Origin of the sequence: Desulfuromonas acetoxidans DSM 684 (assembly GCF_000167355.1) — a bacterium.
Classification (GTDB): domain Bacteria; phylum Desulfobacterota; class Desulfuromonadia; order Desulfuromonadales; family Desulfuromonadaceae; genus Desulfuromonas; species Desulfuromonas acetoxidans.
Window position 1 is genome coordinate 1 of the sequence record NZ_AAEW02000018.1, and the last position, 81,919, is coordinate 81,919.

Consider the following 81,919-nt stretch of genomic DNA (forward strand, 5'->3'; position numbering starts at 1 on the left):
TGCTATGACTAAGACACCTTTGCAAAAATTATTGTCTCTTCGCCGCATCAGCGCAACCCAGATTGCCAGCGACACCGGTCTGGGCTATCATGCTGTGCAAAAAACGATTAAAAACCAGAGACATAGCTCAAGAATCCGTGGTGCGATTGCCAAGTATCTCGATCTTGACTATGAATACCTGTGGGGAGAGCAAGCCGCTGACTATCTCAAAGAATTGATCCGCTGCGAGATTGATAAAAAGACAGCGACAACGGCGCACCACCTCACGCAAAAATTTCTCGACTAACTTCTACGAGGCGCGTCGAAGTGCAGCAATGAGACGATTGTCAACATTCGCCGCTGATCATTAAAACCAAGACACGGTCCGACATTTTCACCCGTCGAACGGCATTAATGTTATAATGTCACCTTATTTCACTTATGCGTGAGAAAAGGTATGAACCGCGTCAGTTGTCCTGATTGTGACCTCATCATTGAACTGCCAGCGCTACGCGATGGCCAGCGCGCTTTCTGTCCCCGGTGCAACCATCTGCTAACGCATCGGGCACACCGCGCACTGGAGCGTTCAGCAGCCTTCGCCATGGCCGCGCTGATCTTCCTCATCCTGTCCAACCTCTACCCGTTTCTCTCCTTTGAAGCCAGTGGTCGTGAACAAGTCATGACATTGCTGCAAAGCGCTCAAGAGCTGTATAAGACCGGCAGTCAGGTTCTGAGTTTTTTCGTTCTGGCATTCATTATCATCTTTCCCGGGCTGATCCTCATCAGCCAGCTTCTTGTCCTGATGCCGATTGTCCTCAAAAAACGCCCGGTGATCGGTTGCCGACTGTGGGCTCGTTTCATTTTCACATTGGGACCATGGAGCATGGCCGAGGTATTCATCCTCGGTGTGCTGGCCAGCCTGACCAAGATCGCCAGCATGGCCACCATTGTGCTCGGGCTGTCATTCTGGGCCTACGTGGCTTTTTCGCTGTGTTTTCTCATTGCCGTGACCCGGCTCGACCGCTACCAGTTCTGGCGCATCATTCTGCCTTTTCCGTCACCGCAGGCCACCAGTGGACAGACTGCCGCAACTCAAGGGCTGGCCCATTGTCACATCTGCACACTCACCAGTCCGGAACATCTCAACCACTGCCCACGATGCGGCGCTACGCTGCATTATCGCACCCCGCAAAGCCTGCAACGCACCCTGGCCTGTCTAATCACGGCCGTGGTGCTTTACCTGCCCGCTAACGTGCTGCCGATCACCCATACTGATCAGTTTGGCAACAACACCGACAGCACCATTATCGGCAGTGCCATCATGATGTGGCACCATGGCAGTTACCCGGTATCCCTGATTATTTTTATTGCCAGCATTCTGATCCCCCTGGCCAAACTGTTGGGCCTGTTCTGGCTGTGCTGGAGCGTTAACCGCCCCAACAGCCCATTACCACGCCAACGCACCTCGTTGTACCGCATCACAGAATTTGTTGGCCGCTGGTCCATGGTCGACGTGTTTGTAGTCGCCATTCTCGTCGCTCTGGTTCAGCTCGGCGGCATCTTATCCATTCGCCCCGGCCCGGCTGCACTGGCCTTTTCCGGGGTTGTTATCATTACCATGTTTGCTGCGGAGTCTTTTGATCCGCGGCTGATCTGGGATAAAATTGAGGAGAGTTCCCGTGACTGAGACTCAAGCCGTTATCTCTCAAAAAAAACGTTTCTCCATGGTGTGGATTATCCCCATCGTCGCCGTACTGCTTGGTGGATGGATGGCCGTGCATAATTTCCAGAACCGTGGCCCGCTGATCACCATTGAGTTTGTCAGTGCCGAAGGAATTGAGGCCGGTAAAACCCATATTAAAGCATTAAGTGTCGATATTGGTCTGGTGAAAAGTGTTGCATTGAACAAAAAACGCGATGGCGTTCTTGTCACCGCGCAAATTCAGAAACAGAGCAGCGACCTGCTGCGCGATGACAGTCAATTCTGGGTGGTGCGACCGCGGATCGGTGCCAGCGGCATTTCAGGACTGGGCACCCTGCTCAGTGGTGCCTATATCGAACTCTCCCCCGGCAGTGGCTCAGCGGGTCACGATCATTTTAAAGGCCTTAACGAGCCCCCACTGACCCCGGCCAATACACCGGGACTGCATGTGACTCTGATCGGCACCGATCAAACCTCGCTTAATTCCGGCGAACCGGTGCTGTATCGCGGTTTTGAGGTTGGTCGCGTCGAAAAAACCGCCTTCGACACCAATAAACGCCAAATCCGTTTCTCCCTGTTTATCAACGCCCCCTATGATGACCTGATTACCGAAAACACCCGATTCTGGAATGCCAGCGGCATTGCCGTTAAAATGGACGCTGAAGGGGTGCGCCTCAACAGCGAATCCGTGGAATCCCTGCTGATCGGTGGCGTTTCGTTTGCCTTGCCGGACAACTTACCCCCCGGTGGAGCCGTGGACGATGGTCGGGAGTTTCTCCTCTACCCCGACAAGGAAAGCATCAACCACACAAGCTACAAGCACACCGCCGACTATCTGCTGTTGTTTGACAGTTCCGTTCGTGGCCTGTTGCCGGGTGCCCCGGTCACCTACCGTGGCCTGGAGATCGGTAAAGTGGTGGGGATCTCGTTTGATTATCTTCCTGAAGAGAATCTCTATCTGGATAACGATTACAAAATGGTTCCGGTCCTCATTCGTCTAACACCGGCAGCACTCACCGGCAACGACACGCCGCAAACTATCGCCGCCATGCAGCAACGCCTTGAAGATAGCATTGCCAAAGGGTTGCGAGCTACGCTGAAAACAGGCAATCTGCTGACCGGCAGCCTGTATATTTCACTGGATTTTCTTGACCATCCACCCGAGGCTGACCTGCAACACATCGCCGGCTATGTTGTGCTGCCGACCCTGTCGGGCGGCTTTGACCAGATTCAGAACAAAATCACCCAGTTGCTCGATACCATCAACAACCTGCCGTTGAAAGAAACTGTTCTCAGTGCCGACAGTACTCTGAAAAGTATTGGCTCCGCGGCGACTCAAGCCGACCAGGTTCTTGCTGAGTTGGATCAACTCCTAGGCGACGAGGACACTCAGAACCTTCCGCTTGAGCTACGAAACACGCTTGAAAACTTGCGTCACAACCTCGGTGGTCTGGCAGGTGATTTTTCATCAGGCTCACCGTTCTATCGCAAGCTCAATGGCAACCTCGACCAGTTGCAGAAAACATTGCACAGTGTCGATCAACTCAGTGTTCAACTGGCCACCCAACCCAGTGAATTGCTCTTTTCCGATCCTCTGCCAGAGGATCCCCTGGCAGGAGATAACTTATGAGACGTGCATCCTTTTATTTAACGATTGTCACTACTCTGGGCCTGTTACTCGTTGCCGGTTGCAGCTCACCGACAACACCTAAAACCCACTACTACCTCATTGCACCGGACTATCAGGCATCAGCCGTTCTCTCGCCACCTGCCACAATAAGTGTCGAATGCGCGCCATTTTTAAGTCAGGGAGGACTGGTGGTTGAACACGGAGATCAAACCATTGCCACTGCGCACTACCACCGTTGGGCCGAACCGCTGCCTGGCATGATCTCCCGCTATCTGCAGCGCCGACTGCAAAGCGGTCTGCGCACTGAAACTACCCCGCCCACCATGACCCTGCTGATTGATCAGTTTCATCGCCTCAATAACGGAACCGTGATCTATAGCGGGCAATGGTGGACGCAAGGAAGCGCTCCTCAGACCTTCCGTTATGAGGAACATCCGATATCCGCAAATTATGACACCACCGTCGCCAGTCTGCACCACCTGCTCGATAAGCAGGCGATGACTCTGGTCAAGACACTGGCTCCCGACACACTGGCTAAAACGGAGACGCCATGAACGAAGAAACACCGCCATTGCTGCCACGGCTGCTAACCACGAATGCGCTGCGCGCCAACCTTAGCAAACACATGCAGCTCAACCAGATGGCCGACTCCAAGGCATCGATGATCCTTACCGTTTCATCGCTGGTTATCACCATTACCCTGACCCAGTACGACCGGCTGCATCTGTCAACGGTGTTGATCCTTGCCGGAGCCGGCTTACTGGCCATTCTTTTTTCTATTCTGGCCATCATTCCGCCGCTACATGCCAGCGGAGAGACCAACCTGTTTTACTTTCGCTCGTTTTCTGAACTCAGCGAAGAGGAGTTCAGTACCCGTTTCAAACAGATCATTGCCGACAAAAACGCTCTGTACGATGCCTACCTGCATGAAATCTATTACCTCGGCAAACATCGTCTAACCCGTAAATATGGTCTGATTCGCGATGGTTTGTGGTGCCTGTTGGGGGGACTCATCGGTGCGACACTCAGTGCCGTGATCCATCGCTTACCCATGTGACACAAATATTTTTTCCTGTTAACCATTGGGAATATAGGAAGTTTCTCACCTAAACAAGCAATTGCGGCAAAAAAAATGAAAAAATGTCTAAAAAGCCTGGCAAAAAGTGCTAAAATAAAACCTAAATTTTAATGTTGTAAAAAAACACATTAAAGAAGGGCCCTTCTAAGGGTCCGGTCGGGAGTCAAAACATGGGGGATTCAATCAGCAACCATATCCGCAAAGTGCGCGAGATCTCTGCACCACCAGAGCAGTTCGCCCAACTATTGCAGATGATCGGTGACGACCACAGCGATCTCACAGATCTGGTTGCCTTGCTGGAACTCCATCCATTCATTACCGCCCGCCTGCTGCAGTGCGCCAACTCGGCCTATTTTCGTCAAGCCGGCGAAATCGATAACGTCCGAGATGCGGTTATCCGGGTTCTCGGTTTATCACTGACCCGCAGCCTGACTCTGGCATTTCTGGTTTCCGACAGTTTCAACCTCAACAAGGTCAGCAACTTTGACGGCCACCGCCATTGGTTTATCGCCCTGGTCACCGCAACCATGGCCCGCGAAATGGCTCCGAGGCTCAAAAATCCGCTCGACCAGGCCCCGGCACTGTACAGTGCAGGCATGCTGCACAATATCGGCGTTGCCGCTCTGGCCCATTGTTTTCCGGAACAAATGAACCAGGCTCTGATGACAGACACCGTCAGCCTGTCGGAGAAAACCCGCCGTCTATTTCACCTCGACCACTATCAGGCCGGGGCGTTGCTGATCCGAAGTTGGAACCTGCCCAAAACCATTGTCGAGCCGATCCTCCACCTGCGCAACCCCAACATTCATGGCCCCTCCGGATCAGCCGTCCAATTGATTCGCCTGTGCAGCACTCTGGCCAATCTGCTCTACAAAAAAGAGTTCCACTCCCTGAGGAATTACTCAGTCCACCCGTCGTTTATGTCGCGTATCTCTTTTGAAGAAAGTATCTTTTTCATTGAAGGACAGTGTCGCACCCTCGACGAGATCAGTCAGATGATGTCGCGCTGATTTCAGCCCGCATGTCTCGCAAAGATCACCGTCGTACAGACCTCCCCTGCCACAACAGAAAAAGGCCCCAGCGTTGAGTGTTCAACACCGGGGCCTTTCCCGTTACACGGATGCACACGTCTGCCACAACGAGTGACATGCTTTCAATCTAACATCCCGGCACACCCTGTCAAATCGATAGCGCCCTGCAGCGCTCTTTGCTTCTGTTATACTTTGAACGAGCTAAGTCACGGCAGGACAACGCACCTATCAGGGAGATCACCATGAATATCGCCGTTGCCAAAGAGATTAAAAACAACGAATACCGGGTCGCCATGACCGCAGAAGGCGTGGCACGTCTCACCGGACTTGGCCATCATGTCAGTGTCGAACAAAATGCCGGAGCCGGCAGCGGTATCAGCGACAGCGATTATCTTAATGCCGGTGCTCATATTGCCTTTGACCGTGCAGAGCTGTTTCAACGGGCCGACTTAATTGTCAAGGTCAAGGAACCACAGCCCGAGGAACTCCCACTGCTTAAAGCCGGGCAAACACTCTTCACCTATCTTCATCTCGCCGCGCTACCCGATCTGACCCGCCAACTGCTCGACAACGGCATCACCGCCATCGGCTATGAAACCGTCACCGCGCCCCACGGCACTCTGCCGCTACTCCATCCCATGAGTTTAATCGCCGGACGATTGGCCGTACAAACCGGTGCATCGTTATTGGAAAAAAACCACGGTGGACAAGGAATTCTGCTCAGCGGAGCTCCCGGAGCCGGTCGTGGACGGGTGGTCATTCTCGGTGCCGGAACCGTTGGTGAAAATGCGGTTGAAATCGCTGTCGGAATGGGTGCGGAGGTGGTCGTGCTCAACCGAAGCGCCCGTCGTCTCGAACAGCTCGAACAGCGCTACGCCAGCCGCATCACCACCCACATTCTCAGTGAAAAGACTCTCCACGAGCAAACCCGTCAGGCCGATCTGCTCATTGGTGCCGTGCTGGTTCCCGGAGCCAAAGCCCCGCAATTGGTCAGCCGCGACATGGTGGCCGCCATGAAGCCGGGCAGCGTCATCGTCGATGTCGCCATTGATCAGGGCGGCTGTGTTGAAACAATTCGCCCCACGAGTCACGATAATCCCACCTACATTGCGCACGACGTTATCCATTACGCCGTCACCAATATCCCCGGAGCCGTAGCACGCACCAGCACTCTGGCCCTCACCGGCCGAACGCTGGCATTCATTGAGCAACTAGCCGCCCATGGCACCGAACAAGCCTGTCAGCGCAACCCTCATCTGGCTAATGGGGTTAACGTTCACGATGGAATCCTGTACAATCGCCAGGTTGCCGAAGCCCACAGCCTCAAATCCGCACCGCTGGCATCCTGGCTTGCCACACCGCACTCATAATCAGGAGCATCAATGACCATCACATTTTACCGAACAGCCCTGTGTCCACGCTGCTTTCTGGCCAAACGAGCCTTGGACAAGATCGTCGCCGACACAGATATCACCGTTGAAACCGTCGAAATTGCCACCACAGCCGTTAGCAGTTGGCGCAATGGAATCCGTATGATTCCGGCCTTAAAAATTGGTGATGAGATTCTCAGTGGTGTGCTGCTCGACGAACAACGCATTCGCAGATTTATTGACCAGCAGAAGGAGGACGCATCAGCTTGAAATATTAGCGGTTGTCATGGGCAAAGCCATTGCCATCGAAAGACCAATCGCGAAAGGCAAACATAAAAGGATGATTCAACGTGCGGAAAAACCATTGATTGCGATGGTTGAAGCCGACAACGCGGCTCATCGTTGAAAAATCGAGTTGCCAGCCATCCTCACAGCGTTCAAAAAAATACGGCGACCACTGGCGCTGATCCAAAGAGAAGCGCACCACCGCCAGCGGACCCTGCTCAAACACTTCGGCCTGCGCTAAACCTCTTTCCAAATCACGCCGTTCATTATTCTGCTGGGCATCCGTTACCAGCCAACTGGCAAAAAACTCGCGAGTGGCTGGCGTGTACAACGTTAATTCAGCATCTTTAACATGCTCTTCAAGAACCTGCCGATAACATTCCAATGCCGCCAACGGCGTTGGTTGAGGCACAAAACGACTGCGGACCGACTCTGACATCGGACCGCTGAATTCAGGCGACAGCGGCTTGTTGATGGGAACTGTCGTCACCGCCCCGCCCCCACCGGAATAGCGCCCTGCCATTCCCTGCGTCGGCACCACCTCATTTTCCGGCTGTTCAGCAACCAACAACTCCAAGCTAGCCTCAATCCCGTCACCAACCCGGTTCGCAGCAAAAAATGGGGCCATCTGATCATGCTCAATCCGCGCCACAATCACATCACTGAACACCCCTTCGAGGTCATAACCGATTTCAACGCGCACCTGCTGCGCCACCGGATCAACCATCAGCACCACGCCGCGGGCACCACCGGCCAGTTGACCAACGTGGTGTTCCTCCATCCAGCGCAACGCCGCAGCATCAATATCCACCGGCGTCTGTTTCAGGGTTACCACCTGCAGCTGAACGCCATTATGCTTCAGCATCGAATGCGCCAGGCTTTCAATCCGCTGAATTGCCTGTGGTGACAGCAGGTCAGCCTGATCGACAACTGCTCGTTCCTCCAGTGTCGTACGTTCACAGCCCGCACTGAATGCCAAAACCGCAAGCAGCAAAAAAACACTAGCGTTCGTCAGCAGGGTCTTCTTCAGGCTCTTGCTGTTCCAGGTCGGCATTGTCCTCTTCCGAGCTTGTCTCATCAGTCGCCTCATCGGTCTCGTCCTCCTCCGCAGCCATCATTTCAGGCTCTTCAGCAGCATCCTGCTCTGCCATGGCAGAGGTCTCATCAGCAGACTGGGATGGTTTTGCGTCCGGATAAGAACGATCCTCGAAATTTTTCACATTGGCGGAAGAACCAGGATGGCGGTCACTGTAATGAACCACACCCTTATCATCCACCCATTTATACAACGGTCCGGCAAAACTCACCGCCGGGAACAGACACACCAAACACAAGCAAACCACAACACAACGCATGGCTTCCTCCACTCTCAAAGGTTGATGCCTAAAAAACCGTTCACTTTTATCCATAAATACTCGAAAAGAGTCAAAAACACCAGCGCTGTTATTACTCTATTAGAAGAACCGATAACGCACTGATATTCCCTTACCAAATGCCTATCTACGGCTGACTCACCCCAAAGAAAAACGCCGTTGACAAGAAACTCAACGGCGCATCGTTTCTAAAACGGAAGGTGCCTTACGATGCTCCCTCCTTCTGTTCCGGTTCGGGATAGGGCTGCGGATCACACAACAATTCCGGATTCACAGCCACCTTGCGGCACTTACCACAGATATAACGAAGATTATTAGGGAAATTCTGACAGCTTTCCGGCGGTTTCAAACTCGGCGTGCCACACCAATCACGCCGGCACCCTTTGCCCAAAGGTTGACACAAACGATCCACATCCAATGATACCGCGCCACAGCGGGCACACATAAACGCCTGGGTGTCATCCGGAACCGGAATGCATTTCGAAAGATCTTCCATGCGATCATGCTTTTCTTGGGTCATAGACAACTCCTTTATATGGTTTGGAATGTAAGATGGTTTATTACAAGTTTAGCATGGACGAAGGGAATGACGAGCGATGTCACTACTTGTTGTTCATCCCCGCATCTGCGGGGAACATAAAAAAACAAGTGCGCCTGTGGGCAGCCAGTTCGGTTCATCCCCGCATCTGCGGGGAACATGTCCGGCGTGATACGCCGATAGATGCCACTGCCGGTTCATCCCCGCATCTGCGGGGAACATGGAAGTATTACAAGCCGTGGCACTTTGAGCGGCGGTTCATCCCCGCATCTGCGGGGAACATCGATCTCCGCCGTTATCTGGGCGGTGATCGGACGGTTCATCCCCGCATCTGCGGGGAACATGGCAACGACACCCGTAAAAAAATGGATATTACCGGTTCATCCCCGCATCTGCGGGGAACATTTTCATATACCAGTTGTCTGTGGCGCTTGTTCCGGTTCATCCCCGCATCTGCGGGGAACATGTATTTTCAGGAGTAACAAAGGAATGTTAAGCCGGTTCATCCCCGCATCTGCGGGGAACATCTGAATAGCATCCGACGCGACCCGGCAATCATCGGTTCATCCCCGCATTTGCGGGGAACATGATCGTCTTGGCGACAAAATGAGTTCCAGCGGCGGTTCATCCCCGCATCTGCGGGGAACATGGCAACCTCTGGGCGTGGTCACTGGCCGCTCTCGGTTCATCCCCGCATCTGCGGGGAACATATCTGCTCCATCACCGAAGCACCCTCAGCGCTCGGTTCATCCCCGCATCTGCGGGGAACATGATTATTTCTCCGAAAAGGGTCATTTTGAATCCGGTTCATCCCCGCATCTGCGGGGAACATGTTTGATTCTTCGAGCAACGCCAAAAAAACCTCGGTTCATCCCCGCATCTGCGGGGAACATCCTAAACACGTTGCCGTTGATGGTGGCCTCGACGGTTCATCCCCGCATCTGCGGGGAACATGGCTCTCAATGAATCAGCAAGCAATATCGCACCGGTTCATCCCCGCATCTGCGGGGAACATACAGTCTGTCCATGATTTTAGCCAGTCAGGTGCGGTTCATCCCCGCATCTGCGGGGAACATGACCACCGGAGAGACGACAGCAAAATGACCGCCGGTTCATCCCCGCATCTGCGGGGAACATGACGTGATTTTGTCAATAAAAAGGTTGATGAGCGGTTCATCCCCGCATCTGCGGGGAACATCCATGACAAGCGGTATGAAAATTGCCGCACGTCGGTTCATCCCCGCATCTGCGGGGAACATTTATTCGATGAGGTTGTCAAGGAGCGTGACGACGGTTCATCCCCGCATCTGCGGGGAACATGCATTAAAGCCGCGCTGCGTGGCATCCTCAATCGGTTCATCCCCGCATCTGCGGGGAACATTCGACAGCGTTGATGCCGTCATCGGCACCAAGCGGTTCATCCCCGCATCTGCGGGGAACATACGGACATAGCTTCAGGGTCATGGTCGGCCCCCGGTTCATCCCCGCATCTGCGGGGAACATGCTCGCGTGTCTGGGGCTGGCATTGTTGTGAACGGTTCATCCCCGCATCTGCGGGGAACATACCTGTCTGCCGTGATAAAAAAGGTCAACGAGCGGTTCATCCCCGCATCTGCGGGGAACATTCGCGTCGGATGCTATTTAGGTCTGGGAAAACCGGTTCATCCCCGCATCTGCGGGGAACATAGACGTGCAAGCTCTGCTTTTTCTTGTTCAAGCGGTTCATCCCCGCATCTGCGGGGAACATTGAAATTTGGTGAATTCCTGGTAGTAGTCCCACGGTTCATCCCCGCATCTGCGGGGAACATTTTACCAGAATAAGGAGTATTGATATGTCAGACGGTTCATCCCCGCATCTGCGGGGAACATAAAGGCATAGAGGTTTACCTAAACAGCAAGAACGGTTCATCCCCGCATCTGCGGGGAACATGCGGAATCCCTAAAGAGGACGCACGTTTTATTCGGTTCATCCCCGCATCTGCGGGGAACATACCAAGCTATCTGGTCGCACAAACAATTGAGCCGGTTCATCCCCGCATCTGCGGGGAACATTTGAGAACAAAGACGCCAACAAAGGATGATAGCGGTTCATCCCCGCATCTGCGGGGAACATTGGATGTTCAATAGATTATGGCACTTCGAATGCGGTTCATCCCCGCATCTGCGGGGAACATCTTATCAAGATGTGAAGGGTTACCACTCAAAACGGTTCATCCCCGCATCTGCGGGGAACATACCAAGCTATCTGGTCGCACAAACAATTGAGCCGGTTCATCCCCGCATCTGCGGGGAACATTCGTGTGCTGTTGCGCTCATCTGTTTAGGCTCCGGTTCATCCCCGCATCTGCGGGGAACATTGTGGAGATAAAGGCTACTGCTGTGAAGAACACGGTTCATCCCCGCATCTGCGGGGAACATGACGTTATCGACAGAGCAGAAGAACTAAATTTCGGTTCATCCCCGCATCTGCGGGGAACATTCAGTCAGCCCAATCGGATCAGAGGATGGTGTCGGTTCATCCCCGCATCTGCGGGGAACATGCTCGCAAGTGGGAACACACAAAGCATCTCCGCGGTTCATCCCCGCATCTGCGGGGAACATAACTATTTGATGACAGCCGTTGACCTGAGTAACGGTTCATCCCCGCATCTGCGGGGAACATTGCTCAGGATAACGCAACGTGAACGCCATCCACGGTTCATCCCCGCATCTGCGGGGAACATAGCAACCTGAACAGCACCGGAATCAGGATCATCGGTTCATCCCCGCATCTGCGGGGAACATTTAATTTGGGTGGTATCTGGTGGGGTGAAAAGCGGTTCATCCCCGCATCTGCGGGGAACATTACCACCGCTGTGATGCTGAGGCATCGTACCACGGTTCATCCCCGCATCTGCGGGGAACATACGTTTTCAGGGTGGATCATTGCAACACCTACCGGTTCATCCCCGCATCTGCGGGGAACATTAACCTGTTCGTCTGTGAACTCTTTTCGCGCTCGGTTCATCCCCGCATCTGCGGGGAACATCGGCAAAGCGGCAGGTCCAAACCTAACCAATACGGTTCATCCCCGCATCTGCGGGGAACATGCACCGTCCTTTGACCACTCTGGAACTGGCGGCGGTTCATCCCCGCATCTGCGGGGAACATGATACAGCACCAGGCGCGCCCTTAAAATGATCCGGTTCATCCCCGCATCTGCGGGGAACATTGACTATATTAGAGCAAGAGATCACGGGATGGCGGTTCATCCCCGCATCTGCGGGGAACATAAAAGGAGGCAAGAAAGCCAGTAATGACAGACCGGTTCATCCCCGCATCTGCGGGGAACATCTTTGTTGCGGCGCCCGCCTTGCTTGCCGTACCGGTTCATCCCCGCATCTGCGGGGAACATTGTCGAGGTTGAGGTTACTGTTGACGGAGTTACGGTTCATCCCCGCATCTGCGGGGAACATTGGCGTTGCGCTACTAACTACATCTATACCTACGGTTCATCCCCGCATCTGCGGGGAACATCACCTGCAAGCGCAAGTGCTGGCCCTATTTTACGGTTCATCCCCGCATCTGCGGGGAACATACCAGCATACTCAATCGCAGTGTTTAGCGTATCGGTTCATCCCCGCATCTGCGGGGAACATATACCTTCGAATCTAACAGTTCTCCATGACGCCGGTTCATCCCCGCATCTGCGGGGAACATCCCTGCCTCAAGCTCTTGCGCCCGAGTTAATCCGGTTCATCCCCGCATCTGCGGGGAACATTCGGGTGGTGGTGGAGGGTCAATCAACATCAACGGTTCATCCCCGCATCTGCGGGGAACATTTGATGAACTGGTAATTGAGCTACCGGAAAAACGGTTCATCCCCGCATCTGCGGGGAACATACGTGTTTGATGACATCCTGCTGGCTGCAGGCCGGTTCATCCCCGCATCTGCGGGGAACATTCATAAGAAATTGACCCTGGTTCCACTCCATACGGTTCATCCCCGCATCTGCGGGGAACATCGTGAAGATCAGGAGTACAGCATTATCCGTGCCGGTTCATCCCCGCATCTGCGGGGAACATCCCTGATGTACTGATGGATTTCCGCTATATCCCGGTTCATCCCCGCATCTGCGGGGAACATTATTAACACAACGGCCCCGGATCGCTCCGGGGCGGTTCATCCCCGCATCTGCGGGGAACATCGCGACGATCTTCGCCGGGGTTTCGAAGAGTGCGGTTCATCCCCGCATCTGCGGGGAACATCAGTCGGTGCCGCTCTTGATGCCAAACCGCAACGGTTCATCCCCGCATCTGCGGGGAACATGAAACACCGCCAGAGATTGGCCGGGAGAATCACGGTTCATCCCCGCATCTGCGGGGAACATTACTGGCTCCGGTGTTGAGGTCCAGAATACTTCGGTTCATCCCCGCATCTGCGGGGAACATGTGTTGACGGTTGGAAGAAGTTGCTCAGTCATCGGTTCATCCCCGCATCTGCGGGGAACATCGCGAGTGCGAATACTGCCAGAAATGCAGGGACGGTTCATCCCCGCATCTGCGGGGAACATTGTGGTTGTCCATCCATCTCTGCACGTTTTTTCGGTTCATCCCCGCATCTGCGGGGAACATGTTTGCGATTCCAACTTGGCGCGCCTCCCTATCGGTTCATCCCCGCATCTGCGGGGAACATTATTCCAGATTCATTTTGGTGCTGTTTGTCTTCGGTTCATCCCCGCATCTGCGGGGAACATGGCAGCGGACAGGCGTTGAAACTAGCAGAGAGCGGTTCATCCCCGCATCTGCGGGGAACATCTTGAATTTCCATTTTAAGCGCCTCTTTTGTGCGGTTCATCCCCGCATCTGCGGGGAACATCCAGCATGGAGGATGAAGAAAATGGCTAACCGCGGTTCATCCCCGCATCTGCGGGGAACATCGCAAAAATTCCTATATTTAATTACAGCAGGTCGGTTCATCCCCGCATCTGCGGGGAACATCCCAACGCCCCCGCCCAGCCAAGCGTTGCCAACGGTTCATCCCCGCATCTGCGGGGAACATCCACGCGGAAGGATAGCGGGCAAGAGATAGACCGGTTCATCCCCGCATCTGCGGGGAACATTTCTTCGGTCTCCTCTTTTCCTTCATCGGGCGCGGTTCATCCCCGCATCTGCGGGGAACATAACTGTAGCGTATCGTTTAGCGCAATGCCAGACGGTTCATCCCCGCATCTGCGGGGAACATAGTTCTGGAGATCCCCAAAGTTGATACAGGTACGGTTCATCCCCGCATCTGCGGGGAACATTTTGCCCCGCTGGTCAGGATGCAGGGGGTTAGCGGTTCATCCCCGCATCTGCGGGGAACATGGCTCGCATGGCGGCGACGTTCTGCGCTATTTCGGTTCATCCCCGCATCTGCGGGGAACATGTCTGTGCAAACCGAAGCTGTTGCGCCTCAATCGGTTCATCCCCGCATCTGCGGGGAACATCTGTCAGAGCTATTTTGATTGTTACGGAAGAACGGTTCATCCCCGCATCTGCGGGGAACATTATAGTCCTGTGCAAACTTCAGTTGACTATCGCGGTTCATCCCCGCATCTGCGGGGAACATTTAAGCCCCATAGCCGCCACCTGCACAGCTTCCGGTTCATCCCCGCATCTGCGGGGAACATTGAATTTTCAGCCACGCTTAAGGCTGTTGAGACGGTTCATCCCCGCATCTGCGGGGAACATTGCCCACTCGTTTACGACAGCCTTTAATGCATCGGTTCATCCCCGCATCTGCGGGGAACATCAAGGCGCGGTCAGTAGTTATCTCAACGTCAACGGTTCATCCCCGCATCTGCGGGGAACATTGTCAGAAATCCAAGCCGCCATTGATATTGGGCGGTTCATCCCCGCATCTGCGGGGAACATGTAAAATACCGCTTTCTTGCCACCGCTACCCCAGGTTCATCCCCGCATCTGCGGGGAACATACCGTCTTTGCCTTGTCCATCACGATTACGGGCGGTTCATCCCCGCATCTGCGGGGAACATGTCGTCGAGCGCATCCTGGTACCCGGCTTCGCCGGTTCATCCCCGCATCTGCGGGGAACATGGCTTCCGCATCGGCCACCACCACGGTGCTGATGGTTCATCCCCGCATCTGCGGGGAACATGGGGTCGTTACCTCCGTACAGAATCCAAAAAACGGTTCATCCCCGCATCTGCGGGGAACATCCCGGTGCTGTCTGCTGCGGCATTGGCAATGCCGGTTCATCCCCGCATCTGCGGGGAACATGGGTCAGGCGCAAAGCCGATGCCCTCCAGCCACGGTTCATCTCCGCATCTGCGGGGAACATGAGGCTTTCGACCAGTGATCCGTAAAACAGTTCGGTTCATCCCCGCATCTGCGGGGAACATGGCGCGCTCTTCGTCGGTGAAGGTAAATGTGTCGGTTCATCCCCGCATCTGCGGGGAACATTATGCCTAAGCTGCGTTGTAACTCGTAGGATGCGGTTCATCCCCGCATCTGCGGGGAACATAGCTATTTCAGACGACAGCAATTTCACTATCTCGGTTCATCCCCGCATCTGCGGGGAACATGTTTTTTCATCTTGGACAAACAAAGTCATCAACGGTTCATCCCCGCATCTGCGGGGAACATACTATTTATATCTATTCGTATTTATTCAGTTTTCAATGAACTGTTTTTTCTACCAGAAAAAGAAGGGCTATCTACATCTCTTTAGAAACACGAATCATCCACCATTTTTGCTTGTATCGGTAGGGAGGCATTCAACCTCCGGAAGAAAGGACACCAGCTTGATGCCATCCATCTCCTTTGGAATACGGCGGTTTTCACCGAGAGTGATAAAATCAAAACCGGCTTCAGTATTCGTGCTCCAGGCTATAACCGCATTCCCGGATTCGATGCCCTGATGGACGTTATCGACAATCATATCCCGTACTCGCCGAGGCGGCTTGCCGACATAGACACCGGCACGCACTTCCAGCAGCCATAAAGCCAATCGTCCACGCAGACGGTCCGGGGCGTTTTCAACCACGATGACCAGCATCACCGATTCCTTCCTTGTTGGGGATGGCCATATCAACAGCTTCGATGTGTTTCCCCGGCACGGTTACTTCTCCGGCGGCGAGAATTTGCTCAATGGTGGGAATGATTCGTTTGAGGATTTTGCTCTGACGAAACGCATCACGGCAAGCGAGCCGCACCTCCCGTTCCGGGTTGCGCGGTTGTTTGGCCGCGATGCGAAAGGCGACCGGCACCACGGTTTCAAACTTGAACACATCGGCGATATCGTAAACAAAGGACTGCGGCTTTCCGGTATGGATAAAACCGATGGCCGGAGCATAACCGGCCGCGAGGATGGCGGCTTCACAGATGCCGTACAAGCAGGCGGTGGCCGAACTGAGGCAGCGGTTGGGCACATCGCCGCTACCCCATTCGGAGTGGTCATAATTGCGTTTTTTCCAGGTGACGCGATACTGTTTTGCCAGCAGGTCGTAGGTTTTGCGCACCCGCGCCCCTTCGATGCCGCGTAACTGCTCGACACTGCGGCGCTCCGGCGGTTTTTCGCCAAAGCGTAATTCGTACATTTTTCGCACAACCTTGAGCCGCGCTGAATCATCCAGAGCGAGCTTGGCCTGATACAACAGACGGTCCGCCCGTGCCCCACCCGGTTGCCCGGCGGAATACAGCCGCACCCCGGCTTCCCCCACCCACACCAGCAAACAACCGACGCGCGATGCCAGCACTGCAGCAGCGTGCGATACCCTCGTACCCGGTTCCAGCATCAGGCAGGCAATACCGCCCACGGGGATATGGGTACGCACGCCGGTTTTATCAACCAGGACAAAGGCCCCGTCGAGCACATCGAGCTGCCCTTTTTCGACAAACAGCACCGAAATGCGGTCTTTGATGGGAATGGGTTTGAGGGGTGGCAATAACGGTTCACTCATTGTCCTCCCTCCTGTTCGTTGAGACCAGGTATTGACTCGGTCTTGTCGGCTTCACGACGAACACGATTGGGTTCCTTCTTGGCATCCTTTTTATAGCCCCAATAGGCCCCCTTGCCCTTTTTTGCGCCGCTATGTTCGATCTTTTTGGCTTCATTGGCCATGGAGTGGCTCCTTTAGAACGTTATGCTCGTGCCAAAGACAACATCCCGCAGCCAAACCCTTTTGCAGGACCAATACCGTTTTCAATCAAATCCATCAACGCTGCTTCATTCTCAACTTTGAGAACACCTTGAAAACGAACGGGCTGAATTTTCCCAACACGACGCTCCTTGGCTTTGCGAAAATTCATCGGTAAACGTTTTTCGGCGATCAGGGTTTCTAACTCTGCGCAGCCAGCCAGTTTACGTTCCAACCACTGTCGCCATTCTTCGTCACGAATTAACGGCACACGGCATTTTTTCACCTCTCCTTGCCGATTAAGCCGTCCACTTTCGTCGAGAATGGTCTTAACAGGATTACCAATTACCATAAAACGGAGTCGCTGCCCGGACCGCAATCGAGGCACGTATTCCCGTGTCGCCAGCAGGGATGCATCACGTGTTGCGCACTCGGGTTTTCTTTGCGATTGCAACAAAATTTCCGCCTGCTGCTGCCCCATTCGCTCCACTCGAAACAGATAATCACGCTGTGCATCGGCATCTGAAGGAAACAGGTTCCATAATATTCGATGGATTTCATACGGATTGCGACATGCAGCCCCTTTGATCATGATTTTACTCAGATACATGCGGTCCTCCGTAAATATAGACAGTGCGAGAGGCAAATTGACGTGGTTGATTGATCATCGGCACATCACGCAAACGGATACTGCGATCCGCCAGGCCATCAATATCAGCATCCGTGAACACCACGCCACCAGCCCCCTCGCATTGTTCAAAAGCTTGCAAAGGATTTTGTGCCGAAACCTTTCGGGAGAAGAGAGGCTGTGCCAGCGGACAACTGCGCCGTCCCAGATAGGGGGTAAAAATCGGCTTTTTGATCGCCCTTTCCAGATCAGCCAGTGAAACGGTGGCTCCAGCATCGACCCAAATTGCAACGGTGAATTCAGCGTCTTGAAGGTATTCCCGCCACGTCTGGATGGTTTCATGACTTTTTAAACCACTGTAATTCTGGCGCGCGTCCTGAACGGTGTGGTAATCCGTCATTTTAATCACCGTTAAAGGACAAGTGCTGCCTGCTGTTTTGACATGACGAACCTCTTTGCGTACCGCAAAATGAACACTGTCCGCCAACTGTTGCAAGCGACCATGCTCGTTACGACGAATTCCAAGGCAGGCACCGAGCAAACCAAGTAGAGCGCTGAGCGTCGGAAAATTTCCCGACGAGCGGGTCCCCTCAAAACTATGTTCACCCCAGGCCTGCATCGGACCTTGTAGTTTGAGAATCAGAAAATCCTCCATAGCTTACCCCTCACCATTATTGCGCACCCAGGTTTTCAATTCTTCAAGGTTCGTCTTGACAGCAATCCCCTCTGGAATTTCTGATTTTGCCAAGGAAAACTGCGCGCACTGTTCATCCAGACCGTATCCGATATGCACACGTTGCCAATAATCCTGCAGTGCCGTCATTGAGGGTTCCCGAAAGCCACTGCCGTTATGTTGCATGATGGGTTTTTCAAAAGCATTCGCGAGAGAAATGGGAAGGTCGGAAAACGAAACCAGCGCCAGATCCGCCACATTGTGTGCAGCAAAACTCTGTTGCTTGGCCGAAGGAACCACGGTCGCCATCATGTACAAAAGGTGGGAAGCAATTTCCAACGCTTTTTCCCGTGATGCGTTGCCAAGATTTTCCTGCAATTGGCCGAGATTCAGGCTGGCATAACGATAAAAGACGCCACTGGAAAATTCCTGCGTATCAAGATGACCAGAACCTTGTTCCTGAAGGTCATCCACGGCGGTAAACCAGTCAATATCGGAATCAACAGCGTGTGTCGTTAAAGCGTGCGCCATAGCCAGAGCACCATCCACCTGACCAAGCTCACTGAGCAAGCCGGAGGTTGCCATGCGTCCAGACAGGGCTATATCCAGTCCGCCAACCAATGTCTTGCGCATGGATTCGACAGAGTCTTTCAGTTGTTTGATCAAGGCCTTGTCATCCACTCCCTCGTTCTGAGCCTTTTTGACCTGTTCACAAAACCAGGAAAACTCTTCAAGCGCCCAGGGAGCAACGGCATCCCCTTCGACAATGCCATCAACGGCAACATCTTTTTCAATCAAAAGTTTCATTGTTTTTTCAATAATCTCAACAGGGAAACGGCCCTCAAGTTCCGCAATAAACCTGTCCCGCAATTGACTCAGATGCTTTGTTCTAATGCTACCTTCACCCAGGTTGTCCGCATAATAATCGCTTTTTCTCATAGCGCGTTTAAGGCTCTGACTGGAAACACGTACCCGGCGAACACCACCGAAAATTGCAGATTTCTGCATGTTCATGTCATCACGGTTCAGACAGGAAGGGCTATGGGAAATCAGGATGTGAAAATTGACGTAATTCTTCATGGGTTATTCCTCCGATTATTTATCTGACTGATTGATGAAAAAATCTTCGAGCAAATCACGTTTACTGCGTTCGTTGTAATCCCAGTACCACAGCTGTTTTGCCATAAGCGGCCAATGCACTTTAGGTTCAACCTGTTTGAGGATACGGCGCAACTGGATCATGTCGTTGGGGGTCTGGTTGCGGATCACCTGGATCATGCGGCTTTCGGAAACTGCTGGTCGCTCTCCTTTGCGGCCACCTGCCAAAGCAGCCCCTAAAGAAATCTTTTGTTCCGTATGCTCAATGCAGGGCAGGCAAAAAATCAGCCTTTGATAGGCTTTCTTTTGCCATTCTTTTTCTCCGCGTCCGCCGAACAGACGATAAAAGGCCGGCACTTCCAGCAGATCGTCCGGTTTGGTGCAGCGTCTCAATTCAGCTTTGGAACCATTCGGCAAAGACTTCCAGGCCTGGTACAGCTCCATAAAATCATTTTCTTTTGTCATCAACTCCCCCCTCCTTCAGAGGTTTAAGTGCGTTGAGGTGTTTAAAAAGAACCCGACGGGCTATCGCCATAGTGTGAATCAGAGGGTTCTACCCCGAATTTACGGACACTTCAAAAAAGCCTATAGTGGGCTAAAGGAGTGTTTATGTCTAAGAGAAGAAAATTCAGTCAGGAATTTAAACGTGGGGCAGTAGAACAGGCTTGCCAGCCTAATGTCAGTTGCGCTCAGGTTGCAAGAGAACTCGGTATCAATGCCAACCTGCTTTCACGGTGGAAGCGAGAGGCTGAGGCAGAGGGCCGCCATGCCTTTGGCGGGACTGGAAATCCCAGAGATGATGAGGTTGCAGCTCTTAAACGTGAATTAGCCCGGGTAAAAAAGGAACGGGATTTTTTACGCGAAGCGGCAACGTTCTTTGCCAGGGAGTCGTCCTGAAGTATCAGGCGGTTCAACGTTGTCGCAATGAATTTCCTATTCGCTTGATGTGTCGTTGCCTCAAAGTTTCTCACAGTGGTTATTATGACTGGGAGAAAAGATCCCCCAGCACACGACAGATTGACAACGAGCGTCTACTGAAGCGCATTCGTGAAATCCATGAAGACAGCAACGGTGCCATTGGTGTTCCGCGTATGCATGAAGACCTTCGGGAAACCGGAGAGACTGCAAGTAAAAATCGCATTGCTCGTTTAATGGCTTCAGCCGGACTTCAAGGCTGGCCGCGAAAGAAAAAACGAGGTCGATATCACACACCAGTTGTAGTCCCTGCCGATGTTCAGAATCAGTTGCAGCGTGATTTTAAGGCATTGGAACCAGAACAAAAATGGGTCACAGACATCACAGAACTCAAGACCGGCGAAGGAAAACTTTATCTGTGTGTTGTCATCGATCTGTTCAGCAAGTTGGTCGTTGGCTGGTCAATGCACCATCGCCAAGACCGGCAGATGGTGATCCGTGCCGTTGAAATGGCCGTGTGGCAACGTCAAGAAAGTAACCATGTGATTTTGCATTCGGATCGCAGCAGTCAATTTCGCAGCACGGACTACCAAAGATTCTTGAAGGAGAACGCCCTGGTTTGCTCCATGAGTGCTGTTGGTCATTGTGGAGATAACGCAGCCTGCGAGGGATTCTTTGGTGTTCTCAAGCGAGAACGCACAAATCGGATGAGATATCCGACAATGGATGCCGCCAAAGCGGATCTATTCAACTATATTGAACGCTTCCATAATCCACGAATGAGGAAAAGGATTGCTAGACGTGATATGGAGTTTCAGTTGTTTTCAAACCGTCCGTAGAAACGGGGTATAACCCAGATTCGGATCACTTAAATAAGGTTGGACAAGTTCCTCAAACAGCTCACGGTCAAGGCGGTGCAGGACTTCGCCAAGAGTCAACAGAGTTTCTTTGGGATTCTCAAAGTCCACACTAGCCAGAGCATCAAGAATGATTCCTTCGCTACGGCGATAGAATTGCTCTTTGCCCGCTTCATGAACAGCTACTCCGGCGCCCTTGATTTCTTTGTTGTTCATTCCTTTAAAAAAGGTCAAAAGCGCCTTATTCAAAGCATCACGGTAACCAAGGGCCTTATCCACAATCTCTTGAACCGTTTTCGGATGTTTATTCCAGCCCTGGCCTAAAGAGAGGAGTTCATGACGGCGTTCCAGAATAGAGGCTTGGTTGTTGCGATAACCGCCGACTGTCAAAGCCAGCCTTCGCAAGCCTAATTCCTGTGCCTGTTTAATCACAGCAGCCGGCTGTTGACCTGGTGTTTTGGCATCAACCACATCCCGTGCAAAAACAAAGGACCCCAACTGAGTCCATGAGGGTGCGGTTGTGGTGAAGCTCACGAATTTTTCTTCTTTCTCCCCTTTTTTCAAAGCAACGATTCTGGCTCCATGAGGATGGGGCCACAAACCTTCAATGCGGTAACTGAATTTGGCCTTATTGAAGCCCCGATAAACCTCGACATGGTGTTGACCACAACAACTGCATGATCCCCCTTGCTCTGCCTGGCAGAGTTCGATGTGTGCCGGTTGCCAAAACAGTCCACGAAGAAAACCAATGCTCTGAGCGGCAAAAGTTTCCGGCTTAATAGGGTCTATCCATGTCGGTTTTTGTTTCTTTGTCTTCTGATGCCAGGGCAACAAGTGGTCAATGTTTTCCTCAGTGAGAACATTCAACCAAATGGTTTGGCGCAAATGTTCTCCCTGCACCAGAGTTGTTACCGGTGCCCCACCGCGCAAGCCGGCTTTGAACCCGCCACCAAAACCGGGTACGTTCATGGCCTGGTTAAACAAGGCTATCGCTGTACACCCGGCACACAGGGACTCCCCCAAGCCGGATGGATTGACAAAACAGCTGTTGGTGGCGCCGGTAACCCCGGCCAGCAGTTTGTCCATCGGAGTCGGTTCTTTTGCCTTGACGTTACGGACTTGCATGAAGGGGGATGTTGGATGATCTAGCTGAAACCAATCATTAAAGAATTTGCCCGCGCTATCGAGCAGCTCCCCAGTTAACGGCGTCTTGATTCGCTGTTTCAATGTGGTGGCGTTGTCCGGTGTTGCCAGGGCCTGGGTCAGACAAATCAACAGCTGCAATGCCGCCAGTTCCATGTCGTCACGTGGCAGGCACAACTCCCAGTGTTCGTCTCCACAGAGAAGCTGTCGAACTGTTAGCTTCTGCGCCGAGGCTTTACCCTGTAACCGAACAGGTATCCAGGCATCGCTCAATAGATTCATTTTTTCTCCCTCCTCAAACCGGTATCCCGGTGATACCGAAAAATTGTCTGTATTCCTTCGGCAATAAATCCCTCTCTTGTCGGCTGCATATTTAACCAGTACCGTTTATCCTCCCCCAGAGGGACATCTTTCAAAGCGCCTTTCCACCCTCCTGTTCCCGGCACATTGATACTGTTGAGCGCCAGTATTTCGAGCAACCGGTATTCATCCAGCGAGTCCAATAAGTCACCATCCAGTGTCCGGCGACCGGCGTCCGAATCGAGATATGGAATGACCGTCAAACTCATTTCTCCATCGCGGGTCACGGCGGTGATGCTTTCATCGCTATCGACAAAAGGATTGGAATCTCTGGCCATATTGACCGCCTGGCGTGCTTTATAGCCTTTGATGTAAATTTCATCCTCGAACTCACGGTTAGCCTCAGTGATCTCTTCGGGTTCATAGGGCCACGGTTCCTGTTGATAAGCTTTTTCAATCTGGGTCCGGTAAGCCACTGGAAAGACTATCTGTTCACTTTCAGCAAGAATCTGCTCTGTGCGCCATAAAACGCGCTTGTTGCCATAAACGACTGCAGTACCGCCGTAATCATCGTCGGTCGGCAACACCACCGTACACAACCGCTTGGAAAAAGCAGCTGGACGCGTTGCATCATTGATTTCATGGCGATGCAGACGGCCCATGCGCTGAAATAAGAGATCAATGGGGCAGAGTTGCGTGATGATCCAATCGAAATCGACATCCAGAGATTGCTCCACCACCTGTGTCGCCACCAGAATCCGCCCTTTTTTGCGATTACCGTTAAGTCCAAAGGTGTGTATGACGCTCTGTTCTTTCACTTGGCGGTCAAGAAAGCGGAACCGGGCATGAAACAGATCAACCGTGATAGAGGCCTCCTTCGCCTGTTTCTTCAGTTGCTCATAAAGGTTTTGTGCAACATCAACCAGATTACAGATCACCGCCACTTGTGCTCCCGCCGCAGCGGCTGCGATCAACCGCTCTATCAACGACGCATCAGGCACCATGCCGTCAAAACGAACGCATTCGACGTTGACAGTAAGCGGGTCCGGTTCATCATCTTCCGCCAACGAAAGCGGCAAAACTTCCCTATTGGTGGCACAACTGATGAGAGGATAGGAATCGCGCTCTCGCGACTCTGGCAAATCACTATCCCACGCTGAAAACAGATGCTGTTTTTGGTGAAAAGGCAGGGTTGCCGACAACAGAATCGCTGATCCACCAGATGCTCGTTGCTGTCGTAGAACCTCTTCCAGCAAACCATACATGTAGGCATCATAAGCGTGCACCTCATCGACAATCAGCACACTGCGCCCCACGCCAAAACCTCGCACGAAACGATGCCGGACCGGCAACACCGAAATAAGCACCTGATCAATGGTGCAAACTCCGATCTGACCAAGAAAAACCCGTTTGCGACTCTCAGCCAACCATTCACTGCACTTGACCCAGCCGTCCTGTTCATCGCCGTCTTCAACCCTTCCTCGTTTTTTCAGTTCAGCAAAAGGTTCATTAAATCTGGCAAACCCGTGGGCCAACAGGAGATTGGGAGAATCGGCAAAAAGGATTTTCGCTGCTTTTTCCAAACGACCAAACATGGCATTAGCAGTCGCCTGGGTTGGTAACGCGAAAATAATCGCCTCAGCCAACCCGCTATCAACGATTTTCCAGGCGTGAGCCAGGGCGGCTTCCGTTTTACCATTTCCGGTCGGCGCTTCGATGATAGTCAGGGACGGATTGGCTGGAAGATTTTCGGTTAAACACTGTAAAGGTCGAGGAGGCTTTCCAGCAGGAAGCAAAGCGGCGACTCCAGAGAAAGACTTTGGCTGACCGATGAGGCCGGATAATTGCAGAACTCTTTGAGCATCGGCAGCAATCTTTCCTTCAAAATAAGATTGAAGATCCTGCGGGGTTTCAAGAAAGGAGAAATCTGTATCGTCACAACGGGAGCCCAGCCAATCGGCAACAGAGCAAAACCCGGCGAGAAAAACGGCTTGATAAGATGAGAGGCAGGGTGGCTCGCTGGTCATTGATAGGCCCGCCGGAGTCAAAAAAAGCTTTTCAAGAGCGTACAGCCATGCCACCCGAGATTTGAAATCAATTGAGGCATAACGGTCATCAACCTGGGAGCTGAAGGATAAATCACGCAGGTAGTCGGCATTCTTTAAATGCCCATGATGTCCGGTAACCGCTTCTATCCAAGGCTTAAAAGCCGCCCACTGCTCAGGATCATTTTCATCCACAAATAGACTATCACCGGTATCCCCCTCGCCGAAAAGCTCCAGAATATCGTTATGGAACCAATACAGTCCGGCCTCTCCATGCCAGTAGTCCTTACTTTCATTCTTAGAAGGCAGAATGCCATCCGAAAAACCATAGAGCTGTTTGAACGCAGGATGGCTTTTGAGTTGGAACCGTAAGTCAAACTTTCCGTAATCATGTAAGGCACAGAAAAACAGTAACCAAGCCCGGATTCGAGTTTCATCCTGTCCCTGACAAAAACGATGACGGATAGCAAAACTTGCATTCCACCATGCAGCTGCCACTGCCGCCACATCCAAACAGTGATAGGGCAACAGATGATAGCGGCCATCCTCAGCTGTTTTGCCCCAGTAGGCATAAAATTTTACGAACTCCATTTTTTCCCTCCTAAAAATCACATAACAATAACTCATAGTTACATTCGCAACAGGCTACGCTCCCCCTCTCCAATCTTCAACAGTTCTAATCTTCTTACTCCCGCACCCAACACCCCAGCAACACACCGATCACCAACCACGTCAGCAGTTGCACGGCAGTTTTATTGTCGGTGCGCTGATACCAGTGAGGCCAGCGGCGCAGCCAGCGGGAAACGGTGGTGTGATTTTCCAACACCGTAGGCAACTGCCAGCCCTGGCTGTCGGCCAGCCAGTAGACGGGGATCAACATCAGCCACAGGCCCAGGCCTAGCAAAAACATGGCCAGCACAACCACCAGACCGTAGCTCAAGGCCATGACACCGCCGAGGGGCAGGCCGAGCAGCAAGGCTCCGTAGATACCGGATGTGTAGCCGCACCAGACGGTGCCCGCGACAATCATCAGCGCCAGGTAGCGGGGCAACCAGGATTCGAGGGCATCGAAAAAGGCGACCACCTGGGCAAGCAGGGTTTCGCAAATCCAACTCAGGGCAGTCAAGGTCACGGGGGCTTGGGTGGCAACGGTGGTGTTCATGGGCATTCTCCTGTCGTGGCGTCAACCCGGATTTTTCACAAAAATCGTCGCAAGAGGCCGGAAAGGGCCGTGGCTGCAAGGCACGCGTAGTAAAACGCTCGTAGGCATACTTACAGTCTGCCGAGAACGTTTTTCAAGCGTAACGCAACAGACATAGTCCTTGCCGGATTCGCAGCAGGTCTCTTGTGAGAAATGCGGGTTCAGTTCATCGTTGAAATAAACGATAAACCGCTGCCGTGACAAAAGATGTCACCCCAAGGCATTTTTTTTGATGTGCTGTGAAAAAATCAGGTGGGAACGGTTTTAAAGGCTGAACCACGGAGGCACGAAGACACGGAGAAAATCGTTTGAAAAAGCTTTGGTTTCTTTGTCCTGAGGACTTGTGATTCTATGTTGACTTGGCAAAGAGAAGGATGTTTTTTATCTTGGCCATTATCAGATTTGATCGTGAAGTCATCGCGAAGCTAAATGGGGCCCCCGTGACTCCGTGGTCAAAAAATCAGTTATAAACAGCGCTCATCCGTGCAATTTCCTCAACCACCTGCTGACGCAGATCAGCGGGCGATACCACTTCCACCTCAGCGCCGTGCTCGAGGATCTTCATGACGATTTCCCGGTAATCGGCCACGGGGATGGTCAATTCCAGGCGGCCGTCGTCGCGTAGAACCTGCTGCTGACCATCGCACCAGTGTTGTTCCCGCACAAACGGCGCACGCCGGGCGCTGAAGCGCAGGGTGACCGGCTGATGGTGCTGATCCTGAAAAATACCGCACGCCCCTTGAATCTTATGCTGCCAGGTTTCTGGATCACGGTAGTCAAAGGGTGTATCGGTGAGGTGCATCTGGCTGATACGTGACAACTGGAAGGTGCGCCAATCCTGCTGCTCTTCACACCAGCTAATCAGATACCAACTGCCGCTGTAATGTTGCAGATGGTAGGGATGCACCATGCGGCTGCTCGCTTGCGGGCGGGTCGGATTCTGGTAGCTGAAATAGACCTTGCGCCGGGTCAGCACCGCCTCACCGAGTTGCTGAAAGATGGTCTCATCCACCGGGATGTAATGACTCCAGTTGGCGGAAAAACAGTGGTCAAGATGTTCGCGGTCAATACCGCATTGCTCCAGATTGGTGAGCATCTTTTCGCACAGGGCGTTGAGTTCACCACTGAGCGGCGACGCCCCGCCGCTGTCGAGCATGCGGCGCAGAATGAGCATGGCCATGATCTCCTGATGGGAGAACCGCGTCCAGGTCAAGCTGTAGCTGGCGTCGCTGTAACGATACCCGCGCCGGGTGGCGTTGTATTCCAGCGGGGCACCGATCTGGTTGGTCAAGGCGTCAATATCACGCTTGGCCGTGCGCTCGCTGATCTCAAACTGGCGTGCCAGCTTGGGCGCGTTGGGATAGTTGCCCTGGCGGATCTGATGGTCAAACCAGAAAAAGCGTTCAATACGGGACAGCATGGTGGCCTTTCATTGCAACAGGGAACAGGTCAAAGAGCTATTGTCACCGAGAATCACGCACCAAGGCAACCTGAATCGTCTTCTGCGCCGCGCGGCCGTGATCATCGACCACGCGCAACACCACCTCCCCCGGACGCGCCTGCCACAGGAACGGCTCATCAGCGGCGCAACTGCCAAGATAGCCGTCATCGGCAAACCAGTACAGCGTTTGCACATCGCCATCGGTAATGGCCGTCAGGGCGATGGTTTCGTCGTCAAGGCGATCACTGCGCAGCTGATAGGTAACCCCGGCCACCGGCGCGGTGATGCGTGGCGCGGCACCGGACTGGGCCACCTCCTGCAGGCTGCAGCCGGGTTCAAATGGCGGCGGCACGGCCAAGGCCACTCCGGCAAGGCGGAAAATACGTAACAGATCCGAGGGCCAGAATTCATAGACGTTCATTTCGGTGCGCCCCGCTTCAGCGCGGCAGGCACGCAGGCCGGTGTTGCGATCAACCGCCACCTGACGGTGCAACTGCGATACCTGAATCGGCGATACGCCGGGGATAAACCAGGTCGGCACCGTATGCGGCGTCAACGGATTGGGCAACGCTCCGTCTTCGCGACACACCGCAACCTTGCGCAGATTGAGCAGACCGGGCTTGAGACGCTCCGTCGCCGTCCAGCCCTGGCCGTGGCCCAGCGCTTCGAACAGATCAAACAGCAACGGCCCGGCGGCCTGACGCCCGATCAGCGCCGGATTGCCGTGGCCATCGAAATGCCCCAGCCACACGGCAATCACGTACGGGCCGGACACGCCCACCGCCCAGGCATCGCGAAAGGCAAACGAGGTGCCGGTCTTCCACGCCACCTCGACACCGCCGCCCACCTGCCCCAGCAGTTCCTGGCGCTGCGGCGGCGGATTATCGCGCAAGATATCCAGCACCAGAAACGACGCTTCCGGGCTGAGTAAATTCTTGCCCTGGTGTTGCGGTTGTTCCATCAGGCTGCGCAGCGGCTTGAATTCACCACCATTGGCCAACAACGCGTACAGGCGCACCAGTTCCACCATGGTGACTTCCGCGCTGCCCAGCGACAACGCCAGCCCGTAATACTCAGCAGCGCGCAACCCCTCGACCCCGGCCTGCTGCAGCCAACCGTGCAGCCCCGGCTCAGTCAATCGGGCTTGCAGTACCGTGGCCGGCACGTTGCGGCTGAGGATCAGGGCATCACGGGCAAACACCGGGCCGAGAAATTTCTGGTCGTAGTTTTCCGGGCTGAACCCGGCGAAACGGTGCGGCGAATCTTTGAGCATGGTCAGCGGATGGATCAGCCCTTGGTCCATGGCCAGCCCGTAGACAAACGGTTTGAGGGTTGAGCCGGGGGAGCGCTTGGCCGTGGTGCCGTTGACCTGCCCGTCAATGCCGTCATCCCAGAAATCCGCTGAGCCGAGCATCGCCTCCACGGCCATGGTGGCACTGTTGACCACCAGCACGGCGGCGTTGTCGAGTCCGGCAGGCGCGCGCCGTTCGAGATAGGCGGCGGTCAACTGTTCGACGGTGTTCTGCACATCACGGTTGAGCGTGGTGTTGACTGCGCCATGGCGCAGGGTGGGGAGCTGCTGATCGAGCCAGGTGATGAAGTGCGGTGCGGCGAACGGCAACTTCTGGGGAGAGCGAAATTGCGGCGGCAAATCGAAGAACACCTGCTGACTGACGGCGTCGGGATGAAACTGACACCAGCGCTGAAACAGATGGCTGCGTGCCTCCAGCAGATGAGACAGGCCTTGGGTGGTGGTCGGCGAACGTTTGACCGGGTTTTGCGGGATGACACTGAGGCTCAGCGCCTCGGGCAGGGTCAGGGCGTTGGCGTGCTTGTCGAAATAGATCAGACTGGCCGCCTCCACCCCTTCAATGTTGCCGCCGTAGCTGGCCAGATTGAGATAGGCCTGAAAGATGTCGTCCTTGGAATAATGACGGGTCAACTGCACGGCGCGAGCGATCTGCACCAGCTTGCCCCACAAGTCACGGGTATCGAGACGCCAGCGCAGCCGCGCCACCTGCATGGTGATGGTCGACGCCCCCACCCGCCGATCTCGGGTCACGTAGGTGGTCCAGGCCGCGCGCAACAGCGCCAACGGATCGACGCCGGGATGCTGGTAGTAATCGCGATCTTCGTAGAGCAAGGTCGCTTGACGCAGGGATGCCGCCACCTCGTCCAGATCGACATGCAGCCGATAGCGATCATCATCGGCCAGGGTCAGGCGCAGCAACCGCCCCCGGCTGTCAAAATAGGCACGCGACTCACTCTGGTAGCGGCTCAATGCCGGTTTTGGCACCAGCGCATAACCCAGGGCCGTGACCAGCAACAATCCGGTCACGGCCCATAACCAGCGCCGCCGCCTCATGGCGTGGCAACCACCTCAACACGACCCGGCAGCGCCGAGGCATGAACGCTGCGGTCATACATCGATTCGGCATACAGGGCGGGAACAACAAAATTCCCCGCCGCCGTCGCCTTGGCGCGATAAGTCAGGGTCCGCACCCGGGTGTCGAACCGACCGTAAAACACCAGCCGATCCTCACGCACATCCACATAGTCGGCGCGCCAGCCCACGGCGGTGCGGGGCACGGAATCGCGCAGCACCTCAAAGCCGCCGGGCAGCAGATCGATCACGGCAATGTTGTCACGGACACGGCCCAGAGCGCGGATGGTCAGCTCGACGGTGACCTCCTGGCCCTGCTGCAGTGTGGTGACGGCGTTACCGTCGTCATCCACCATGCGCCGCTGCACCTCAAGGCCTTCGCGCACCACCTCAGTCGGCAAGGTGCTGTCAAAACCGGCCTGGGACAGCAGGGCAAACAGCCGCTGGTGGGAGCGCACCAGCACCTCGTGGGCGGTCAGCGGCACGTCGGCGGTAGCAAACGGCTTCAAGGCCACGTCCAACGGCTGCTCCTGTTCCGTTTTGGCCAGCAGACGAATTCGCCCATCCTCCCCCTGCGGGTTGGTCAGGGTGGAATAGGCGCCAAGGGCGAGAATGGTGTACGAGGCGGACAAGGTATTGTAGCGGCCACGGAACACCGGATCGATCAGACGCAGCACACGGTCGCCGTCGACCTGACGCGCCCGCTGCGGGAAATGCCGACACAGCAGATAGAGATACTGGGCATCACGGGTCAGCGGCGACTGGAAGGTGACGAAATCTTCTGTCTTACTCTCGCTGAGTCGGTAGCCATCGATGAGCTGTTCCGCCTCATTCTGTTTACGCAGCAATTGATAGGACGCCGCCACATAAGCCGCGGTGATGTCCTGATGCCAGTCGACTTTTTTCCCGTCCAGTGTCGTCTGCACATCCACCAGTGCATTGGTGGTCACCTGGCCCATGCGGGTCAGCAGATAGATGGCGTAAACACGCAACCGCGAGTCGGCCAGATCGCTCGTGGATTGGTAGGCGATCTGGCGCAGATAATCCTCCCCACGCGCCAGCATGTCGTGCGGCACCGTAAAACCAAATTGACGTGTCTCAAGAAGAAAGTGCATCACGTACAACGACGGGAACGGTGCCGCTTCACGACCACCGGGCCAGAAGGTAAACGCCCCATCACTGCGCTGGCGTTGACGCAACCGCGAGATCAGCACATCGATCCGTTTTTGCAACGCGTCACGCTCGCCGACCAGCCGCGGATAGGCCAGCAGGCCGATGGACGGGAACACCTGACTGACCACCTGTTCGGTGCAGCCATGGGGGAAATGATCAAGATAATGGCTCAGGCCATCCACCAGCACCAGCGGACTGACACTGGCCGCCACCTTCTGCTCGGCCAGCGGCGTCAGCAAGGCGCGTGTCACCGGCAGATCAATGCGGCCATCATCGCCACTCCGGCAGTGCATGGTGGTACGGTACGGCACCGCCGGACGCAGACTGATGCCGCTGCGGCGACGACTCCGTTCATCTCCCGCCGTGGCGGTAAAGATCAGTTGCGCCGCTTCGGGCTGCTCCCCGGCCTGCACCTGGAAGCGCGCCACCTGTTCGCTGCCTTCATCGATGGTCAGCGTCTGTGTGGTCGATCCTTTGATCTGCAACGGACCAACGCTTTCAACGCTCAACGTCACCGGCAAGGCGTCTCCCGAACCTTCCAGCACATTGGCCACACCAACACTCACCTCAAAGGTGTCGCCGGGAGCGGCCTGAGTCAACACACTCGGTGTCAGCACAAACGGCCCGCGCACCACGGTATCCTGTTGGGCCACGCCCAGCGCCTGTTCGCTGACGGCCACCGACATCACCCGCAGGTTGCCGGAGAAGCTGTCCGGCAGGTCAAAGTTGACAGTGGTAGCGTCCGGCCCGGCATCGACAATGCCCGACCAGAATACCGCCGCCTTTTCCACCTGACGGGTAAACGGATTGAGATTGGCGGCCAGCGCCTTCATCCGTTTGGCGGCAAAACCGCCGCCACTGGCCGACACCTCTTTGACCAGAGCGAATTCCGGCAGAATCAAATCGAGAATCTGCAGGGTCTCCACCTCAAGGGCACGTTTTTTGAGAAAATGATCCAACGGCTGCGGCGTGGTGTAGCCCGCGACCTGAAGAATGCCTTCATCGACGGCAAACACCACCAGCCGCGACGGCTTGGACACGGTGACCGCCACCGGCAGGGCTTTGCCCGGACGAGCCAGCTCCGGCACCGTCACATCGACCTGCAACTCACGGCGACTGCGGTCAATGGTAAACGGCTGCACCGCGTAGCTTAACGGGCTGGTAAAGATCTCTTTGGACGCCGCATCACGCACAAACGCCACGTTGACATAGGCGTTGCCCTCCAGATCTTTCGGGACCGTGATCGTCTGTAGAGTACTGGTGGTGTCGGTTTTAAACCACTTGAAGGCATGCACCTGATCGCTCTCAATGGTGATCAGCCCGGCACCGCGATAGGGTGCGGTGATGCTCATCTCAATGGTGTCACCGGCCCGGTAATCTTTGCGATCCAGCGCCAGTTTCAACTCGGCGTTGCGCTCCAGTTCGCCGGTGAGATTGCCATGACCAACCACGGTGAACGGCACGCGAGCCAACTTCAACCCGGCATCATCGACAATTTCGAGAATGTAGTCTCCCGGCGTCGCGGTCGGCAGTGGATAGTTTTGTGCTCCGGCCTGTAACGTCAGCGCTGTGGCCTCTCCGGGTTTTTCCCGTTTCACACTCTGGTATTTAAACGTGCCGTTGGGCTGCTTAACCAGCGTCGACAGGGTTTCCACGGTGATCAGTCGCACCTGAAGATGATCTGCGGCCACCGGGGTCAGTTCGCTATTCAGCGCGATCAATTCCAGGCTGCGCGGCTTATCCTTGTGGATATAATTGAGCGCACCGTCACTCTTGTAACCGAGCAGTGTGGTACAGGGCGAGATCAGGGTGCGATTCTGCGCCGTGACACTGCGCCCGCCACCCGGCTCAAAGCCTTCCACGGTCAGGGTCAGTTGATAGGTGCCGCGGGCAAAGCGCTGCAGCGGTAATTCAAAGCGGGCCACGCCGTCGTTATCGGTGGTGAGGCTGTCCAGAGGTTCATTCACGGACAACGCTGCCTGCTCCGGGTCATAATAGGGATCGGTAAACACAAACCCTTGATAGTCGCGGAAACTGAACCGCGCCGGTGTGACCTGCAAGCGCCCAGTCACCTTACGCTGCTGCGCGGCGGTGCCGAACAGATTGCGCAGATGGACCTCGGCGGTCAGCGCCGACGCTGTACTCCAGCCTTTGCTCGGCACATCGAGCAGGCGACTTTCGATTTTCAGGGTGTCGGGCTGGAACTCCTCAATGCGGAAATTGCCGGAACCGATCATGCGGTCGCGGTATTTGCCGTCGCGCACCAGATACAGGGCCACCTGATAAGTGCCGGTCTCCGAGGTCGGCTGCGAGGCAAACTCTTCATCGAAAAAACCCATCGCCGGCAGCATCAGCCGTTGCGACCACACTTCGTTGCCGCGCGGCGAACGCACTGCCACTTCCAGGGGCATGCCCTCGACATTGCCGAGCTGGTTATCCTTGACGATAAACCCGAGATGCGCCGTGTCGCCAGGACGGTAAATGCCACGGTCAGTGAACACAAAGGCATTGAGATTGTCGCGGCGGTGCTGATTGGAGCGCACCCCGCCGACATTGAACGACGAGTAATTGAGCTGGCGCTGATAACGGGCAAACGGAATAAACGACAAATCAGCGCCCGACTCCACCACATAGGCGGTGGGCTGCTGCGATTCTTCAAAGCCTTTGGTGCTGGGGAAGCTGACGTTGCCATCGGCGCCGGTGGTGCGCTCAAACAGCGGCACACCGTTACGGCCGAGCAGGCGCACCTTGGCTCCGGCCACCGGCTTGCCACTACGGATCGACTGAACAAACAGCAGATGGCTGTCATCGGCCTGATCCTTGACCAGCAAACCGAGATCGGTGACCAGAATCACCCGCCGGTCGCGGATATGGCCGAGTTGCCGTTTATTAACCGGGTCCCAGCCGGTGACGGTGACGAAAAACAGGCCGAACTGATCCTGTCGATCCGGCAGATAGCTGCTGAGATCCACGGCGGCATAATTGGCTTTGGCCGGATGGACCTTTTGCAACGGCAACACCTGCTCGCTCAACGCGGTGATGTTGTTTTCATCAAAATTGTAATTACTGAAATAACCGTCCTTGATGTCACCGCGACTCTGGCTGACCAGATGGTTGATCTGGTGAGGCAACAGTTTGCCCACCTCCACCTTGACTGCTTGCAGGCCGCGCGCCAGCAGACTGAGCTGATGAGCACCCGAGCGTGACAACATCGCCCCCTCGCCCATGATACTGAGCTCCTGCGGATAATCCGGTGCCCGTAACAGGGTGTCGTAAAACGAGCTGTGAACGAAATCGTTGACCGAGGTCAACCCCTCACCAATACGCAGATAGAGCTGGCAGTCTTGATCCACATCAATGACAAAATTGTAGAGTTTAGAGGCCGGGCGCGGATTGTCGATCATCTCCAGAGTAAGCGGCTGCGATTCCTTGAGCACGGCAGCGGTCACCTGACGCGGGCCACTCCAATAGCGGCTGTTGGCGTTCGGCAGGACGAACACCTGCAGTTTGCCGAGCAGTTCAGCGCGGTCGATGTCATCGGTGAACTCCAGGGTGATCACCTGTTGCGGCTCCTGCTGGTCGTTGCGGACGATCTGGCTGCGCGCCTGAGTCACTTTCAGATAACTGTAGCGATCCGGGATGGCCACCTTGGCCGCCACATCCTTGGTGCTGGCTGCCCCGCCCGTCGCAGGCGCGACACCGGCCAGAACCTGCAGCTGCATGGTGTTGGTCTCATCCGGCAACGCCAGAGGAACGGAATGAAGGTAGGCTTCACGCTGCCGTTTATCAAAACTGAGTTCATACGCCACCGGTTGCAACGCGGTTTGCGCCGAGGCACCGGACGGGCGCATGCCGAGGCGGATATGTTCACGCAAACTCTGCTCATCCACCGGATAGGAAAAGCGCAGAGTGGCCACCACTTTGCGCACCGAGGACTGTTGCGGGTCCTGATAAAAAGTCATGGATGCCGGGGTAACGGTCAATGTCGGCGTAGTAAAGGTGACGCGACGTTCAGCCAAACGGGTTTCGGCACTGAAAATACTCGCATCGAATTCGGCGGTCATCTCCGTTCCGGCGGGCCACGGTTCCTCCGGGGTAAACGCCAACGTGGCATCACCACGCCATTGCCACTGGCCACGCAGGGCGGGTGTCAGGCGAATGCCCTGCTCCACCGGCTGATCGACCAGATCAATGCGCGCGACAGAGGGATATCCATCGGGAATCGGCTGGGAAGAGCGTTGCTGATCGTCATAAACAAAATCAATGACCAGCTGATCAGGTGTCGCCAGATCATCGTTGGCCATAATGCCGGGGCCATCCACTCGTGCCACCACCTGTAGCGGTTGCGGCTGCAGAGCATAATAAACGCCACCACCGACAATGCCGCCGATCACCAGCACTGCCAGCAACAGACGCAGATAAAACCGGCCCGGCTTTTCCCGACGCTGCAGATTGAGAATCGTCAACCACGGTGGCGCCTGCCAGCTCACGGAACCCACAAGCCCTGCCACACAACGTCCCAACAGCCTGAACAATGCCTTCACGCACCACCTCCGGATTAAAGGTCTGAGTTTTTGCCAAAACCTGCCCATCTATGGGCTTGTATCTTACCGATATAACTTAATTGTCACGTTAAATTATCAAAGTTACATCCCTGTGATAGAAACACAAGTTTTTTTAACAACACCTCGCAATTGATCACATGTATCGATAGAAAAAATCAACAATGACGATCACCACAACACGTGACAGCCGTCACGGCTCACTTGATAAAGACTTTCATTTTCTTATTGACACAAGAGCGGCCATTCTTTTACTTTATGAAAACGAATTTCATTTTCCTATTCATAAAACATCAGCCCATCTGGAGGTCAACCGCTCAATGGAACTGTCACTACGCACCCTCAACGTCAATGAAAAAGCCCGCATCACCCAGTTGTCCGCCTCCGGTGAAATGGCTCGTCGTCTGCGCGATATGGGGTTGACCCCCGGCACCCAACTGGAAGTCACCGGCCGCGCCCCGCTCAAAGATCCCGTCGCTCTGCGCCTGCGCGACTTCACCCTCACCCTGCGCAACAACGAAGCTGATCACATCATGGTCGAACGATTGGAGAACAACTGATGAACCACACCGCCACCATTGCCCTGGCAGGCAACCCCAACTCCGGCAAAACCACCCTGTTCAACGCCATCACCGGCGCGCGTCAACATGTCGGCAACTATCCCGGCATCACTGTTGAACGCAAAGAAGGCTCCCTCAACCTTAACGACACCCGTGTCAACATCGTCGACCTGCCCGGCTGTTATTCACTGTCTGCTTTTTCCCAGGAAGAGCTGGTTGCCCGCAAGGTGCTGGTTGATGAGCGACCGGACATTGTTGTCGATATCGTCGATGCCACCAAACTGGAACGCCACCTGTATCTGGCCATCCAGTTTTTCGAGCTGGGCATCCCGGTGATGCTGACCCTCAACATGATGGATGAGGCGAATAAAAAAGGGTTGCGCATTGATACAGAAAAACTTTCAACCCTGCTCAAATGCCCGGTGGTGGAAACCGTGGCCCGTTCCGGCGAAGGCAAGCAGGAACTTTTGGAAAAAGCTCTGCACTACGCGGCGGATCGCGGTGGTGTCTGGGAACCACTGGAGATCTCCTACGGCGCCGATCTCGACACGGCTCTCAATGCCATGGTGGAAAAGATCGAAGCCGCCCGTTTCATGACCAACCGCTATCCGGCACGTTGGGTGGCCCTGAAATATCTGGAAAGCGATGACGAGATCGTCACCGCCGGACGCAGTATCGGCAGTGTGGCCTTTGAACTCGAAGAGATGGTCAGCGAAGTGGATACCCACTGCCGTACCACCCTCAACACAACACCAGAGGCCTTGATTGCCGACTACCGTTACGGCCTGATCAACTCGATCCTGCGTCAGGACATTATCGAACGTCCTCAACAGGTAGACCGCCGCGAACTCACCGACAAACTGGATAACGTTCTGACCAACCGCCTGTTCGGTCCGCTGATCATGTTTGGCGTACTCTACGCCATGTTCCAGATCACCTTCACCCTCGGCGAAATCCCCATGGGCTGGTTTGAAAGCTTTTTCGGTTGGCTCGGCAATACGGCTACAGCTCTGATTCCCGACGGCATGCTGCAATCGCTGATCGTCTCCGGTGTCATCGACGGCGTCGGCGGTGTCATGGGCTTTGTCCCGTTGATCGCCATCATGTTCCTGATGATCGCCTTTCTCGAAGATTCCGGCTACATGGCCCGCGTTGCTTACATGCTCGACCGCGTGTTGCGCATGTTCGGCCTGCACGGCTGCTCGGCCATGCCGTTTATCATCTCCGGCGGCATCATGGGTGGCTGCGCCGTGCCCGGCGTCATGGCCACCCGCACCCTGCGCAGTCCCAAGGAAAAATTGGCTACGCTGATCACCGCCCCGTTTATGCCATGCGGTGCCAAGCTACCGGTGTTTCTGCTGCTCATCGCCGCCTTTTTCAGCGAGAACGAAGCGCAGATCATGTTCTCTATCACTCTGGGCGCCTGGGCCATGGCCCTGCTGGTCTCTAAATTACTGCGCTCAACCATCATCAAGGGCGAACCGACGCCGTTCGTCATGGAACTGCCACCCTACCGTCTGCCGACCCTGCGTGGCGTGCTGATTCACACCTGGGAACGGGTGTGGCAATACATCCGCAAGGCCGGGACCGTTATTCTGGCCGTGTCCATTTTGCTGTGGGCGGCCATGACATTTCCGCAATTGCCGGAAAATCAGGTTAACGCCTTTAACCAGCAACGCATTGCCGTCGCCACCAATGTGATGGATATGGAACAACGCTCCACCCAGCTCGAAAAGATTGACAACCAGGAAGCTCAAGCCACGTTGCGTTACTCCGTGGCAGGCCAGATAGGCAGTTTCTTTGAACCGGTTAGTCAGTGGGCCGGATTTGACTGGCGCACCAATATCGCCCTAGTTGGTGGATTTGCCGCCAAAGAGGTGATTGTTTCCACCTTCGGCACCGCTTATTCGCTGGGCGAGATCGATCCGGAAGAGGCCGCGCCATTGTCGCATCAGATCGCCACCGATCCGAGCTGGAACAAGTACACGGCCATCTCGCTGATCATCTTTGTGCTGCTCTACGCACCGTGCTTTGTCACCGTGGTGACCATGGCCAAGGAGTCGTCATGGGGCTGGGCGGTGTTTTCTACAGTGTTTAACACCGCGCTCGGCTTTGGACTGGCGGTGGCGGTGTATCAGGTTGGCACTCGGTTATTGACTTAAAGGAGGACATATTATGACGTTAGATCTTTTTTTAACCCTTTGCGTTATCGTCATTGCCGCGCTTTATCTGATTCGCACGTTGCGCCGCCAAAAGAATAGTGGTGGAGGATGCTCGTGTGGTTCGGGGGGATCGTGTTGCGGTGGGGGACAGGAGTCTGGTGGATGTTGCCAGGGGCAGCACCATTAATTTGAAACCACAAGGGAGAGTTGGAACATTCAGCTCTCCCTTGTTGCTTGAAGATCAAGGTCAACGTCAAGGTCGCCGGGTTTCGTCCCGGCAGCCGACATCCTTTTGAACAGCGAATCGTGCACCTCATCCCTCCCGTACTGCAGCGCCGAACGCAATAAGCGTCGTCGTGATGGTTTTCGGCAAACTGTTTGAGCGCCAGCGAGTTTTTGCCGATATCACGGCGTAAGCGACTGAAGTGAGGGGACTCGAAGAGCGCGAAGCCCGGGAGTCGTTTGTCCGTCTCTTTTGACGACGCAAAAGGGACCCGACGTGTGGGCGCGGAAGCCCACGTCACGTGCGGACCACTTTCGCGAACAGATGACGTTCGCCAAAACGATCAGTTGAGTTATGCAAACCACTGAAGATCAAGGGCAAAGGCAAAGTCAAGATCAAGGTCGCCGGGTTTCGTCCCGGCAGCCGACATACTTTTGACTGGCCGCTCAAAAGTATGCAAAAGCCAGCTTGAACACCTCCTGAACCTGGATCAACCGACAATGCATCTGTTTCCGTGATGCTTCACGGATTCAGCTCGCCGCCCTTTAGATCGACGAATCGTGCAACGCATCATCTTTGGCGTAAATGTTGATAATAGACTTACGCCTCACTCTATTTCTTTCGTGATACCGATCAAACGGGTGGGCAGTGCCCACCCGTGCCTGGGTCTGTCATTTAGCAACCAAGCCCTCCCGTTCAGCAGCACCGAACGCAATGAACGTCACCGCGATGGTTGTCGGCAACCTGTTTGAGCGTCAGCGAGTTTTGCCGACATCGCGGTGTAAGAGAATGGAGTGAGGGAACCCGAAGGGTGCAATGACGGGAGTCGATTTTGCGGTACTTTTGTCGACGCAAAAGTGCCCCGACGTGCGGGCGCGGAAGCCCGCGTCACGTGGGTACCACCATCGCAAACGGATGAAGTTTGCCAGAGCGATCAGTTCCGAATGACGAACCACTGAAGATCAAAGTCAGGGTCGCCGGGTCTCGTCCCGGCAGCCGACATCCTTTTGATTGGCCGCTCAAAAGTATGCAAAAACCAGCTTGAACACCTCCTGACCCTCAGATTAACCGACAATGGGTCTGTTTCCGTTATGCTTCACGGATTCGGCTCGCCGCCCTTTAGGTCGACGAATCGTGCAACTCATCAGCTTTGGCGTAAAACGGTGATAACAACCTTAAGTCGCGCTCTATCTCTGGTGTGGCCCCGATCAAACGGGCGGGACGGTGCCCGCCCTACAGATGTGTGTTATTTACCACCCAACGTAATGACCATCACAGGGCAAACTCGGAGCGCGCGAAGCCCACGTCATGTGCGTACCCAAAAACACAAAAAGGTGGAGTTCGCCAAAGCAAACCCCACCCCCATTTACGAATCTATTTCGTCTAACTAATCAACTGTTCCAAAGCTACTTCTTGGCAATCACCCACACCGCATGCACGATACCGGGAATATAGCCAAACAAGGTCAGCAGAATATTAATCCAGAACGGCCAACCAATACCGACCTGCAGAAACACGCCCAACGGCGGCAGCAGGATGGCGCATAGAATCCGAACGAGATCCATAGCTCTACTCCTTATTATTTCTCTTGATGCTCTTCGATGGCATCGGTCACATCTTCTTTGACTTCAGCAGCACCTTCTTTCACATCTTCAACAGCCTCGTCCATCACCTCTCCGGCCTTTTCAAACATGCCTTTGGGATTAACGGTCTCTTCAACCGCATCCGTGGTCTGCTCAATGGTCTCATCGATCTTTTTGCCCGCCTTTTCCGCGGGACCTTCCTTTTCACAGCCGGTCACAGTCAAACAAAAAACAGTTGCCATAACGACAAAAAAGCCAATGGTCGGGTTCATCATAGGGTCTCTTCTCCTTAAATGTGATTGCCAAAACACCGCCTCGACAGGAAAAGCCGGCAGCAGGCTTACTTTGCGGCAATCGGTGGTAGACTTATTTCTGAACCGGCAGACCATCCCCCTTCGGGACGAGCTGCTTACGTTATAACATAACAGAATTGTTGCTCACTGTGTCAAGAACAACCTGTTCAGGAGTCCTTATGTCCCAGCCCGGCAGCGAACTGTTTTTTGCGGTACGACCCAAACTGATCGGTCATTATTTCGGTCAGTTCTGCCTGATTATGGCTGCCCTTAACCTGGTCACGCTGGTCGTCTCGCTGTTGACCGCCCCGGATTGGCGCATCTCGCTGAGCTATGCACTGATCATTCTCGGTCTGCTGCTGGCCTGGCTTGTATTGAAACGGCTGCGCGTCTCGCAACGGATGCAGATGAACGAAGCCATGGTGCTGGCTGCGCTGGTGTTTTTGGTGGTGCCGTTTATCATGACCATCCCGTTGTTGGTATCCGACATCCCGTTTATGGACGCCCTGTTTGAAACGGTGTCCTCCGTCACCACCACCGGCCTCAGCACCCTGCCCGGCATGGAGGGCAAGCCGCTGATTTTCACCTTCTCCCGCGCCTGGATGCAATGGTATGGCGGATTGGGCATTGTTGTCTTCTCCCTGGCGCTGGTGGTACGTCCCGGCCTGTCCGCCCTGCGCCTGGCGGCCATGGACGAACCGGACGATCTGGTCGGCGGCACCCGCGCCCATGCCCGACGAGTGGTGATTGTCTATAGTGTGCTGACGTTGTCCGGCATCATACTGTGGCTGGTGTTGGGAGGATCACTACGCAACGGCGTGCTCTACATCCTCTCTGCGGTATCCACCGGCGGTTTTGCCCCAACCTCGGGCAGTTTTGCCGACCTTCCCCATGTGCGCTTGGCGTGGGTGGTCACCCTGACCACACTGGCTGGTGCCCTGCCATTGGCGCTGTATCACCAAACATGGCGCGACGGGCTACGCCCGTTACTCGACAACGTTGAGCTGCGTCTGCTGATCCTGCTGATTGCAACCATGACCCTGCTGGTCACGCTGTCGATGTGGAGTTACGGCACCCCCTGGTCCACCGCCGTGCACCATGCGCCGCTGATGGTATGCTCGGCCCAGACCACGGCGGGTTTTTCCAGCCTTGATCCGGCGGCACTTGATCCCGGCTCCAAGCTGCTGCTGATCCTGTCCATGCTCATCGGCGGCGGCGTTGGTTCTACCGCCGGTGGCTTCAAACTGCTGCGCCTGCTGGTGCTGCTGACGCTGATCCGCCACTTTGTCCGCACCATGAGTGTGCCGCCCAATACCGTGTTGCGGCAAAAACTCGGTAAAAAGGTGCTGGAACAGGATGACGTGCAGGATGCGCTGATGATCATCCTGCTGTTTATCGGTGCTATTGTGCTGTCGTGGCTGCCGTTTGTCGCCTACGGCTACGATCCGCTCAATGCCCTGTTTGACGTAGTTTCCGCCACCGCCACCGTCGGCCTGTCCACCGGCATTGTCGGAGCGGACCTGCCCACCCCGCTTAAAGGGGTTTTGTGTGTCGATATGTTCCTTGGCCGTCTGGAATGCGTGGCCTGGCTGATTTTCTTTTACCACCGGACCTGGTTCGGTAGAAAGCGAGACAACTGATGCGAATCGTCTTTGTCGGTGCCGGAGAACTCACCGTAGAAACCGCCTCTTTACTCATTGCACGCAAACATGAGGTGGTGATTATTGAAGAGGACAAGGAGCGCATTGAGGAGCTGACCGAAACGCTCGACTGCAGTTTTCTCCACGGCGACGGCAGCCGCCCCAACATCCTCAGTGAGGCCGGGCCGGAACACGCCGACTACCTGTTCTGCCTGACGGAAAATGATCAGTACAACATCATTGCCGCACTGGTGGGGCGTTCGTTAGGCTACGGCCATGTGGTGATCCAGATTCACAATGTCGACTACCTCACCATCTGCCGCGAGCTGCGCCTTGAACATACCGTCACGCCATCGAAAACCATCAGCCGCTATCTGGCCGATACCGTGTCCGGGGTGGATGCCGTGGAACTGTCATCGATGATCAAATACGAGGCACGCTGCATCACGGTACAAATTACAGAAGACAATAAAGGCAAAATCTCCGACTTTGCCTTGCCCAAAGAGGCACGTATCATCGGTATTTACCGCGATAAACAGTTTTTGATTGCCGATGCGGAAACTGTTCTCAAAGAGGATGATGAGGCGCTGATTCTGACCCATAGTAAGCATCTGTCGGAGTTGACGGAACGGTTTATTGAACAGGAGATCGAGGAGGAAGGGGAAGCGGATTGACCGATATGGTCTAGCGTTCTAAGTCAAGGTCAAGGTCAAGGTCGCCGGGTTTCGTCCCGGCAGCCGACATACTTTTGACTGGCCGCTCAAAAGTATGCAAAAGCCAGCTTAACTTCTCCTGAACCTAAACTCATCGACCATGCGTCTGTTTCTGTCATGCTTCACTGATTCGGCTCGCCTCAACAAAGAGAATATTGGATAAACACGTCCTGTGTTTCCCAATAAACGCAAGCCGAAAATGCGATTTCCGTCTTGCTTACACCATCAAAGATGGTGGTCGCCCGTCCATGGCCTCCACAGACGGTTTTCAGCCGTCTGTCAGCTCGGCAAATCGTGCAACTCATCAGCTTTGGCGTAAAACGTTGATAATCGTCTTATGTCTTTCTCTCTTTTTTCCGTGGCACCGATCTAACGGGTGGGACGGAGCCCACCCTTCAGTAGTGTGTTATTTAGCACCCCAGCCCTTCCGCACTGCAGCGCCGAACACAACGAGTGTCGTCGTGTGGGCGCGAAAGCCCACGTCACGTGCGTACTTGATTGCGCAAACGGATGAATTCCGCCGAATCAATAGGTTCCAGATAACGATCCACGGAAAAAGAATAATCCTAACCTGAAAAAAACTTGCCCATCCCCATTTTATACTTTATATAGTTAGCTAATTGGCTAACTATGCAACAGATAGATTAAGGAGCTGATCCATGGAGTCCATTTCACAACTGTTTAAAGCACTCGGCGACCAGAACCGCCTTCGGGTAGTTGCCGCCCTGCTTGAATACGACGAGCTGTGCGCCTGCCAGCTTACCGAGTTTTTGCAAATCACGGCAGCGACGGCATCACGTCATATGGGCGTGCTGGTGGCGTCCGGCCTGGTCAGCAGCCGTAAGGAAAGCCGCTGGGTTTATTACCGTTTGACCCAAAAATCTCGACCGTTGCTGGAGATGCTGGATTGGTTATCGCGCCAACTGAAAAACGACACGACCATCAAGCAGGATCGCAAAACACTGGCGGAAATCACCTCCTGCGACAAAAACGATCTTTGCAAAAGACACAACACCCCCTGATCAATAAGGAGCCAACCCCATGAGTAGCAAATTGAAACTGTTATTTCTCTGTACCGGCAATTCCTGCCGCAGTCAGATGGCCGAAGGCTGGACCCGCCATCTTAAAGGCGATGTGATTGACGTCTACTCCGCCGGGATTGAAACCCACGGCCTCAATCCCAACGCCGTTAAAGTGATGGCCGAAGCCGGTGTGGATATATCCAGCCACCGCTCCCAGCATATCGATGAGTTCAAAGAGATCGCCATTGATGTCGTGGTCACGGTGTGCGGTCACGCCCACGAAACCTGTCCGTATTTTCCGGCCAATTGCAAAGTGGTTCATGTCGGCTTTGACGATCCCCCCAAAATGGCCAAAGAGCTGGCCGAACAAGGGGCCTCGCAAGAACAGCAACTGGACTGTTACCGCACCGTGCGCGACCAGATCAAAGCCTTTGTCGAAACCCTGCCCTCATCCGTCATGGAGTAACGCATGCACAGTGAAACACCGTTGGACAACACCCGTAAAATGACCAGCCTGTTTGAACGCTACCTGACCCTGTGGGTCGGCCTGTGCATCATCGGCGGTATCCTGCTGGGCAAAGTCGCCCCCAATCTGGCCAGCTCCCTCGACAATATGGCGATCCAGGTCAACGGCGCGCCCGTGGTTTCCATCCCCATTGCCATCTGCCTGTTTTTCATGATGTATCCCATCATGGTCAAAATCGATTTTGCCAGCGTCGTCAAAGCCGGGAAGAGCGGTAAGCCGGTCTTTCTCACCCTGTTTCTCAACTGGGCAATCAAGCCCTTTACCATGTACGCCATTGCCATGCTGTTTCTCGGTATTCTGCTCAAAAGCTTCATCGGTGCCGATGCCGTCGACCTGGTGAAAATGCCCTTCGGCCTTGACCTGCCGGTAGGTGCCAGCCACGGTGCCGGACTCGTCGTGCTGCACGATGGCGTAAAAATGCTGCAAATCCCGTTGTGGCGCAGCTACTTTGCCGGTTGCATCCTGCTCGGCATTGCCCCCTGCACCGCCATGGTGCTGGTGTGGGGCTATCTGGCGCGGGGCAACGACGGCCTCACCCTGGTAATGGTCGCCATCAACTCGCTAACCATGCTGTTGCTCTATGGCGTACTCGGCGGCTTTCTGCTCGGTGTCGGCCAACTGCCGGTGCCCTGGCAGGCACTGCTGCTGTCCGTCGCTATTTACGTCGCCCTGCCGTTGGTTGCAGGCTACTTTTCCCGCAAATGGATCATTGCCCATAAGGGCGAGCACTGGTTTAAGGAGAAGTTTCTCCATGTGCTGACGCCGGTCACGATCAGCGCCCTGCTGTTGACCCTGGTGCTGCTGTTCAGCTTTAAAGGGGAAACCATCCTCGCCAATCCGCTGACCATTGTCTGGATCTCGATCCCGCTGTTTTTGCAGACAGTGCTGATTTTCACCCTTGGCTATGTGGCGGCGAAGCTGTTAAAACTCGACTATGCCGACGCGGCTCCGGCAGCCATGATTGGCGCCTCGAACCACTTTGAGGTGGCCATTGCCACGGCGGTCATGCTGTTTGGCCTGTCGTCGGGTGCGGCCCTGGCCACGGTTGTCGGCGTCTTGATTGAAGTACCGGTGATGCTGATGCTGGTGGGGATCTGCAAACGCACAACCGGATGGTTTGAACACTCGTAGCAGAGAAGATGAGGTGGCCAAGGCGATGAGCAACGGCAACCAACCACAGCGATTGATTGCCATCGGCGATCTGCATGGTCAACGCGATATGCTGCGCCGATTGCTCAATGTCGTCCAGCCAAGCGCCGCTGATCAGCTGGTGTTTCTCGGTGACTATATTGATCGCGGCCCGGACAGTTGCGGTTTACTCTCCTACCTCATCGCCCTGCAACAACGCTTTCCCGACACCGTCTTTCTGCGTGGCAACCACGATCAAATGTTGCTTGATGCGCTGGTCGAGGTTGGCCTACGCCATGATGTGCGCCTGCGCGAAATCTGCTCACGCTATCAGGAGGACGTCGGATCTTTTTCCGATATCGATATTTTCTACAGCAACGGCGGCCGGGCCACGTTGGCCAGTTACGAAACCACGAAACTCAGCGATATCCCCCAAGAACACGTCGCCTTTCTGGAGAGCACCCGGCTGTGGTGGCCATGTGATCCGTTTGTCTTTGTCCACGCCGGGCTTCAGCCCGGCATCCCGGTGGAGAAGCAATCGATCTTTACCCTGCTGTGGGCGCGTAACTTACCGCCAAGCGATGATGGCATTATTCAGGTGGTTGGGCATAGTCCGACGGCAAATAACTGGCCGACGTTTGATGCGGGGCGTTATGCGATGGATACCGGGGCCGGGCATCATCGGGTTTTGACGGCTTGTGATGTGTTGACGCAGCAGGTTTGGCAAGTTTCGTAAGCGACGATTGCTCTTCGCCCCAATAATTCAGCAGTACCGCTCTTAAGAACTTCATCCGTTCACATCACTTGGTACGCACGTGACGTGGGCTTCCGCGCCCACACGTCGGGCCACATTTTGCGTCGACAAAAGTGGCGCAAAATCGACTCCCGACCATTGCGCCCTACGGGTTCCCTCACTGCATTCGCTTACGCTGAGATGTCGGCAAAAACTCGCCCTGTGTACCACAGTCCTCAAACAGTTTGCCGACGACCATCACAGCGACGCTCTTTCTGTTCGGCGCTGCTGAACGGGAGGGCTTGGTTGCAAAATAAAGAAGATGTAGCGAAGGGGATGCCACGGAAGAAATAAAGAGAGACGCAAGATTGTTATCACGGTTTTACGCCATGGTTGATGAGTAGCAGGATTCGTCGTTCTAAAGGGCGGCGAGCCGAATCTGTAACGCAGACGGGAAATCGACTCATTTCAGGTGGGTTTGCGACCCCCGGAGGGCCGGGTCTAAAAAGCCGGTTTTGCATCCTTTTGTCGGCTTACAAAAGGATGGCGCAAGCCGGGGCGCTTCCCGGCGGTTTTGACTTTGGTCTTGATCGTAAGATTCAAACGCACATAGTCCCCGAAAAAATCAATGTACCCTTTTTCCCGCCATCAGAAGAAACATCCGTTTTCTCTGTTATTTTTTAAATAAGCGCCTCATCCCTGCTCACCATCAGAAAGGCTGCCGCCATGGAAGACATTTTCAAATTCTATGATGATCTCGGCCCGACCAAGATCCTGCATATCTATGAACCTTCGCTCAACCTGAAAGCGGTTCTTGTGGTGGATAATGTCGCAGCCGGGCCTGCCATTGGTGGCCTGCGCATGGCTCCCGATGTCAGTACCGAAGAGTGCTGCCGTCTGGCGCGAGCCATGACCTTGAAAAATGCGGCTGCGGGCCTACCACATGGCGGCGGCAAGGCCGTGCTCTATGGCGATCCGAAAATGCCACACGACCAGAAAGAATGCCTGATCCGCGCCGTGGCCAATGCCCTGCGCGACATCAAAGAATATATCGTCGGCCCGGACATGGGCACCGATGAAGAGTGTATGGCCTGGGTGCAGGATGAGATTGGTCGCTCCGTTGGTCTGCCGCGTGAGATTGGCGGCATTCCCCTTGATGAGATCGGCGCCACCGGCTGGGGCTGTTTCACGCGACGGAGGTGGCATTGGAGGCGTGTGATTTCGGTCTCGACGGTGCCCGCGTTGTGGTGCAGGGATTCGGAGCCGTGGGCAAACATGCCGCCCGCTTTCTGACCGAGCACGGCGCGATCCTGGTAGGAGCGGCAGATTCACAAGGCACCATCTACAACGCCCAGGGGCTCAACATCGACCACCTTGCTGAACTCAAGGCCAACGGCAAAAGTATCACCGCTTATAAGGATGGTCAGCACGGCACCAAAGACGCTATTCTCGACATGGAGTGCGATATCTGGATTCCCGCTGCCCGCCCCGATGTGATTCACGAAGATAATGCCGAACGCCTCAAAGCCCGCCTCGTGGTCGAAGGGGCGAATATCCCCATCACCCATAATGCAGAGAGGATTCTTCATCAACGCGGCATCCTGTGTATTCCTGATTTTATTGCCAACGCCGGTGGCGTGATCTGCGCCGCTATGGAATATGAAGGGGCCACGGAATCGGCGGCGCTCGAAGCGATTGAGGAAAAGTTGCGTCACAATACTCGCAATGTTCTGGATGGCGTTAAACGAAAAGGGATTTTGCCCCGAGAGGCGGCTGTGGAGCTTGCAGTTCAACGGGTGAAAAAGGCGGGGTCGTTTCGGCGTTGGAATGTGTTTTGAGCTATCTTCCCGCCCAGGGTTCAGCATGACCGCTCTTAAAAGCTTCATCCGTTCACGTTATCTGGTACGCACATGACGTGGGCTTCCGCGCCCACACCTCGGGCCCCTTTTGCGTCGACAAAAGTGGCGTAAAATCGACTTCCGTCATTGCACCCTGCCGGGTTCCCTCTCTACATTCGCTTACGCTGAAATGTCGGCAAAAACTCGCTACCGCTCAAACAGTTTGCCGACGACCATCTCAGCGACACTCACTACGTTCGGTGCTGCAGAACGGAAGGGCTGGGATGCTAAATAACACACGACTGGAGGGCGGGCACCGTCCAGCCCGTTCGATCGGTGCCACGGAAAAAAGAGAGAAAGACATAAGACTATTATCAACGTTTTACGCCATAGATGATGAGTTGCACGATTTGCCGAGCTAAAGGGAGGCAAGCCGAATCTGTGAAGTAAAATGGAAACAGACACAGTGTTGGTGGATCCAGGTTCAGGAGAAGTTCAAGCTGGTTTTTGCATACTTTTGAGCGGCAAGTCAAAAGTATGTCGGCTGCCGGGACGAACTCCGGCGACCTTGACTTTGGTCCTGTGTTTCAGTAGTTCGTCATTCGGAACTGATCGCGCTGGCGAACTTCATCCGTTCAGCGCTGCAGTACGGAAGTGCCGGGCAATGCCCCTCATCATCCTCATAAATACTGAATACAGCAACGGCATGACATCATCGTTAAAGCATGCTAAAACAAATTGTTCCGTTTCACTTCATCAGCCCTCCTCCACTTCAGAAAGGACGCCATCATGGTGCAACGCTTGTGCTTCCTGCTTATTCTGCTTCTGCCCACCCTGAGCTTTGGTTACAACGCCGACTCCACCTGCGTGCGCTGTCATGGCGATGAAATTCAGATGACATCCCTGGGCGCTCCAGCCCTGTATCTCGACCCGCAGACCGTGGACGACGAAGTCAACATGGGCGGTATGCCCACCTGTGTCGACTGCCATCAGGGCGACAACACTACTCTGGATAAAGACGCCGCGCATCAGGGCGTGCTCAAGCCGTTTTTGATGGCCGTTGGTGGTGCGTACAAAGGCGAGACCATGGATCGGCAGCAGGTCGGCATCACCGCACTGGAACCGCAGGACCGAGACTTTGACGCCATGATTCCCAAGCCGGATAAAGCCACGCTGAAGCAGGCCAAAGCAGGCAAAATTCTCGGCGTCTATTATCACGACCGCGATCCGCAGACCTTTGCCTATGCGCCGGAAGTGGCCCGCGCCACCTGCGGCAAATGTCATGATGACGAGGTCACCGCTTACAACAGCTCCACCAAGGGGTTGCTCAAACATCAGCGCGCCTTCCGCACCTTCAGCGAAGACCTGCCCGGCCCGCAGAACTGCGGCCCGTGGTTCGGCGATAATTATGAGGCCCTGGCCAGTGAATGTGCGGTGCCGTTTGATGCCGCGCAAAACAACGCCTCGGCACGCCAGTGCAGCAAATGCCACGCCGGGTGCAACGATTGCCATTATCACGCCTACAAAGGCCAAGGCCGTCACCGCTTCGGCCCGCCCGAAGCGCCATCCTGCTATGGCGGTGGCCGTGCCAGCCTGTGTCATGCCGGGCCTATGGATCGACGCCGTGGCGCTGGATACATGCGCGGCGAATACGCCTTTCCGTCCGACCTGCCCGTAGGCGTGCATGTGCAGAACGGTGTCGACTGCATCGACTGCCATCAGATCGACAATCACCAGTTCGGCCACCTGGCCAGCGACTCGGCACGCAACTCCTGCCAACAGTGCCATGAACAGATCGTCGCCGCCGTCGCCCAGTCCAGCCACAGCAATGTCGATTGCAGCGCCTGCCACGTTCAGACCGTCGGCGCGTATCAGTTCACCTTCTGGGGGCCGGGCGTGGTCGCCGGGGTGGAAACACCCTTCACCAAGCACAAGGAATATTACGGCACCCGCTCCCTGCCGACGCTGATTAAAAACGCCGCCGGGAGCTGGATTCCGGTCAAGCCCTACCCCATGGCCGCGCTCAACCAGACCAAGGATGTCGCCCCCACCGACCTGAAGTTCCGTGCCATCCCGCAACGCACCATCAAAGGAGATACCAGCATCGGCGAACCCGAGACCTTCGCCATTGCCCGCGAGCAGACCGACGTCAACGACGCCTTTATCGTCAACGGCACCCGCAACGACTTGCCGCACAACAACAAGGCCTTGTTGTGGATTCAGATGGACAAAATGAGCCACGCCCTCGGCCAGGCCCGCACCTGCGATAGCTGCCACACCAGCCACGCCCAGGTCGCCGAGTCTAGCTACACCTACGCCAACAACAAGGATGTGCAGCAACCGTTCACCGGCAGCTACACCATTGTTGCCGATACCGACGGGATGCGCTTTGAAAACATGAAAACCAGCACCATCGTCCCAACGGCCAAACGGCAGATTGCCGACTTTGCACCGTTCATCACTTTCCCGGAAGGCTGGAATGTCAAAGGGATCGATTTCTCCATTCCGTTTCGCCCGCAGGAAGTGGCGACGGCGACCACTGAGTTAGAGAAATTTCTTGCGGAATTGGATAAGGTGGAAGACCGTGATGTGGAGATGATTCGGGTTGTGGCTTGGCATAATTTGGAGATGGCGAGGGTGATGCTGATGGAGAAAAAGGATTAGTCGTACTAAAAAAAAGCGGGATCGACAACGGTCCCGCTTCAAACAATCGCTAATTATTTGGGCTTAAATTTACGATCGAGAGCTTCTCTTTTAGCTTTGCCCTTTTGGACTTCTCCCTGAGCGACATTACAAGGAATCAAAGTCAAAATCAATGACCACAATTGAATATATGTCAACAAACCTAGCATGGAAAAAGATAGCTGTCTGATGAGCACGTAGTTTTCTTTGGCCAACTGAATTTGCTTCAGCACTGGAGCAAAAAGCCCGACGAGCAAAACAATAGAAAGAATAGCTGTCGAATAAACCATTGGGGCTATTAGTTTTTTTACTCTTTCAGCTTCTACGGCATTATCTTTTGTATCTCTGCTCTTTAAAATGTTTGTCAGTGCTTTTGGGTAGATAATTGCTATCCACGCTCCCATTACCCCAAAAATAATGGCAGCTGTGTTTCTGAGTGATTCATAAAGCGGCCACTGCTCCGAAAAACTAACATTTCCTCCAAAAAAGAAAAAAGTTAGCAAAATTACAATTGCCAAAATGTAAAAAATTATTTTCACCATTCTATTACTTCAAGAAAAGCATCTCTGTTTTCTATTAGTGCACCTAACAGAGATTCAGCATTTATTACTTCATCATTGTCCTTTTCGATATCGACCGTTTGGCTGGCTTTCGCAAGGGAATTGCTCAACCATTTCGGCTGAGGGTCACCTTCCATTTTAAACCCTATATCATTCCAAGTCCCTCCTGCTGTTTCATTCCAATTATCAATAATTTCATCTAGTTCTCCAGTCCCAGGCTCAAAAGGCATATTGTATTCAATCTTAGCATGCATATCTGGGGCAGGAGGCTCACCAAGTCCAAAACGATTTAAAAGTCTTTGGTAAAACTCTACTTCTGCCTGCACGTTAACATCAAGGGTGGTTTTCCTAATCATCTTTCTAATCCTCACCCTATTGTCTTTAATGTAGTTAATCTCGCCAGGATTTCTGATCGGAGATGATGCAAAGGCTGGATATAAAGTGTCTGTCACTTCCCCTGTAAGCAGGTCACGATAACCATGAACCGCATAATGTCCATCCATAGCAGGATCCTCCTCTTTGACAACATGATCACTGAAAACATCCAGAAAACCATTGAGGTATTTTACAAGATTTTTGTGTCCATTGAGAGTTCTGCTTCCAAATCTGATTGTTGCAAAAATATTATTCTGAGGCAAAAACCAAAAATAAGTTGCATAACCGGGAATGGTCCCCTCCGGTAGCGCATTCATATGTACCGTGCTGTGTCCCAAAGTACTATTAGCTTCAATTGAGGCAACACGGCCTTCATTCGATGGAGTTTCATTCCAAGTAGTAAGCAGGTAATCCCCAGTGTTTTTTTCGTTGATAAGATTGCAGCAGAAAGTCCTGAGAATCTGATCGTCATCTAGGACCTCATAGGTACAACTATCATTCAAAGTAAAATCATCCTGAGAAGCCCAGCGGAAAAGTTGATCTAGAATATTCTCTATACCACCAAACGAGTTAATATCATTTCCTCTTTCGTAATAGCCACATTTGTTTATTCTGTAAAAATTGACTTTCGCTTCTTCAATCATTATCACTATTCTCTTTCATCAGTATGTGGTTTTGAATGTTGCTGAGCAGGGAAAAGGGGACAGGCTACTTTTCCCTGCTCCTCGGCCTACCCTTTGGCCTCATTGTCGACTCAAGACCAAATTTCAAACACATCTTTCGTTGCCATTCCCCGGCCCCAAATGGGGCCTGTCGGGATAGGCTCTCAAGAAACATGGGCCTCTCTTTTTCCGTCATCTCTGCATCAACGAATTCGGCCCAGTTGCCAACGAAAGGCACCGGTAAAGCGGCAATAACACTTCCGCCCACCTTGCATTGACTCCCCCTCGCTAAAGTAGCCTGTCCCCTTTACCATGTGTCCCCTTTACCATGGTTCAAAAGACTCTCTGTTGAACTCTGGCTTGAACTTTGAAAAGGTCTCGACCTAGGATCAATCAACTGCCGGACCTTCTGTCTCTCCAGAATGGCTACAGAATGTTCGATAGTCCGCCATAGCCAACAGTCAGAACGTAATAACCTTCCTTCGTGGTTTCTATCACTTTACGATTCCCAAACTTGTGTGGTTCCAGCATCGAAAAATGACACATCGAGCGTTGTCTTACCTTTCCGAGCAAGTGCCAGAGCCTTTGCCCGACTAATTATCGCTTTATTGGCCGCGCTCGTCGGATCGCCATATATCCCCACGTAAACGTGACGAATTTTTCCTTTCTCAATCCGCTTCAGGTAATGCTCGTCGTTCTCTGCTAAAGAATGGCCGTAGATGAACAATGCACCACCAATAGAACTGAAGCTCCGGTAGGCTTTAGCCAAATAATCATTATGCCGAATTCTCTCAAGCTTTTCTTCACTCGTACCTTCGGCAACGAATAATGGAAAATAACTTCTTTCTAGTGCATCCCGGATTTGCTCAATCAGTCTAATCCCGGTGTTAACCCACGTGTATTTCTGAAGTTCGGTTCCAGTATCAAAGATATGGAGTGCACCATGCAAAAACCAAGTATTTTGCCCATAGCTATTTTCCGGCTCCCAAGTAACGTAATTAGCCTCCAAGTCATCTTCAGGCTTTCGAAAGCCATCGTCTGATGAAGGATTCACACCGGGCTGAGTATGCATCTGCACCCAATACAGAAGCAGGTCATAGTTCAAAGTGTAGACGGTATCGAAGTTATTAAGGAAGACCCTGCAGACGGCATATTCTACATCTGTCAACTCTCCCGGCCACTCTGGATGGCTTGAAGCAATTGCCTGCACGAGAACCTCCCGTAATCCTTCAGCATCCTCAACCATCTGAGCAGGCACATCACCATGCACATCTTCATAAAGTGCAACTAAAGCGCTAGCGTCTCTAAGCGCCTTTATGACTTTTTCGAAATCTTGGGTACCTAGCGCCTCGAACGCATGCCTTGCCGAGGGAGACAGAGCAGAGAAGTCGGCCCGCTCAAACAGCTTCCCATACACGAAAATGTCTGGGCGGCAGGCAATACTAAAACCGTTACCAAGTAGTAAATGCCTTTTGGTATATCTCTCAGAATCCTTGAACGCTTGCTTAAATGTGAACATATAGAACTCCTTTTTTATCCAATCAGAAGAGGGAAAGGGGACAGGCTACTTCTCCTGTCTCCTCGGCCTTCCCTTTGACCTTATTGTCGACTCAAGCCCAAATTTCAAACACATCTTTCGTTGCCATACCCCGTCTCCGAATGGTGCCTGCCGGGATAAGCTCTCAAGAAACATGGGCCTCTCTTTTTCCGTCATCTCTGCATCAACGAATTCTAGAAACACAAAGGGGTCAAGTCGTCCATTGACCAACCTATCTTCAGGAGGGAGTAAGGCCTTGAATGACAACATTTCAGCCAGACATTGCTTGAAAAAATGCAAATCTATTCGCCATTCTCAATCTGGCTAAATTCTGTCTCCTCACGAAACAGCGGTTTTATCAGAATGTTATTAATATGCCCCCACGACGTTTTCCGCTGGCGCGTATTGAATGCATGCACATTTCGCGCATGTGAAATTTTAACTCCCCCTATCGCATAAATCAGGCTATTCCCGGCATGACTGACCTTCGTCTTGCCTTTTGAGATGACAAGGCTGCCATTTCCCAAGCTTCCATCGTGGCCAATATCGACATCACCACCACAGACAATGACATTGTTGCCACTATGCGAGATGTCGAGCGAACCGGATGAAATAATGATCGAGTTTGTTGCGTGGGCAATCGTGAGGTTTTGACCGGCAATGACCAATTGATTATGAACTCGGGTCAACGTAAGCGGCTCGTTGTCGCGAATCACGCTCACCGGCGAAATCGTCTCGAAAACGGCTTTCCTCTCTTGGGGAATCTCCAGTCTGTCGAGAATGTCAGCCACGCCTTGTTGCGCTTTGGCAATGATTCTTTGCTGCTCGTAGGTAACAGGCTGCTCGGTCAGTTGCAGCAGACGGTCTCCGGTGTAGGTCGTGCAGGCTGAGACGGAAGCAATCACCAAGCCGATTAAGACGGTGCGAAGGACAAACGACATTTTTCTCCCAGGGATAAAAAAGCAGAATTTGTGAAACCTCGCTCATCTTATACACTTGGGGATTAATGAACAATCTTGATTCCGATCTAATCACACGTTCTTCGTCGAACACCGCAGGTTGCCCGTTTGACACCTCTCCCGCAAACGCGGATAATGACGCCTCACAACACACTGCCTCTCATCCCAAGGCTCGATCCATGACCCAGCCCCGCACTTACGTCACCGATTTCCACATCCACTCCCATTACTCGCGTGCCACCAGCAAGCAATTGACGCCGGAATATCTGGCCTACTGGGCGCGCATCAAAGGAGTGCATGTGGTCGGCAGTGGCGACATCACCCATCCGGGCTGGCTGGCCGAGCTGAAGGAAAAACTGGAACCGGCCGAGGAAGGATTGTTTCGCCTCAAACCGGAGTACGCCGATGTGCCGGAGGTCGAGGACTTCCCAGCACCGGATGGCGAAGTGCGTTTCATGCTTACCGGCGAGATCAGCAACATCTACAAAAAAGCCGGTAAGGTGCGCAAGGTGCACAATGTGATCTGCCTGCCGGACTTTGCCAGCGCTGAGGCGCTGCAGACCAGGCTGGATAAGATCGGCAACATCACTTCGGACGGGCGGCCGATTCTTGGGCTGGATTCCAAAGACTTGTTTGACCTGTGCCTGAATGTGTGCGAGCGCACGATGTTTATTCCGGCGCATATCTGGACGCCGTGGTTCTCGGCGCTGGGCGCTAAGTCGGGTTTTGACAATTTGACGGAATGTTACGAGGAGCTGACCCCGCTGCTGGCGGCGGTGGAGATGGGCCTGTCCACGGACCCGGCCATCAACTGGATGTGTTCGTTTCTCGACGACTTCACCCTGCTGGCCAACTCCGACGCCCATTCACCGGAAAAGCTGGGGCGCAACGCCAACCTGTTGGCCACGGACCTGAGCTATACGGCGCTGCGTGAGGCGGTGATCAAGGGCGACGACGGCTTTGTCGGCACCATTTCGTTTTTTCCCCAGGAGGGCAAATACCACTTTGACGGCCACCGCAAGTGCGGGGTGTGTTTTGATCCGGTGGAGACTTTTCGCCACGACGGCCTATGCCCGGAGTGCGGCAAACCGCTGACCGTAGGCGTGGCCAACCGGGTGGTACAACTCTCTGATCGCAGCGATATTTTGCAGCGGCCGAATCGCAAACCGTTTCATTCACTTATCCCACTCAAAGAGCTGCTCAGCGAGCTGATGGATGTCGGACCGACCAGTAAAAAAGTAGCCAAGGTCTATCAGGGGTATATCCGCCAATGGGGACCAGAGCTGACAATCCTCATGGACCTGCCACTCGACATCATCGAACAACAGAGCGACGCCCTGTTTGCCGAGGCGATCCGTCGCATGCGCGCCGGAGAGATTCTCATCACAGAAGGCTACGACGGCGAATACGGTCGCATCCGCGTGTTTGACGACGGCGAGAAGGAACGCTTCACGGCACAGGGCCAACATGCCGCAGCGCTGCAGCCGCGCAAAAAGCGCTCCCTGCTCACCTTTGATCTGGAGGAATACCGCCGCCTGCTAACCCAAAAAGAACGGAAAGTGCACCTCACAGACATGGAATAAACATCTTTTTTCTTACGTTTTTCGTCCGAGAAGTCGAAAAGAAAAGGACGCTAAAACGATAAGTTAGGATACCCCATGCCCGTTCAAATCGTTCAACAGTCTCAAAGCACACAAGTCCGCTCGGCTCCGCCGGTGAAGAACGGGCAAACGGACGATTTTTCTCGCATCCTCGTCCGAGCCCGAAATAGCGCACAACCAGAGCAACGTCTTTCTTCGCCATCCTCGCCCCCACGCCATGTTCCGGCTATCTCAACCGACGCCAGTGATTGGCAGAAATATCGTGACGAACAGTTGCTCAGTAATCCCGGTGGCGAGAACTATTTCATCCCCAGCGCCGCTCAATCCGAAGAGTCCAGTACAATCGACAATCTCACCAAAGATCTGTCCGATGTGGTCGACAACATCGGCAACTTTTTCCAGAACCTGCTGTTTGGCGCTGAAACGCATTACCGCGATGAACAGGGCGAGGTGCAGACCAGTCAAAACCGTGGCCTGGTCGGCTCGCTGGTCGATTTGGTCTGCGATGTGGGCAGTGCTCTGAGTTTTGGCGCTTGGCGCCCTGACGGCGAAGCCGCCCCCGAAGGATTTCAGGAGCGCGCCAGCTTTGTCTTCGACAAACTGACGGAAGCGGTGGCTGACGATGTGGTGGCCGGGGTTGGTGGCAGTGTTAATCACATGGGCGAAGATCTGCTGCTGGCGGGCTGGAATCTGGTGGAAATGGTTCCCGATGCAACGATCAGCAATGTGGATGCGGCCGAAAAGGTAGTGTCCAATGTTTTTGACAATGGTCAGGTGGTCATTGATTATCTGACCGATGTGCTTCCCGGCGCAGAGGCCTGGCTACGCATTCACGCCACAGACCTCAACGACAACCAAGTGCCTGTTTTCTACAATCTGACAACCCCGGAAAACTTCACCGGCGACACCCGCTGGGAACAGGTCAGCAATACACCACTGCGCAAGGCACTCGAAACCGTTGGTTCCTTGTTAGCCGACGGCGCCATGCTGATGCTTTTGGGGCAATTGCCGAGCACGTCTCAGGATCATCACTAGGATGTCATGATTCGTGTCGATGCTTTTGCTTTGCACCACACACCGCAAAGGCGGCCAACCCGCCAAGCAATCCGCCCAGATGAGTCGTCACCACCGGATGACCGATGTCGCCTAAATGCAGGTGATGAAACACGACGTTACCGGTGGCGACTTCCCACACGGTCTTGCCCACCAGAGCGGCCAAAAACAGTCCACCGATTACACGACTGTCACTGTTTTTCATCAGCTCCAGACAACTGACGGCCATCAGACCATGGGCCACGCCGGACAGGCCACAAAGACCATAAACATAAATAACCCGCGACACCAGCAACGGCACGACCAGACTGCCGACAACGGTCCACAACAGAAACATGAAGCGCCGCGCGTGCAAGCCATGATAAAGCAAAACAAAGGTCAGGCCGTCAATCAGCAGATGGTACCCGCTGACATGCACCCACGGCCAGGTGAACAATCGCCACCACTGACCGGAGGCAACCGCTGAGGCATCGAACATCAATGCCGTGGTCGGCACGCCAGACCAAAACAGAGAGACATTGCACAGCCCGAGCACGGCAATCCAGAGCAGTGCAACTGAGAACGGGCTGGATGGGGTGGCGATGGTGGCCCCTTTGATGGTGGTATCGGCAACAGACATGAAGCTTCTCCTTGACGATAAGGCCGGGTACGCATGTGCGCACCCGGCGTTGAGAATGAGGCGGAGAGTTAACGGTTACGTTTGCGGCGGTTGAGCCAGGCCACCAGTGGCACGGCGATCAGGCTCACCGGGCCGGAACCGTGGCCGATACCGGGTGACGGACGGTTGTTGAAGGTACTGGTCTGTTGAGCCGGAGCCGAAGCATCATCGGTTGAGCGCTGTTGCGGCGTGTTATCGACGCGGTAATTGCGCACCGGTTGCTGACTGCGTTGCTGTTGGGCCTGGCGTTCCTTGGCCACGCGGTCGGCGTTGCGACGGCTGATCCCTTCTTGCTCGTAGACATCGTCGTTAAGCACCAGCATCGAGGTGTAATCGGTGACCAGGGAGTAATGGACGCCGAGGTCAACAATCTGGCTGGTGAGCTGTTCTGTTTCGCCCAGCTCGCGGACCTCGGCCATCAGTTCGTCAATGCGGGACAGCGCCCATAACCGCTCCAGTTCCGGGTTATCTGTCGCCACCTCGGGCAACATGGCGGTGCAGCGCCATTCTTTCTCTTCGCCGGAGATGCGCGCTTTCATTTTGATCGTCACCTCGCCGGAGCCGTGGTAGTGACCGAACAGCACCAGTTGCTGACCGAGATAGAGGTTGCCGATGGTGGCCGGAGTCAGGTCATCGACCTTTTCACCGTCGATTTCAATGCGCACATCATGCATCTTTTCGTAGAGCACTTTCGCTTTGGCCTGAATCAACCGACCCTGGATATCGTCCACATCGGAAATCTGCATGGCAAAGCCCCCGGAATCTTTGGCGAGGCGGTCGAGCAGCGGTCGATTGGCGCTGTTGCCGATAACAAAGGTGAACAGGCGCACGTCGTACTCGGTGAGCAATTGCAAAAACTCGCGCTGTTCGGTGCGACCAACATTGGCGACACCGTCGGTGACCAACACAATGGAGGTGGTGCGGTCGTCGTCCAGGCGACGGCAGGCGGTTTCCAACCCGGCAAACAGGTTGGTGCTGCCTCCGGCGGCGATGGTTTTGACGCGGTTGATCCATTGGCCGACGGCTTCCGGGGTGGCGGTGACAAAACCACGGGTCAGGTCAGCGGCGGATTGATTAAAGGTGATGATGCGAAAACGGTCGTTGCTGTTGAGTTTGCCCAACGTCTGGCTGACACCATCGGCCAGGGTGGCGATTTTGTGGCCATCCATGCTGCCGGACACGTCGAGAACAAAGGTCCAGTCGGTGCCTTCGGTAATCGGCTGCAGATCCGCCGCCGGAGTGACCACCAGCATCATGGTGCCGGTTGCATTGCGGTCAGCTTTGTAGGGGATCAACTCGATGCGCGCCGGGGTGGTGTCATCCAAACGGTAGAGAAAGACGATATCCTTGTTGAGGCTCGCTCCGGCGGGACGGTCGATGGTGACATCGACAATTTGGTTGTTGCCCTGCTCGCCGCCCTGTTCACTTGCCTCCTCGCCGTCACCATGTGTCGCGCCGCCATACTGCACCACGGCTTCGTTTTCCAGACCGGGCAGACGCACATCCTTGATGGGAAAAGCGGATTTCAGTTGCAGATGGAAATGAAACGGACCGGACACGCGATCATCCACCGACCAGAACGACAGGCGCTCTTCGTCGGTATTGCCTTCGCGCAGCGGATAAAGATAGCGGCCAATATTGAGGTCAATTGACATCGGCTGATAGTAGACCAGCCGCACCCGCACATCGGCCTGGGGCGGGATATTGCCGATGCGGGTGTCAAAGCTTTTGAAATCGTTCTTTTCGGCCAGGGCCACTTGGTTGCCCTGGGCTTTCTGCTGCTCGTAAATCTGGCGGGAACGTTCCTTTTCCACCACTTCGCCGAGAATTTCCCGTTCACCGACCCACATAGACAGCTCAGACAGGCTGGCCTGATGGGGCAACGGAAACGAGTAGAGCCCCTCAATAGCGCTGGTGCCGCTGTTGGTAAACACCTGATCCACCTCGGTGCGGACAAAGCCGTTATTGATGGTGACATCGACCCGGTGGGCGCTGATAGCCAGAGCGGCATCGTCGTTGGCGCCGACGGGCTTGAGCAGACCGGCGGCCAGCGCCGTGCCGGACAGAAACAAACAGGTGGTGATTGCAATCAATGGAATTAGGGTTTTCTTCAGTAATGATCTCATGACAAGTCTCCTTTACAATAGGTAAGATGACTTTCTCTATCGCAGAAGACGTGCCACTTTTTTGCAATCCACGTAAGACACTGAAACTAAAAGATTCCTATTTACAAACAAAACAATAAAGCCATTCCCGCAAAACAACACTCTGGCATTTTATGTACAATCGATGTACAAAATATGTATGACGACTCAATACAAACTAACCAACGAAGAGCGAGATTTTTTCCTCCAGGTGAGCGAAGCAGCGTTCAGCAATCCGTTCAGCGATGCCCGCGACGGTGCCGACCGCGCCTTGGCCGGTATCAGCGGTAGCGATCGCGACCGGGCTTTGCAGGGAGCTACCAAGGCAATCCGACAACGGCTGAGCGATCTGAACAGCCAGGGACGCGCCAATCTGGCGCTGTACGATGGTGCAGACCGGCAGTTATTGCTCACCGCCATCCTGTTCGATCAGTATCATGTCTCCCTGCCCCAGTTTGACGCCCTGATCGTGGAGCAAATTCAGGCCGGAGAAGAACCGTGCGCCGTACCGTTTTCCGCCGAAGCCCTGGCCCGACTGCGTGACTACGGCTGCACCGCCCAGCAGGCGCGCCACTATTTCGCTTTTTTTTACCAACTGCGGCGCGGCTTCTTCTTCATCAACCAGCTGGTCGGCAGCAGCGCGTCGATGCGCACCCTGCGCTGTCGGTTGTGGAACACGATCTTCACCCACGACACCCAGCGCTACGAAGTCACGCTGTGGAATCGGCTGGAGGATTTCTCCACCCTGTTGCTTGGCGAAACCGGCACCGGCAAAGGCGCGGCCGCCGCGGCCATCGGTCGCTCCGGGTTTATCCCGTTTGACGAAAAAAGCGGTCGCTTTGCCGAGAGCTTTACCCGCAACTTTATCGCCATCAACCTGTCGCAGTTTCCCGAAAGCCTCATCGAATCAGAACTGTTCGGCCACAAAAAAGGCTCCTTTACCGGCGCGGTGGACAACCACCAGGGCGTGTTCGCCCGCTGCGTGCCGCACGGTGCCATCTTTCTCGACGAGATCGGCGACGTCAGCGTGCCGGTGCAGATCAAGCTGTTGCAGGTGCTGCAAGAGCGGCGCTTCTGCCCAGTGGGCAGCCATGTTGGCCAGAGTTTCCGTGGACGCATTATCGCCGCCACCAACCGCCCCCTCGAAGAGCTGCGCCGTGCCGGTAACTTCCGCGACGATTTCTATTATCGCCTGTGTTCCGATGTGATTGAGGTGCCAACCCTGCGCAAACAACTGGCCGAGTCTCCCGACGCGTTACCAAGCCTGTTGGAACGGCTGATTGTACGCATTGTCGGCACGGAGGATGTCAAGCTGGCAGAAACCATTCACCATCAACTGATGGAAGATTTGCCTCCCAACTACAGCTGGCCGGGCAACGTGCGCGAGCTGGAACAGGCCGTGCGCCGCCTGCTGCTCAACGGCCACTACTACGGCGATCCTTACGCCCACACCGGCAGCGGCGACAACCTGCAAACTCTGGCTGACAGCGGCACCATGGATGCCCAACAGCTGCTGTCACGCTATTGCCGCCAGCTTTATGACCGCTTCGGCACCTATGAAGAGGTGGCACGGCGCACCCGATTGGATCGCCGCACGGTGAAAAAATATATTCAAGGGGATTAGCGGGAGGGATTTTTCACCACGGAGGCACGGAGGAAGGTCAACTTCTTTTTTTGCCACCGACAAAGCAGACAAAAGCTGGACCATTCTCTTGGGGCAAAAAAAAAGCAATTCACTTCACGATGACTTCACGATCAAATCTGATAAATGCCGCGATGAAAAATAACGCTCTTTTATCTCTGAAAAACTTCCATGCTTTCAAAAGAAGGTTTTCCTCAAATGGTTTTCTCCGTGCCTCAGTGTCTCCGTGGTTCAATGGTTTCAAGGCATGCCCCCCCCAAGCACAAAAACAATCGATGGTATCAACGCCACCGATGTGCTAGAAGACACTGCACTTCAATCCATTATTCCGCCCTCAACGCTTCAAGACAGGACCCGCCGTGAGCCAAACCGATTTTTCTACGCTGAAATTACAGCCTGCACTGCTTAAAAACCTCCAGTCCATCGGCTACGCGCACATGACGCCGATCCAGGCACAGAGCCTGCCACATATTCTGGCCGGGCGTGATGTCATCGGTCAGGGTAAAACCGGCTCGGGGAAAACCGCCGCCTTCGGACTGGGCCTGCTGCAAAAACTCAACGTCAAACGCTTTCACGTGCAAGCGCTGGTATTGTGTCCAACGCGTGAATTGGCCGATCAAGTGGCTAAAGAGATTCGCAAGCTGGCGCGCACCATCCACAACATCAAAGTCCTCACGCTGTGCGGCGGCATGCCGTTTGGCCCGCAACTCGGCTCTTTGGAGCACGGCGCTCACATCATCGTCGGCACACCGGGACGCATTGAGGAGCACGTGCGCAAAGGTGCGCTGAAGCTGGACAACCTCACCCTGCTGGTATTGGATGAAGCGGACCGCATGTTAGAAATGGGCTTCCAGGAAGCGCTGGATGCCATCATCGACCAGACCCCGCAAACGCGTCAGACCCTGCTGTTCAGCGCAACGTTTCCGCGCCAGATTGAATCCATTGCAGGGCGGGTGATGAAGACACCGGTGATGGTGCAGGTGGAAGCCACCCACGACAGCGCGGTGATCACACAACATTTCTACGAAGTTGCCGATGACACGGCTGATCGCCAACAGGCCCTGCGTCGCCTGCTGCGTTATTACCAACCAACATCTGCCGTGGTGTTTTGCAATACCAAGCAGGACACCCGCGATGTTGCTGACGACCTGCGCGAACACGGCTTCAGCGCCCTGGCACTGCATGGCGATCTGGAGCAACGCGAGCGGGATCAATCGCTGGTGCGATTCAGCAACGGCAGTGCCTCGATTCTCGTTGCCACGGATGTTGCTGCGCGCGGCCTCGATATAGAGGCGTTGGATGCCGTGTTCAACTATCACATTGCCCGCGATACCGAGGTGCATGTCCACCGGATTGGCCGCACGGGTCGGGCAGGAAGTCACGGCATGGCCTGTTCGCTGTACAGTGCCAAAGAGCATTTCAAAGTGGAACGGCTGGCAAAGTTTCTCGATCAATCATTGACCGGTGAACCGCTGCCCGAGCCCTCTGATGAGACACAACCTGTCATGCAACCAGCCATGGCCACCTTGCAGATCGACAGTGGCAAGCGGCAGAAAATCAGGCCGGGCGATATCCTTGGCGCGCTGACCGGAGGCGATGGAATTCGCGGAGACGACGTCGGCAAAATCACTGTTTTCCCCAACTGGGCCTATGTTGCGGTCAAACGCGAGGCAGCAGCGGCCGCGTTAAAAAAACTCTGTAACGGCAAGTTGAAAGGACGCACCATCCGCGCACGACGCATTCGCGGTTAAATGACGCTGTGCATCTACACAGGTTACGCGCGTGGATTGTCATGCGAACTTTTACGCGTCTGGCGGTGTTTTCTGCGGCACAACCTTGGTAGAGTTACAACCATCAAGGCTTGTTGTGGCAGGCAAGTTTTGGTTCTCCTTTCTTCCTAGTTGATACACACATAAACAAAGCCGGTTCGGATGCCTCCCCGAACCGGCTTTGTTGCGTTTGATGTTCACTGCACCAAACCACATCACGCTCTTAATCGCCCCTCACGGAGCATTGCTGATCACAGAATATCTTCCATCGGCATCCACTTCCAGAACGTCATTTTCAGCCGTTTACCCCAGGGCGCGAAGCGGTCCGGGTTATCCTCGGCGCTGTTCCAGCTGTTGCCGGGGGCCATGTCACGCTCGATCTCCAGCTCCACCTGCTGAGCCAAATGCGGATTATCAATAATCACGCCCACTTCGGTGTTGAGATTGGCGGAACGCGGATCGAGATTAAAGGTGCCGACAAACAACTGTTTGCCGTCGATCACCAGGGTTTTGGCGTGCAGGGCAAACACCGGCGACTTCTCTTTTAGCTTCGGATAGCGCTCCATCAACTGCTGTTGAATGCGTGGATAGGGCTGAAACTCAAACACCTCAATACCCGCATCAAGAAGATCTTCACGTTGATTGCTGTAACCGCTGAACGCCTGCAGGTTATCCGTGGACAACAGCGAATTGGTACTGATGCGCACCTTGACCCCTTTTTTGATCAGCCCGGCAAACAATTCCAGACCGCCGTCCGGCATCACCAGATAGGGCGACTGGATAGTCACGCTTTTCTGTGCCCGCGCCAGAGCTGCGGCCAGCTGACTGGTGGTACGGCCACCACCGCCCAGCCCGTTGTCTCCGGGATTTTTGCCCGGTTCATCACTGACAAAGCACACCGGGCCCCACGCCAGATTATCCATCAACCCGCGAAACTTGAGTGGCAGATCGTCCAACGCCTGTTTCACTTCCGGGGCAAAATTTTCCGGGTTTTGCGCGTAAGCATGCAGATCGGCATAGATGGCTTCTCGCCGTTGTGCATCCGGGGCAAGCTTGGCATTAAGCAAGCTTTCAATCGGCTTGGCCAGATCACTGTTCCAGAACGCGTCAAAACTGCCGGTCATGGTCTGTGCCACCGGGCCAAGCAGCAGAATGTCGCGATCACGAAAATTGTAGCTCTGGTCAAAATCATAATATTCATCAGCCATGTTGCGCCCGCCGGTGATGGCTACCTGCTGATCGACAATAAATGTCTTATCATGCATGCGCTGATTGGCCGCACGGAAATTGCTGAAAATATTCCACAGCCGCTGCTGAGTGGAAACGCCGGTTTTGTGCTGCGGATTATACACCCGGATGGAAATATTGGGATGCGCGGCCAGCGCCAGCAGAAAATCCTCTGGGGCTTGGATCAAAAGATCATCAACAATCACCCGCACCTTCACACCACGCTGCGCCGCACGCAACAGGCTCTCGGTGGCCAGGGTGCCGATATTGTCATCGCTCCAGATGAAATACTGCACGTCGATGGTTTCCGCCGCATGATCCACCAGCCAGGCGCGCGCCAGCAGGGACTCTTCCCCTTTGTCGAGGACATAAGCACCGCTCTGGTTGGGATGGGCGGACAGTAATGGTGGCAGCAGGTCTTGAAGGTCATTGGCGGATACAGTGGAAGCAGCAACAAAAAGGAAAAAAAGAAAAAAAAGAAATCTCTGCATAGCGGTACGTTTCCAACGGATAAGAAGCAATAAGGTTAAATCTAACAGGATGCTAAAAAAGTCAAATACTGAGGTTTTTCAACGACGCAAGCCGAAAATGCAATTTTCGGCTTACCTCACAAAATCAAGCACTTAAGGGTTCTGGCCCGTTCAAGGGCTCCACAGGCTGATTTTCAACAGACAGCCAAGGGACGTTCTTAAAACGGATTCTGTATTTCTATCACAAAAAAAGTCATAAATCGGGAGTAAATGAGATCTCCATTTCAACTTTCATCTCATTTAATAGGCATATCTCACCTTTCCGCCATCAAAAACAACAGATAAAAAGATATCTATCCTCTGAGAAAACAACTCTCTATCGCTATTTTTTTAGCCGTTATTCGCATTCTCCGAACCATGCCGGACAGATTGCTCTCAGAAACCAATTAATCTTACTTTAATCCATGAGAAATAGACATTACTTATTGACATTATTTAACAAAATTAAGTAATCTCCGTGACGGAATTCTATCATCACTACCATTTATCAAAGGAGAAACAGACCATGATCTTAACTAACGTCGATACGGTGCCGGGAAAAACCATTGTCGAACATTTCGGCATCGTGCAAGGCAGTACGGTCCGCGCCAAGCATGTCGGCCGCGACCTGATGGCCGGATTGAAAAATCTGGTCGGCGGCGAGCTGAAAGGCTATACGGAGCTGCTGCAGGATGCGCGCGAAGAAGCCACGCAACGGATGGCGGAACAGGCGCAGCAAATGGGCGGCAACGCAGTGGTCAACATTCGCTTTGCCACTTCGTCGGTCGCTCAAGGGGCGGCGGAGCTGTTTGCTTACGGAACGGCCGTGCGCGTCGAATAGGAGGAACACCCATGGACCTTCTTCTCGAAAATCTCGATCTGGTGATTTTTGTCGTTCTACTCTGCCTGGGCTACTCCGCCGGCAGTTGGGCCGAGAGAAATCACTACAAAGCCATTGAAGCGCGGGAGCAGGAACTGCTCGACATGGCCGTTGTTACGGCAGAAGGGAGCTTTCCAAAAAACAATGTTACCCAGGCTGTTCTCGTCACCGGAAATGCCGTTGTATCGATCGACTATTTCAAGCGCCTGTTGGCCATTTTGCGCAACATCTTCGGCGGTCGGGTCAAATCCTACGAATCGCTGGTGGATCGTGCCCGGCGTGAAGCGATCTTACGCATGAAAACCGCCGCCAAGGAACAGGGCGCGAACATGATTGTCAATCTGCGCCTGGAAACCGCAGCCATTGGTCGCAATGCCAATCAGAAAAAACAGATCGGCAGCGTCGAAGCCATTGCCTACGGCACGGCGGTACGTCTTAACCGACCATGAAATTCACGCCAAAACAGCTGCCGGGAAACGTCAATGTTTCCCGGACGCATCCTCTCATTGAATTTTTATGGCTGGTCTCCGGAATTGTGGTCCTGGGCGCGGTGTTTATCTTCGCTCTCGGCTTTACCACGGACTGGGTGGCGGAAAAAGCCCCACTCGCTCTTGAAAACTGGATTGGGCGCCAGACGCTGAAACATTTCCCCGGAGAGGGAAACCCGGCTCTGAGCCAACGGCTGGACACCCTTTTGGCGTCGGCGGATTCAGAGCCGAATCTGAAACGTTATTCCTTTCGCATCTTATTGCTTGAAAGCGATGAGGTAAATGCCGTTGCCCTGCCCGGCGGCACGATTGTGATTTTTTCCGCGCTGCTGAAGGAGATTGCTTCGGAAAACGAGCTGATGATGGTGATTGGCCACGAACTGGGCCACTTTGCCCACCGCGACCACCTGCGCGGACTTGGCCGCGGTCTCGGCATTGCCATGGCCACGGCGATGATTTTTGGACAAGACAGTGGGTTCAGTGATCTGGTCGCCAAAGCGGTTCTGCCGATCCAGGCTGGTTATTCCCAAGGGCAGGAGCGCGCTGCAGATCTGTTTGCACTGGATCTGTTAGCACGCCATTATGGGCACTGCGGCGGGGCCGGCGATTTTTTTGTCCGACATGCCGCCGAAAGCGGCCCTAAACTGGCCTATTTCCTCGCCTCGCACCCCCATCCCCAGGCACGTATTAATGCCTTGAACCAGAGGATCAAGCAAAAGCACTACGCTCTTAAGGCCCCCGAACCGTTGGGTCACGACCTACGCGAGATCATGGAGTTTGATCAAGCGAAGGAATAGACATAAAGAAAGTTATCCTTGCTTAAGCCGCTATCATGCAGATCAGAAAACATCATCAATCCAAAGACACCAACGTCCGTAAGTATCTGGGACAGCCTCCCAAACGATTGAATCAGCGGAAAAACATCGTGCCATAGAAAAAACGCATTCTCCGTTACTGTTTGCTTTGCAGAAGATCATTCCTCCCAACCAATTCCCAGGAGCGGTTCTGCCGAGGAAGTCCGGGTAAATGTCGCTGGAGAGGACTCCAGAGTAAACCGGCTCAACATGGTGCGCAGTTGTTCGGCCTGACTGCTGAGCTGTTCGGCCGCGGCAGCGCTTTCCTCGGCGCTGGCGGTATTCTGCTGAGTGACGGTGTCGATCTGGCCGACGCCGATGTTGATTTGGGAGATTCCCTGCGCTTGTTCCTGGCTGGCGGTGGCGATTTCACCGACAAGGTCGGACACTTTGGTGATCTCTTCAACCATCTCCTGCAACGCTTCGGCGGTCTGGGACGCGATCTGGGTGCCGTTCACGGTTTTCTCAACGGTGCCTTCGATCAGCTCTGCCGTTTCGTGCGCAGCCTTGGCGCTGCGGGCCGCGAGGTTTCGCACCTCTTCGGCGACAACGGCAAAACCTTTGCCATGTTGCCCGGCGCGGGCTGCTTCTACGGCAGCATTGAGCGCCAGCAGGTTGGTCTGAAAAGCGATCTCATCGATGGTTTTAATGATTTTACCAATCTGCTCGCCGGAGGCGTTAATGTCATTCATGGCCTCGACCATCTGTTCCATATGTTGGCTACCGGTTTCACCGGCTTTTTTAGCCAAGGTGGTCAATTGGTTGGCGACAGAGGCATTCTCAGCATTGGCAGAGGTCTGCGCCGAGCTTTCGTTCAGTGAGGCGGCGATCTCTTCGAGACTGCTGGCTTGTTCAGTGGCCCCCTGAGACAAGGCCTGGCTGGTGTCAGAAATCTGGTTACTGCCGGAGGCGATCTGCTCACCAAAAGCACGGATCTGCGCCATGGTTTCATTCATGGCGGCATTGGCTTGGGCAAGGGGCACGGCAATCACCCCATTGGCTCTGAAGGTAAAATCGCCACTGGCCAGCTTTTCAAAGGCGGTGACCACTTCCTGCTGCAGGTTATCGGCAAATTGGTCGACCACTTGCGCCATGTCGCCAATCTCATCGTTGCGGTTGAGACTGAGGCGCTTACCCAGTTGGCCATTTTGCAGATCCGTCATCATATTTGACGTCAGAACCAGCGGCCGACTGACACTGCTTGCCAAAAGATAACTGCCGACAATCGACACAACAATCATCAATGCCGCAATGGACACGATCCACATCAGTTGTGTTGCCACAGCATCGTTGACCAGATTATGAGAAGCAGCGAAATCATCGGTGTAATATCCGGCGACAATCACCCAATCCCACGGAGCAAAATAGGTAATTGCGGCAACTTTGCTTCGTGCCTCATCGTTCCCGGTGTTTTTCCAGTTATAGTGTTCAAAGGCAATAGGGATCTCTCCCCGGCTATGGGGAGGTAACGACAGGGCCTTGTCGACAATGTTACGAATAATGGATACGCCGTCGGCATCTTTCACGTTGAGAATGTTCTCTTTATCACGCTTGCCGCCTTGCGAGATAATATAACTGCCCTTTAAGTCCCCTTTGCCGCCGAGAACAGAGACATAGCCACTTTTGCCAACGTTGATATCAAGAATGCCATGGCGCAAACTTTCGATATTCTCCTGCTCCACACCAACGTAGAGGATACCGACAACGGAGCTGTGCTGTTTGTTCCAAATCGGCTCATAGGCGGTGATATACCAGTCATTTACCACAAAAGCCCGACCATGATAGGTCTCTCCAGACAAAACCTTGGCAATAACCGGGTTGGTTGTGCCGTCCGGGTTGGTATGGGGGATATAAGTTCCAACCGCCCGCTGGCCATTTTTTTTCACCACATTGGTGGCCACGCGCAACATATCGCCCTGTTCGTTCATCCGTTGAAAGATGGTCGCGGTACCACCGACCAACCTGTGCACTTTGTCGACAACGGGAGTCGTCACATCGACCCTGGTGTTTTGTCCCAGCCAGGTCTCACCCACCATCAGGCGGGGAAGCGAGATCTCTTGCGCCTGTTGAGTGAACTGATTAACCACCTGCCACTGGACACTATCCGCATCAATAGCGATGCCACCCTGTGTCGTCAGTGTATCGCGGGCAACATTGAGGCTGGCATCCACCATGAGCTGGACAGATTCCTGCGCCGAGCGACACATGAGGTAAACATCCTTAGAAATACATGCTGCTTCTCCACGCGCCAGACTATCAATTTCACCACTGACACGCTGACTGAGGATAGAGTTCTGATAGATGGCAACGCCCAACACGGAAACAACGGTGATCAGCACCAGAGACAATGACGTTAAAATGATTTTTGTTCTGATTTTCATGCGGAAATTCCTAACCCCCAAAAAGCAAAAGCACCAGATTCATTAACAAACAAAGAATAAATCTCAAAATTTAATCTATATCTAACGCCATTCATGAAACAAGCATTTTTGAGTTAAATTAATGCCATTTTTTGCCACAAAATTGCAGCCCGATTCGTCAACGGAAAAGTCATCGACAGTCGGTTAACACATCTCGCACTGGCGGGACAAAGAGCTCTTTTTGTAAAAAAATTTGCCTGCGACGGCTAATTGCCTATTATTGACGGAGTGCGGCAGTTTAAATTTGTCGCAAAGCGCTTACCTGATAAAAATATCAGGCTGAATACTCGATCATCGAAGGCTTACCAGCCACCATTCAAGGAGGGAACCATGCCAACGACCAACGAACATCTCAAAGAAGCATTTTCAGGAGAAAGCCAAGCCAACCAGAAGTATCGTGCATTTGCCAAACAGGCCGAAAAGGAGGGCTTCACCAACATTGCTAAACTGTTTCGCACCACAGCGGAAGCAGAGCGCATTCACGCGGAAGGACACCTGAAGGCATTGGATATGATCGCCAACACTGCGGACAACCTTCAGGCAGCGATTGATGGTGAGACGTATGAGTTCACGGAAATGTATCCGCCGATGCTGGAGCAAGCTCTGTCTGATGATCACAAAGCGAAAAGGATGTTCAAGTTTGCCGTGGACGCCGAAGAGGTGCATGCCCAGATTTACTCTAAGGCTCTTGAAGCGGTTAAGGCGGGCAAAGATATGGACGTCAGTGACTTCTACCTCTGCCCGATCTGTGGCTATATCGAGCTGGGGTCAGCGCCCGACGAATGTCCGGTTTGCGGTGCCAAAAGCAAGGTGTTCTGCCAGATTGGCTAGCTCCTAACAGGCTGATGAAAAACAGCCTGTGAAGCCCATGGACGGGCGACCAAAATCAAGGCCATGTTTTCAAGTGCTTGATTTTGTAAGCAAGACGGAAATCGCACTTTCGGCTTGCGTCGTTGAAACGTTCCCGGATGGGCCTTTTTCGCCCCTGCTAAAAGCTTGATAGTTATTGCCAGTGAGAGAACCACAAAAAGGTCTCTTGCGGATGACAAACAACCTTAAACAACAAAGGACTTGCCGCTTAGCGTCTAAGTCCTTTGTTGTTTAAGGCGAGAGTGTCGTCAACAAATCGGACTCTCTGCAATGACATCTTAAAAAGATGACAATCAAATGCATAGATTCTTCAAATAGAATATAATACGTCCATCTTATGTAAGAGCTTCACAATTTAACGGAACAACATGTTCACATAATAGGAGTTTCCATGTCTGATTCACCTGCAAACTGGCATCCCTCAAGTTGGCACCAATTCCCTGCAGCCCAGATGCCGCCCTGGCCCGACCCCGCTGAATACCAGGAGACGATCAAAACGATTTCACAATTTCCCCCTCTGGTGTTCGCAGGCGAAATCCGTGCCCTTAAAGAGATCCTGGCGAAAGCGGCTGAAGGCGAGGCATTTCTTCTGCAGGGCGGAGATTGTGCGGAGAATTTCTCTCAATGCACAGCGCCCTATATTCGTGAAACGCTTAAAGTTTTACTGCAAATGTCGATCATCCTGACCTATGCCGGAGGGAAACCGGTTGCCAAAGTGGGACGGATTGCCGGCCAATTTGCCAAGCCACGTTCATCAAACATGGAAAAGATTGGCGATCTTGAATTTCCCAGCTTCCGCGGTGACATGGTGAACAGCCCGGAATTTACCGCGGAGGCACGTCGCCCGGATCCTCAGCGACTGATCAAAGGCTACTATGTCGCGTGCGCGACAATGAACCTGCTGCGTGCCTTTACAAAGGGAGGCTATGCCGCACTTCATCGGGTTCACGCCTGGAACAACGATTTTGTAAAAAATTCTCCGATTGGACAAAACTATGAAGTTTTGGCGGAGCAGATCTCCAAGGCGTTGAACTTTTTTGAAACAATCGGCCTCGATGTTGACAGCCCCCGCTTCAACCAGGCCAATGTCTACACATCACATGAAGCACTGTTGCTCGGCTACGAAGAGGCATTGACACGGCGCGATTCAACGACCGGTGAATGGTATGACTGCAGTGCCCACATGATCTGGATTGGAGACCGCACCCGTCAATTAGACGGCGCGCACATCGAGTTTTTTCGCGGCGTTCTCAACCCGGTAGGCGTCAAAATTGGCCCCAGTTACAATCTTGATGAAACACTGCGGTTGATCGAAATACTCAACCCTGAAAACGAACCGGGAAGACTGACCCTGATAACCCGTTTTGGTGCCGGTAAAGTTGGAGACTACCTACCGCCTTTAGCACGGGCGGTTAAAAACGCCGGACACAAAGTGGTCTGGTGTTGCGATCCGATGCATGGCAATACCTATGTTGCTGAAAGTGGCCACAAAACCAGAAACTTTGACGACATCATGGGTGAAGTGGGTGATTTCTTCTCGATCCATCGTTCCGAAGGAACCAATCCGGGTGGGGTTCATCTGGAGATGACCGGCGAGAACGTTACGGAGTGTATCGGAGGCGGACGGAAAATTGAGAATGATCATCTCAAGCTGAATTATGCCACCCAGTGTGACCCCCGTCTCAACGCAGAGCAAAGCCTTGATCTCGCCTTTCATCTGGCACAGCTGGTTCATGGTTAACGCTTAGAGACGCATACGCGGGCAAAGCCATGGGCCGCCACATCGATGATCCGCAGGACTGAAACAAATCGTTTTTATTTTTGCCAATGTAGGATTCAATGCAAAAGTATCGTTGTTCGATCTGTAAATACATCTACGACCCTGAAGTCGGCGATAACACAAACGGCACGCCTCCACAAACCGCCTTTGAGGATCTCCCCGAAGACTGGACGTGTCCGAACTGCGGCGTTGATAAGTCGCTTTTCGAACCGGCTTAACAGTCTGACTTGATTCATATTGATGCAAAATCAATAAACCCGATTGTCAACGGACAATCGGGTTTTAAATTATCGGTCACCTGATACCAATTAAACATGGAAACGAGGGGGCAGTCTCGCACCAGTGGAGGCTCTACCTCGACCGATGATGCGATCCGGCCTCTTCCCCCCCCCACGCTCTTTTTACTTCCACCTGCCGGCCCATCCAAAATTCATTGCAGCCAGGAGGTCTCGTTGCGCTCTCCATGACATGATCCAAGGATATGCCACAATAAATTAATAACTAAAAATTATTTTCAGCTTATGCTAGTTTTGTTGTCTATTTTTACTTTTTAAAGGAGACATACATTGATCCGCTTTAGCCTTCTGCCTCTACTCCGCTTGGTCCTGTTTACCCTGGTGATCGGCAACAGTCTCGCCATTGCCGCATCTTTTGACATGCTGACCAAAGCCGAACTGGTCATTCATCTGCCCACGGAGCAGGAACTGGCCATGTATCAGATGTTTCCACCGCCACCAGAACAAATGGAGCAGCTGACATCACCACATGTCGAGGTACGATTGGACGGCCTGCCGACTTGTTATTCCATCGACTGGCAAAGCAAGCAGGTTAATGCACAAATTATTCACCTCAGACAACGTGACTGGCTGCAACCTTTTCTTGAGTTTGATCTGGTCCATGAAACCATTGCTCTGATCAGCAACGGTCACTTCGGCAAAACAGGCGACGGCGTGAAGAACACCTCCGGGTTAACCTATGTCGGTAAAAACGATCAAGGCGATTACGTGATCAGTCTTGAGCCGGTGATTCTCTCCTGCGACACCAGCCGAAAAAAGATTGCCGTATCTCTGGCGTTTCACACCTTGCCCCTGACGGATGGGAGCCAGTTCAAAGCTGAGCACATGGATGACCGGTTGCTGATGATTCGCCATTTGAAATGGAAACAACACTATTGGAAAATCAACAGCGACAAAGGGCTGGCCTGGCGCGTATCCAACATCTCTGAGGCGGATCAAAAGCAAATCGCCGACGCCAGGGTACTGTATATTGCCGACGCTGCCCCGAAGAGTGACGAACCGACGGTCTCTGCCCGCTCCCAAACAAGCTATGTGCCCAATGATAAGGCCATGCTGGCAGACAAACATCCCGGCCGCGAGTCGAGCCCCTGGCAGGAACGGCAGAAGGTGCTGTACCATGACCTGCTGGGCTCAATACGCTACGATGCCCTGTTGATCCCGGCCCAGGTGGATGGCTTTGCCGTTGATCGCGCCGGGCGTTCCCTGATCACCCGCTTTCTGCACCAGCGACTGCGTCAACTGGGATGGTCGCTGCCGGATCCGACCCTGACGGCACGAGCTCTGGGAGAACGCAGCCGAACCTATAGCCCGAAAGACATTGCCGCACTGGCAGGCCGAATTGGCGCAACAACCGTTATTATTCCCGCTGTGGGTCATGACGGCAATGGCCGTCTGTCCCTGAATCTGTTGCGGCAACAGGTTGATCACCACGGCATCCCGCTCGCCGACAAGACGGTTCTGGCCAGTTGCAACAATCTGCCTTTTTCCGACACCCGCTTGCCGTTTGAAGTCTTCGTCTCCCATATGGACGAACTGCTGAAAAGCATTGGCTGTACTCCGACTGCCACAGCACAGGCGTCTATCCGGGACAACGAGCCGCTGTTGCCACAACAACCATGCGAGTTGTTTACCCAGAACAAGCCATCTTTGGTACAGCAGGCTTTTACCCTGCAACTTCTGGGCATGTTGCACCCACGCGAGAACCCCACCCAAGAAGGACTGTTTGAACGCTCACTGGTCTTAGCCTGGCAGCTTCCTGTAAATCATCCACAGCGCAACCTGCTCATCGCCCGGGCGCTTTTTCGCCTGAACCGTCGACCGGCTGCATTGAAGTACCTTGAACAGGCAAAAACCGTAGAGGAACACGCTTTGTTGGCGTTTCTCAATGGCAACCTTCCGAACTTACAGGAAAACCGGAGCCGTATTGCAACACCGTTAAAATGGTTGCTCGCCAATATTGACTATGCAGATTTGCTCTGGACGTATACCCAGCGTCCCCTTCCCGATGCCACCATCGCAGAAATCGTCGGCAACCAGGTAGAGTGGGAGACACTCATCGTTCGCCGCCTGCAACGCAACTGGATGTGGAGCAACCAATCAAATCTGGTCGTCAAACAAATGCTTGATGAGGCCTTCCCGCTTGCCGACTTCACCGTCGGCGAACTGATGGGCAACAGACTGCTGCTTCACCAGTCACCGTTTGAGGGTGGAGAAATTGATCGTAGCGTTTATGAGCATTACCGGCGGATGGTATCCAATTCAGGAGCCAGCCTGTTTCCCGATACTCACCCACTGGCTCCACGCAAAGGGGATTATTTGGACCTGCTGGCAGCAACCGGTGAAGCCAATCTCTTCGACGCCGTTTATAAATCAGTGGTACTGCAGCATCGTATGGATGCAGGCCTGGAACAACTGCGACAGTCTGCGGGAGTTTACGAAGGACATCCCGACCTCACCTATTTGAAGAGCGAGGCATTGGAACGCAAAGCGCAAAGCAGTCTCGGTTCTGAAGCGGCGCGACTGAATGCGGAAGTGGCCCACCTCAAAGACCTTGCGGGATACTGGAGCCAGGAACAAAACACCTATTCTCGTCTGAAAATTTTTGACCAGGACTTCCCCAAACGTTTCTACTGGACAACGGCTTCAGACAAGCTGGCATCTCTGGAAAACTCTCTTGAGTACACCAACAGCCGGGCCGACATTGCGGCAAGCCTGTATGATTCTTACCAGCGCTACCGCGCAGGAAAAACGATAAAACGACAGAAGCTCCTGGCTGAACTGGAGCAACGCTTTATCGGCGCTCCGCAAAGACAGTATCTACTTGCCGAAATCAGTGAACGACAGGGGAATGTGGACAAAGCACAACAGTATTATCGTACCTGCATCAAGCTCTACCCTGAACAATGGGAGGCTTACCAGAAACAAGCTGAATTGTTAATCCGTCATGATCTCATCGACGAAGCGTACCAGACCCTGATGGCCATCCCGGACTTCAACCGCCCGTCTCCCCTGGTAAACGCCGTCGGGTTTTCAAATTTTGCCAACAGGATGGGCAGCATGTTCCGCAAACTCGGTGAACCGGGAAAAGCTCTCACCTTCTTTCGCTATTGCCAAACGCTGGGTACGGGTTCCGGAGCAGAGATGGTTTCTGCTGCACAAGAAGCCATGATCAACAACGACTATGCCACCATGGCACAACACTGCGTCCGTCTGATTCGGCGTTACCAGAGCCTTCCCGGTTATCATGCCTATATCAACTACCAGCATCTGACCGGACAGCATACAACGGCGTGGAGTGTTTTCAACAACCTGTCCTCACGCCAGTATCTCTCAAGCATCTGGCAGGCCGCACTGTTCGGATTCCGCATGGAAGGCACTTCAGAACAGGATCAGGACCGCTGGTTTGCCGACCGCGTCAATAGACCGGAAAGCAGCAGTTTTGTACTGTATCGGCTCATGGACCGGTCCCAATTTCCCGCCATCAACACGCTGCCGCGCTCGGGAGGACAAAACAGAAAACAGTTCCTCGCGCTCTACCGTGGCTACAAAACCCGCAGCTTTACAGATTCCCCCTACTCCCACCAGTTCCAGCAGGGCCAAGGCATAACCTCCAAATTGTTGCCCTGGCTGGCGTTCTACTATGAGGATGCCGGGCGAGGTGAAGAATTCCAACAGAGATTGAATGAATATCTTGCCGTTCACGGATCGGGATTTGACAGTTTGCTGGCGCAGGGCATTATCGCCGGGCTCCAGGACGATTCCCATACGGCATTGACATTGTTCCACAAGGCCTGTCTGCGCTATGCAGAGCTGCAACAGCAGCAGACCCCTTTTGCCGGTTGGCCCTTCGCCATGGAAGCAAAATATACAACAAACCCAGAAAAGCGAATGACAGCATTGGGGGCGGCACTGTATCTGGACCGCAATTCAGTGAGGATTGCGCACTTCAGCCGTGCAGAAAAACAACGTGCCACAGAGCAGTTTGATGCCAACAAATTCTTTGCCCCGCGTCAGAGCGACGCACAGACCCAGTCGCCACCGAAACAGATCTGAAAATGAATGGCCTTCAAGAGCCTTACTGAAGAAACAAAAAAAAGGGTTCGCTGAACAATCAGCGAACCCTTTGATTTTTTTATGGTGGAGCTAAGCGGGATCGAACCGCTGACCTCTTGAATGCCATTCAAGCGCTCTCCCAGCTGAGCTATAGCCCCATAAGACGAAGGCGTTTATATCAAAGGCAGAGACAGCCTGTCAACGCATTTCTTCATCAAACGTACAAAGTTTTCAATTTTTTATGACACAAGCCTTCGCCACTGGACAACGGGTTAAAAATACAGAAAAGCTCATCCGAGCATCAAACTTACGGCTGACAGCAGCGCAATGACAATCAGAGTCAGGCTGCACTGACGAATCTGCCCAAGAATCAACTGAATAAGCACATAGCTGATAAAACCAAACGCCAGACCGGTAGAGATGCTGTAACCGAGCGGAATCATAATGATAGTAAGAAACGCCGGTGCACTCTGCTGAATATCGTTGAATGGAATCTGCGACACATGACGCATCATCAGCAGGCCAACGACGATAAGGGCCGGGGCCGTGGCATAAGGCGGGACAATAGCGATGAGCGGCGTGAAAAACAGCGCCAGCAGAAACATGGCGGCCGTGGCCACGGCGGTAAGTCCGGTGCGACCACCAGCACTGACTCCACTGCCCGATTCAATGAACGTGGTTGTCGTACTGGTACCGAGCAAAGCACCACCAATGGTGGCTAGAGCATCGGTATTAAGGAGGCGAGAGATCAACGGCACGGTGCCCTGTCGTTCCAGCAGGCGTGCATCACGACACACGGAGACCAGCGTCCCGAGGCTGTCAAAAAGATCGACGAACATGAACGAGAAAACACTGGACCACAGGGAGATGGATACCGCTGAAGCGATATCCAACTGAAAGGCCAGCGGTGCCGGTGACGGTGGTAGAGACACGATTCCATCCGGCAACGGTACATGCCCCAACGCCATGCCGACGACTGTCGTTACGACAATTCCGATGAGCATGGCTCCACGCACTTGGCGAATCTCCAATACAACGATGAGCAAAAGCCCGAGCAGACCAATAAACGTGCCCGTGGAAAACGAGCCGAGTTGAACCATGGTAGCCTGGTTCCTGACCACCAGGCCGAGATTCTGCAGACCAATAAAGGCGATAAACAGCCCAATACCGACTCCAGCGGCAATCTGCAGCGGCAGGGGAATTGCCTTGACAATATGCTGCCTGACTCCAAGCAGACTGAGCAACAGAAACACCACACCAGAGAGGAAAACAACCCCCAGAGCCGTTTGCCAGCTCACCCCCTGCCCCATCACCAATCCGTAGGTAAAAAAGGCGTTAAGCCCCATTCCCGGCGCCATCATCAGCGGAGCATTACCCATGATGGCAACGAGCAACGTGGCCAAGGCAGCCACCAGACAGGTCACGGTGGTCAAAGCGCCGCGATCCATACCGGTTTCAGCAAGCATGGCCGGATGGACAAAAATGATGTAGGAGGCGGTGAGAAAGGTGGTGACACCGGCGATCAGCTCGGTACGCACATCACTGCCGCGTTCTCTAAGTTGAAAAAGGCGATCCAGTCGTTCAATCATGCCATTCTCCGTAAAAGAAACACATCCGAGTCAAAACAAAGCAAGGGTGCCGAGGCACCCTTGTCTGGTTCGTATATGAAATCGCGTAATCAGGAGCAGCCGCAACCGCCGCCACAACACCCTGACGGTGCCGTGTTCAGTGTTGCCGACTGAGTCAGGCGCGTGAGTGCCTCCATGTATTTCTGGCCGGTTTTTTCCACGATCTCTTGGGGCAGATCAGGAGCCGGCGCTGTTTTACCCCAGTCGAGTGTTTCGAGGTAATCACGCAGGAACTGCTTGTCAAAGCTGGGTTGCTGACCACCGGGCTGATACTGATCTTTGGGCCAGAACCGTGATGAGTCGGGAGTCAGGGCTTCATCGATCCAGATCAGCTCGCCGTCAAGCATGCCGAACTCAAACTTGGTGTCGGCAATAATGATCCCTTTTTCGTTGGCAATGTCGCGAGCCCGTTCGTAAATGGCGATGGTGACATCGCGCACTTTGGCAGCCAATTCGGCGCCACACAACTCTTCGACCTTGGAGAATGGAATGTTCTCATCGTGCTCGCCGAGCTCAGCCTTAGTCGAAGGAGTAAAAATAACTTCGGGGAGCTTATCGCTCTCTTTGAGCCCTTCCGGCAGCGGAATGCCGCAGATCGCGCCGGTTTTCTGGTAGTCCTTCCAGCCGGAGCCGGAAATATAACCGCGCACGATACACTCAACGGGCAGCGGCTGGGCTTTTTTTACCAGCATACTTCGTCCTTCGAGTTGCTCACGGTACTTGTGTGTTTCAGGCGGAAAGTCATCCACATTAGTACTGACAATATGGTTGGGGATGATATCGGTCATCTTCTCAAACCAGAATTTGGAAATCTCAGTCAGTACGTAGCCTTTTTGCGGAATTCCTTCGTTCATGATGACATCAAAGGCGGAAATCCGGTCACTGGTAACAATCAACAAATACTCGCCGACATCATAGATATCGCGCACTTTTCCCTGATTAACCAGCTTGAGATCGGGGCAGCTGCTCTGCATTACGATCGGAGTCATGATTCGTTCCCTTCTTCCATTGAGCGCAGGATTGCCGGGGCAATGATCACCTCAGCAGTTTGTTTAAGTTCATCAAGTTTGCTGCGCAGCAACTCGTCCTGTTTCCGTGACAGAACGGTCTGTTGCAAACGTTGTGATTCCTCTTCGGTCAAGCCGTTGGGATCTGCCGGCTGCAGTTGTTTAAGGCGAACAATATAGAAATTTTCACCTGCACTATACAGCTGGGAAGCCACCGGCTCTTTGATGGTGAGATTGAACGCAGCCTCTGCCAGTCCCGGCACATTGCCGAGGGTCGGTACAAACTCACCCAAGGCGCGATTGAACAGGCCGGTCTCTTGAACTTTGCGACCGTTGTCGGCAATAGATTTGAGCTTAGCACCTTGTTGAATTTTCTCCAGAGCTTTTTGCGCGGCTTCTTCGGCCAGAACAACCGCCTGCTGACGCTTGTAGGCTTCAGTCACTTCAGCCTTGACGGCACTCAGTTCGGGAATATGGCTGGCGATATTTTCAGTCACGGTCGCGAGGACCACACCACGTGTGGTGTTGACCGGAGCCAACATTTCCCCAGCCGCGGCACCAAAGGCTCTCTCTGTCAACTCCGAGCTGACACCGACAGTCGGAATAGCTTGCATCTGAGAGAACAGACCTGTTTCCACCGGTGTCGCACCGAGACTTTCAGCGGCAGCGCTGAAATTACTTTCTTTACGGTTAAGGTTGTACGCATCCATGGCCTTTTCGTAGGCCAATTTGCGCGCCTCATCGAGACGCAGGGCTTTTTCAACCTCGTCACGCACATCTGCCAGCGGCGTAAAACCGGCCTCAATGTGCTCGCCCCCTTTGATAATATGGTAACCGAAACGGGTTTCCACTATCGGACTCAACGCATCTTTTTGCAGAGCAAAGGCAGCGGCCTCAAATGCCGGGTCCATCACGCCACGTTGAAACAGACCCAGGTCACCACCTTTTTGCGCGGTTGCGGTATCGGCGGAGTATTGTTTGGCCAGTTTGGCAAAATCACCGGTCTGGGCTTTCTCAAGAACCTGCTCAGCCAGGACGCGCTGCTTTTCGCGTTGCGCATCGTCGGCATCTTGTGCGACAGGGATCAGGATATGAGCGGCTGCCATCTGTTCGGGGATGGCATAGGTGGCCAGGTGGCGGTCATAGTAGCGTTGAATATCGCCCTCTTCGAGGACCACCTGATCCAAATAATCTGCCGGGCTCAATGTCACCAGGCTCAAGTTCACCTGTTGCGCCACGCGAAAGGCTTCCTGATTGGCTTCATAATACGCGGTGAGTGCGTCATCGGTTACATCGACAGCATCAGTAAAGGCACCAGTCTTGAACGCCACATAACTGAGATTAACGTTTTCATTGAGGCGACGATATTCGTCGGCAACATCCTCGTCGGTAACAACGGCTTCACTGCGAATCTGCGCCTGGGTCAGGTTGACCAGCATCTGCTGTTTCTGCATCTGCTCGAACAGTTCCGGCGTCATCCGCTGATAGCTGAGAACTGAAATATATTGCTCTTTGTTAAAAACGCCATCAACCTGAAAAGCTGGCACTTCGGCAATGGCTTTCACCAGCTCGTCATCGCTGATCGACACATGCATGCGTTCGGCCTCTTCAAGCAGCAGAGCCTGGTCGATCAACAGGTTGATCGATTGACGGGTCAGTTGCAGCTGCTTTTCAAGCTCGGGAGTGAAGTTCTGTCCGTAAAGGTTGTGGTACAGGTTATACATATTACTGTAGGTGGTACGGAACTGTTCAAAACTGATATCGGTTCCATTAACCTGTGCCGCTACGGTAATGTCTCGCTGTTGATCGCGGCCCTTACCCCAAACGAGGAAAATTGTGCCGATAAACGTTGCGATAATGACCCAGAAAACAACCTTGACGACAGTGGTTTTCTGCTTTTTACGAATCAAATCCAGCATAGAAAGATTTCTCCTTGTCGAACGCGGAAAATTACGGTAAAAACAGCGTCGCATCTTACGTCAACATCCCAAGGGATTGCAACAGTTTTTACCGCAATACACGTGGCAAACAAGGTGGTTGCAGCGAGGGGTTCACCCCGTCGTATCTGCCGGAAAAACCCACGCCCCCTTGCCCAGGTTTGCCCGTTGACGCCTGGATGCAAAGCACCCTGTTGGTTGCCAAACAGTAACCGCTTTCAAACCTGACCGGCAAAACCCCGGTTATTCCTTGAGAAGAGACAGGGTTTCTGCTAGTTTGAAATCTTTCACACAGAACCACCTGAATTCCCTGCGTCCAACAATAAGGAAGCGTGCAGCCATGTTAAGCCGTGCATGCCCCGTACGAGTACCCNNAGAGATA

60 protein-coding genes, 1 tRNA gene, 1 pseudogene and 1 CRISPR repeat array are annotated in these 81,919 nt (G+C 53.9%); of the genes and pseudogenes, 32 read left to right on the forward strand and 30 right to left on the reverse strand.

Translation table 11 applies throughout. The annotated features are described in order from the left end of the window. The 8 genes from DACE_RS18340 to DACE_RS13475 all read left to right on the forward strand — a co-directional run. Positions 1–286: hypothetical protein (locus DACE_RS18340; RefSeq protein WP_040367502.1), on the forward strand; the 286-nt coding region annotated here is incomplete at its 5' end. Positions 287–436: 150 nt separating this feature from the next. Further along, positions 437–1,666, forward strand: a complete 1,230-nt coding sequence (locus tag DACE_RS13445) for a PqiA/YebS family transporter subunit (protein ID WP_006002083.1) — start codon at positions 437–439, stop codon at positions 1,664–1,666. Further along, a complete protein-coding gene (gene pqiB / locus DACE_RS13450; RefSeq protein ID WP_006002084.1) occupies positions 1,659–3,311 on the forward strand; it encodes an intermembrane transport protein PqiB in 1,653 nt (550 codons plus the stop codon). The genes DACE_RS13445 and pqiB overlap by 8 nt, the downstream gene beginning before the upstream one ends. Beyond that, the gene (locus DACE_RS13455; protein WP_006002085.1) at positions 3,308–3,865 is read left to right on the forward strand and encodes a PqiC family protein; all 558 of its coding nucleotides are present in this window, start codon (positions 3,308–3,310) and stop codon (positions 3,863–3,865) included. Before pqiB ends, DACE_RS13455 begins: the two co-directional genes overlap by 4 nt. Continuing rightward, positions 3,862–4,368, forward strand: a complete 507-nt coding sequence (locus tag DACE_RS13460) for a Pycsar system effector family protein (RefSeq protein WP_006002086.1) — start codon at positions 3,862–3,864, stop codon at positions 4,366–4,368. Before DACE_RS13455 ends, DACE_RS13460 begins: the two co-directional genes overlap by 4 nt. Positions 4,369–4,559: 191 nt before the next feature. Continuing rightward, on the forward strand, positions 4,560–5,399 hold the full coding sequence (locus DACE_RS13465) for an HDOD domain-containing protein (protein ID WP_006002087.1): 840 nt from the start codon (positions 4,560–4,562) through the stop codon (positions 5,397–5,399). A gap of 263 nt (positions 5,400–5,662) precedes the next feature. After that, positions 5,663–6,790 (forward strand): alanine dehydrogenase, encoded by a 1,128-nt coding sequence (gene ald, locus DACE_RS13470; protein WP_006002088.1) that lies wholly within the window; start codon positions 5,663–5,665, stop codon positions 6,788–6,790. A 12-nt stretch (positions 6,791–6,802) separates the two neighbouring features. After that, positions 6,803–7,060, forward strand: coding sequence for a glutaredoxin family protein (locus tag DACE_RS13475; RefSeq protein WP_006002089.1), 258 nt, complete (start codon positions 6,803–6,805; stop codon positions 7,058–7,060). Positions 7,061–7,064: 4 nt separating this feature from the next. Here DACE_RS13475 and DACE_RS13480 read toward each other — a convergent pair whose 3' ends face one another. The 10 genes from DACE_RS13480 to casB all read right to left on the reverse strand — a co-directional run bounded on the left by DACE_RS13480 (position 7,065) and on the right by casB (position 19,970). Further along, the gene (locus tag DACE_RS13480) at positions 7,065–8,129 is read right to left on the reverse strand and encodes a TPM domain-containing protein (RefSeq protein ID WP_040367504.1); all 1,065 of its coding nucleotides are present in this window, start codon (positions 8,127–8,129) and stop codon (positions 7,065–7,067) included. Then, on the reverse strand, positions 8,077–8,430 hold the full coding sequence (locus DACE_RS13485) for a DUF4124 domain-containing protein (protein ID WP_040367505.1): 354 nt from the start codon (positions 8,428–8,430) through the stop codon (positions 8,077–8,079). Before DACE_RS13485 ends, DACE_RS13480 begins: the two co-directional genes overlap by 53 nt. A 223-nt stretch (positions 8,431–8,653) precedes the next feature. After that, positions 8,654–8,968 (reverse strand): hypothetical protein, encoded by a 315-nt coding sequence (locus DACE_RS13490; RefSeq protein WP_006002091.1) that lies wholly within the window; start codon positions 8,966–8,968, stop codon positions 8,654–8,656. A gap of 89 nt (positions 8,969–9,057) precedes the next feature. Beyond that, a CRISPR array of direct repeats spans positions 9,058–15,613; the repeat unit is 29 nt; unit sequence CGGTTCATCCCCGCATCTGCGGGGAACAT. Positions 15,614–15,707: 94 nt separating this feature from the next. Then, positions 15,708–16,025, reverse strand: a complete 318-nt coding sequence (gene cas2e, locus DACE_RS13495) for a type I-E CRISPR-associated endoribonuclease Cas2e (RefSeq protein WP_006002093.1) — start codon at positions 16,023–16,025, stop codon at positions 15,708–15,710. Continuing rightward, a complete protein-coding gene (cas1e, locus tag DACE_RS13500; protein ID WP_006002095.1) occupies positions 16,006–16,929 on the reverse strand; it encodes a type I-E CRISPR-associated endonuclease Cas1e in 924 nt (307 codons plus the stop codon). The genes cas2e and cas1e overlap by 20 nt, the downstream gene beginning before the upstream one ends. After that, positions 16,926–17,090, reverse strand: a complete 165-nt coding sequence (locus tag DACE_RS18215) for a hypothetical protein (RefSeq protein WP_155809136.1) — start codon at positions 17,088–17,090, stop codon at positions 16,926–16,928. Before DACE_RS18215 ends, cas1e begins: the two co-directional genes overlap by 4 nt. A gap of 20 nt (positions 17,091–17,110) precedes the next feature. Further along, positions 17,111–17,716, reverse strand: coding sequence for a type I-E CRISPR-associated protein Cas6/Cse3/CasE (gene cas6e, locus DACE_RS13505; RefSeq protein ID WP_006002096.1), 606 nt, complete (start codon positions 17,714–17,716; stop codon positions 17,111–17,113). Next, the gene (gene cas5e / locus DACE_RS13510) at positions 17,703–18,389 is read right to left on the reverse strand and encodes a type I-E CRISPR-associated protein Cas5/CasD (RefSeq protein WP_006002097.1); all 687 of its coding nucleotides are present in this window, start codon (positions 18,387–18,389) and stop codon (positions 17,703–17,705) included. The genes cas6e and cas5e overlap by 14 nt, the downstream gene beginning before the upstream one ends. A 3-nt stretch (positions 18,390–18,392) precedes the next feature. Further along, positions 18,393–19,487 (reverse strand): type I-E CRISPR-associated protein Cas7/Cse4/CasC, encoded by a 1,095-nt coding sequence (cas7e, locus tag DACE_RS13515; RefSeq protein ID WP_006002098.1) that lies wholly within the window; start codon positions 19,485–19,487, stop codon positions 18,393–18,395. Positions 19,488–19,502: 15 nt separating this feature from the next. After that, on the reverse strand, positions 19,503–19,970 hold the full coding sequence (gene casB, locus DACE_RS13520; RefSeq protein WP_006002099.1) for a type I-E CRISPR-associated protein Cse2/CasB: 468 nt from the start codon (positions 19,968–19,970) through the stop codon (positions 19,503–19,505). A 144-nt stretch (positions 19,971–20,114) separates the two neighbouring features. Between casB and DACE_RS13530 the strand changes: the two are divergent. Beyond that, positions 20,115–21,267: pseudogene (locus DACE_RS13530) on the forward strand (IS3 family transposase); the annotation flags it as partial. On the opposite strand, the gene casA reads toward DACE_RS13530, so the two are convergent. From casA to DACE_RS13560, 6 genes are all read right to left on the reverse strand, one after another. Next, positions 21,245–22,702 (reverse strand): type I-E CRISPR-associated protein Cse1/CasA, encoded by a 1,458-nt coding sequence (casA, locus tag DACE_RS13535; protein ID WP_006002101.1) that lies wholly within the window; start codon positions 22,700–22,702, stop codon positions 21,245–21,247. The pseudogene DACE_RS13530 and the gene casA sit on opposite strands and share 23 nt — an antisense overlap. Beyond that, entirely contained in the window at positions 22,699–25,356 is a 2,658-nt protein-coding gene (gene cas3, locus DACE_RS13540) for a CRISPR-associated helicase/endonuclease Cas3 (protein WP_006002102.1), read from the reverse strand. Before cas3 ends, casA begins: the two co-directional genes overlap by 4 nt. Before the next feature lie 94 nt (positions 25,357–25,450). After that, positions 25,451–25,927, reverse strand: coding sequence for a hypothetical protein (locus DACE_RS13545; RefSeq protein WP_006002103.1), 477 nt, complete (start codon positions 25,925–25,927; stop codon positions 25,451–25,453). 499 nt (positions 25,928–26,426) lie between these two features. Continuing rightward, a complete protein-coding gene (locus DACE_RS13550) occupies positions 26,427–27,386 on the reverse strand; it encodes a helix-turn-helix transcriptional regulator (protein WP_006002104.1) in 960 nt (319 codons plus the stop codon). Between the two features lie 43 nt (positions 27,387–27,429). Further along, entirely contained in the window at positions 27,430–29,772 is a 2,343-nt protein-coding gene (pbpC, locus tag DACE_RS13555; RefSeq protein ID WP_006002105.1) for a penicillin-binding protein 1C, read from the reverse strand. Continuing rightward, positions 29,769–35,474, reverse strand: coding sequence for an alpha-2-macroglobulin family protein (locus DACE_RS13560; RefSeq protein WP_006002106.1), 5,706 nt, complete (start codon positions 35,472–35,474; stop codon positions 29,769–29,771). The genes pbpC and DACE_RS13560 overlap by 4 nt, the downstream gene beginning before the upstream one ends. A 371-nt stretch (positions 35,475–35,845) precedes the next feature. Here DACE_RS13560 and DACE_RS19020 point away from each other — a divergent pair, with 371 nt between their 5' ends. Genes DACE_RS19020 through DACE_RS18220 form a run of 3 tightly spaced genes read left to right on the forward strand, consistent with a single transcriptional unit; the run spans position 35,846 to position 38,434 of the window. Continuing rightward, positions 35,846–36,085 (forward strand): FeoA family protein, encoded by a 240-nt coding sequence (locus DACE_RS19020; RefSeq protein WP_040367509.1) that lies wholly within the window; start codon positions 35,846–35,848, stop codon positions 36,083–36,085. Continuing rightward, positions 36,085–38,247 carry a ferrous iron transport protein B gene (gene feoB / locus DACE_RS13570; protein ID WP_006002108.1) on the forward strand — a complete coding sequence of 721 codons (2,163 nt, stop codon included), beginning with the start codon at positions 36,085–36,087 and terminating at the stop codon, positions 38,245–38,247. Before DACE_RS19020 ends, feoB begins: the two co-directional genes overlap by 1 nt. 13 nt (positions 38,248–38,260) lie before the next feature. Further along, the gene (locus DACE_RS18220) at positions 38,261–38,434 is read left to right on the forward strand and encodes a FeoB-associated Cys-rich membrane protein (protein WP_155809138.1); all 174 of its coding nucleotides are present in this window, start codon (positions 38,261–38,263) and stop codon (positions 38,432–38,434) included. A 1,442-nt stretch (positions 38,435–39,876) separates the two neighbouring features. Here the strand turns inward: DACE_RS18220 and DACE_RS17970 are convergent. After that, a complete protein-coding gene (locus DACE_RS17970) occupies positions 39,877–40,035 on the reverse strand; it encodes a YqaE/Pmp3 family membrane protein (RefSeq protein ID WP_006002110.1) in 159 nt (52 codons plus the stop codon). Positions 40,036–40,049: 14 nt separating this feature from the next. Further along, entirely contained in the window at positions 40,050–40,328 is a 279-nt protein-coding gene (locus DACE_RS13580; RefSeq protein WP_006002111.1) for a hypothetical protein, read from the reverse strand. A 197-nt stretch (positions 40,329–40,525) separates the two neighbouring features. Between DACE_RS13580 and DACE_RS13585 the strand changes: the two genes are divergently transcribed. From DACE_RS13585 to DACE_RS13620, 9 genes are all read left to right on the forward strand, one after another. Further along, the gene (locus DACE_RS13585; RefSeq protein WP_006002113.1) at positions 40,526–41,986 is read left to right on the forward strand and encodes a TrkH family potassium uptake protein; all 1,461 of its coding nucleotides are present in this window, start codon (positions 40,526–40,528) and stop codon (positions 41,984–41,986) included. Beyond that, the gene (locus DACE_RS13590) at positions 41,986–42,660 is read left to right on the forward strand and encodes a potassium channel family protein (protein ID WP_006002115.1); all 675 of its coding nucleotides are present in this window, start codon (positions 41,986–41,988) and stop codon (positions 42,658–42,660) included. The genes DACE_RS13585 and DACE_RS13590 overlap by 1 nt, the downstream gene beginning before the upstream one ends. A 698-nt stretch (positions 42,661–43,358) precedes the next feature. Next, entirely contained in the window at positions 43,359–43,721 is a 363-nt protein-coding gene (locus DACE_RS13595) for an ArsR/SmtB family transcription factor (RefSeq protein WP_006002117.1), read from the forward strand. A 19-nt stretch (positions 43,722–43,740) separates the two neighbouring features. After that, entirely contained in the window at positions 43,741–44,187 is a 447-nt protein-coding gene (locus tag DACE_RS13600; RefSeq protein ID WP_006002119.1) for an arsenate reductase ArsC, read from the forward strand. A gap of 3 nt (positions 44,188–44,190) precedes the next feature. Continuing rightward, positions 44,191–45,378 (forward strand): ACR3 family arsenite efflux transporter, encoded by a 1,188-nt coding sequence (gene arsB / locus DACE_RS13605; RefSeq protein WP_006002121.1) that lies wholly within the window; start codon positions 44,191–44,193, stop codon positions 45,376–45,378. Between the two features lie 13 nt (positions 45,379–45,391). Then, the gene (locus DACE_RS13610; RefSeq protein ID WP_155809139.1) at positions 45,392–46,111 is read left to right on the forward strand and encodes a metallophosphoesterase family protein; all 720 of its coding nucleotides are present in this window, start codon (positions 45,392–45,394) and stop codon (positions 46,109–46,111) included. Positions 46,112–46,834: 723 nt separating this feature from the next. Further along, positions 46,835–47,401 (forward strand): Glu/Leu/Phe/Val dehydrogenase dimerization domain-containing protein, encoded by a 567-nt coding sequence (locus DACE_RS18725; RefSeq protein ID WP_238326425.1) that lies wholly within the window; start codon positions 46,835–46,837, stop codon positions 47,399–47,401. Continuing rightward, the gene (locus DACE_RS18730) at positions 47,314–47,946 is read left to right on the forward strand and encodes a glutamate dehydrogenase (protein WP_238326426.1); all 633 of its coding nucleotides are present in this window, start codon (positions 47,314–47,316) and stop codon (positions 47,944–47,946) included. The genes DACE_RS18725 and DACE_RS18730 overlap by 88 nt, the downstream gene beginning before the upstream one ends. A gap of 789 nt (positions 47,947–48,735) precedes the next feature. After that, the gene (locus tag DACE_RS13620; RefSeq protein WP_006002125.1) at positions 48,736–50,610 is read left to right on the forward strand and encodes a cytochrome c3 family protein; all 1,875 of its coding nucleotides are present in this window, start codon (positions 48,736–48,738) and stop codon (positions 50,608–50,610) included. A gap of 53 nt (positions 50,611–50,663) precedes the next feature. On the opposite strand, the gene DACE_RS13625 is transcribed toward DACE_RS13620, so the two are convergent. From DACE_RS13625 to DACE_RS13650, 4 genes are all read right to left on the reverse strand, one after another. Beyond that, positions 50,664–51,170 (reverse strand): hypothetical protein, encoded by a 507-nt coding sequence (locus DACE_RS13625; RefSeq protein WP_006002127.1) that lies wholly within the window; start codon positions 51,168–51,170, stop codon positions 50,664–50,666. Beyond that, positions 51,164–52,207: a hypothetical protein gene (locus DACE_RS13630; RefSeq protein ID WP_006002128.1), complete on the reverse strand. Its 1,044-nt coding sequence runs from the start codon at positions 52,205–52,207 to the stop codon at positions 51,164–51,166. Before DACE_RS13630 ends, DACE_RS13625 begins: the two co-directional genes overlap by 7 nt. Positions 52,208–52,724: 517 nt before the next feature. Then, positions 52,725–53,744, reverse strand: coding sequence for a DUF4917 family protein (locus DACE_RS13640; RefSeq protein ID WP_006002130.1), 1,020 nt, complete (start codon positions 53,742–53,744; stop codon positions 52,725–52,727). A gap of 320 nt (positions 53,745–54,064) precedes the next feature. Beyond that, on the reverse strand, positions 54,065–54,703 hold the full coding sequence (locus DACE_RS13650; protein WP_006002134.1) for a hypothetical protein: 639 nt from the start codon (positions 54,701–54,703) through the stop codon (positions 54,065–54,067). 197 nt (positions 54,704–54,900) lie between these two features. On the opposite strand from DACE_RS13650, the gene DACE_RS13655 reads away from it, so the two are divergent. Next, positions 54,901–56,304, forward strand: a complete 1,404-nt coding sequence (locus DACE_RS13655) for an endonuclease Q family protein (RefSeq protein ID WP_155809140.1) — start codon at positions 54,901–54,903, stop codon at positions 56,302–56,304. A gap of 75 nt (positions 56,305–56,379) precedes the next feature. Further along, the gene (locus DACE_RS13660; RefSeq protein WP_006002138.1) at positions 56,380–57,357 is read left to right on the forward strand and encodes a hypothetical protein; all 978 of its coding nucleotides are present in this window, start codon (positions 56,380–56,382) and stop codon (positions 57,355–57,357) included. Positions 57,358–57,361: 4 nt separating this feature from the next. On the opposite strand, the gene rrtA is transcribed toward DACE_RS13660, so the two are convergent. Together rrtA and DACE_RS13670 are read right to left on the reverse strand one after the other, a co-directional pair. After that, positions 57,362–57,994 carry a rhombosortase gene (gene rrtA / locus DACE_RS13665; RefSeq protein WP_006002141.1) on the reverse strand — a complete coding sequence of 211 codons (633 nt, stop codon included), beginning with the start codon at positions 57,992–57,994 and terminating at the stop codon, positions 57,362–57,364. 68 nt (positions 57,995–58,062) lie between these two features. Continuing rightward, entirely contained in the window at positions 58,063–60,159 is a 2,097-nt protein-coding gene (locus DACE_RS13670) for a VIT domain-containing protein (RefSeq protein ID WP_006002143.1), read from the reverse strand. Positions 60,160–60,337: 178 nt separating this feature from the next. Between DACE_RS13670 and DACE_RS13675 the strand changes: the two genes are divergently transcribed. Both DACE_RS13675 and dbpA read left to right on the forward strand, forming a co-directional pair. Further along, positions 60,338–61,801: a sigma 54-interacting transcriptional regulator gene (locus tag DACE_RS13675; RefSeq protein WP_155809141.1), complete on the forward strand. Its 1,464-nt coding sequence runs from the start codon at positions 60,338–60,340 to the stop codon at positions 61,799–61,801. Between the two features lie 377 nt (positions 61,802–62,178). Continuing rightward, positions 62,179–63,570, forward strand: a complete 1,392-nt coding sequence (gene dbpA, locus DACE_RS13680) for an ATP-dependent RNA helicase DbpA (RefSeq protein ID WP_006002147.1) — start codon at positions 62,179–62,181, stop codon at positions 63,568–63,570. A 269-nt stretch (positions 63,571–63,839) separates the two neighbouring features. Here the strand turns inward: dbpA and DACE_RS13685 are convergent, their stop codons facing one another. Next, positions 63,840–65,306: a phospholipase D family protein gene (locus DACE_RS13685; protein WP_006002149.1), complete on the reverse strand. Its 1,467-nt coding sequence runs from the start codon at positions 65,304–65,306 to the stop codon at positions 63,840–63,842. 544 nt (positions 65,307–65,850) lie between these two features. Here DACE_RS13685 and DACE_RS13690 point away from each other — a divergent pair. From DACE_RS13690 to DACE_RS17540, 3 genes are read left to right on the forward strand one after another with little or no spacing between them, the layout of a single operon-like run. After that, positions 65,851–66,165 carry a YbjQ family protein gene (locus DACE_RS13690; protein WP_006002151.1) on the forward strand — a complete coding sequence of 105 codons (315 nt, stop codon included), beginning with the start codon at positions 65,851–65,853 and terminating at the stop codon, positions 66,163–66,165. Positions 66,166–66,176: 11 nt separating this feature from the next. Further along, on the forward strand, positions 66,177–66,653 hold the full coding sequence (locus tag DACE_RS13695; protein ID WP_006002152.1) for a YbjQ family protein: 477 nt from the start codon (positions 66,177–66,179) through the stop codon (positions 66,651–66,653). Next, positions 66,650–67,489, forward strand: a complete 840-nt coding sequence (locus DACE_RS17540; RefSeq protein ID WP_006002154.1) for a M48 family metallopeptidase — start codon at positions 66,650–66,652, stop codon at positions 67,487–67,489. The genes DACE_RS13695 and DACE_RS17540 overlap by 4 nt, the downstream gene beginning before the upstream one ends. Positions 67,490–67,665: 176 nt before the next feature. Here the strand turns inward: DACE_RS17540 and DACE_RS13705 are convergent, their stop codons facing one another. Further along, positions 67,666–69,927: a methyl-accepting chemotaxis protein gene (locus tag DACE_RS13705; protein WP_006002156.1), complete on the reverse strand. Its 2,262-nt coding sequence runs from the start codon at positions 69,925–69,927 to the stop codon at positions 67,666–67,668. Positions 69,928–70,296: 369 nt separating this feature from the next. Here DACE_RS13705 and DACE_RS13710 point away from each other — a divergent pair, with 369 nt between their 5' ends. The 4 genes from DACE_RS13710 to DACE_RS13720 all read left to right on the forward strand — a co-directional run bounded on the left by DACE_RS13710 (position 70,297) and on the right by DACE_RS13720 (position 76,965). Further along, a complete protein-coding gene (locus tag DACE_RS13710; protein WP_006002158.1) occupies positions 70,297–70,797 on the forward strand; it encodes a rubrerythrin family protein in 501 nt (166 codons plus the stop codon). Positions 70,798–71,227: 430 nt separating this feature from the next. Further along, entirely contained in the window at positions 71,228–72,577 is a 1,350-nt protein-coding gene (locus DACE_RS13715; RefSeq protein WP_006002160.1) for a class II 3-deoxy-7-phosphoheptulonate synthase, read from the forward strand. A 98-nt stretch (positions 72,578–72,675) separates the two neighbouring features. After that, positions 72,676–72,834 carry a rubredoxin gene (gene rd / locus DACE_RS17975; RefSeq protein WP_006002162.1) on the forward strand — a complete coding sequence of 53 codons (159 nt, stop codon included), beginning with the start codon at positions 72,676–72,678 and terminating at the stop codon, positions 72,832–72,834. 348 nt (positions 72,835–73,182) lie between these two features. Continuing rightward, entirely contained in the window at positions 73,183–76,965 is a 3,783-nt protein-coding gene (locus tag DACE_RS13720) for a tetratricopeptide repeat protein (RefSeq protein ID WP_006002163.1), read from the forward strand. Positions 76,966–77,047: 82 nt separating this feature from the next. Here DACE_RS13720 and DACE_RS13725 read toward each other — a convergent pair. The 4 genes from DACE_RS13725 to DACE_RS13740 form a co-directional block, all read right to left on the reverse strand. Beyond that, a tRNA-Ala gene (locus DACE_RS13725) sits at positions 77,048–77,123 on the reverse strand. A gap of 132 nt (positions 77,124–77,255) precedes the next feature. Then, entirely contained in the window at positions 77,256–78,554 is a 1,299-nt protein-coding gene (locus DACE_RS13730) for an NCS2 family permease (RefSeq protein ID WP_006002165.1), read from the reverse strand. Between the two features lie 89 nt (positions 78,555–78,643). After that, positions 78,644–79,582: a phosphoribosylaminoimidazolesuccinocarboxamide synthase gene (locus DACE_RS13735; RefSeq protein ID WP_006002167.1), complete on the reverse strand. Its 939-nt coding sequence runs from the start codon at positions 79,580–79,582 to the stop codon at positions 78,644–78,646. Further along, the gene (locus DACE_RS13740; RefSeq protein WP_040367507.1) at positions 79,579–81,519 is read right to left on the reverse strand and encodes a SurA N-terminal domain-containing protein; all 1,941 of its coding nucleotides are present in this window, start codon (positions 81,517–81,519) and stop codon (positions 79,579–79,581) included. Before DACE_RS13740 ends, DACE_RS13735 begins: the two co-directional genes overlap by 4 nt. Between the last annotated feature and the right edge of the window lie 400 nt (positions 81,520–81,919).

Excerpts from the sequence above, each read along its gene's own strand:
- DACE_RS13445 (WP_006002083.1), top strand. The coding sequence starts at position 437 with ATGAACCGCGTCAGTTGTCCTGATTGTGACCTCATCATTGAACTGCCA.
- DACE_RS13455 (WP_006002085.1), top strand. The coding sequence starts at position 3,308 with ATGAGACGTGCATCCTTTTATTTAACGATTGTCACTACTCTGGGCCTG.
- DACE_RS13460 (WP_006002086.1), top strand. The coding sequence starts at position 3,862 with ATGAACGAAGAAACACCGCCATTGCTGCCACGGCTGCTAACCACGAAT.
- DACE_RS13465 (WP_006002087.1), top strand. The coding sequence starts at position 4,560 with ATGGGGGATTCAATCAGCAACCATATCCGCAAAGTGCGCGAGATCTCT.
- ald (WP_006002088.1), top strand. The coding sequence starts at position 5,663 with ATGAATATCGCCGTTGCCAAAGAGATTAAAAACAACGAATACCGGGTC.
- DACE_RS13475 (WP_006002089.1), top strand. The coding sequence starts at position 6,803 with ATGACCATCACATTTTACCGAACAGCCCTGTGTCCACGCTGCTTTCTG.
- DACE_RS13480 (WP_040367504.1), bottom strand. The coding sequence starts at position 8,129 with ATGCCGACCTGGAACAGCAAGAGCCTGAAGAAGACCCTGCTGACGAAC.
- DACE_RS13485 (WP_040367505.1), bottom strand. The coding sequence starts at position 8,430 with ATGCGTTGTGTTGTGGTTTGCTTGTGTTTGGTGTGTCTGTTCCCGGCG.
- DACE_RS13490 (WP_006002091.1), bottom strand. The coding sequence starts at position 8,968 with ATGACCCAAGAAAAGCATGATCGCATGGAAGATCTTTCGAAATGCATT.
- cas2e (WP_006002093.1), bottom strand. The coding sequence starts at position 16,025 with ATGCTGGTCATCGTGGTTGAAAACGCCCCGGACCGTCTGCGTGGACGA.
- cas1e (WP_006002095.1), bottom strand. The coding sequence starts at position 16,929 with ATGAGTGAACCGTTATTGCCACCCCTCAAACCCATTCCCATCAAAGAC.
- DACE_RS18215 (WP_155809136.1), bottom strand. The coding sequence starts at position 17,090 with ATGGCCAATGAAGCCAAAAAGATCGAACATAGCGGCGCAAAAAAGGGC.
- cas6e (WP_006002096.1), bottom strand. The coding sequence starts at position 17,716 with ATGTATCTGAGTAAAATCATGATCAAAGGGGCTGCATGTCGCAATCCG.
- cas5e (WP_006002097.1), bottom strand. The coding sequence starts at position 18,389 with ATGGAGGATTTTCTGATTCTCAAACTACAAGGTCCGATGCAGGCCTGG.
- cas7e (WP_006002098.1), bottom strand. The coding sequence starts at position 19,487 with ATGAAGAATTACGTCAATTTTCACATCCTGATTTCCCATAGCCCTTCC.
- casB (WP_006002099.1), bottom strand. The coding sequence starts at position 19,970 with ATGACAAAAGAAAATGATTTTATGGAGCTGTACCAGGCCTGGAAGTCT.
- casA (WP_006002101.1), bottom strand. The coding sequence starts at position 22,702 with ATGAATCTATTGAGCGATGCCTGGATACCTGTTCGGTTACAGGGTAAA.
- cas3 (WP_006002102.1), bottom strand. The coding sequence starts at position 25,356 with ATGGAGTTCGTAAAATTTTATGCCTACTGGGGCAAAACAGCTGAGGAT.
- DACE_RS13545 (WP_006002103.1), bottom strand. The coding sequence starts at position 25,927 with ATGAACACCACCGTTGCCACCCAAGCCCCCGTGACCTTGACTGCCCTG.
- DACE_RS13550 (WP_006002104.1), bottom strand. The coding sequence starts at position 27,386 with ATGCTGTCCCGTATTGAACGCTTTTTCTGGTTTGACCATCAGATCCGC.
- pbpC (WP_006002105.1), bottom strand. The coding sequence starts at position 29,772 with ATGAGGCGGCGGCGCTGGTTATGGGCCGTGACCGGATTGTTGCTGGTC.
- DACE_RS19020 (WP_040367509.1), top strand. The coding sequence starts at position 35,846 with ATGGAACTGTCACTACGCACCCTCAACGTCAATGAAAAAGCCCGCATC.
- feoB (WP_006002108.1), top strand. The coding sequence starts at position 36,085 with ATGAACCACACCGCCACCATTGCCCTGGCAGGCAACCCCAACTCCGGC.
- DACE_RS18220 (WP_155809138.1), top strand. The coding sequence starts at position 38,261 with ATGACGTTAGATCTTTTTTTAACCCTTTGCGTTATCGTCATTGCCGCG.
- DACE_RS17970 (WP_006002110.1), bottom strand. The coding sequence starts at position 40,035 with ATGGATCTCGTTCGGATTCTATGCGCCATCCTGCTGCCGCCGTTGGGC.
- DACE_RS13580 (WP_006002111.1), bottom strand. The coding sequence starts at position 40,328 with ATGATGAACCCGACCATTGGCTTTTTTGTCGTTATGGCAACTGTTTTT.
- DACE_RS13585 (WP_006002113.1), top strand. The coding sequence starts at position 40,526 with ATGTCCCAGCCCGGCAGCGAACTGTTTTTTGCGGTACGACCCAAACTG.
- DACE_RS13590 (WP_006002115.1), top strand. The coding sequence starts at position 41,986 with ATGCGAATCGTCTTTGTCGGTGCCGGAGAACTCACCGTAGAAACCGCC.
- DACE_RS13595 (WP_006002117.1), top strand. The coding sequence starts at position 43,359 with ATGGAGTCCATTTCACAACTGTTTAAAGCACTCGGCGACCAGAACCGC.
- DACE_RS13600 (WP_006002119.1), top strand. The coding sequence starts at position 43,741 with ATGAGTAGCAAATTGAAACTGTTATTTCTCTGTACCGGCAATTCCTGC.
- arsB (WP_006002121.1), top strand. The coding sequence starts at position 44,191 with ATGCACAGTGAAACACCGTTGGACAACACCCGTAAAATGACCAGCCTG.
- DACE_RS18725 (WP_238326425.1), top strand. The coding sequence starts at position 46,835 with ATGGAAGACATTTTCAAATTCTATGATGATCTCGGCCCGACCAAGATC.
- DACE_RS13620 (WP_006002125.1), top strand. The coding sequence starts at position 48,736 with ATGGTGCAACGCTTGTGCTTCCTGCTTATTCTGCTTCTGCCCACCCTG.
- DACE_RS13625 (WP_006002127.1), bottom strand. The coding sequence starts at position 51,170 with ATGGTGAAAATAATTTTTTACATTTTGGCAATTGTAATTTTGCTAACT.
- DACE_RS13630 (WP_006002128.1), bottom strand. The coding sequence starts at position 52,207 with ATGATTGAAGAAGCGAAAGTCAATTTTTACAGAATAAACAAATGTGGC.
- DACE_RS13640 (WP_006002130.1), bottom strand. The coding sequence starts at position 53,744 with ATGTTCACATTTAAGCAAGCGTTCAAGGATTCTGAGAGATATACCAAA.
- DACE_RS13650 (WP_006002134.1), bottom strand. The coding sequence starts at position 54,703 with ATGTCGTTTGTCCTTCGCACCGTCTTAATCGGCTTGGTGATTGCTTCC.
- DACE_RS13655 (WP_155809140.1), top strand. The coding sequence starts at position 54,901 with ATGACCCAGCCCCGCACTTACGTCACCGATTTCCACATCCACTCCCAT.
- DACE_RS13660 (WP_006002138.1), top strand. The coding sequence starts at position 56,380 with ATGCCCGTTCAAATCGTTCAACAGTCTCAAAGCACACAAGTCCGCTCG.
- rrtA (WP_006002141.1), bottom strand. The coding sequence starts at position 57,994 with ATGTCTGTTGCCGATACCACCATCAAAGGGGCCACCATCGCCACCCCA.
- DACE_RS13670 (WP_006002143.1), bottom strand. The coding sequence starts at position 60,159 with ATGAGATCATTACTGAAGAAAACCCTAATTCCATTGATTGCAATCACC.
- DACE_RS13675 (WP_155809141.1), top strand. The coding sequence starts at position 60,338 with ATGACGACTCAATACAAACTAACCAACGAAGAGCGAGATTTTTTCCTC.
- DACE_RS13685 (WP_006002149.1), bottom strand. The coding sequence starts at position 65,306 with ATGCAGAGATTTCTTTTTTTTCTTTTTTTCCTTTTTGTTGCTGCTTCC.
- DACE_RS13690 (WP_006002151.1), top strand. The coding sequence starts at position 65,851 with ATGATCTTAACTAACGTCGATACGGTGCCGGGAAAAACCATTGTCGAA.
- DACE_RS13695 (WP_006002152.1), top strand. The coding sequence starts at position 66,177 with ATGGACCTTCTTCTCGAAAATCTCGATCTGGTGATTTTTGTCGTTCTA.
- DACE_RS17540 (WP_006002154.1), top strand. The coding sequence starts at position 66,650 with ATGAAATTCACGCCAAAACAGCTGCCGGGAAACGTCAATGTTTCCCGG.
- DACE_RS13705 (WP_006002156.1), bottom strand. The coding sequence starts at position 69,927 with ATGAAAATCAGAACAAAAATCATTTTAACGTCATTGTCTCTGGTGCTG.
- DACE_RS13710 (WP_006002158.1), top strand. The coding sequence starts at position 70,297 with ATGCCAACGACCAACGAACATCTCAAAGAAGCATTTTCAGGAGAAAGC.
- DACE_RS13715 (WP_006002160.1), top strand. The coding sequence starts at position 71,228 with ATGTCTGATTCACCTGCAAACTGGCATCCCTCAAGTTGGCACCAATTC.
- rd (WP_006002162.1), top strand. The coding sequence starts at position 72,676 with ATGCAAAAGTATCGTTGTTCGATCTGTAAATACATCTACGACCCTGAA.
- DACE_RS13730 (WP_006002165.1), bottom strand. The coding sequence starts at position 78,554 with ATGATTGAACGACTGGATCGCCTTTTTCAACTTAGAGAACGCGGCAGT.
- DACE_RS13735 (WP_006002167.1), bottom strand. The coding sequence starts at position 79,582 with ATGACTCCGATCGTAATGCAGAGCAGCTGCCCCGATCTCAAGCTGGTT.
- DACE_RS13740 (WP_040367507.1), bottom strand. The coding sequence starts at position 81,519 with ATGCTGGATTTGATTCGTAAAAAGCAGAAAACCACTGTCGTCAAGGTT.